Raw genomic sequence first — 115,343 nt, 5'->3', positions numbered from 1 at the left:
ATTATGCCAATGTCGCACCTGCAGCTGGGATTCGCGCTAAAACGATTGCCTGCATTGGCCCAGTTACAGCCCGAGCAGCAAAGCAATGCGGACTATCTCCTCTAGTGACTGCGAGCGAATATACTGTTAAAGGGCTAATTGATACGATTTTAAACGATATCGGGGGAATGAAACGATGAACCAACCATTTACGCGCCACCGCCGTTTACGCCAAAGTGCCGCGATTCGCCGCATGGTTCGAGAAACGACATTACAAGCTGATGATTTGATTTATCCGCTTTTTGTGACAGAAGAAAAAAACAAGAAGACAGAAGTGCCGTCGATGCCAGGGGTCTATCAGTTTTCACTTGATCGCCTAAATGAAGAAGTGGGAGAAGTGGAAAAGTTAGGGATCCCGGCTATTATTCTATTTGGTATCCCGTCAGAAAAAGATGCTTGTGGTTCACAAGCGTATGCGGAGGAAGGCATCGTCCAGCGTGCGATTCGACAAGTAAAGCATGCGTTTCCAAATATGGTCGTGATTGCCGATACGTGTTTATGCGAGTTTACGGACCACGGCCATTGCGGACTTGTGAAAGAGGGCGATGTCCTAAACGATGAAAGTTTAGCGTTGCTTACGAAAACGGCTGTTTCCCAAGCAGAAGCAGGGGCGGACATCATTGCCCCATCCAATATGATGGACGGCTTTGTTTATGCGATCCGCAACGGATTGGATGAGGCAGGTTTTACCGATATTCCAATTATGTCTTATGCCGTTAAATATGCTTCTGCGTTTTACGGCCCGTTCCGTGATGCGGCTAATAGCGCTCCTGCTTTTGGTGACCGCAAAACGTACCAAATGGATGCTGCCAACCGTGAAGAAGCCTTGCGAGAAGCCCATTCAGACGTAGAACAAGGAGCCGACTTTTTAATTGTCAAGCCTGCGCTCTCTTATCTGGATATTGTCCGCGAAGTCAAAAATGAAACAGGCATGCCGCTTGTCGCTTATAACGTAAGCGGCGAATATGCAATGGTAAAAGCGGCCGCCCAAAATGGCTGGATTGACGAAAAAGCAATGGTAATGGAAACATTAATTAGCATGAAGCGGGCAGGAGCAGACTTGATTTTGACTTATCATGCCAAAGATGTAGCCAACTGGCTTAAAGGGAGCTGAAAGCATGGGAAATTGGACAAAGTCGATTGAAGCGTTTAAAGAAGCACAGCCGCTTATGCCAGGCGGAGTGAACAGCCCGGTGCGGGCATTTAAATCAGTAGGCATGAACCCGGTTTACATGAAAGAGGGGAAAGGCGCAAAAATAAAAGACATTGACGGAAATGAATACATTGATTATGTCCTGTCTTGGGGGCCGCTCATTTTAGGACATGCCAATGACGTTGTCGTCGAAGAGTTAAAAAAAGCAACAGAACTGGGAACAAGTTTTGGCGCTCCCCACGAATATGAAACGAGGCTTGCCAAACTTGTCATCGAGCGCGTTCCTTCGATTGATGTTGTTCGGATGGTCAATTCAGGGACGGAAGCGACAATGAGCGCATTGCGCCTAGCACGGGGCTATACAGGCCGAAACAAAATTTTGAAGTTTGTCGGCTGTTACCATGGACATGGCGACTCGCTATTAATTAAAGCAGGTTCAGGTGTGGCAACACTGGGCCTCCCTGATAGTCCAGGTGTTCCAGAAAGTGTAGCCCAAAATACACTGACGGTGCATTACAATGATGTGGAGAGCGTCCGCTATGTATTTGAGACGTTTGGAGATGATTTGGCAGCCGTCATTGTCGAGCCAGTCGCAGGGAATATGGGAGTTGTCCCTCCAGAACCAGGCTTCTTAGAAACATTGCGAACATGGACGGAAGAAAACGGTACGCTCCTGATTTTTGATGAAGTCATGACTGGTTTCCGCGTTGGCTATACGTGTGCACAAGGGGAATTTGGCGTAACGCCTGACCTCACATGCCTTGGGAAAGTAATCGGTGGTGGCCTTCCTGTCGGCGCCTTTGGCGGCAAACGGGAAATTATGGAGCAAATCGCCCCAAGCGGACCGATTTACCAAGCAGGAACCCTTTCTGGAAATCCTCTTGCGATGACGGCAGGTTATTACACACTTTCACAGCTTACAAAAGCAGATTACAGCGAGTTTGCTCGTAAAGCAGAACGTTTGGAAGCTGGTCTTTCAGCCGCAGCGAAACAGCATGGCATTCCCCACTCAATTAACCGTGCTGGTTCGATGATTGGCTTATTCTTTACAGACGAGCGCGTGTATAACTTTGAAAAAGCGCAGACGTCCGACTTGGATTTGTTTGCCGCCTATTTCCGCGGAATGTTGGCAGAGGGCATCTCTCTTGCCCCATCGCAGTTTGAAGGGTTGTTTTTATCGACGGCCCACTCAAACGAAGATATTGAGGCGACCATTGCAGCAGCAGAGCGAGTCTTTCAAGCAATCGCCACGAAATAAACAGCATTCACTTGCACAAACCAGTTGAGCACAGTTGCCAACTGGTTTTTTTGTATGGGCGCCAACCATTGCTTATCATCAGTCCGCTCCTCTCACCCCCTGTTTTTCGTCAAGCTTGGCCGATTAGGAGAGGCCGCCAGATCTTTATTAACGATTTAAATAGACCGAGGCCACGCATAATCACATAAACTGTGTCATAAACGTTATAATGTACAACGTTTTTAGGACATTTGAGAAGGGGGAATTAGAGTGGCGCAGGAGCAATCATCGACGTTAACCTTTTCCATAGAAGATTCCGTATGGCTGAACCAAGGGCAACAAATTGACGAAATTCTTGGCATGACCTTAACGCCAGAGATCTTTGTCGATCAAGACGGCGAGCATGTAACGATTAAGGGTGGACTACGTTTTGTCGGTGAGTACAAAATTGACCGTGGTGTAGAAGAAGAACAGCGCATTGATGATGGAGAATCATTTGCTGACTTGAGCGATTTCCGCCAATCTGGGCAATTGACTGAGCATGAAGGGGAAGTTGGCGAGATTGAGCATTTGTTTCCAATTGATATTACAATTCCGATGGCTCGAATCCAACATATTGATGATATTTTTGTGGAAATTGCCAGCTTTGACTATGATCTGCCAGAGAAAGGCTGCATCCAATTGACGGCTGACGTTAGCATTAGCGGCATGAAAGCGGAAAAACAGGAGCTGGAAGCCGATGCAGATGACCGTGAGTTGGAACAGGAAGAAGAAGCGGAAGAAACGGCTTTTTCTTTCACTGCTTACAAGGAGCCTGACGGAGAAGAGCCGAGTTTGCAAAAACCAACAGTCGAATCCGATGCACAACAAACAGCATCAGCTGGCGCAGAAAATCCTCAAGAACATCGAGAGCAAGTGTTGGACATCTCTGCCGCTTTTGAAGCAGCACTTGAAAACAATCATGAAACATCACCGCCTTCTGAATCGGTGTCGCCAAGGTCAACAGAGAATGAACTGGACGTTGAGCAAGAGAAAAAAGCGTCTGTGGAAACGACTGAAGATGAGGTGATAGAAGCCGTAGCAGAAGAGGTTCGTTATGAGGAATCTCAACAGCAGGAAGACGGGCTAGCAGGCGATGACCAAGAACTAGAAGAAGAAGCACTTGAAGAGGAAGATCAAAAAGGTGAGCGAGAAGAAAACGCGACGTATTTGACGAGCATGCTCAGAAATGAAGTCGAGCAATTTACAAAGTGGAAAATGTGCATCATTCAAGAAAATGAAACGCTTGACACGATTGCCGAGCGGTATGAACTGTCAGCAAGCCAATTGACGCGCTATAACAATTTAGCTGATGAACAGGTATCAGAAGGGCAAATTCTCTATATACCTGTGAAAGCGGAGTAGGCAGACAATGATTGAGCAATTGAAAGCACGCTACGGGTTTGGAGATGCCACTCTGGAAAACGATCAGCTCTTGACAGACTATGGGACAAAACGGCTTGAATACTGGCAAGATAAAGCGTTATTGGATTGGCATACAAATTGGCGTGACAGTTGCAGCGTCACGCCAACTGTCTTGATGGATCGCATGATTCGCACAAAAGACGGAAAGCCTTTTATAAAAGTGGATGGCCGGTACGTCACGGTTCATGACCACATCGTTCCTAGCTGTTTGCAAAAAGGGTATGAACAGCAGTGGGGCACGCTATTAGGAGCTATGGTGGCGAACGGGAGGAAGGAAAGCAAGGATAGGGAAGAAAGGGCCAAACCTTTGGCAGAATTGGAGTGCCTGCTGCCCAGCCTCGAGCCTGAACAACAAAAGGTTGTAAAAGGATTGTGGAAGGAAGCGGAGAAGCGTCAGGCAAAAGCTGAAAAACTAGCGCAGGAAAAGCAACCGGTAATGGCTCAGATCGAAGCGCCTGAACAGTCTGGAATTCTCTTTCATATGCTTGTAGTGAAAGGGACGACTAAGCCTCCTGAAGTAGGATACGGTTCAATGATGCGCTTTTTAAAGAACTGGTACGCTGAACATGGACAAGAATCATTTTGGGCGTTGCTCGATGCATTGGATGCACAAGCAGCATTGACAACGCCAGAAAAAAAGGCGCTGTTGGCAGAAGGGCTGCAAGTGCATGAGCTTGACCCGTTGTTGTCGTACGCATCAGGCAATCGCGACAAAGAGCTGGCAGTGTTAGTGGAACGTGCCGTTTCCGATTGGGACAAAACAAGGACGTTTGTTTCAGCATTTGCTAATTGGCTAGATGAAAAGAGGGTGAAAGTATGAATCCGCTCTATGAAGCCATTTTGTTTTACTATGATTTACAGCCAAGGGCAATCGAACAAGTCGGCCAGAAGTTAATCCGTGTAGAGACGGACCAAGGCATATTTGCTTTAAAGGAGACGGATATTGACCGAATCCGCGCCGATGAATTTGTTCATGCGATCCGCAAGTTGACAAAGCTTCGTTTCAGGCAATTTATCCCTGTTTTGCCAACGAAGTTTGGCGAGTATACGCTTTTTGCTGGGGATAAAAGCTATTATTTAATGCCGTGGGTCAATGAGGTTGACTATCAAAGCCGCGTCTCGATTGAAGAAACGATTGCAGATCATCTTGGTGTCATCCACCGCATAACGGTAAAGACACAGCCAGCTGTAAAAGAGTCACTCGATGGATCGTGTGAACGGTTGTTGGCTCGTTGGGACAGGCATTTTTTAGAAATGTCCCGTTTTGCTGATCAAGCTGAACAGAATCGTTATATTTCGCCCTTTGAGTTAACGTTTTTAACCCATTACGGCTTGCTGGAACAGCTTGCTGAAGGGGCGCGCAACCAGTTGGAAAAATGGTACGAAGCAACTTTAGAAAAACGTTCCTATAGAAGCGTGCTGACACATGGAAGGCTTTCTCGTCACCATGCAATGGCGACCGAAACAAACGAACTGTTGTTGTTTAATTTTGAACAAGCAAGTTTAGACACACCAGCACGGGACTTGGCCGCCTTTTGCCGACGCAGCTTTCCTTACGCATTATGGGAAGAGGATGAAGTGTTCCGTTGGTTGCATCGCTATGAGCAACATTTGCCATTGCTTGATTCTGAAAAGCATCTCCTTTGTGCGTACTTATTGTATCCAGATCCAATTTATTACGCGATCGGCGATTATAGGCACGGGGGAAACGAACTTGAGCATGTCCGGCGCCTTGAGAAGCGGATCATGGCCATGCGCAAAGTTCAGCGTTTTGTGTCCAAACTTGCTCCAGCCGAAGAAAAAAAGGAAGCATAAGCCTTCAGCTTTCACTCTGAAGGCTTTTTCTTTGCCACCGAAGAAATAAAAAAATCAGGCTCCATGGAATATAGGTTGTCTATTCATTTCTGGCAACTAGTTGACAATTGGGTGTGCATTCCTTTTTTGCGTTAATGCTTTGCTGCAATGTTAAAGCTTGAAAAACAATCCGCTCTCCTGTTAAATGAAAGAGTCTAGATCTTAATAAAATACAACGATGAGGAGCAAAGGCAGGTGTCAATGAGCTGTGGGCAACATGTTGCGCGCAAACGATATTAGAACGAAAGCAGAGAAGCTAAGCGAAGAAAACCAACTTCTTTTTGAAGAAGTATCCCATTATATCTATTCAGCGCCGATTTCTTCGCGGCAGGCGAATCAAGTCCTCGCTGAAATCATTGCTGAATGGCTTGAGCTTGAACAGCGCCGCCTCCCTCTTCATGTACAAAAGCATAGTGTCGCTGCTTATTGTCAACAACGGCTTTTAGGTATACCGAAGCAGCCTGCAAAACTGAAAGTAGCCCAAGCGCTTGCAACAGGCATGCTCATTTTGGCGGTTGCCTTTGCTGTCCAGACAATCGTCCAATTTATTGGCTTTTTTGATGCCACTGTGCAAGCGACAAAATTTTCATTGTTTCCCCTCGTGTTACTCGCTGTTTTTGGCCTTTCAGGCATCTATATGGTGCATGGCACAAAGCAAAAAAAACGCGCGAACATTTGGAAAGTAGCTGGTGTCGCAAGTCAGCTGCTCGCTGTGTTGCTGTTTTTTACGGCAATGAGGCTTTGGGATGGGCTTCTTACAGTGATATTGGACTTCCCGAGTAGCCTGTTGTTCCTTGTGCTGTCCGTTGTCGGCTGGTTTGGCGCAAGGCGCCTTAAATACGTTTTAGAGGAACAACAGGAACAAACGCAAGATGGGCAAATGCCGGTAGCCTTGCCACCTCCCCCACACGCTACAGCCACTTTAAAAAATACGCAGGAAGAGGCAGAAAAACAAAACAATAATAACAGTTAACACAATCAAATCAAACGTAGTCGGAAAAAAGAGGGTGCGCAGAAGTTGGAAAACAATAATAGGCGGCAGCACTTGGAGCAAAATGTTTTTAAATCCCCATCCTTTTTTCGGCGGGCAATGTGGTGGGTGTGGAGGCGGAAAGCCCCGAAACCGTTTAGCCATGTTCATGACCTCCTGTGAATGGTTTGCAATAGTTTATGCAAACATTGCTTATTTGCGTGCTCCAAGAAAGGCTTCGTATAAAAAACGCTTATCCGGCAAAGCTGTTATTGACGATTGCACTGGCAAACGGTAAAATACGGACATATCCTATAAAAAGCGATGAGCAGGAAGAGTAGAATGGCTGTGCCTCAAAGAGAGGGAAACCAAGGCTGGAAGTTTCCTAGGCTACAAGCGTTTGAAGGTCGCCTGTGAGCTGTTCCGCTGAACGAGTTAGTAAGCGGAATCGGTTTTTGACCGTTACAAAAAAGTCGAGCTGCACGGTTACAAGTATGCCGTGAACAAAGGTGGCACCGCGAACACTCCCTTCGTCCTTTGAGATGAACGGGGGTTTTTTTACGTGAAGGAGGATAAAAAATGGAAGAACAGCACTCGATGCCAACTAAGTATGATCCAAGCGCAACCGAAAAAAAATGGTATACGTATTGGCTCAAAGGAAAATTTTTTGAGGCGACAGGTGACCCTGATAAACAACCTTACTCGATTGTCATCCCGCCCCCAAATGTAACAGGAAAACTTCATCTAGGGCATGCTTGGGATGCGACCATTCAAGATATCCTAGCACGGACGAAGCGGATGCAAGGGTACGACACGCTGTGGCTGCCTGGAATGGACCATGCAGGCATTGCTACGCAAGCAAAAGTAGAGGGGAAACTCCGGGAACAAGGCATCTCCAAATACGACCTTGGCCGCGAGGCGTTTTTAGAGAAATCGTGGGAGTGGAAAGACGAATACGCTAAGTTTATACGGGAGCAATGGGCAAAAGTCGGCATTTCCGTTGACTATAGCCGAGAACGGTTTACCCTAGACCAAGGGCTGTCCGATGCGGTAAAAGAAGTGTTTGTCAGTCTATATAACAAAGGGCTTATTTATCGAGGCGAATATATTATTAATTGGGATCCGCAAACAAAAACGGCTCTGTCTGATATTGAAGTCATTTACAAGGACGTCCAAGGGGCGTTTTACCACATGAGCTATCCCCTTAGCGACGGAAGCGGTTCAATCGAAATTGCCACGACACGGCCCGAAACCATGCTAGGTGATACAGCTGTAGCTGTGCATCCTGATGATGAACGGTACCAGCATTTAATTGGAAAAATGGTCAAACTGCCAATTGTAGGAAGAGAGATTCCGATCATTGCCGATGATTATGTAGATCGTGAATTTGGATCTGGCGCTGTCAAGATTACGCCTGCCCACGATCCTAATGATTTTGAAATTGGCAACCGCCATAACTTGCCTCGTGTCCTTGTCATGAATGAAGACGGCACGATGAATGAAAAAGCAGGGAAGTATGAAGGAATGGACCGTTTTGAGTGCCGGAAGCAGATTGTCAAAGATTTGCAAGCACAACAAGTTCTTTTCAAAATTGAAGACCATCTCCATTCTGTCGGCCATTCAGAACGTAGCGGCGCTGTAGTAGAGCCATACTTATCAACACAGTGGTTTGTGAAGATGCGCCCGTTAGCAGAAGAGGCATTGAAGCTTCAAGAACATGCTGATACAAAAGTGACATTTGTGCCGCAACGGTTTGAACAGACATATATACGCTGGATGGAAAACATCCGCGATTGGTGTATTTCGAGACAACTGTGGTGGGGTCACCAAATTCCAGCCTGGTACCATAAAGAAACAAACGAAATTTATGTTGGCAAAGAGCCTCCTCGTGACAGCGAAAACTGGCGTCAAGATGAAGACGTCCTTGATACTTGGTTTAGCTCTGCACTCTGGCCTTTTTCAACAATGGGCTGGCCTGACGAGGAAGCGCCTGACTATAAGCGTTACTACCCGACTAATGTGTTAGTGACAGGCTATGACATTATTGCCTTCTGGGTATCGCGGATGATTTTCCAAGGCAAAGCCTTTACTGGCCAACGGCCATTTAAAGACGTGCTTATTCACGGTCTGATTCGTGATGCGGAAGGAAGGAAGATGAGCAAATCTCTTGGCAATGGCGTCGATCCGCAAGAGGTTATTGACAAGTATGGCGCTGATTCTTTACGTTTCTTCTTGGCAACAGGCAGCACACCTGGAAACGATTTGCGTTTTTACTGGGAAAAAGTTGAGTCGACTTGGAATTTTGGCAATAAAATTTGGAATGCTTCCCGGTTTGCCTTAATGAACATGGATGGTTTCTCTTATAGCGACATCGATATTAACCAAGAAAAGTCAATTGCGGACAAGTGGATTTTAACGCGTTTGCAAGAAACGGTAGAGTCGGTGACTCGATTAATCGATGCTTACGAATTCGGCGAAGCTGGAAGATTACTCTATTCGTTCATTTGGGACGATGTATGTGATTGGTACATTGAGATGGCAAAGCTCGCCCTTTATGGGGAAAATGAGCAAGCAAAACAGGCAACTCGTTCTGTGTTAGCTCATGTCCTTGACCAAACGATGCGGATGCTCCATCCGTTTATGCCATTTATTACGGAAGAAATATGGCAGCATCTTCCTCATGAGGGCGAATCGATTACCGTTGCCAACTGGCCAGTGTACGATCAATCTCTTGTTTTTGAGGAAGCCGTAGAAGACATGGAAGCACTTAAATCGCTCATCCATGCCATCCGGACAACACGCTCGGAACTAAATGTGCCAATGAGCAAACAAATTGAGCTAAAGATCCGTCCGCAAGACGAACAAATGGCGGCACGGCTCCAAAGAGGGGTCGCTTATATTGAGAAATTTGCCAATCCAAGTCTGCTCGATATAGCGGTCGACTTGGCTACACCAGAAAAGGCTATGTCCCATGCACTTTCGGGAATGGAACTATTCTTGCCGTTGGCTGGCATGCTCGACTTAGATAAAGAAGTGGCGCGGTTAGAAAAAGAACTAGATAAGTTAAACAAGGAAGTTGAACGGATTGAGAAAAAGTTAAACAACCAAGGCTTTCTTGCAAAAGCGCCGTCCCATGTCGTAGAAGAGGAAAAAGCCAAACAGCAAGATTACGCAGCGAAGCGGCAAACGGTGATTGAGCGCATCGCTGAACTGAAGGCATAACGCATTTTTTAGCCCAGCGGCCGTTCGCTGGGTTTTTTTCAAACAGACTGATTAGGAAAGCGGGGATGGAAGTGAAAACAGCAGAGGAAGCAGTACAATGGATCCACTCGCTATTGCCTTTTGGCATAAAGCCAGGATTAAAGCGAATGGAATGGATGCTTGAAGCGTTAGGCCACCCAGAACAAAGGCTGACGGCCGTCCATGTCGCCGGCACCAACGGAAAAGGTTCGACTGTCAGTTTTTTACGTCACATCCTTACAGCGGGCGGCTTTTCAGTCGGCACGTTTACATCGCCCTACATTGAGCAGTTTTCAGAGCGCATTTCGGTGAACGGTGTGCCCATTTCCGATCGTGATTTGCTTCAAGCTGCCCAGCGCCTAAAGCCGGTTGTCGAGGAAGTGGCACAGTCTGACCTTGGGTCGCCAACAGAGTTTGAAGTGCTGACGGCGATGATGTTTTACCACTTTGCCGAAGTCGCTAAACCGGACATTTGTTTAATTGAAGTCGGCCTAGGTGGCAGACTCGATTCCACCAATGTAGTGACGCCTGTTTTATCTATTATTACCATGATTGGTCACGACCATATGCACATTCTCGGCCATACTCTGGCGGAAATTGCCTATGAAAAAGCGGGCATTATTAAGCCAGGCATTCCGGTTATTTCCGGTGTCGAAGGGGAAGAAGCGTATACAGTTATTTCCGAGACAGCTCGCCAAATAGGAAGTCCCTTGCACCAGTTAAATGAAACGTTTTTGGTTGAGAGCCTCCAAGGACGAACGTTTACATACAAAGAGGAAAAGGACGAGGAAGCCGTTCGTTATCATGCTGGGCTCTACGGGGCACACCAACATAAAAATGCCGCGCTTGCCCTTAAAGCTGTTTCGTTGCTCAGCAATTCACTGAAGCGGCAGATCGGGAAGGAAGCCAAGGCAATCGGGATTGCCAACACAAGTTGGCCAGGAAGGTTTGAAATTATCCAAGTGAATCCACCAATCGTCTTAGACGGAGCTCATAATGAAGAAGGCTTTTTAGCCCTAACAGCTGCTTTACAAGAACGTTTTAGCGACAAGAGCATCCATGTATTGCTTGCATCGACAAAAGAAAAAGACATGAACGTGTTGTTAAAGCCGTTTGCAACAAGCGGCCTTGAAGTAGCATTTTCATTCACAAGCTTTGATTTCCACCGTGCTGCGAATGCTGAAGACCTATTCAAACAAGCACCAGTCAAGCGAAAGCAGGTAGCAGCTGATTGGCGAAAAGCGCTCAAAACAATGATGGAAAACCTTGGCGAGCAGGATGTCCTTGTTGTGACAGGGTCCCTTTATTTTATTTCAGAGGTGCGGCAATCGTTGGCTTCTCACAAAGAAGGCATGTGACGTACTTATAATGCAGCAGGCTTTCATTTGCGGCTCGTCTCACATGAGTCAAAAATGGCGATATTCACTAGAAGATTGAAACATTTTTGCAGGAATTAGGCTATTTTCGTCGAAAAACGAAGACGAAAAGGAAGGAGAGGTGAAGATGTCTCTCGTCATATCCTGTTATGCTGCTATTTGTGGAGGGCTAATGGGTTCTTACCTCCATGTAGCGGCAACACGGGTGCCACTGCGCTTAAGTTTTTGGGGACGGTCGCGTTGTGAGGGCTGCCGCCGCGTATTAGGGCCGTCTGAGTTGATTCCGATTGTTTCGTATGTCATCCAATCTGGAAAATGCAAACATTGCCGAATGCCTCTTTCCATCTCCTATCCACTTATCGAAATCGCCAGCGCTGGTTTGTATTTGCTTGCCTGGCTTTTGATAGGTCTTCGCCTTGAATTGGTTGTTTCCATTCTTCTCATCGTTATGCTTCTCTTAGTGTCAATGACTGATTATAGCCGGATGATGATCCCGAATATGGTGTTGTTGTTTTTTGCCATTCCTCTTGTTTTTTTGCGCTTGTGTGTCGTGCCAGTACCGTTTTCGTGGCTTAGCGCAATCAGTACAGCAATGATGCTTCTTATTCTCGTAGCTGCGTGCCTCAATGGAAGCATGGGCGGTGGCGATTTGAAATTATTTGTCGTGCTTGCTATTGTGCTGGGGCCAAAGCTGTTTTTGCCTATGGTCGCTTGTGCTGCTTGTTTGGCTTTATTATTTGTAGGAGCGAAAACGGTAGTAGGAAAGTTTGCACCAAACACGGCAATCCCTTTTGCGCCATTTATCAGTGCCGCAGCATTGCTTGTTTATTTTGCGGCTAGGATTTGACGTTCTAAAAATAGACAAGCCTCATATAGATAAAAGCAGAAAGGGGTGTATAAAAAATGGAAAACAACAAAAAAACGATGTCTTTTCGCTTTGATCACAACGAACCACTGCCGCCCAAAAAGACACCCGCTAAAACGAGTGAACAAGAAGAAAGCCCACCGCTGGAAGTATTGACATGGGATGGGACGCCTTTTCAAAAACCAGAAGAAACGATAAACGAAAGCAGCAGTGAGGATGAATTTTTGCCGAAGCCGGACAAAGTCATTGATTTAAACAGAAAACGGGAAGAACGTGGACAAGAGGAACGTTTTTGGGATGATGGCAACCGTTCAAAGTCGCCAAAGCTGCCTCCAAAAAAACGGAAGCGTCCTACAAACTGGACGGCAAAAGCGTTTCCGTGGAACATAGTCGCTGCTGTTGTATCAGCGATTGTCGTCGGCGTAGGATTAGGGGCTGTCCTCTACCAATTTGTCATTGCAAGCCCTGCTCAAGATCAGACACCACAAGCAGTCTCGGTGGCTGCTAGTGGCCAGGTTGCCTTTCCGACAATGCAAGTGGATGTTGTGCAAGGCGCAGCATTTGACGAGCCAGGCCAAGCGGAGCAAGTCATTCAGTCAACAAAAGCAAAAGGGCTGCCAGCGACATTAATCGGCCAGGAGGAGCCATGGTTTATGTTTGTTGGCGTTGCCGGGGACCGTTCCCGCGCCGAAGAGCTTGGCACGCTTGTGTCAAACGCAGGTCAAGAAGTCTATGTGAAAACGTATACGGTCGAAGGAGGCGTGCCTGAAGCCGGCGGAGAAGCAGCCGCTGCTTGGTTCACTGACGCTTATTCTTTGTACAGCGCTCTCGCAGACTTGTCCTCTAGCCAGTTGTTAGCAACTGATAACTCTCCTTTAAACCAAGAACAGCTGCAGCAGTTGAATACAGCGGTTGCAGAGCTACGTTCCAACCGTGATGGGGCGTTTTCCGAGTTAGGCGAGGAAGCCAAACCATTCGCATTGGCGATGAGTGATGCTCTTTCTGAAGCAACAGCCAATCTTGAATCGTACCAAGAAAACGTGGAAGAACCACTATTATGGGCAACACAGCAAGCACTTTTGCAGGCATTAAGCGATTATGAAAATGCCATCGCTGCGATCAAACATTGAAGAACGCTTTTGAGCGTTCTTTTTAAGATTGTCGATGCCCCCACTTAGACGGATAAAAGACACGCGGTGACATTCTATTCCTTATTATTCTTTCTATACTCGAAGTTTCTGTTTATAATGGTAAACAGGAGGGATGCTTTGATGAAAAGCCGCGTATCTGCAGAGACACTATATGAATTAACAACAGTGACAAGCCCAGCAGTAGCGCCTGATGGCAAGAGTGCTGCAATTGTTGTCACAAAAATGGACAAGCAAAAAAATGACTACATAGCCAATATTTACGGACTGGACATGCAAAAAAGTAGTCACGTTTCTCAATGGACATTTGGGAACGATAAGCATATTTCACCAAAATGGTCCTCAACTGGGGCGCTTGCCTATCTCTCAAACCGGACTGGAAAAATGCAAGTTTATGTAAAACAAGGCATGGCGGAAGCTGAACAGCTGACAGATCTCGAAAATGGCGTTAACGCGTTTTTTTGGTCACCTGACGGGAGCAAAATTGCCTTTGCTGCTTATAAACAGCCTGAAGAAACAGGGACAAGCAATGATTGGCCAAAGCCATTAGTGGTAGAGGCAATGAAATATAAGTCAGACGAAAGAGGTTTGTTTGATGGCAGCTTGAAACAAATTGGCGTAATCGACATTGCCACAAAAAAGTGGAAGTGGGTAACAGACAGCCCTGCTGACGTAAATGTAATTGACTTTTCAGCAAATGGACGCGCTGTCCTTGTAGCTGGCAGCCATAACGAAAACAATGATTTTACTTTTGCTGTCGATGTTTGGTTTATTGACTTGGATACGGGAGCAAAAACGCAAATCACAAAGGAACCAATGGTCGTGCAAAGCGGATCCGTATCACCTGATGGTTCTTATGTCGCTCTCCTAGGCCATGAGAGAGAATACAAAAACGCGACATTGACGAAGCTATATGTTTATGATTGCCAAAAGCAAGAAATCCGTTTGCTTTCCAGCCAACTGGATGCCTCGATTGGCGACGTTGCAATTGGGGATTTTTTACAGAATATTGGATCAAATGGGCTGAAATGGGGAGAAGATGGTCAGTCCATTTATGCGCTTGTTTCAAAAGAAGGCGATGTAAATGTTTGGTCGTTTCGCCTCGATGGCACAGTGAATCAGGTCACGCATGAAAAGCGTCACATAAATGGATTTGATTTTCAAAAAGGGCAAGCGATTGTGACGATAAGCGACGTCAAACAGCTTAGCGAGGCTTACCGACTTGATCTTGCTACTGGGACGCTTCATGAACATACGTCATTCAATGACCAACCGCGGCGTACGTATGAGTTTAGCGAGCTAGAAGAAATTTGTTATAAACGGGAAGATGGCAGTTTTGTCGCAGGTTGGCTAATGAAGCCGATTGGGTTTGAAGAAGGAAAAACGTATCCGCTTGTTTTAGAAGTACATGGCGGTCCCCATGCGATGTATGCCCGTACGTATTTTCATGAATTTCAACTATTATGCGCGAAAGGGTTTGGCGTGTTGTTTACCAATCCCCGTGGTGGCCTTGGGTACGGGCAAGCGTTTGCTGATGCGGTCCGTGGCGATTATGGCGGAGGGGACTTCCAAGATTTAATGGATGTCCTTGATTTTGCAATTGGCCAACATAACTGGATTGACCAGGAGCGCATCGGTCTGACTGGGGGAAGTTACGGTGGCTTTATGACAAATTGGGCTGTTGGCCATACGAATCGGTTCAAAGCGGCTGTTACGCAACGCTCGATATCCAATTGGATTAGTTTTTATGGCGTAAGCGATATTGGCTACTATTTTTCAGAGTGGCAAATAAAAGCAGACTTGCATGATATCGAAACACTGTGGGCCCATTCGCCACTCAAATACGTTGAAAACGTGGAAACGCCATTGCTTATTTTGCACGGTGAAAAAGACTATCGCTGTCCGATTGAACAAGCAGAGCAATTGTTTATTGCGTTGAAAAAGCATGGGAAAGAGACTGTATTTATCCGTTTCCCGGAAGCTAATCATGAACTGTCAAGAAGTGGTAAGCCGAATTTGCGGATTGAACGTCTCAATGCGATAGCAGATTGGTTTTCCAAGCGGTTATGACACGTTATAGGCTAAGTGTTTATATTTGAAAGCAGTAGCGATCGATGCCGCTCGCCACTATGTTTCCTTATTTGCGAGCGGTTCGATTTACTGAAGGAGAACCTATTTTAGCTACGGTGAAAAATCGTCCCTCATAAGGCGGACGCCAAGTTTGGCACTCTTATACGCTGCCTTCATGTATATTCTCTCTAAAAAACAGTCTTGTTTTTCCAGTACACGATTTGGTAAACTAACGAAGAACCTGTACACTAGATAAAAACGATGTAGAGGTGACTTCATGAATACCTTTCTATTAGCCTCAAGTTCCCCGAGGCGCAGCGAGTTTTTAAAGCAATGCCACTATCAATTTTTTACCCAACCAAGCAATGTAGAGGAAACATTTGACCCAACATGGGAGAATGACACCATTGTAAAAGAGCTAGCGAGGCGAAAGGCGGCTTCAGTCGCAGCTAATCATCCGAATGCCGTCGTTCTTGGCGCTGACACAATTGTTGTCCATAATGGCAAGCATTTAGGCAAGCCGGCGAATGTGGCAGAAGCAAAAACGATGCTCATGGCATTGTCGAATAGCACCCATACCGTTTATACAGGTGTTGCCATCCTACATGGAAATAAAGAACATGTTTTTTCTGATGCAGCCAAAGTGACGTTTGACGAACTGACACCAGAGCGGTTAGAACGCTATTTGCAATCAGGTGATTCGCTTGATAAAGCTGGAGCATATGGAATTCAAAGCTTTGGCGCCATTTTTGTCTCGCGAATAGAAGGAGATTTTTATACAGTAGCGGGGCTACCTCTTTCAAAAACAGCAAAAGCATTGGAAAAATTTCATATCTATCCGAATATCGGTTAAAAGGGGTTGGATGATGACGTTGCTTATACGCGATGTACCACAAACAGAGCGCCCCCGGGAACGGTTTATCCGTGAAGGGGCCAAAGCATTGTCAAATCAAGAGATTGTCGCGATTTTGCTTCGAACAGGCACGAAGCAAAGCTCGGCGCTACATGTAGCGTCTACGTTATTGAGCCAGTTTCCGACGTTGGCGATGTTCAGTGAAGCGCCGTTAGAAGAAATTCAAAAAGTACCAGGTATTGGGATGGCTAAAGCAATTGAATTGTCTGCTGCGATTGAACTAGGCAGGAGAATTCAGAGAGAAACCAAGCTTGTGAGGCCCGTAATTTCCTCGCCTGAAGATGCCGCAGAGCTCGTTTCAGAAGATATGCGCGGCCTACAACAAGAACACTTTGTAGCATTGTATTTAAATACAAAAAATCATGTGATAAAGCAAAAAACACTCTTTATTGGCAGCCTCAATGCGAGCATTGTCCATCCGCGGGAGGTATTTAAAGAAGCCCTTCAATCATCCTCTGCCTCTGTCATTTGCCTCCATAATCACCCTAGCGGAGACCCAAGTCCAAGCCCGGAAGACATCAGTGTTACCAAGCGTTTGCGTCAAGCTGGAGCCATTCTCGGAATTGAATTGCTCGACCATATTATTGTTGGTGATGGTTGTTTTATTAGCCTAAAAGAACGTGGTTTTTTCGCAACAATTTCGTGAGTTTCAGACTTTGGACAGATTTTTATGCCTGGGGAACTTTAAGGCTATTTTTTTTTGCAGTTATTCGATATAATAATGGGTATGATTTCATATTATGACAAGCGATGTTTCACACTATGAATACAAAAAACAAAAGACACGAACCTACGTGTAATAAAGGGAGGCTTTCTGTTTGATCATTAGGGGTAGCAGCCAGCGTAATAGCGGCTGTATTTTGGTCGGACAGTACATATAAAATGTTTGGTAGCAAAGATATTGGAATCGATTTAGGAACAGCAAATACACTCGTTTATACAAAAGGAAAAGGAATTGTGCTACGCGAACCATCGGTAGTCGCGCTAAGAACCGATACCAATTCGATTCAAGCAGTCGGAAATGACGCTAAAAACATGATTGGCCGTACGCCAGGGAACATCGTTGCCGTCCGTCCGATGAAAGACGGCGTAATTGCAGATTTTGACACGACGGCGACAATGTTAAAATACTTTATCCAACAGGCAATGAAGAACAGCTCGATGTTTAGTAAAAAACCGGCTGTCATGGTATGTGTGCCTTCAGGCATTACTGCTGTCGAAAAACGGGCGGTTGAAGATGCGACAAAACAAGCAGGGGCTAAAGAAGCCTATACGCTGGAGGAGCCATTTGCGGCTGCGATTGGCGCCAATCTTCCTGTCTGGGAACCAACAGGAAGCATGGTAGTTGATATTGGCGGTGGCACGACGGAAGTCGCGATCATTTCTTTAGGAGGAATTGTCACGAGCCAGTCAATCCGTGTCGCTGGCGATGAAATGGACGATGCCATTATTCAATATGTGAAAAAGACATACAACTTATTGATTGGCGAGCGGACTGCTGAAACGTTAAAGTTGGAAATTGGTTCGGCCAGTTCCGACGACGAGCAAAATGGTGAGATGGATATACGTGGCCGTGATTTGTTGACTGGGCTGCCGAAAACCATTACGGTGACAGCCGAAGAAATATCCAATGCACTGGCGGATACAGTGGCAACAATTATTGACGGAGTAAAAAGCACGCTTGAGCAATCGCCGCCTGAGCTTGCTGCTGATATTATGGACCGTGGCATTGTTTTAACTGGTGGAGGGGCGCTGTTGCGCAACTTGGACAAAGTCCTTAGTGAGGAAACGAATATGCCGGTCATTGTCGCTGAAGAACCTCTTGACTGCGTGGCCATTGGCACAGGAAAAGCGTTGGAAAACATTCACTTGTTCCGGGGCAAGTCAAGTAGCCAAACAAGATCGGACTGGAAGTAAGGGTGTAAGGGATGAGGTCTTTTTTCTCCAATAAAAAGCTTATCGTCTTACTGGTGAGCATTATCATTCTAGTGGCGTTAATTGGATTCTCGATGAATCGGGATCGGGATTTGTCAGAGCCGGAACAAATTATGCGCGATGCAATCGGGTGGGTGCAAAATGTCTTTGCCCGGCCCGCCCATTTTGTTGGCGACATCTATGAAAACATTCAGGAAATCTTTGACGTCTATAATGAAAACCAACTTTTGCGGGCCCGGCTTGAAGAGTATACGCAAATCTCGGTGGAACGGGACCTCCTAAAAGAAGAAAATGCCCGTTTAGTCGATATGCTGGGGATTGACGAAACGCTAAACGATTATGATCAAATCTCTGCGGTTGTCATTAACCGTTCTCCAGACGCTTGGGAACAATACGTTGGTTTAAACCGCGGGCAAACTGACGAAGTCACTGCCGACATGGCCGTCGTTGATTCCCGAGGTGGATTAATCGGCAAAGTAAGCCGGACGAGCAAGTTTACATCCTACGTACAACTGCTCAGCGACAATGATCCGACAAACCGGGTGTCGGCACAAGTAGTGCTTGAGGATGACACGGCTGTCGGCTTCATTGAAGGTTATGATGAAGAAAATGATTTATTGATCATGCGCAAAGTTGACGTGGAAAGCGAAATTGAAGAAGGACAAACCGTAACAACTTCAGGCCTTGGCGATGTCTACCCTGCTGGTTTGTTGATAGGAGAAGTCGACCATACGGAAGCAGACGAATATGGTCTTTCTCAAAATGTATACATTCGTCCTACAGCAGATTTTTCAGCACTCGATTATGTGTTCATCGTCCAGCGTCATCTACCTTCTATGGATGAAGAGCTGCTTGAAGAAGGTGAGGCGGAATGAGCAGAACGTACTTTTCGCTCGTTCTTCTCTTTTTACTCGTTGTAGAGGGCTCTTTGTTGCCTAATTTGCTTCTCAATTATACAGGCTCTGACCAAATTGTCGTTCCTCGCTTCGCGCTTATCGTTATTGTGCTGATTGGCCTTTATTCTGGCAAGCAGGTAGGGATGTTGTACGGGCTTGCATTTGGGCTAATCTTTGATGTCGTTTATACAAACTATCTTGGCATCTATACGTTTGGCTTTGCTTGCCTCGGCTATGCGCTTGCGGTTCCTTTAAAAGCTGTAAAGGAATCGGCGCTTTGGGCTGTCGTGCTCGCTATTGTTGCTGTTTTTGCGTTTGAATACTACCAATATGGCCTATTTTATGTTTTGGGCGTAACAGAAATGCAAGGAAGCACCTTTTTTATGGACCGGCTTTTGCCAACACTTGTGTTAAACAGCGCTTTTGCGATCCTCATTGTTCTCCCTGTGCGTAAACTCGCTGCCCATGTCTTAGAGCAAGCGCGCATTCGCCAGCGCTAAAGCAGGAGTTTGGCGGATCGTGTGGAACTAGTCTTGATAGAAACGAAACGACAAAGAGATAGGTACCGAGGTGATAATGGATGACACGTGGAAAATCATTCGTCACCATCAAAGGCACAAAGGATGGGTTGACGTTTCTTTTAGATGACCGCTGTTCTTTTGATGAATTAATAAAAGAGCTTACAGACAAACTATCGGCCAATTACTACAAAAGTGGCGAAGAAGAACGGCCGGTTTACGTTAAAATGGATTTGGGCAACCGATATTTAAATGAAGAAGATAAAGCGCAGCTAGAAGCGGTTGTCACAGAAGGCCGTAATATGCGGATTGAGCATTATGACTCTGGCGTCATTTCTTGGGAAGAAGCACAATTGATGAAGGAGCATGCGCAAACAACGACTTTAACGAGAATGATTCGTTCTGGACAAGTCGTCCATGTCAAAGGAAATGTCTTACTTGTCGGCGACATTAATCCCGGTGGGCTTCTGACGGCTACAGGGAGCATTTATGTAATGGGCGCTTTAAAAGGGCGTGCTCATGCCGGGTTTGAAGGCAAACGAGATGCCCGCATTTGTGCGGCAATGATGGCGCCTGCTGGGTTACAAATTGCAGACGAATCGCTGTATTTTGTCGATAAAGACGAGGCTGTAGAGGATCATATGAAAGCAGCTTTTCTAGATGAGGTGAACGGTAGCATTCGCATTGAACGAGTGCAGCGGCTTTTGGATGTGGCAGCGGAAATCAACAAAGAAGCCGTTTCCTAGATTGACAAAAGAAAAAGGGGGATGAGAGCGTGGGTGAAGCGATCGTTGTAACAAGCGGCAAGGGCGGAGTCGGCAAAACGACAACCTCAGCGAATATTGGAACGGCGCTTGCGCTATCAGGCAAAAAGGTATGCTTAATCGACGCAGACATTGGCCTGAGGAATCTTGACGTTGTGATGGGACTGGAAAATCGGATTATCTATGACTTGGTAGATGTAGTGGAGGGCCGCTGCAAATTAAAGCAGGCGCTTATCAAAGACAAGCGGTTCGACCATTTGTACTTGTTACCTGCGGCACAGACGAAAGATAAAACCGATGTGTTGCCGGAGCAGTTAAAAAGCCTGGTCAACGAATTAAAAGAAGACTATGATTATGTTATTATCGATTGTCCAGCGGGAATCGAGCATGGTTTCCGCAATGCAGTTGCCGGTGCTGATAAAGCAATTGTCGTCACGACACCGGAAGTGTCTGCTGTCCGCGATGCTGATCGGATTATTGGGTTGCTTGAACAAGAAAATATTGAGCGCCCACGGCTAATTGTGAACCGTATTCGCAATCATTTGGTAAAAAATGGTGAAATGCTAGATGTAGATGAAATTACCTCTATTCTTGCTATTGATTTACTTGGCATTGTTGTCGATGATGACCAGGTCATTAAACATTCGAATAAAGGCGAGCCCATTGCCCTACATACATCGAGTAAAGCGTCAATTGCTTACCGCAACATTGGAAGAAGAATTTTGGGGGAAACAGTCCCATTAATGGCGATTGAGGAAAGCAATACGATGTTTTCAAAAATAAAACGGCTGTTTGGAGTCCGTTAAAAGAATCTGCCTTTGTGCAGGTTCTTTTTTTCATGTGTACGGCCATGTTTAATTGAAAAACAGGCAGGGTATGACACAAGTAGACGCTGTTAGAGAAAGGATGAATGGACAAATGGGTAAGAAAGTCGCTGTACTTATTACGGATCTCTTTGAAGATGTAGAATACACGGATCCGAAAGAATCGTTAACGGAAGCAGGCCATGAGTTGGTCACAATTGAAAAAGAAGCAGGCAAAACGGTGACAGGTAAGCAAGGCAATGCAAAAGTAACAATTGACAAAAGCATTGACGATGTTCATGTGGACGACTTTGACGCGTTGTTGCTTCCTGGAGGCTTCTCGCCAGACCAACTTCGGGCGGATGACCGCTTTGTCGAATTTACGAAAGCATTCGCTCAGGCGGGCAAACCAATTATGGCGATTTGCCACGGCCCACAACTTTTAATCAATGCGGATGTCTTGAAAGGACGGACTGTGACAGGGGTCAAACCGATTGTACCTGATCTAAAAAATGCCGGTGCGATATTTAAAGATGAAGAAGTCGTTGTCTGCAACAATAATTTGGTAACAAGTCGGACGCCTGATGATTTGCCAGCTTTCAACCGTGAATCGTTAAACGTGTTGGCAGATTAAAGCTACCAAAAAAGCGAACCGTTTCCATATACGGTTCGCTTTGTTTATGTACGTTTTCTTGAAAGGTAACAAGGACCTAGAACAATGCTTTGAGAAATGGATTTGCAAGAGTCAAATACCGCAAGCGCTGTAACCGTGGCAGCCATGAGGGCTTCCGAATCGACAGTTGCAGCATGCCGCGCTTTTACTTCCGCTTCAATCAGCAACTCCCAAACCCCTGATCCAACTTTCCAATCAAAGGAAATGGCTACCGCCGATAACGGCTTAAAATGGCAATATGGCAAAACAGAAGATGTCTTTTTTGCCGCGAGCGTGCCCGCCGCCCGTGCGTTTTCAAGCACGGAAGCCTCGTGCAAGGCGCCTCGTTGCAAACTTTCATAAAGGTCGCGGTTCATTTGCACGCTTGTCTTCGCAATCGCTTGCTGTAATGTTGCATTTGTTTTTGGCAATTCTGTTAGCCCCGTTCGAGCCCCTTCCTGCTTACGCCACATACCAACCCTCTTTTCGCTCCGTTCCTTATTTATCCTTATCATAAGCGAGGCCTTTTAACAAAGTCAAGTTTCCGTTCGTCCATTTGTTAACCTATTATTAAAATGGGTTGACAAAAAGAGTCGATCTCCTTATAGTAAAAGAAAAACGAAAGGGAATCGGAAAGCATGAACTTAAAACAACAAATGGCGATTGCCATGATGGCAGCTTTAACAGGGGTGATGGGAGTGGTTCCCTCTATCCCAATAGGTCCAGTACCAATTACGATCCAGTCGATTGCACCGATGCTTGCTGGTGGCATTTTGGGAGCTAAACGGGGCGCAGCATCAATGATGCTTTTCCTTCTCCTTGTCGCTTGCTCAGTCCCGATTTTATCAGGAGGACGAGGGGGTGTCGGTCATTTATTCGGCCCGACAGGCGGTTATTTATTTGGCTGGATACTCGTTGCGTTTCTAGTCGGTTGTTATGTTACTTACGCTAAGCGCGTAAACGTTTGGAAACTAATGGCCGTCAATATCATCGTCGGAATGTTTATTCTCTATGGATGCGGGGCGTTGTACTTGTCGCAAGTGACAGCCACATCTGTCAGCGAAGCGCTTTTGCTTAATATCGCTTTTATTCCTGGAGATACAGCAAAAGCAGTATTGGCTGCTTTCATTGCTGTCCGTGTCCGTCATGCCTTAGGGGAAGGAACTACAGAAAAGGTTATGGCAGAAAAAAGGAGCGCCTAAAAAAGCTCACGCACCGTTTCTACGTGCGTGAGCTTTTTTTATGAACGGTGTTGCGTGTATTGGCTTTGTTTGGTGATCCGTTCGATGTTGTCGATTTCTGTCTGTAACATTGGCTTTTCCTTGCAAGAGCGGGCATTTTGTCTTAGCTGCTCTATAGAGCTGGCACCAGCTACAACTGCTGCTACTGGCGGATGGGCCAAACAATAATCGAAAGCCACTTTTGTCAAAGAGTATGTTTTTCCGTAAGTTTGCATAAGGACGTCGCGCAATTGTTCAATTTCTTTGACTGAGTAATCCAAATAACCATCAGAAGCAGCAGCAACCGTATGTAAGGGGCGTTCGCTTAAAATCCCTTTTGCTACTGGGCCACGGGCAACGACGCTAATGCCATTTTCCTGTAAATACGGAAACCATTCTTCTGGTCGCCTGTCTAAAATGCTGTATTGCATCATAATCGACACAATGGAAGACTGCTCAACATATGTGCGGATCACATTGGGGCGAATCGAGGAAATGCCGTATTCGCGAATAAGCCCTTCCTGTTTTAGTTCCTCAAATGCTTCAATGGTTTCATCGATTGGATCATCGATGGTTCCGCCGTGTAGTTGGTACAAGTCGATGTAATCTGTTTGCAGCCGTTGCAAGCTCGCTTTTGCTGCTTCCTTAATATATTGTTTCGAAGGATCCCACTCCCAGCCTTGTTTGCCCTTTTCAAAACGATTGCCAGCCTTTGTAGCTATAATAAAGTCGGGGCGTTTTCCTTTTAATGCTGTGCCAATTATTTTTTCATTCTCCCCATAATCGTACAAATCGGCCGTATCAATATAATTGACCCCAAAGTCTGCCGCCTCAGCGATTATTTCGGTTGCACGGCGTTTATCTGTCCCTAGCGACATCGCTCCAAGGCCGAGTTCGCTTACGTAGAGCTCCGATTTTCCAAGTTGCCGTTTGTTCATCGTTATCACCCCTACTTTTGTCATTCCCGCTTTTCTTTATTATTAACCTGAATACGAGTTAGGGACAAGTCATAAGATGTACAAATCGATGAGAGGGGCCTGTAAAATGGATAGAAGGAAAAAAATCCAAAAAAAGATCGCCGCTAGAAGGCAAGCTGCTCCAAAACGAAACATTGCCTTAAATGAGGCGCCGCTTTCTCCTGAAAAAGGTGATGATTTGCTGTCACAAAAGCGCCAGTCAGGAATACGCCGTTTTATTATGCAATTGGCCATCTCCGGATGCTTGTTTTTTACGATCGGCATTATTTATCAATCAGGCAATGAGCGCGTACAGCCTGTGCAAGCATTTGTTGAACAAACATTTGACCAGCATTTTCAATTTGCTGCTGTTTCTGCTTTTTTTGAAAAGCATTTAGGGTCGCCCCTTCATTTGCTTCCAGAGCAACGTGCCTCTGAAGAAGAAAAGGAACCACTTGATTACGCTTTTCCTGCATCAGGTGTTATTCGCGAAAGCTTTGATAAAGACGGCAAAGGCATTTTGCTTGAAACAGGACTAGGCGAAGAAGTAAAGGCAGTTAAAGGAGGCCATGTGATTCGTGTGACGACAAGCAAAGAATCTGAATTGGGCAATCTGATTGAACTTCAACATCCTGATGGCACATCCTCGATATACGGTATGCTTGATGATGTTTCTGTCCATCCATATGATATTTTAGAAAGCGGAGCGGTGCTGGGAACTGTATCATCTGATGAAAATCAGGCAGGCATCTTTTACTTTGCCATTCGGCAAGGAGATGACTATATTGATCCCAGCGAAGTGATGAATTTTGATTGAACTTATTAAAAGAGTTCGCGTACATCCCCTATTTTGGCTCGTCATTGCTGCTGGCATCATCACTGGTCATTTTAAAGAAGTATTGATGGTGTTCGTCATTGTATTTGTCCATGAAATGGGGCATTCAGTAGCGGCCTATATGCTTAAGTGGGATATTAAAAAAATAGAGCTTCTTCCCTTTGGCGGCGCTGCGCAAGTGGAAGAAAACGGAACGAAACCAATTAAAGAGGAACTGGCCATTGTTTTGGCAGGACCGCTGCAGCACTTATGGTTATGGGCATTGTCTTTTGCCTTGGTTGGGCAGCCTTTTTGGTCTGAGAGCGACCATGAACTGTTTGTGGCTCATAACGCCGCGATTGTCTTGTTTAATTTGTTGCCTATTTATCCACTGGATGGCGGAAGGATGGTGCAACTTGCTTGTTTAGCTGTTTGGCCGTACAAGCGGGCGATGGCAGCTAGCCTTGGGATTTCGGTTGGATTCTTGGCCGTAGCCCTGTCAATGATGCTGTTTTTGCCCTTTCATCTTAATTTGTTTGTGGTTCTTTCTTTCTTGGCACTAACGAATGGATTGGAATTCAAGCAGCGAAACTATCGATTTATGCGGTTTTTAATGGCGAAACAAACAGATCGTGCGATGAAATCTATACATGCCAGAGTTTCTGGGCAGCTGCCCATTCGTGATGCTCTGGCGCTTTTACGGAGGGGCCAAGTGCAGCTGTTTGTAATAGAAGATGGCGGCACACGGTACACAATAGCAGAGAAAGAGCTTTTGCAAGCTTATTTTGCGGAAGCGAAACTTCATGCGCCAGTAAGGACATTAGTGCCTCCAGCTGTGTAACAATTGTATCTCCTTTTGGCTTCGCGTAAAATAAGATACAAGCCAAAAAGGAGCGTAAACATGGAGCAATCGATTGTCATTACGAAAGGAATCAATAAACGCGAAGCCGTCCTTTTGGAAAACAACGAGGTGGTTGAATGGTTTTTTGAAAGCAATGACCGCCCCCAAATGGTTGGCAGCGTGTTTTTAGGCAAAGTGGAAAGAGTCCTTCCTGGCATGGAGGCAGCTTTTGTCGATATTGGCACGGGCAAGAACGGGTTTTTGCACCGTGACGAGCTTCTCGCTTTTCATCTTGACCCGAGTGACTTAACGGAAAAGCAAACAAAAAGCATCTCCCAGTTTGTATCGCCAGGCGATACAATTGCCGTACAAGTGACGAAAGAAGGGACGAATGAGAAAGGGCCTCGTTTGTCAGGCGTTGTGTCTATCCCGGGAAAATATGTTGTTTATATGCCAGAAGGCGCGTATGTCGCCGTATCACGGCGCATTGAATCAGAATATGTCCGGGCTTCGCTACACACTGCTTTAGAAAACAAGCTTCAGCACAATGAAGGGGCGATTGTCCGGACTGCTGCTGCAAATGCGCCGATTGAAGAGGTAGAGCGTGACTTGGTGTTTTTGCGGACACTGTGGCAAAAAACGCTCCGTCATCAAGAGCAGGCGCCAGCGCTTATTTACCGAGCAGCTACTTTAGTGGAGACGTTGCTATTAGGCTATCTCAATGAGCAAGTCACAGAAGTGGTCGTCGATGACATTGATGATTACCGCCTTATGAAGCAACTAGTTCAAACAGACGATAAAGACAAGGTTAAACTGTACGCGCACAAAGGTTCTTCGTTCCAGTCAGCACGAATTAGCGCCCAATTAGCTAAAGCGCAAAAGCGTCGAATTTGGCTAAAAAACGGTGCGTTTCTCGTCATTGACGAAACGGAGGCGATGACTGTTATTGATGTCAATACAGGCAAGTTTACCGGCAAATTTGCGCAAAGCGAGACCGTACTCGCTGTCAACAAACTGGCAGCGGTAGAAGCGGCGAAGCAAATTCGCCTCCGCAACTGCAGCGGCATCATTGTGATCGATTTTATTGACATGCAGAGTGACTCAGACCGCTTAGCTGTCCAGCAGACTATGGAACGGGCCCTAAAAAAAGACAGGGTCAAAACAAGTGTCCGTGGTTTTACAAAACTAGGCTTGCTTGAAATGACACGGAAGAAAACACGCCTATCGATGGCAAAAACAGTAACTGTTGAGTGTAAGGCTTGTGCAGGCACAGGCGCTGTGCTTGCAGGCCATGGCCACGCTTTTATGCTTGAACGGCTCATATTGGAGGAGCAAGCGGAAGCGCTCGTTGTCGCCGTAACAGCTGAACTGCGGTCGCTTTTAGTCGGGGGTGGCGACCTGTATAAGGAGCGGCTTGAGTCATTGGCCGGCGTAACGTTGTTTCTCGTAACAGATAACTCATTGCCACAGGCCAAGCCTTACTCGATCGATTTTGCTGGATCTTATGAAGAAGCACAGAAACGCTTTGACACCATGGCACAAGCAATTGACTAGGAAAGTCATTTATGCTATGATGAAACTTGTTGGTGATTTGGAGAAGCACCCAATGAACTTACAACCGCGCAGATTAGGCGTTAAAATGGCATGTCCTGCCTATGATGGCGAGTCTGATGTTATGAGGAGGTGCAAACAGTGTACGCAATTATTGAGACTGGCGGAAAGCAAATTAAAGTAGAAGAAGGCCAAGAAATCTACGTTGAAAAATTAGACGCAGAGGCTGGCGAAGAAGTAAGCTTTGACAAAGTTCTTTTTGTAGGAGGGGAATCGGCGAAAGTCGGCGCTCCGTTTGTAGAAGGTGCATCTGTTACGGGAACGGTTGAAAAACACGGTCGTAACAAAAAAATCATCGTCTATAAAATGAAAGCGAAAAAGAACTATCGTCGCAAGCAAGGCCATCGCCAACCTTACACAAAAGTTGTGATCGGAAAAATTAACGGTTAATCCCGATGATTTATGTTCGCATGCAACATAATGAGCATGACGATATCATCGCTTTTACGATGAGCGGACATGCAGAAGCTGGCCCTTACGGCCAAGACATCGTCTGTGCCGGCGCATCCGCTGTTTCTATCGGAACGGTCAATGCTGTCCAGTCCTTATGTGGAGTTGATCTTGTTGTCAGCTCAAAAGGAGAAGGTGGCTATCTTGACTGCGCTGTTCCTGAGGGGCTCGATGTACGGACATATGAAGATGTGCAGCTGTTGTTAAAAGGGATGGAATTATCATTTTTGTCAATGGCTGATGCGTATCAAACGTTTATTACGGTTGAAATAGACAGGAGGTGATTTCCATGTTGAAAATGGACCTTCAATTTTTCGCTTCGAAAAAAGGGGTAGGTAGCACAAAGAACGGCCGTGACTCCCACTCAAAACGCCTGGGTGCAAAACGTGCAGACGGGCAAGCGGTAACGGGCGGTTCTATCCTCGTACGCCAACGCGGCACACGCGTATATCCTGGTGAGAATGTCGGCAAAGGTGGCGACGACACATTGTTCGCTAAAATTGACGGCGTTGTGAAATATGAGCGTGTCGGCCGTGACCGCAAAAAAGTAAGTGTATACCCAGCATAAAGCTAATAAAAAACAGTTCTTTTTCATAAAGAGCTGTTTTTTTAATTGGTTCTATGTGAAAAAATGATTAAAAAGTACTATTATTTTTAGCAGCTTTTGGAATAGATTTCCGTCTTAACACTAATTTTTCCTATTAGGCTATTAAAAGCGAAAAAGATGAAGTAAACTAGATTTATACGCATAAAAAGGAAGAAATAGGAACTGCTTAAGAAGGAGACGTGAAGAATGAAATCAACAGGTATCGTACGCAAACTGGACCAACTAGGTCGAATTGTTATCCCGAAAGAGCTTCGCAGCATGCTGAATATTGAAATTAAAACCCCGCTTGCGATACTAATTGATGGCGACCAAATCGTTTTAGAAAAATACCAGCCATACAAAGCATGTATGGTTACAGGCGAAAGTTCTGATGAAAATTTAACACTTGCAAACGGAAATATTGTTTTAAGCAAAGAAGGAGCAGAGCAAATTATTAAAGAACTGCAACAACAGCTTGAAAGCACCGCAAGCCGCTAAGGTTTCGGTGTTTTTCTATTGCCGAAACATTGTATACTAAAAAGAACTCGTATAGGAAGAGGGGATCGAATGAAAGCGATTATAAACGGGCTCGTATGGACAGGCATTGCGAATCAGCCAGCTGTCCCTGGAACGGTTTTGGTGGAAGGCGCCTGCATAAAAGAAGTCGGCCTTGATGTTGTAGTGCCAGAGGGGGTTGAAAAGATCGACGCGAAAGGGGGCTGGGTGACGCCAGGCTTAATTGACGTACATACCCACTTAGGCGTCCACACACAAGGGCTCGGCCATGATGGCCATGATTTCAATGAAACAACGGCTGCATGCACACCTGAAGTCCGGGCGATCGATGGCGTTAATCCGCTAGACCCAGGTTTTAACGACGCCCGCAACTCTGGGGTTACCACTGTACAAATTTTACCAGGAAGCGCCAATGTGATTGGCGGCGAAACATGCATCTTAAAAACAGCAGGCCGTACTGTTGCTGATATGACCGTTAAAGCCCCTTCTGCGATGAAAGCTGCACTCGGGGAAAACCCAAAGCGTGTCCATGGGGGAAAAGGACGAGCGCCAGTGACGCGTATGGGGGTGGCTGCCGTTTTCAGGCAAGCCTTAATGAACGCCCAAGACTATGCCGAACGAAAGCGTGCTGGAAAATTAGAAAAACGGGATTTAGGAATGGAGCAGCTTGTGCCTGTTATCGAAGGGAAACGGCCGATGCGTGTCCATGCCCATCGTGCAGATGACATAATGACCGTTTTACGGATTGCCGATGAGTTTTCGTTGCGGCTTACAATTGAACATGCGACAGAGGGCCATCTTATTGCTGAAGAGCTAGCGAACAGTGGCGTGCGCTTTACCATTGGTCCAACGTTCTCTTCTCGCTCGAAACAAGAGCTTGCCAACAAAAGTTGGGAGACGATTCAAGTGTTTGCTGAAAAAAATGTGCCTTTTTCGATAACGACAGACCACCCTGTTATTCCGATTGAACATTTGTTAACGACTGCCACTTTTGCATTAAAATACGGGATTAGCGAGCAGCGGATGTTGGAAGCGATTACTGTAAGGGCAGCAGAGCATCTTGATATCGACGACCGTCTTGGCACGATTGAAGCAGGCAAAGATGCGGATCTTGTCATTTGGAGCGGTTCGCCATTGCAAGCGGGTACGGTTGTAAGAGAAACGTTTATAAATGGGGAATCCGTCTATACTAATTAAGTAGACCGATTTAGTGGCTTCTTAAGAAGGAACAAAGCGAAGATGGAAGAAGACAGCTCGGTGAGCGTCTGTGTTGTCTCCATTGCTAAACACGGAGCGGGCGCAGATGCTGGCTTGCGATAAAGAGAAGCTGCTTCGTTAGAAGGAGGAACAAGTCGTGTGTGCCTGTACTGATTTTGAACAAGCGGATATGGACGGCTTGTATAAACGGTTTATGCAAGCTAAAACGGAAGAGGAACGAAAACGTTGCGTGACCGAAATGGCATTGGCTATTGAACAAGCCCGGTTAAAGGAGCAAGGGAAAAGCCATGATTAGCAAACAGTTACAAGAACTAGGGAAAAAGCGAATCGCTCCGTATCCGTGTGAAGGCTTTCTCCTCGGCGGCGGAAACGAGGAGGCTGACGTCTTGTTTGTCGGGGAAGCGCCAGGGCGTGATGAATTACAAACGCACAAGCCTTTTACTGGCAGAGCAGGGGCGAATTTGAATGGTTTTTTAAAAGAAGCGGGCATAAACCGAGAGGACATTTATATTACGAGCGTTGTGAGAAGCCGCCCTTATAAGCATGATGTTAAAAGCAGCAAAAAGCCAATTGAGGAGCGTGGAAACCGAACGCCGACACAAAAGGAAATCATTGCCCACGCTCCCCTTCTCGATGAAATGATCAACCAACTGGACCCGAAGCTCATTGTAACGTTAGGGGCAATTGCCCTTAAACGCCTTGTCGGCCCGGGCCTCAACCTTCAAGATGTTCACGGGAAACCATTTTGTACCCGTTTGCTGCAATTGCCATCGCTTGAATCTAGCAAACTAGTACGAGGAGAGCGGCAACAACATGTTTTTCCGACATTCCATCCGGCTTCTGTCTTTTACAATCCAACATTAGCAACAACGATTACAAACGATATGCGGCAATTGCGGGCCGTGCTCGACTCGTTACATGAACAAGGGTGAAAGAGGTTTTCCCGTCTCATCAGCCCTATTAGGAAGATAAAATTCGACGCTTTTATCGATTGTCTTGAAGGATGGTAGCGACTTTGTAGTCTTCAGGATCAAGAGACATCCGATTGCCAAGCATTTGCTGTGCAAGAAGCATGCCAATATAAGGCCCAGTCGTTAAGCCACTTGAGCCGAGGCCGTTGGCAAACCACACGTCCTCTACGCCAGGAAGCAAGCCGAAGACCGGTTGGAAATGAGGGACGACGGGACGGAACCCGACTCGCGTTTCAAGCCATTCTGCTTTTTGTAACCCTGGGGCAACATTAAGAGCATTGGCCAGTATCGTGTGCATTCCCCCAGCAGTCACGGCTGTATTAAAGCGGGGATAATCCTCATGGGTTGTGCCTGCAACGATGCGGCCGTTCTCAAAAGCAAGCAAATAGGAATTTCCAGGTGGCATGACTACTGGCCATTCATCTGTGTTTGTTTCGAGATGTAAATGGATGATTTGTGCTTTTTGTTCCCGCACGTCCACGGCAATGCCAACGGGAGCGAGCAACTCTTTTGCCCAAGCGCCGCAAGCAACGACCATTTCATCCCCTTGCACTCGTTTTCCGTCAGCATAAACGCTGAGCTTACGGGGTGATTCACGAACAAGCGTTGCTTTTGCAGGAATAAGGGTAGCGCCAAGATTTTGGGCAGCTTGTTGCAGGGCTTTATTTAAGCTAGAGCCGTCGACACGCGCTGCGCCACTCACATGAACGGCACCAAAATCGTTGCTTAGGGGCGGAAAAAGCGTTTGCGTTTCAGAAGGGGACAAAACCGTTAGTTCACCCATTTCTGGTGCATCGGCTTGTTTTTGGCGGGCCCGCTCATAGGCGGCTGCAAGTTCTTTTGAATCTTGATGGAGCCACAATGCGCCCGTTTGCTTATAGCCTGTTTGTTTTTGCCCAAGTGCGGCCAACTGCTTGATCAAGTCTGGGTAGTAAGCGGCGCCTTGTTTAACAAGGCGGTACCATTTTTGGTTGCGGCGTTTTGAAAGCCAGGGGCAAACAATCCCTGCTGCTGCTTGTGTCGCCTTCCCATGATGGTTGTCGTCAATAAGCGTGACAGACGCACCGTTTTTAGCAAGATGGTAGGCTGTGGAACTTCCTAAAATGCCTCCACCAATTACGACAATTTTTTTCATAAACAGGAGTCCCTTCTGTTCGTCAGTAGTCCTTTTTGAGCGTAACGAAAGGGGCAAACGGTGTCAACTGAATGAAGGTCTTTAGTAGATTTTTAACAAAAGGTTCAAGACTGTGCCGTCCATACATAAACTAAAGGAGCAATCTGTGACGGGAGGAAAGCGTGTGAAACAGGTAATCATCGGCATTACATCGTCTATTGCTGAAGAAACGTTGCTCAGCACGACGCTTGCAAATATTTGGTCTGTCAATGATGCGGAAGTGCTTCCAGTCGTGCTTCCAAACATCGCGGATAAAGCTGAGCATTATGCCGACATGGTGGATGGCGTGCTGCTTACAGGTGGAGGGGATATTGACCCAGCGCTATTTGGAGAAGATCCTCATCCGTTGCTTGGGGAAATCACACCGGAACGGGACCAGTTTGAAGTGGCGTTAACGAAAGCGTTGCTGGCGCGAAACAAGCCACTTCTCGCCATTTGCCGGGGCGTACAAATATTGGCAATTGCTGGAGGCGGGGATATGTACCAAGATTTGCCGAGCCAATTTGCGAAGCCGCTCATTCAACATCGCCAACATGCGCCTCGTTCCTATAAAAGCCATCAGATTACAATCGGGCAAGGCACGCGATTGGAAATGCTCGCAAAAGGAAATACCGCTTACGTCAACAGTTACCACCACCAAGCGGTCAGGAAAGTTCCTGCAGGTTTTCAAGCTTCGGCTTGGACAAATGATGGTGTGATTGAGGCGATTGAAAACAGCGCTAGCTATCCTTTTCAAGTCGGCGTCCAGTGGCACCCAGAAACGTTAGTAGACGATGAATTTTCAACCCGTTTGTTTCATGCTTTCATCGCCTCCTGCAAATGACAAAGATTGGCGTGGCTTGTGATTGTCAAGTATAATGAGGCAGTTAAGGGGGGAGAAGCATGGATTCATCTGATTACAAACGTCTCGATGGTGTAGCGTTGGCTGAGCTCATTCAAGCAGGAAACGTTTCACCAGAAGAAGTGCTCGATGCCCATTTTCAAGTTAGCTACGAATGGGAAAAGCTGAACGCGATTGTCTCAAAGCGTGAAAAGGAAGTGTACCAAGAAGCGAAGGAAGCAGCCAAAAGCGGTGTGTTTTCAGGCGTGCCATTTTTGCTTAAAGATAGCTCCCACGCCTTAAAAGGGGCACGGCTCACGTCTGGGTCGGCTTTATTTAAACAGGAGCGAGCTAAAGTGACTAGCCACTATACGAGGACATTGCAGCAAGCGGGGTTGCTTATGGCAGGCCATACCAATGCCCCTGAGTTTGGCTTGAAAAACATTACAGAACCTAAACTCCATGGCCCAGCACGGAATCCACTCGATCTAGACTATTCGCCAGGTGGGTCTAGCGGTGGGGCTGCAGCGGCTGTCGCTAGTGGCATTGTTCCTTTGGCGGGAGCGAGCGACGGAGGAGGATCGATTCGCATCCCTGCTTCGTTTACCGGGCTTGTAGGCTTAAAGCCGACACGTGGCCGTACGCCAGTCGGGCCAGGTGTCGGCAGACAATGGCAAGGAGCGGCAATCGATTTTGTGCTGAGCCGCTCTGTCCGCGATAGCGCTCGAGCATTGGATGTGCTGCAAACAGTCCAATGGGAAGCCGCTTTTCAAACACCATTGTTTGCAAATCGTTATGAACACACACTCCAGGAGCAATTGCCACGTTTGCGGATCGCCTTTTCCGCCCAATCTCCTGTTGGGACTCCCGTTTCACAAGAAGCGATTACAGCATTGCAACAGGCAGTCCGTTGGCTAGAAAAGGCAGGTCATCATGTTGAGGAAGCAGCGCCGCCAATTGATGGCGTCGAGCTAATGAGGCATTATTATTTGATGAATGCAGGAGAAATGTCTCGTTTGCGCCAACAACTAGGCCAAGCCCTTGGCCGCTGTCTAAATGAAGATGACTTTGAAATGGAATCATGGGTATTGGCGGAGTACGGAGACAACGTCCGCGCAGCAGAATATGCGGCGAGCCTTGCTGCTTGGGACGATGCTGCAGCAGCTACCCATTGGTTCCATGAGACATACGACCTCTATTTGACGCCTGCCACGGCGAGCGTAGCGCCAAGGATTGGTGAATTAACACCAGCGCCTGCACAAGAGCGTTCTTTAAAAGCGCTTGTCCAGGAGTTGCCGCCTAAGGAACAGCTTGATCTAGTCTATGAAATGTTTTTGCCAAGCTTGACGTATACGCCTTTTACCCAACTAGCCAATTTAACGGGGCAACCGGCGATTTCAATGCCTTTGTTTAAAAATGAAACAGGGCTTGCCATCGGCGTGCAAGCAATGGCACGAAAAGGAGAGGAGCACCGTCTTCTCCAACTGGCTTATGCGTTTGAACAAAGTGAACTTTGGCAAGGGACGCAGCCGCAATAAAGAAGCTTACAGCTGGCCGGTGCCTTTTTAAAACAAAGTGTGATAAACAGTGGACAAGCTTTAGCACAGAAGTGGAAATGTTGTATACTTCTCTTATAGGCTAGATGAAAGGGTGATTCAATGTATCGTACAGTTAACGATTTTTTGCAAGAGTGGCAGGAAGAAGCAGACTTGACAAAGTCGGTAATTAGTGCCGTGACCGACGAAAAGAAAAACCAAGCGATTGCCGAAGGGCACAACACACTTTCTTGGCTTAGTTGGCATTTGGCGACAACGCCAGCGTTTTTTGCCGGAGGTGTTGGCTTGGCGCTCCACATAAGCGCTGATTTGTCAAACGAGCCTCCATCGATTAAGGAAATAGTGGAAACCTATGAAGCAGTTACCGCTGAATTAGCAAAACAAGCAAGCTCGTTAAGCGACGAAGCGCTCGAAGAGCAAGTTGACTTTATTGGAGCTAAAGTAGCACGGGGTGTGATTTTACGGAAACTAGTGAATCATCAAATCCATCATCGCGGGCAAATGACTGTTTTGCTTCGCCAAGCGGGTTTGACCGTTCCTGGCGTATACGGCCCAACGAAAGAACAGCAACTAGGGTAGCAGAAATAAAGGCAGTAGACTGACGTTGAAAGGTGAATGGATTAGCAAAAACATCTGTACGCAAAGTTTGTCTGCAGTCTGGAGCAACGGCATGTCCGTTGCTTTTTTTTATGCCTTTTTCTTTCCATTAAAATATAGCGGTGTTTGACACCTTGCATGGTGACGGCATTCATGCTGTCATCTCCCCTTTACAAAACCTTAACATTAGCCATAAATAAGCTTAATACTCGATCCTTATACTTACCCTTGTAAGACGTAAACCTATATAGGGGGAGAAACGTTAATGAAAAAAGTCCAATTAGGAGCAGTATTTGCGTCGTTTTTGTTTGTTGCCACCGCTTGCGGAGGCGGAAACGCAAATGAGCCAGCAGAGACAGATTCGGCAGAAGGCAATAATACTGAAGAAAACGAAGCGTCAGGCAGCATCTTAGTGTCAGGCTCAAGTGCAATGGAGCCACTAATTGCAGCCGCAAGTGAAGAGTTTATGAATGAAAATATCGATGCAAGCATTTCAGTGCAAGCAGGTGGATCTGGCCAAGGACTGTCATCTGTTGCAAGCGGACAAGTCCAAATTGGAAACTCCGATGTGTTTGCTGAAGAAAAAGAAGATATTCCCGCTGAAGAACTTGTCGACCACCGTATTGCCGTTGTAGGCATGGGGCCGGCAACGCATCCTGAAGTAGGCGTTGAAGATATTTCGACTGAAGATTTAATTGCTGTATTTACAGGGGAAGTAACCAATTGGAGCGAACTTGGTGGCGCTGACCAAGAAATCGTGATTGTGAACCGCCCAGATTCTTCTGGGACGAGGGATACATTTGTGAAATATGGCCTTGAAGACAACGAGCCTGTTCCAGGAGACATTACGGAGGACTCTTCCAATGCCGTGATGAAAATCATTAGTGAAACACCTGGGGCCATCGGTTATCTCGCTTTCTCTTATTATGACGAACAAGGAACGGTTTTGCCGCTTTCCGTAGATGGCGTTGAACAAACAGATGAAAACGTCATTTCAGGTGAATACCCAATTTGGGCGTATATGCATTCTTACACGAAAGGCGAACCTGAAGGCTTAACGGCACAGTTCATTGAGTATTTGCAAGGTGATTTTGTACAAGGCACGTTGATCCCAGAAATGGGCTACATTCCTGAAGCGGACATGCAAGTTGAACGAGATGCGGAAGGAAACGATACACCAAAATAATAAAGAAAAGTGAAGAAGGTCGCTGCCGGCAAGGTAGAGGCCATTCTCACGTAGGGCAAAAACAGGGCAAATCATGAGGGGGAAACTGTCATGCCGTCTTCTCAATCGGTAGCGGACCGTTTGTTAAAAGCAAACAATAAACAAGCAGCAAAAGCTGAACGCAAAGGAAAAATCATCGTTTACGCCTGCGCTGCGCTCATCATTATTACAACCATTGCGATTACGCTGTTTCTTGTTATTCGTGGACTGCAAGCATTTGTAATCGATGGCGTCAGTCCAATCGAGTTTTTGACGAGCTTAGATTGGAACCCGACTAGGGGAGCGGACGCCGGTGGGCCGTCTTATGGCGCGCTACCGTTTATTTTTGGTTCATTTGCTGTAACGATCTTATCTGCATTGATCGCTGCTCCTCTCGGAATTGGCGCAGCGATTTATATGACGGAAATTGCGCCTAGCTGGGGCAGAAAAATTTTGCAGCCTGCTGTAGAATTGCTCGTTGGCATCCCATCTGTCGTATATGGTTTTATCGGTTTATCCGTCATTGTTCCGTTTATACGCGACCATGTCGGTGGCCAAGGGTTTGGCCTCCTATCAGCCATGATTGTATTATCGATCATGATCCTTCCAACTGTGACAAGTATATCAACCGATGCACTGCGTTCGATTCCTGGCGGTTTGCGTGAATCGTCGTTGGCGCTTGGCGCCACCCGCTGGCAGACGATCTACCGGGTACTCATTCCAGCCGCTGGACCTATGTTGCTTACAGCAGTTGTCCTAGGAATGGCACGTGCATTTGGCGAAGCATTGGCCGTACAGATGGTCATTGGCAACTCGCGGACAATTGCAGAGTCGCTCATTGATTCCACAGCGACGTTAACGACCATCATTACATTAAATATGGGACATACTGTACCAGGAAGCATTGACAACAATGTCCTTTGGTCACTCGGCTTGATTTTGCTCGTTATGTCCTATCTGTTTATTATTCTTGTACGGTTCTTGTCATCTAGGAGGAAATTCTCATGAACAAAAAATGGGCGGATAAATGCGCAACGTCTATGTTTACAGTCATTGCCGCAATCATTATTGCTGTTTTAGCTGGCTTAATTGGCTATATTTTTGTGAGGGGGCTTGCCCAAATTGACTGGGCCTTTCTTACAAACCCACCAAGCTCCTACAGAGCTGGCGGCGGGATTGGGCCACAATTGTTTAATTCATTTTACATCTTATTTTTAACGATGTTGTTTACCGTGCCTCTTGGACTTGGCGGAGGCATTTATATGGCCGAGTATGCAAAGCCAGGACGCGTAACGGATTTTATTCGTACTTGTATTGAAGTACTCGCTTCTTTGCCATCCATTGTCGTCGGTTTGTTTGGGTTGCTCGTATTTGTACAGCTAACTGGTTGGAGTTACTCGATTTTAGGCGGTGCGCTTGCGCTGACGGTGTTTAACTTGCCAGTAATGGTCCGTGTGGTCGAGGATGCGATCACGAGCGTTCCGAGAGAGCAAAAAGAAGCAAGCCTTGCCCTGGGCATTACCCAGTGGGATACGATTCGGACCGTGATTTTGCCAGCGGCGTTTCCTGGAATTTTGACTGGTGTAATTTTGTCGGCAGGGCGCGTGTTTGGCGAAGCAGCAGCGTTGTTGTTTACGTCAGGCGTTACGACGCCACGGCTTGATTGGATGAATTTGAATCCTTTTTCGGAAACATCGCCATTAAACGTATTCCGTCCTGCTGAAACACTCGCTGTTCACATTTGGAAAATCAATACGCAAGGCTTGATCCCCGACGCGCGGGAAGTAGCAGACGGGGCTGCGCTTGTGCTGATTTTCGCTGTGTTGCTATTCAATTTGTTGGCCCGTTTGCTTGGGCGCTACGTGCACCGGAAACTAACGGCATCGAAATAAAAGGGGGAAAGCCAACATGACTGCTCTGACCGTTCCAAAAAAAGATACTACTGCACTTAAACAGCCATCCAAACAGGCTGAGGCGATTTTACAGGCAAAGGACATCAATATTTACTATGGCGAAAACCATGCAGTAAAACAGTTGTCGCTTGATATTAACAAAAACGAAATTTTGGCGTTAATCGGCCCGTCTGGTTGTGGGAAATCAACCTTTTTGCGCAGCATTAACCGCATGAACGATTTAATCCCGAGCGCACGGGTTACGGGCACCCTTGCCTATGAAGGACTTAATTTGCTCAGTGATGATGTAAATGTGGTTGCTTTGCGGAAAGAAATCGGCATGGTTTTCCAGAAGGCGAACCCATTCCCAAAGTCGATTTATGAGAATCTTGTTCACGGTTTGCGCTTCCATAACGTTAAGAAAAAAGAGTGGGCTGACATTGTGGAGGATTCTTTAAAGCGTGCCGCTTTATGGGATGAGGTCAAGGATAGGCTCCATGAATCGGCGCTGTCACTATCCGGCGGCCAACAGCAGCGACTCTGCATCGCCCGCACGCTTGCTTTAAAACCAGAGGTGATTCTTCTTGATGAACCAGCTTCGGCCCTTGACCCGATTGCAACAGCTAAAGTGGAAGAACTCATGGTTGAATTGAAAAAGAATTATACGGTTGTTGTTGTTACACACAATATGCAACAAGCGTCACGGGTTTCTGACCGGACTGCGTTCTTCTACAACGGTGAGTTGATCGAAGTCAATAAGACAGACGTCCTATTTCGTAATCCTGAAAAGAAACAGACCGAAGATTACATTTCAGGACGATTTGGGTAAGGGGGAAGAAGCATATGCAAGCATTAGCTGAACAAACGGAAACAAAGAACGTGTATGATGTTCTTGACTTTAATCTTTGGTACGGCAACAACCAGGCATTAAAAAACATTTCGCTTCAATTAAAGGAAAAGCATGTGACGGCGATCATCGGCCCTTCTGGTTGCGGAAAATCAACGTTTATCAAAACATTGAACTTAATGTCGCGTTTAAATCCCGATATTCGCATGGCTGGTGAATTGAATTTTCGGGGCGAAAATTTGTTGACAACTTCAATGGATTTGGCTGAGCTGCGTAAAGCGGTCGGCATGGTTTTCCAAAAGCCGAATCCCTTTCCAAAGTCGATTTATGAAAATGTGGCGTATGGGCCACGCATTCATGGAATTCGCAAGAAAAAAGAACTTGATGAAATTGTTGAATCAAGCTTAAAAGGCGCATTTTTATGGGAGGAAGTCAAGGACCGACTGAATAAAAACGCACTGTCGTTATCAGGTGGTCAGCAGCAACGGCTTTGCATTGCCCGAGCACTGGCGACAAAGCCTGAGGTATTGTTAATGGATGAACCGACAAGTGCCCTTGACCCGATTTCTACGACGAAAGTAGAAGAACTGATTACATCGTTGCGTGATTCTTATACGATCGTCATCGTCACACACAACATGCAGCAGGCTGCACGAATTTCAGACGAGACAGCATTCTTTTACATGGGCGAACTGGTTGAAATTGGTCCGACACAACGAATTTTTTCCAACCCTGAGCATAAACGTACAGAAGACTACGTATCTGGCCAATTTGGCTAACAGGAGGTCATCCTATGTTAAGAAGCATGTTTCAAGAACAGCTTGATGAAGTAGCAGGGCGAATTCAAGTGCTAGGAACCGCCGTTTTAAAACAGCTGGATGCTGCTATTGATGGTTTGTCAACAAAGAACCGAGCCGCCGTCCAGCAAATTATTGACAATGATGCCGACATCAATAAGAGTGAACTTGACATCAACGAAAAGGTGTTTGACATTATTGCTAGGCAGCAGCCAGTTGCAACTGATTTGCGACGGTTGATCGTTGTCATGAAAATGGCTGGCGACCTTGAACGTGTAGCAGACTTTGCTGTCGATATTGCTAAAGTGTCAAGACGAATTGATGTGTTCCCTAACGAAGAGTTGAAGCAAGAATTGATAGAGCTTGCTTTAGATGCGAAGGGGATGATCGAAAAAGCACTGCATGCTTATGCAACAAAAAATGTGCTTACAGCTCAACAATTGGCAAAAGCCGATGATGAAATCGACGAACGCTTTGGTAAGCTTATTAAAAAGCTGTTTAGGCAAGAGACGACAGATCAAGACGTAGAAGCGATTACCCAGTTGGCTTTTATTGCCCGTTATATTGAGCGCATTGCTGATTATGCAACAAACTTGTCCGAATGGATCCTTTATGAAGCAAACGGACAATATGTTGATTTAAACTGACAAGATTAACCAGACTGATCGAAAACGTTTGTCTACAGTCTGAAGGGAGCTGCCTTAGGCAAGCTCTCTTTTTTTCGTCGGTCCGCTGTTATCGTATGGTATAATAGACAAACGTTTAGACGAGAAAAGGCAGGCGTTAACGATGATTTCCGCACAAGCTTTCCGAGTAATTGCTGCTTTCCATAGTGGGGTTTGGATGCTGTTTTTTATTGGCGCTGCTGTTTGGCTTCTGTTCACATGGCGAGGATGGCAGCACGCCCGTTTTCTTTGCGCTTCCTTTGTGCGAACAACGGAAGCGGTCCTTCTGTTGTCTGGGTTTTTAATGTGGTATGCGTACGAGTTTGCTGCTTTTTACGCAGTCAAAGGCGCAATTGCAATTCTAATGCTCTATTTCTATGAAAAAACACGTTTGGCGATAAAGAAACAACAATATAGGCAGCTATATCCGCACGGGGTATTGCTTGTCGTAACAGCAGTCGTCGTTTGGGCGATGGGCGTCTATTGGAAATAAAGGGGGATGAATGATGAAGGCGCATATTAGGGCGGTCAGTGGGTGGCAACCGTTCTCGCCAAAGCGCTACGGGGAATGGGCACGTACACAACGGGAGACCGGTTGTTGTATTGTGCCGACGACGTATTGGGTGGAGCAAATCCGGTTGGTGGCGCCAGAACTTCGCTGCTTAACATTTGACTCGTTTATCCGCAAGTGCCAGCAACGAGTAAACGATATGGAGCTAGTTCACCACGAATGGAAGTGGGCGATGGCAAACGAAGCGAATGCGACTGGAAGAAAAAACGAGCAAATCATAAATAGTTATTTGCAATATAAGCGTTTTGGCGAATGCCGACTACCTGACAGTTTACGCTTTTTAAAACCTGAATTTGCAAAGATCAAGGCTATAGAAGAAAAGAGACGGTGGAAGACAATTGAAGATGACTACAACGCCTTTGCTCGAAAACCAGCGTCTTTGCCTTATGATGACATTGTAGTCGAAGGGTTTCATGATTTCTCTGTCAATCAGCTAGAGGCACTAGAGCGAATGGTTAAAGAGGGCGTGGGGCTGACCATCTACCTTAATCGAGAGGCGAAAGCTGCGATATCGGAGTTAGTGAAGATTGGCTTTACGGTGGAGGATGTTGACAGACAGCCAGTCACGGATGGTCAAACAGGGTGTTTGTCTCTGTATAAAGCGGTGACCGAGGAAGAAGAGCACATTGGTTTGATTGAACATATTCTTACAAGCAATACGCCGCTGTCCAACATCGCTGTGCTGTTTACGAAATCAGACGCGCGTGCCGCTTTTATGGCAAAGGCGAAGCAGGAAGGACTGCCTATTGCCGCTAGCAACCGTAGTTATTTGGCGGACACCCCTTTCTATCTATGGGTCAAAGAAGCGCTGCTCACCCCTTTGCCTTCAAAAGAAGCGCGACTGGGGGCAGTTGATTCCCTCTTTGCTGTGCTTGGCATTACTGGGCGTCGTTGCTTAAGAGCGAAGCAGGCTTTGTACGCTGGTTATGGCACTGGTGACAGCGAGGTTGACTTTTTTCTGAACCAAATCGGCAAAAGCCCCCTTGCCGAAGGGAACACGATAGCAGAAAAAGCTGCGTTGCTCGTTGACATGCTAACCAAAATGGAAGAGCGAACGGATATCCCGTATGCCCCCACAGTAAAACAAGCGCTTTTGGCCCTGGACGGCATCTCCTATGCAAAAGTGGAAACAACGGAAGATGGGTTTCGCCAATGGTTCCAGACATTTGCGCAAACACTTGTCATTGGCGAGGAGCCAAAACCGAAAGAGGGAATTTCCGTCCTCTCGTGGGCGGATGTCGCTGCCTTTCAAGGGTCGACCGTCTATGTTGCCGGGCTTGCTTTAGGTACGTTTCCACATCCTTATTCACTGCTAGGTTATTTCCAAGAAAGTGATTTAACGGAGATTAACAAACGGGGGGTGCCATTGACATCCCGTACACGTTCCGTCCAAGCGTTGCAATTCCAACAGCTCATCAACAGCGGCATGGACGTATATGCCAGCTATGTGTGCGGTCTTGACCGAGACAGTCCAGCGCTACCTTCTCCATTTCTACTCGACTTCCAACTAGTTGGCTTCTGGAATTACCAAGATAGGTTGAACAACGGAATCGGCACATATTCACGCAAAGATGGGACTGCTTACCGCGGTGAACTCGGTCACTTTCAAAAAAGGCTGCAACATTTGCAATTAGGGCAAGAATGGCTTTCAGATGCCCAACAGGCGAAAGAGAAAGCAAAACCCGCTGTTGCCGTTACTGCGTTTGAAGCTTATGCGCGCTGTCCATTCCGCTATGGTCTAGAATGGCTTTTAGGGATCAAGCCGCCAGCAGCTCAAAACGAAGGGCTTCCGGCAAATAAGATTGGAACACTTATTCACCAATGCATTGAAACATTGTATCGCCATAAATTGAATGTCATTGGCAAGCCTTTTTCCACCCTTTCGGAAGCAGAAAAAGACGAAGTGCCTCATTGGCTTGAATCAGAATGGCGCCGCCGCTTTAATGAGGATATTGTGCCATTTGTCCCATATATGAATCGTTTCGAGCTTGAACAGGAAGAAACATGGTGGGCCAACAAGCTTCGTCTTTGGTGGGAAGCAGAGCGGGCGCGGTTTTGGGATCGGAAGGAGTTGGCGGATGCTTACATTGAAGGGCTGGAAGTGCCTATTGTTCTTGAAAACTTTCCGTTGGGCACAACGAAACTAAAAGTGACTGGAAAAATCGACAGGGTCGATGTCGCAAACGGTGAAAAGGTACTCTATGATTACAAGACTGGCAAGGCGGCATTGAAACTGGAGGAAGCCTCACACGGCACAAAACTCCAGCTTCCTATGTATTCGTATATCATTGGTAAGCAATCGCCAGTAGCTGGGGCTACATATATTTCTTTGCTTGATCCAGGAAAACGGGCAGGGAACGGGGTTTGGAAGCCAGAGCATGTTGGCAAGCAATCGATCTTTGGCGTCAGTGCTCAATGCCGCAATAAAGAGGACGCTTTAGGAGAAGAGGCTTTTATGGAAAAATGGCACATCCATGAGCGTCTTCAAGAACTGTGGGAAGGAATGCAGACAAACATGCCCGTTGCCCCCCTTGATTGCGCGGCCAGCTGCCCTTATAAAGCGATTTGCCGAGTGACGGAAGAACAAAAAAGGGAGGCTCAGCATGCAATTCAACAGCGCACAAAAGCAAGCAATTGAGTCGAAACAGCCCCTTGTCGTCGTTGCTGCTGGAGCTGGTTCTGGCAAAACCAGGGTGCTAACGGAGAAGATCGTCTCCGTTATCGACGAACATTTTCATGACAAGGACTCAAATTATGGCGCTCCTATTAATGAAATTGCCGCCATCACTTTTACTGAAAAGGCTGCGAGAGAAATGAAAGAGCGCCTTGCAAGCCGGATGGGCGAAAAGGCGGAAGCGGCAGGAAATAGGGAAGAAAAACGCTTTTGGCTTGCACAGCAAGAAGAAGTAGAGACGGCAATGATTGCAACGTTTCATCGTTTTTGCCGGCAACTGCTTAGCCGTTATAGCCGATACGTTGAAGAAAATGGGGAACTGGCGGTTCTTGATGAAACCGAAGCTGCAATGATAAAAGCGGAGCTTGTTGAACAGTTGTGCAAAGAGCGTCAATTTGCCAATGAACTGAACCAACTCCGTCGGGGGCTGTCTCTTTTTGCATTGAAGCGTTCATTGGTGGCGGTTCATGATGCGGTTCGAGAACAACGAGCGGGGGATGACGTCATTTCCCACTTTTCGCCGCTGTATATGTGGGACAAGCAAATCAATGGGGCTATTTGCGAACAGCAGCAACAAGTGGCGATGATCGTCAAGGCGGTTAAACGCGCTGCAAAAGAATTACCTCCTTTGTCTCAGTTATCGAAAACCGAACAAAAGCATGCACAGTCGCTGACCACGCTTGCACAAAGTTTGCAACTTGCTGCAAACGAGGAGGAAGCGGTTGCGATGATGAACGAAGCGCTTCCAAGCAGGGTCCAAAAAGCATGGCAAGAATCGTTGCCGTCTCTGTACGTTTTTTATGAGCACAACTGGAAGCCATTCAAAAAGCAATGGAGTGAAAGGAATCAAGTCGCCAGTGATCGAGGGCTGCCTTTGCTTAAAGCGTTTGTGACGCTGTTGCAAGCATTTGCCAAACGCTATGCCGATCTAAAAGCACAGCGCCTTGTCGCTGACTTTAGCGACTTGCAACAAAAAGCGTATACACTATTACAACTACCAAAAGTAGCAGCAGCTTGTCAGTCTGCTTATACACATATTATGGTCGATGAATTTCAAGACACAAACCAAGTCCAATTGCAAATTGTTCAGGCGATCAATCCGGCCCATTTGTTTTTTGTCGGCGATGAAAAACAATCGATTTACCGTTTTCGCGGAGCTGATGTCGCTATTATGAATGAAATGGCCAAAAAGGCAGCTGAGATAAATGAAGGAGAATTGATTCATCTGCAAGAAAATTACAGAACTGCTCCGCAAATTGTTGAACTCGTTAATGAATTGTTTGCCCATGTGATGGCACCAGGAGGGGAGGACGCCCTTCCGTATGCGACCAGTTATGTGCCCCTAAAAGCAGGGAGGAAGCCTCATACAAACAAACAAGCACTTGCTGCTTTCCATCAACTTGAAAAAAGCAACGAAGCTCGCTCGTTTGCATCGCTGCTGCAACAAACAATAGCGGATGGAATGATTGAAGTGGAAGGTGAAGGCAAGGTTCGCCAAGCTCAATGGAATGATGTCGCTGTTCTACTTCCTTCGCGTACAAATTTGCCAGAGCTTGAGCAGGCGTTTGCCGAAGCTGGCATTCCTTATCGTGTGCACGGTGGTGTGGGTTTTTTTGAGAAACAGGAAGTGATTGATTTTTTAAATGTGCTTAATTGGCTCAGACGTCCATTCGAGGATGCTTATGTGGTGGCGTTGCTTCGTTCCCCCCTCTTTGGGCTGACACTAAGTGATTTGCTGACAGTGAACGATTGTAAAGAGGAACATGAAAACTTAGCCGTTTTTTTAGCGAAAGAAGAAGCGCCTTCCTTATTTGCAAACCACCCACGGCTGCAACAAGCGCTAAAGCAGTATGGCGAATGGATCGATTTGTTCTTGCCGTTTGCTTTTACAGGAAGTGTAAAAGAAGGGCTGCTTCAGCTGTTTGAGCTAACTGGCCTGCGTTATGCTGTTTTAAGCGATACGAACGGCATTCAGCGTGTCGGCAATGTGGAAAAGCTCATTGATTTGTTTGCACAATTAAATACAACTAATCTAGAAACGCTATGTTTGCAAATGAACCGCTATATAGCGGCAAGCAAAAATGTCCCTGAAGCAGAAGTGGAACAGTTGGAGGGAGAGGCCGTAACAATTATGACCGTTCACGCCTCAAAAGGATTGGAGTTTCCAGTTGTTTGCCTTCCGTATATGGACCAAAAACGACGGCCGGACACGGATGCGGTCTATTTTGACCAAGAGTGGGACATTGTTTTCCAACTAAAATTAGACGATCGTGATCCCATTTCTACGCCTGCCTATTTCCAGGCGCAAGAAAAAAGAGGCAAACAAGCGCTCGAAGAGGCAAAGCGTTTATTTTATGTCGCTCTTACTCGTGCCAAAGATTATTGCTTGTTAGCAGCCGCAGACTTGTCCGAACGCCGGTCGTGGGCAGAAATGGTTGAAGCAGCGAATGAGCAATCTCCATTGTCTGCGATTAACTGGGTTGAATCTGTAAAGAGTGGCGAAAACGTACTCAACATTTAAAGATGGAAAGCCGATAAAGAATACGAGGAGAGTCCCTCCTCGTATTCTTTTTTATCGAGGTGGGCAAGGTGACTCAATACGATTACATAGGTATGTTTTTAGAAGAGGCAGATGAGCATTTGCAAGCAATGAATGCAAAGTTGCTTCAACTTGAGCAGGATCCTTTTGATAAAGACGCGATTGCTGAAATCTTTCGTTCAGCCCATACGCTTAAAGGAATGTCGGCGACGATGGGCTTCAATGCCATGGCCGAGTTGACCCATTCATTAGAAAATCTTCTTGATGCCATGAGGGACGGAAACATTGAAGCTGGCGCAGGCGAAATCGATTTGCTGTTTGATGCAGTTGAATATCTTGAAGCAAGCGTCAGCCATGTACGGAATACCGGGGGAGAGTTAGAAGAAGCTAACGGGTTGCGGGATACGTTTGCACAGCTTCTCGGCCAAGAACGAAAGAGTGCCAATGAGGTTGCCGCTAGTCTCGACACAGACACACACGCCGTTATGGATCAAGCTGTACAAGACGGTGTCCCTGTCCAAGTGATCCATGTCGAAATCGATGACAATGCAGCGCTCAAAGGAGTGCGCGCTTTTATGGTTGCAAGTGAAGCCGCACAGTTTGGCGAATTGATTCATACGGAACCTAGCAGAGAGGAGCTTGAGGAAGGGAAGTTTGCCAGCGGCTTTACGCTCACGGCAGCTACGACGCTTCCAGATTCAGACATTAAAAAACGCCTAGAAGGCATCTCTGAAGTGAAACAAGTAACAGTTACCGCTTATAAGCCGCAGAAGAAGGCGGATAAGGCCAAGTCGCAAACGGCAAAAGCCCCTTCTGAAAAAGGGGCCGGTGCAAAAGGGGAGCAAGCGCAGCAGAAAACGATTCGTGTCAATGTCGAAAAGCTGGATTCGTTAATGTACTTGTTTGAAGAACTAGTTGTGGAAAAGGGCCGTCTAGAGCTAGTGGCCAATTCATTGCAAACAGATGAGCTGACAAATGTATTTGAAAAAGTAAGCCGCATTACGAGCCATTTGCAGGAAGTAATGTTGTCTGTGCGACTGATGCCATTAGAGCCAGTCTTCAGCCGTTTTCCACGGATGGTACGTAAAGTCTCAAAAGAAATCGGCAAGCAAATCCGTTTTGTAATTGAAGGGGAAACGACCGAATTAGACCGGGCCATTATTGACGAAATCGGTGATCCGCTCCTCCATTTGCTGCGCAATTCGATTGATCATGGCATTGAAGAGCCGGCAGTCCGCCAAAAAAGCGGAAAGAATCCTGAGGGGTTAATCGTGTTGCGCGCTTTTTATAGCGGCAGCCATGTTGTCATTGAAATTGAGGATGATGGCGCAGGAATTAAACAAGAAAAAGTCTTGAAAAAAGCGATTGAAAATGAATTGATTACGGCTGCAGAGGCGGAAAAAATGGCAAGTGATGAAATCAACAACCTGCTGTTTGCCCCTGGTTTTAGCACAGCCAATGAAGTGACGGATTTGTCTGGGCGTGGAGTCGGCCTTGACGTTGTCAAAAGCACGTTTTCTGCTATGGGCGGTGAAATCGCTGTTTCTTCCAAAGAGGGAGAGGGCACGCGCTTTTCCATTTCGCTCCCATTAACTGTTTCCATTATCGATGCGATGATGGTTGAACTTGGCTCAGACATTTATGCCTTTCCAATCGCGAATATTGCCGAAACCGCCTATGTGCAAAAAAGCGAGTTGAAGCAAGCAGATGGGCAAAGCTTGTTTGAATGGCGAGGGCAACTTGTTCCCCTTGTCTCATTAAATGAGCAGTTTGGCTTGCCAGAAAAGGAAGACGAGCAAGAGCTTGCCGTTCTTATGCTTTACCGCAACCAAACATTAATGGCTGTAAAAGTTGATCGCTTTATTGGCAAACAAGAAGTTGTGCTAAAGCCACTAGGTTCATTGCTGAAAGGGACAAAAGGAATCTCAGGCGGAACGATTCTTGGGGATGGCACGATTGCATTGATTGTCGACATTGCGCTGTTTTTTAACAATTAATCGCTTCAACTATGAATGAAAATAGCCTTGCTTTAGAGAAAGGGGGGAAACGATCGTGGAACATACGAAACAATTTACCGTATTTGCCGTAGGAGAGGAATGGTATGGCATTGATATTTTGCACCTTTCTTCAATAGAGCTCCTTGACGGCATTCGTATTGTCCCAAATGCGGACCCTGCCATAATGGGGGTCGTTAATATTCGCGGCTCCCTGCTGCCGGTAGTTGATCTACGTTATTTGCTATATCGAAAAAAAATGGAAGTGACCGAAGCGTGCCGCTTGCTTGTGTGTGCGGAAACACTTGGATCATTTGTCCTGGCCGTCAATGAAGCGAGCGACATTTGGGAAATCGATCTTGCTTCGATTGAAGAGCTGTCTGATGCCCCTTATAAAAAGGGGATAAGCCACGTGGAGGGGACGCTTGTAACCATTCTCGATGGGGCCCAGTTGGCAAAAGAGATTGAACATCAAGTCCAGAAACAATAAACTACTTGCTAGTTAGGCATATATGGATACGAAGAGGGCAATTAAACCGATGTTTAACTGCCCTCCTTGCAATGTTTAAAAATGGGCCAGCGTTTTACAGCGCTCAGCGTCTTTCTGCTGATGTGTGCTAATCAGTCGCTTGGCAACGTGGATGTCATGCCACATCATATACGTAAGGACTGTCCATAAACGGCGGCTATAATCGCCGTGGCCGTCCCGGTGTGCTTGCAGCATTTGCAGCAAAAAAGGCTTATGAAACACGTCTTCTGTATTGCTTGACTCGATAAGCTGCTTAGCCCAATCGTACAGTTCGTTTTTGAGCCATACGCGAATCGGCACTGGAAAACCTAATTTTTTACGGGGCACAATATTTGCCGGAATAAGGTCCTTCATGGCTTGCCGGAGCACAAATTTAGTTGTCTTATGGGAAAGTTTCATATCCTGGCCAAGCATTCTCGCAAATGCAAATACATTTTTATCGAGAAAAGGGACTCTTAATTCAATCGAATGTGCCATTGTCATTCGGTCAGCCTTCACAAGGATGTCGCCAGGAAGCCACGTATGCATATCGACAAATTGCATAATTGTCGATTCATCCATGCCTTTTGCCTGTTCGTACAGTGGCGCTGTTACATTGGTGTAAGGTTTGGTTCGATCATAGTCGCGGAACAACTGTGTTTTTTCTTTTTCAGAAAAAATAAAGGCATTGCCAATGTACCGCTCGTTGAGGGGAGTCGTTCCCCGTATAATGTAGTTTCGTCCCTTCAGCTTAGACGGCATATGGGCAACAACCCGCTTTAAGCCAGCGTGAAACGTAGGCGGCAACTTTTTGAACCAGGCAAGGTCAAGAGGTTCCCGGTAAATGTTGTACCCTCCGAACAATTCGTCAGCGCCTTCTCCTGACAAAACCACCTTTACATGTTTGCTTGCTTCTTGGGCGACGAAATAAAGGGGAACTGCTGCTGGGTCTGCAACAGGCTCGTCCATATGCCACACGATGTTAGGCAGTTCTTGAATAAATTCATCAGCAGATATGACTTTATGAATATTTTTGACGCCTAATGCTTTTGCTGTTTCTTTTGCGACGGCAATTTCGCTATAGCCCTCTGTCTCGAAACCAACCGTAAAAGTCAATAGGTTAGGGTGCACTTGTTGTGCTAAGGCAGCAATCGAAGTCGAATCAATGCCGCTTGATAAAAATGCCCCAACTGGGACATCAGAGCGCATATGTTTTTCGACAGAGTCTGTTAACAATTTTCGTGTTTGGTTGGCAAGCTCTGTGACCGTCGGCCCCGATCTAGGCTGAAAAGTCCGTTCAGCATATGCTTCAATTTGCACACAAAAGTCTGCATTGACCGTTAATGTATGTCCTGGCAGTAGCTTATGAATGCCTTTAGTCAGCGTGTTAGGTTCGGGAACAAACTGAAAGGTGGCGTAATGTTGGAGCGCTTCTTGCTCAATCGAGATTTGCTCAAGCAATGGCATGATTGATTTTTGTTCAGAGGCAAAGAAAAAACGTTCGTCTGTTTTCAGATAGTAAAACGGCTTAATGCCAAAACGGTCACGCGCACAAAACAATTCCTTTTTGTGCTTGTCCCAAATCGCAAACGCATACATTCCCCGTAATTGTTTAACCGCATTTTTGCCATCTGCTGCATAAAGAGCGAGGAGTACTTCGGTATCAGAATCGGTTCGAAATGTGTAACCGCGTTGAATTAATTGAGAACGCAGCTCGATGTAATTATATATTTCGCCATTAAAAACAATATGGTAACGCCCTTTGCTATATGCAAGGGGCTGGTCGCCGTGCTCTAAATCAATAATGCTTAAACGTTTAAATCCAAAACGGACTGTTTCATCTTTATAAGTACCGGTGCTGTCAGGGCCACGGTGATGAATTGCTTCTAGCGTTTGAATCCACAAATGATCAGGCAAATGGCTGCCATTTCGAATAAGCAGATCGCCGACAAAACCACACATAATGTTTCCTCCAGTTTTTTGGTGAACTAATCTTACTCCAATTAAATATAAAAGTCAATTTTTTGCTAAAAGGGTAACAGTCGACTAATAACGTAGGACAATGTTTCATTTTCATGGTTTAGGGTATAAACACATAAACCCAATTTTGAAGCAGGAGGGGGATTCTTATGGAAAAGCCATTTAGGCTAGACGGCGACGTGTACAGGCAATTAAGCATTATTAACCGTTTGGAATTGCGGGCCGATTTAACTGTCCAATCCCTTTATGCGAAAGCGGTGTTGGAATATTCCTTGTACCACTTTAGAGAACAACATTTAAAAGAACAAATTGATCAGGCGTTGGAGCAACGTGACGAACAGGCATTTTATTCACTAACAGAAGCATTAAACGACCACAGGGACCGCTATAAAGGCGGGCGTACACTGCATGAAAATGGCTTCAGGCTCCATCTGACGTTCCAGTAGCGAAAGACGGAGCAGGTGCGGGAACGGCTCTAGTACAGGCAAGCGAGACTGCGGTGAACTGCTTATTCCCTTGTGAAAAGCCCATTTTCTAATGAGACCGTTGTACATTAGCTAAAAAAGAATGAAAAGGCTTCAGGTCAGTCTGAGCGAGGTTGCCAACTATTTCGGCAACCTCAAGCAGGTAGGCCGTTTTTTTATGCCTTTTATAAAAAAAATTGTCGAACAAATGCAGAGAATTGTCGAACAAAATAGATTGTTAGATTCTATCCCTTTTAGTATCATAAATTTGTCATAATAATATGTTAAATTATGACATAATAAGGAAAATGAAAGAAGGGATGAGGATGAAACAATCAATACAAAAGTCTGTTTCCTTGCTTCTCGTGTTTTTGCTTGTGTTTAGCAGCATGCCGTTGCAAGCCATTGCTGAACAAAGCAAGCAGCCTTCTGAGGCAGGGGAAGCGGAAATTGGAGACCCTCATGAAGAGGCGGGAGAAGAGGAAACTGATGAAGAAGACGAAGAGACACCTCTTCTTTATGAGAACATCGAGCCTGATTTTCTAGCAGGCGAACATTCAGTTTATGAAGATTCTGAATGGGAGGAAGAGGATGACCCTGCACCCCTAGAGGAAGTAACAGAAGAGCGGACGGAAAATACAAAACTTTTCATAAACGACGATGGCACGTATACGCAAGAAGTGTATTTCGAGCCGATCCATACGCTTGATGAACAGTCAGGGGAATGGCAAGACATTTCAAGCGATTTGGAACAGGGGTCGTCGGGAGAAATTGCCACTGAAAATACAGACCTCACCTCCAACTTCAAGTCAACAATGGAAGACGGAGAATATGCGTCTTATACCCGGCATGGTCATACACTTACATTTTCGCTGCTAACCGCAGAAGATGAAAACGGTGAACAAATTGTGGCCAGAGATCAACAGGCTGTTTTTGGCGAAAATGAGATTACCTACTCCAATGTTTTTCCTGATATTGATTTACGCCATTTTACCTTTAACCAAAGTACAAAAGAAGATCTTGTCTTACAAACGTACAATGGAGTTCATATTTTCAACTATAAGATTGAGACTGAATTAGATGCTCAAGAAAACGAAGATGGTTCGATCACGTTTAGTGACGAAAACGGAGAAGCAGCTTTTGAGCTGCCTAAACCATTTATGGCTGACTCCAATTATGACGATGCCAAAGGAGAAACAGCAGAATCAGACGCCGTGTCCTACAAACTGGAAGCGATTGATGGCGGTTACGAGCTGACGATTGACGCAGACAAAGACTGGCTCGCAGACGAGGAACGCGTGTACCCGGTTTATATTGACCCAACAACTTCTGTCAATGTGAGCGCTGATGCGTTTGTAATGAGCGCTTATCCGACGACCAATTATAGCTCCGCCAGCAGCAAGTGGGATTCATCGCAGAATGCCCATGTATTGAAAGTCGGCAAATACGATAGCACAACAGGGACGACCTATGGTTTTTTAAAACAAAGCATCGATCCAGTCAAACATATGACGGTGACGAAAGCAACATTGAATGTCCATGTTATTCACCACTACTATGGCGATAACCCCAATGGGCTATGGCTTGATACAGTGAACAGCGATTGGCAGCCAGGATCACTTAACTGGAACAATAAACCGGGATCGACCAATATTGGCAAAGTCGATGTCGGCCGTAATAAACCGGCTAGCTTTGATGTGACAAGCACAGTCAAAGCATGGCTAGATGGCTCGAAAAAGAACTTTGGCTTTAAATTGCATACAAACGGAAATGGCAAAGAGTATTGGAAAAAAGTGATTTCGACCACAAATACATCAAAGAAACCATACTTGAGCATCACTTATACGATTCCAGCGCCAGCTGCCCCTACGTCGAAAACATATACAAACGGCGATGGCACCGGCCATGTTAACTTAAGTTGGAAAAAAATGCCTGGGGCAACGGGCTATAAAGTGTGGGTATATAACGGTAAGGACTATCAAGGATTTGACGTTGGCAATGTGACAAGCTGGTCGACGGAAGGGAAAAAGCTTTGGCCGACGGCAAGCGATATTGCTGCTGGGAAATTTAAGCTATACACAAATGGCAAAGGAGCGGAGTTGGCCGTTGACCCCTCTCCCGTTTACAAAAACTCAGGCGGCAATTTTCCAAACAGCAAAAATTACTGGTTCCGTGTCAGCGCCGTATACGGACAAGGCGAGAGCGCGATGTCGGCTGAGCATAAGCCAACCATTCCAAATTTGAAAAAACCGGACAGGCCAACGGCTAAAAGCTACAGTAACGGTAACGGCACTGGCTACATTGATTTAAATTGGCCAGCGGTCAGCGGTGCCAGCGGCTACAAGCTATATATGTATAACGGCAAAAATTATGAAAGTATTGACGTCGGCAATGTGACTTCCTACACTACGAAAGGAAAGAAAGTGTGGCCGACGGCAGCGGAAATCAAAGCTGGCAAATTCAACTTGCATCTATCAGACAACGCAGGAGCAGAATTGCCGATCGACCCATCGCCTGTTTATAAAAATTCTGGCGGGAACTATCCAAACGCCAAAGATTTTAATTTTAAAATCCAAGCATACAACAAGCATGGCGAAACAGTACGGTCTGCCAGCGCGCTTCCTTATATTCCCGACCTGGCTAAACCAAAAGCGCCAAACGGCGTTGCTTACACGAACATGAAGTCAGAAAACACTGGTTACATCATGCTCGATTGGGAAGAAATTGAGAACGCATCTGGCTATAAAGTGTGGATTTCCAATGGAAAGACGTACACCAGTTTTGATGTTGGCGATACAACGCACTGGACGACGCAAGGAAAAGGGATTTGGCCAACGGCGGCGGATATTGCCGCGGGAAAATCGGCGCTTTATACGAACGGCAAAGGGAATGAATTGGCTGTTGACCCATCGCCTGTTTACAAAAATGCCGGCGGCAATGCCAGCGCGAAAACGTATTTTATTCGACTGACGGCTTATAACAAGGACGGCGAAACGATCCAATCGCCAGACTTTAAACCGTCGATTAGCCAACCAACTGAACTTTTCGGCGAGGAAGACTACTGGTCGATTTTGACAGTCCCTTATGGCAAAGTCAATGCAGCGACGGGCAATTTAATTGTCTCAGAAGACGATTTGTCGATTGACGGGCGCGGCCCTGGACTTGGCTTCACCCGCACTTACAATAGCTTGGCGCCAACGAGCGGCATGTTTGGCTATGGCTGGCATGCAGACAGCGAAATGACGTTAAAGCAATCGGGCAACCAAGCGCTGTTTGTCGATGACGACGGTACGCTCCATGTCTTTACGAAACAAGGAGACGGCACGTACAAGCCGCCTACAGGCGTGTATTTAGAGTTAGAAGAGACAAGCGACGCCCTGATTTTAACGACAAAAGAGCAAACGAAAGCGCATTTTTCCAAGACGACAGGCAAGCTCGTAAAGCTGGTCGACGGTCATAACAATGAAACAACGTATACGTACGAGGAAAACCGCTTAAAAGCGATAGAGGATGCGTCAGGCCGGCAAGTGAGCTTTGACTACAATGCCGATGGAACGGTAAAAACGGCCCATGCGCCTGGTTCCCGTAAGCTTGTTTACCGCTATGACAAAGGCCGCCTTGTCAGCTATAGTGACTTCGACGGCGCCGTCACTACGTATGAATACGATGAAAGCGGAAAGCTTACAGCCGTCTATGAGCCAACGCACACAGACGAAAAACCAGTCGTCAACCGCTTTCTTTACAACGGCGACATGCTAAAAGAAGCAATCAACCCACGCAATGAAGCATATACACTTTCGTATGACTTGCAAAAGCGGCAATTGTTGTTCACGCAGCCGAACAATCGCAAATTATCGTATACGTATAATGCAGCGGGCAATCCGATCCGCTATGTCGAAGATGTCGATGGCCTTAAACTGACAACCGAATTCAAGTACGAAGGCAATAACTTGACGGAAACGACGGACCCGAATGACGTCGGCAGCGGCAAGCCAACCGAGTCGTTCCAGTACGACAAAGACGGCAATATTGTGAAAGCAGTGGACGATTACGGGACAGAGACGTATACCTATAACGATAACCATGATGTCATTTCCATGGTGGACACAGAAGGCGACGAAGTCACGATCGCTTATGATGGGCTTGACCCGGTATCGGAAACCGACCAAAGCGGCAAAACGGCATCGGCATCGAAATATGCCAAAAATGGAAACTTGACCGAAGAAAGCTATGAATTGGCCACTGCCGCAAATGTGCTGGCCAATGGGCAATTTGAAAATGGCACAACAAGTTGGACGCGGATCGACAAAGGTGCGAATGGTGCATTCGGAACGGATAAACAATCACCAGGTAAACTAGCCGGGCCTCATTCGTTGAAAATGACGCTTCAGTCCCAATCAACAGGCACTGTTTATCAAGCGGCGACACAAGTGGTCGAGGCCCTTCCAAATGTGTCGTACACATTTAGCTCGCTCATTAAAACCGATACAAGCGGTGCCCGGGCATTTCTCAATGTCGAAATCCTCGATTCCACTGGCAAGCGAATCAAGTGGGTAGACAACCGCTACAGCCATTTATCGGGAAAACAAGAGTGGGTGGAGCGTCAGCTGACCTTTACAACGCCAGCCAATACGGCGAAAATTCGTGTCTACTTGGAGCTGGAAAGCACGAAGCCTGATGGAACAGGGACTGCTTGGTTTGACCAGGCCCAGCTTGAGCGGGCTGAAGTCTCGTCAAGCTTTAACCCGATCGCCAATTCCAGCTTTTTAAACGGAGCGACAGGGTGGAGCGGCTCTGGCGGCACGATTGACAACGATGGCTTTGACGATGGAAAATCCTTGAAGATCACGAAAACGGCAAGCCAAGGGGCAAGCGAATACAAACAAACGGTGACGCTCAACCAAGCAGCCAGCGAAGCGCCAATCGATGTTACCCTTACCGGTTTATCAAAAGCCGATAACGTTAAGTCAAGCAACTATGGCCTAAAAGCGAAAGTGTATTACACGGACGGATCGACAGCCGACTTTGGCCCAGCCACATTCCCAGAAGGCACGCAGGATTGGAACCGGGCGAATCTGAAGATCACGAAAAGCAAACCGATTACGAAAATCGATGTGTCATTCTTTTTCCAAGGCAGTGGCACCGCTTGGTTTGATGACATCCGTCTGCTGGAAGGGTCGGTCGTCAAAAAGCAAACGTACGACGATAAAGGCAACTACGTTACCAAAGTCGAAGACGAGCTAGGCTATGTAACGACAAGCGTTTATGACGATTACGGCAATGAGATCGAATCAACCGATGCCCTTGGGAAAAAGAAGTACTACACGTATGATCTTGCCAACCAGCTGAAGCAGCTAAAACTAGACAACGGCACGACGATTTCGTATACGTACGATAAAAACGGCAACATGCTGTCAAAATCGATTGCTCCCCCTTCTGGCCAAGCGCAAACATTCACGTATGAATACGACGCTGCCGGAAAATTGATGAAAACGGTTGGCCCGTTAGGCGATGTCGTTTCCAACCAATACGATGCCAACAGCAATCTCACCAAAACGACGACAGCAAACGGCCATACAACAGAAATGACGTATGACGGCACCGACCGGATGGCGACGAAAAGCTATAATGGCGAGCTCGCATACCGCTTTACGTATGACAAAAACGGCAACGAGCTGACGGTGAAAGACGTAAAAGCAGGGCAAACAAAAACACGGACATTCGACAAAAAAGACCGGATGGTTACGCTCACTGACCGTGGCGGCAAGCAAGAATGGACCTACTCGGATACGTCCGACAAGCTCAACCAATTTACGTTGACGCACGGCTCATTCACACAAACAAACACATACGAATACAACAAAAAAGACGAAAATATCCGTATGAAAGACGGCGACGCCACGTACCATTTTGATTACGATGAAAAAGGAAACATCAAAACGTACACGTCCGGCAACGGCACAGGCGCCTCCTTTACGTACGACCCCCGTGGTCTTGTCACAACGCTGTCCGTCGGCACGACAAACGGCCCAGCGCTGCTTGAAGAATTCATGGCATATGACGCCAATGGCAACCGGACAGAAATCAAAGACCGCACAGGCAAAGCAATCACATACACGTACGGGCCGCTCGACCAACTCACAAGCGAAACGCTCCGTGACGGCACGAAAACCGAATTTGCCTACGACGGTTTTGGCAACCGTATTTCCGTCAAAACGACAAAAAATGGGCAAACAACGGAGACAAAGGCAACGTACAACGTATATAATCAACTTACAAGTTACGGCAGCGAAACGCTGACATACGACGAAAGCGGCAACCGCCTCACAGACGGCGCTTACACGTATACATGGGACGCGGCAGACCAAATCACAGCGATTACGAAAACAGGTGAAAACAAACCGTTTGTCACCTACCGCTACGACGAAGACGGCCGCCGCATCGAAAAAACGGTCGGCACCACTGTCACCAACTACCATTACGACGGCGACAGCTTAAACGTCCTCTACGAAACAAACGGCACCGGAGCAGTCACAAAATCGTATACGTATTCCGAGTCCGGCCAGCTCGTGGCGATGAAAAAGGGCAATGCCAAATACTATTACCATTACAACGCCCACGGCGATGTGATTGCCCTCACCGACAAAGACGGCAAGCGCCTCGCCACATACGAATACGACGCCTGGGGCAACCCGCTGAACGTCGAAGAAGCAGACGAAGTCAAAGACAACCCGTACCGCTACGCCGGCTACCAATACGACCACGAAACCGGCATGTACTACTTGATGGCGCGTTACTACGAACCAAAACACGGCGTGTTCTTATCGCTAGACCCAGATCCAGGCGATGACGACGACATCCTCACGCAAAACGGCTACAGCTATGCGAACAACAACCCGGTGATGTTGGTTGATCCGGATGGGCATTGGGTGTGGGCCGCTGTAGGCGGAGTGATTGGAGGAATTTCATCCTATAAAGCCGCGAAAGCGAAAGGGGCTAAAGGGTGGAAGTTGTTTGGTGCAACGGCTGGAGGAGCAGCGTTGGGCGCTATTGGTGGGGGAAAGATAAAAGCTATTGGTAAGTTTATTGGAAAAAGCAAGCTTGGGCAGAAAGTACCCTACAGAATTACGAGTCAATATAAGAGAAGTGGTAGTCTCATAAGTGTTGTAAAAAGATCAGGAAAGAATAAAGGGAGAAAATTTGGATTAGACTATCATAAATTTCGAGAAAACAAAAGAGAGTCAACTCGAAAAATTCTTCATGTACACTTTGGAAAAGGGAAAAAAATACAAAAGCACCGTGTAATTTACCCAAGACGAAGTAAAATAAAATGGAAGTGAAAAAGAGTAGGTTAGAGAGAATTCTTTCTCTGACCTACTCAGTTTTGAAAGGGGATTTTAATGGGTGATAATGAACCAGAAGTATTTGAATTAGAGTCACTAGACAGTGCACCAAAAGAAAAGGTTGAAATAATACATATGCAGCACATGTATTATTTCAGCTTTCATAATTGTGGAGAATTAATGGAGCTACTAGAACGACATTGTGAGGTTGAGATCCTCGTATGTATTGATTTATCTGTTATTATGAAGGATGAGTTTATAAGGATTGTTGCAGACAATCATGACTACCATTTTTTTAAGCAGCAAAAACGTCAATTGCAGTATGTTCAAGTTCGATTAGAGAAAGAAATGATTAAAGAAAGTGAATCTTTTTTTGAATTTATAGATGTTCTTGCAGGAATGAATGATTTCATTTTTATTGTAATTAATCCGAAAGGTGAATTACCTCATTATTTATTGAATGATAAAGTGAGAGTAGATACAAGTAAGGACGAAAAAATATATGTATTCGATTACGATGGTGCTGGTGCTTTTATTTTCTCTTAATTCTTTTTACGAATTTTGGTACATCTAAGAGTAAGTAGAACATAGCATTCGCATTAAAAAGTTTAAGATAGAAGTAGAGACTTTAATGAAGAAGAGATTAAAGCCCGCACGAAAGTGTGGGCATTTTCTAATGTACTACTTTATCCAGACCCAGGCGATGACGACGACATCCTCACGCAAAACGGCTACAGCTATGCGAACAACAACCCGGTGATGTTGGTGGATCCGGATGGGCATTGGGTGTGGCTAGCGGTTAATGCTGGTTTTGCTATATACGATGGCTATAAAGCGTACAAAGCCGGAAAGGGCTGGAAAGGGGTTGCCTGGGCAGCCGCATCGAACTTCGGGCCAGGGAAAGTGTTTAAGGGCGCGAAGAAGGTACTGGGGTTTGCGAAAAGATCTAGCAAAATCAAAGGACATACAAAGCATGGAATTCACCAATCTATAGGAAGAAATGGTGGAAGAGGAGTAAACGCCAGAGCTAAACTCGACGCTGTTAGAAATGCTAAAAAAGTAATTAAGCAAAGCAATGGAGCGACAAAATATGTTGGTAAAAAAGCAACTGTAGTTTTGGATAAAAGAGGTAGAGTAATAACTGCCTTTGGAAGTTCTAGAGCAAAGGGGTCTAAACAAGTATTTCATAAGCACGGAAAAGGAAGCCGGGCGAAACGAAGATAAATTTGTTATGAAAGGGGAGATTGTATGGCTAGGATTAAAGATAAATTAATAAAGTTAGAACTTGTTCCAAGGAAATATTTTGATTTTGAAGAGGACCCATTTATCCTATCGTACTTTGAACTTTGTTTAAATAATAAAGTTATATTCAGAGATTTTTCGGCTTTACTACTTAAGAGTGAATATGAACTTTTTTTAAATCAACTTGAGTTAATTTTATTAGGAACACAAAGCAGCACTTCCTTTGAAACGATTGAACCTTTATTAAATGTTAATATACAGCGGATTCAAGATCAGCTGATAGAGAATATTCAAATCGTAGTTGATGTATGCAGAGAAAATGAAAACGAGAACGATGGTCACGTTATAAACGTTAATGAAACTACATTAAGAAAATTCATGGATGAACTGAAACAGGAGTTGAAAATGACAAAAAAACCTTCAAAGTTGCCTTAAATAAAGAGTGATGCACCATATTCCTATAGCTTGACCCCGCCCACGGCGATGTAATCGCTCTTTGAGAAAAATATAATCTGTGTTGCGAAGGATAAGGTACATGATGAAAAAGCACTTTAAAGGTCTAACAGAGGAATCTTTAGACAACTTGTCTAATGATAAGGACCATATCATACAGTTTAGTAACAATAGAACCCCTCTTAGATTTACTAACGAGTAGTGCTATTAATGAAATTTGGGTAGCTATTGAATCAGATGATTATATGCCGGATTGGTTATTGGAAACAATCCAATCTTATCAACACAAGCTATTCAAAGAAAACGGAATAGAAGAAGAGTTTTTTCAAGTGAATTTGGAGAATAAACAGATCAAAAATAACGTTAAGTTTTTCGATTTTGTAAAGGCTATTGTGGAAATAAATGATTTTGGTTTCATTGTCTTTAACCCGAAAAAAGAATTACCTAATTATTTTCGTAATGGTAAAGTGATGGTCGACACAAAAAAATGGTGAGAGCTATATCATTTTTGATTATGATGCTTACGGGGTGTTTATCCTATGTTAATGAAAGAAATTTTTTGTCGCCAACGCATTACGTAACAAGGTTTAAAAACAGAGAACTAAGCTTGTTTATTATTAATGTTGAAAGGATTTTGGGGCGGCTCCTTTTTACCGTCTGCTCTCATACTTAGGCGTTGGCAAAGTAGTTCAATCAGTTAGTTGCTTTCTTTTTGGGTATATGTAATGGTAGAAGAAAGTTGAGGCGATTTTAACGAAAAGGAGCAATTGTTTGTGGCGAAAAAACCGATTCAATGTGAAAACGAGTATGGCCTCCTAAAGGAAGTTGTTGTCTGCGAACCGACGTTTATGGCAATTGAGGAGGCGATTAATAGAACGCAACGGAAATACATGGATGAAAATATTAATAGGGACATAGCGAGCCAACAACATCAAGCGCTCGTTACAGCTATGGAGAAAGAAGGCATTCGTGTTTATTCCGTGCCAGCACACGACCATTTGCCGGAGCAAGTGTTTATGCGGGACAGTGGTTTTGTCATCGGAACGTCCTTGTATGTAGCCAGTTTGGACAGAGAGATTCGCAAAGGCGAGGAAAGGGTGCTTGGCGAGTATTTGACCAAAATCGGCAAACCGTTTGCAAAAGCAAGTGCAGGCACAGTGGAAGGCGGAGACGTGGTCCTCGCCAATGATGAAGTGTACATAGGGGCAAGTGGACGCACAAATAAAGAAGGCATTGAGGAGCTGCGCCGTCTACATCCTGAAAAAAGAATCGAAATGGTTTCACTAGATCCAGACTACTTGCATTTGGATTGTGTGTTTCAGCCCGTTTCTGAGACGCAGGCGCTCATTTACCGTGAGGCCCTTTCTAAAAAAGCGGTCGACATGCTTGCACAGCGTTTTTCGTTAATTGACGTGCCAAAAGAGGAACAGTTCCATTTAGGCGTGAATGTCCTCTCAATTGGAAACAAGCGGGTGATTGCACTGCCCATGAATGAAAACACCAATGCCCAGTTGCAAGCGCACGGGTTTACGATTATTGAAGTCGACTTCTCCGAAATTATTAAGTCTGGCGGTTCGTTCCGCTGCGTGACGATGCCGTTAGTTCGCTCGAATTAACGTATAAATCTGCGTCTTCTGGTTATATTACGACAGAATGATAGGAGGCGCGTTTTAGCAGATGGAGCGAAATAAACGGTTAGCCGCTGAACGAGCAAGGCTTGCATCTGGCGGTGGGACAAAAAAACAGCAAGCTCAGAAACAAGCTGGAAAACAAACCGCAAGAGAACGGATTGGCATGTTACTAGACCGTGAGAGCTTTACTGAGCATCTTGCTTTTGCCAGCGGATCTGGGGGTGAGGCAGGCGATGGCGTCATTGTCGGTTATGGGACAATCTCCGGTCGCCTTGTATGTGTCTATGCACAGGATTTCACGGTCAGCGGCGGGTCGCTTGGGGCGATGCATGCCAAAAAAATATGTGCGATTATGGACTTGGCCTACGACATGCAAGCACCGCTCATTGCCCTGATCGATTCAGGAGGGGCCAGAATCCAAGAAGGGGCAAAAGCGCTTGCTGGCTACGGAGACATTTTTAAGCGAAATGTTCGCTATTCAGGCGCCATCCCCCAGCTTTCAGTTATGCTAGGGCCATGTGCAGGCGGGGCCGTCTACTCTCCGGCGTTGACTGATGCAATCTTTATGGTCGACCAAATGAGCCAAATGGTGATTACTGGCCCAAAGGTGCTTAAAGCAGCGACAGGGGCAGAAGTGAAAATGGAAGACTTAGGCGGTGCCCGCATGCATTCTGAAAAAAGTGGCGTTGCCCACTTTTGCGCAAAAACAGAAGCGGAGTTATTCGTGCTTGTTCGCCAGTTTTTAAGTTATCTCCCTAATAACGGAGCGAAAAAGCCATGCCATAAGCGTGTGAGTGAGAAAGTCAGCGCCCATTTGCCCCGCGATAGTAAAACCGTGTATGATATGGTGCCGATTATTTGCGGACTTGCTGATGAAAATTCTTTTTTTGAATGGTCGAAACGGTATGCCCGCAACTTGATTACCGCCTTTATTCGCCTAGATGGCCAGCCTGTAGGTGTTGTCGCCAATAATCCGAAGCATCTTGCGGGCTGCATTGACATGGACGCTAGTGATAAGTGTGCCCGTTTTGTCCGGTTTTGCGATTGTTTCCACATTCCTTTGCTCGTTCTTGAAGATGTCAGTGGCTTTATTCCAGGTGTGGAGCAGGAGAGCCGCGGATTGATTCGCCATGGCGCTAAAATCATTTATGCCTTTGCCGAAGCAACCGTGCCAAAAATCACTGTGATTGTGCGAAAAGCATATGGTGGCGCCTATGTGGCTTTAAATAGCAAAGCTTTAGGGGCCGATTTTGTTTATGCCTGGCCTGGAGCTGAAATTGCAGTAATGGGCCCAGCAGGGGCGGCGGCGGTCCTTCATCAAAAAGACATCCAGGCGAGCAATGACCCGGCCAAAGCGCTTTTACAATTTGAAGAAAACTATAGGGAAAAGGTCGCTGATCCCTTTTCGGCGGCAAAAGAAGCGCTGATTGACGATGTGATTGAGCCTGACGAGACGAGGCAACGATTAATTGAGTCATTTTCGATTTTAGCGTGCAAAGATGAACGTGCTAATTGGCAAAAAAAGCATGGCAACATGCCGTTATAATTGATGCTTTTTCACTCGCTCAGTATGTGATACGATACGATAGAAGCGTTATTTATTGTATGAAAGCGAGTCGTTGCCAATGGTTGTCCTTTCTGAAGGCTGGGTCCAGTTTTTATTGGCTATCAGTTGCGTTCTGCTGCTCGTTATTAGCTTGTTGGCCGTTTTTTCTTGGTTGAAGCGAAAGAAAGGCATAACAAAGGCGAAAGAACAAGCAGGCGCTTTTTTAGTATTTGTCACAGTGCTGTTAATTTATTTTGCATTGTCGCTTGCCCTCCCCCGCGCGTATGTTTCTGATGTACTCATTGGGCCAAAGACAGCAAAACAGGTCGAAGACAATGGAGTTCGGTACTTGAGTTTATCAACGATTTACAAAGTTCACGGAATTGAAACAGGAGCAGTGATCCGAGAAGCACAGGGGAAGACCGTACATATTTTGATAAACGAATATGAGCCAATTTATGCATTTGCCAAAGCGAACGAGGAAGTTGTCCGAAATGACCAGTCAATTGACGTAGCGGCTTATATCGATCAAGTCGCCGTCCCTGAGCTTGAAAAGCTAGACAACGAGGAGATTACGTTAACACAGTTGCGGGAACGTCTCCCTCATCTCCAATTTGATTTCCAATAAATGCGTTCTGCTTGCTTTGCGAGCAAACTGGCCAGTAAACTAGTAGAGGAGGTGGCGCAATATGGCCCGTAGTGAAGACGGTATCGTTCAATTGTCAACAGAAGAAATGAAGTCCTTTTTGATCAATAAAGCGGACGAGCCCATTATTATTGACGTCCGCGAAGTAGAGGAATACGAGAATGGCCACCTGCCAGGTGTACCACTCATTCCCATGAATGAAATCCCTAGTATGGTTGCTGGAATGGACCAATCAAAAAGTTATGTATTTGTGTGCCGTAGTGGCAGAAGAAGCCAAAACACTGCTTTGTATTTAAGAGAACAGGGATTTTCGAACGTCCGAAATTATGAAGGCGGAATGTTAGCTTGGGATGGAGAGCTTGAATATGGCCAGGAATGGGTCGTAAAGGACGTAGAAGAACTTTACAAATAAGGTGCGAAAAAGGCCTCTCCTGCACGACAAGAGGCCTTTTTAGGTTTATCTCTCCTCTTTTAGGGAAGACATAAGAGTAAGAAGATCATTCTATATAAAAGGGGATGGAAGACATGAAAGCCAAACAAACGACACTTGCGCTTGGAATTGCGGCCGCTGCTGGAATGGCTGTTGTTTGCTTAAAAGACGGAAACCGCAGGCAGCAAATGAAAAACAAAATGCAAGCGATGTTAGCCAAATGGAAGGGACAAAAAACGATGGCGAATGAAAATGTGTTTAAGCTCGGCAACCCTAAGCCATCGTCAGCAGACAGCAAAATGGTCGATGAAGGTTCCTTGTATAGCATTAAGCGCTACAACGAAAAATACCAAGAAGGCGTTTAAGTGCAGTCGGCACCGACTTAGAACGGAGCTCATTATCCTGTGCTGACAAAACGTGTTCGTTGAGCCATGGACGTTGTTGCCATCGCCTAGACGGATAAAAAGCGCTTGTCGGGCGAGGAAGATGCAAGTCGAATGGGTGTTCATGAGCAGTGGTTTTCCTGCTTAAACGACACTTTGTTTACAGTCTGAAGCTGCCTAAAAGGGCAGCTTCTTTTACCAAGGGAGGAAGGGAACCAATGTTTTTAATTGAAGAACGGGAGATCGGCTCTGTACCGCTATTACATATTACAAGCAATAACGGCCCTGCGAAAAAGCCAGCGCTTCTTTTCTATCATGGAATCACAAGTGCAAAAGAGCATAACTTACATATTGCCTATACGTTTGCAAAGAAAGGGTTTCGCGTTCTTTTGCCTGATGCCCTTCACCATGGTGAGCGGGAAAAAAGCGTCGTTGGGGAGAAACGCTATTTATCCTTTTGGGATATTGTTTTGCAATCGATTCACGAAGTCCCTACTATCGCCGAGCCTTTTTTGCAAGAAGGATTGATCGATGAGAACCGGATAGCGATTGGTGGCACGTCCATGGGGGCGATTACTGCTTACGGCGCATTGGCAGCTTATCCATGGCTTTGTTCAGGTTGTTGTTTCATGGGCGCCCCCCAATATATGACATTTTCGAAAGCGATGTTTGAAAAGCTGGAACAACACGGAGTGGAAGTGAAAGAAGCGCAGAAAGAAGCTGTGCTAGCAAAGATCCGCCCGTTTGACTTGACGGCTGACATCGAACGATTAAATGGGCGTCCTTTGTTTATCTGGCATGGAAAGCAAGATGACACAGTGCCTTTTATGTATGCGGAACAATTTGCCAATCGGTTGTTCAATGCTTATCAAGGCAAAACAGACCGCTTTCAGTTTATTGCAGAGGAAGGCGCCGGCCATAAAATTTCTAGAAAGGCAATGCTTGCGGCCGCAGAGTTTCTCCCGCAAGCAATAGGGAGTTCTCATGTTTCTCGTACAACATAATCTTTTTAGGGAAGCTGGAAAAATTTTCATTGTTCTTGTCGGTTCATTGCTGCTTGCTTGTTCGTTAAACTTATTTTTAATTCCCGCTGACGTGTTTGCCAGCGGTTTTACGGGCGTAGCCCAGCTTCTTTCTTATATTCTTCCTTTATCAACAGGGACGTTGCTCTTGCTTTTAAACATTCCAGTTGCCATTTTAGGTTGGCTTAAAGTTGGAAAAAGCTTTACAGTGTACAGTTTTGCTAGTGTTGCCATGACGACGCTTTTTCTTGAGCTGATTCCTGTCCATGCTTTATCGTCGGATATTATGCTTAATGCGGTCTTTGGGGGCGTGATCGGCGCAACAGGCGCAGGCTTGCTTCTTAAATGGGGCGCTTCATCTGGCGGGCTAGACATCATTGCCCTTGTGCTGGCCCGGTATACGGATCGACCAGTCGGCAGCTTTTTCTTCCTCCTCAATTCCATTATTGTCGTTGCTTCCGGGCTATTGCTTGATCCTGAAAAAGCGTTATTTACATTAATATCCATATACGTCACTTCTCGCTTTATTGATGCGATTCATACACGTTACGTGAAGCTGACAGCCATGGTTGTCACCAAAAAGCCTGATTTATTAAATAAGGCGATTCATGAACGGCTGACGAGGGGAATTACCCGAATTCCTGCAAAAGGCGGGTACACGTTTGAGGAAAAGGAAATGCTTGTCATTGTCATCACTCGCTATGAATTGTATGATTTAAAGAACATCATCGAAGAAGTCGATCCGGAAGCCTTTACGAATATTGTCGAGACAGCCAGTATCTTTGGCTTGTTCCGCAAAGATTAGGGAGGATTTTTGATGAAAAAGTGGAATGTGCTTATAGCGCTTAGTTTCGTATTGGTGCTCTGCGCATGCGGCGGACAGCCAGAAGAAGAAAATCCGGAAATTCCGGCGGGAGGAGATGCCTCAGTGAGCACTGACTGGACGTTTGACGTTCGTGCAAAGCAATCAGGCGAGATGTTGGAAGTTGAAATGGATGTCATAAACCAATCGGATGAGCAGCAAACACTTGTCTTTCCATCGTCACAAGAATACGAGCTTGTGCTTAAGAATGAGGAAGGGGAAGAGGTTTTCCGTTATTCAGAAAACCATATGTTTGCCCAAGTCATCGTTGAGCGTCAATTTGAACCAGGAGAACAAATTGAGTTGCAAAAGGAACGGATTCCAGTTGGCGATTTACCATCTGGCCATTATACATTAACAGCTGAGTTAGCTGTATCAAAAGAAACAATTGAAGCGCAAGGAGACGATAATCCGTTTGTACAAACAGTAGAAGTGGAAATCGAATAAGCGCACTAGACGCCTAAAGGGGTAGCTTTTGCTACCCCTTTAGGCGTTTTTCACTTTCTGCTTTCAAGGCTTCTATGAATGTTTGCCATTCCGGTCTCCCTTGTTCAGCAGGTAGCGAATCGATGTAGTTTTCATTCTGAATTTGTGTTTTTTCGGTGTTCCAAAAATGCTCAAACGGTGGTTTCATTCGCTGCTCCTTTCTGTATGGCTGAGTTGAATAAGGGAAAGCAATTCATCATCATTTAATTCTGTTAAAAACGCAGGCGTTTGCAGAACCCCCTCAGCAAGCGCTTTTTTCCCATTGATGAGCTGATCAATTCGTTCTTCGACAGTGCCAGCCGTCAGCAGTTTGTATACTTGGACAGGCTTTGTCTGACCGATCCGGTAAGCACGGTCTGTTGCTTGGTTTTCAACAGCTGGGTTCCACCACCGGTCGTAGTGAATCACGTTTGTTGCTTTTGTTAAGTTTAAGCCGACGCCTCCTGCTTTCAACGACAAGACAAATGCGGCTGCATGGGGGTCGTGTTGAAATTGGTCAATGGCCATACGCCGTTGGCTACGGGAGAGGCCACCGTGTAAAAAGGGCACAGGCACCCCATAGCGAGCTTGCAATTCGTGGCTAATCAACTTGCCCATCTCTTTATACTGCGTAAAAATCAAGACACTCTCGCCTTTTGAGAAAATGCTAGCGACAATGTCGAGGAAAGCATCCCATTTCCCTGATTGATGCCCCGCTATATCCCCGTCTTTATAAAATTGAGCAGGATGGTTGCAAATTTGTTTCATGCGCGTAATGGCGCGCAAGATCATTGCTTTCCGTTCCAAATGAGCGACTGTGGCGAGGCGTTCTGACACATCTTCCACTACTGCTTGGTAAAGGGCAGCTTGTTCCAGGGAAAGGGGGACAGACTCGGTCGTTTCCCGCTTGTTTGGCAGTTGTAGTCCAGTAGCAGGGTCATTTTTCGTACGGCGCAACAAAAACGGGCGTATTAACGTTTGCAACGCTTGTTGTTTCGTTTCATCATGGTCTCGCTCAATCGGGCGTATATAGGCTTTGTGAAAGCCGGCAAATGAGCCGAGCAATGATGGATTGAGCAAGTCCATCAATGACCACAATTCTTGAAGCCGGTTTTCAATTGGCGTTCCTGTTAAAGCAATGCGGTGTGTAGCTGACAGTTGGCGGATCGCTTGCCGCTGTTTTGTGTTTTTGTTTTTTATATGTTGAGCTTCATCCAAAATCAGGCCATTCCAGTGGACACTTTTGAAAAAGCGAGCATCCCTTAACGCGAGAGCATATGAAGTTAGAACGAGATCTGCTTCGGCCAGCCTCGCGTCTCCTTCTTCGAGGCGATCTTGGCCGTGATGGATAAACACCTTTAAGCTCGGCGCAAATCTTTTACATTCATCGGCCCAGTTGTAAAGCAGCGAAGTTGGGCAGATGAGGAGGAATGGCGTTGTTTGTTGCTCTGTTTGCTGTTCTTGGACATATAACATATAGGCGATTGTTTGAATTGACTTGCCTAAGCCCATATCGTCAGCTAAACAGCCGCCAAAGCCAACTTTGCGCAAATGGAAAAGCCAGTCAAGCCCTTGTTTTTGGTAAGGCCTCAACGTGCCTTTTAAGGCGGAAGGCATTGTAACCGGCTCAGGCTGCTGTTTATAGAGCGCGGTCAGCCTCTCTTCCAGCTCGTCTGTCCATTCTAGCTGGAATGGAACAGTGGAAAGAGCTTCGGGGACATCTTGTGTTTTCGTGATTTTCCAAGCATCTAAATAAGTAAAACGGCTATTGATATCTTCGAGATAGGCTTTAAGTTGTTTCGCTAACGTTGGATCCCAAGCTAGCCACTGGCCGTTTACATAAAGAAATGGTTTGTTTTCTTGTACATATTGATCAAACGTTTCCTCTGTAACTGCTTGCCCACCAATGGAGACTGTGTATTGGAAGTTCGCTAAATCTTGCCAGTTTAAAACGGGGTCTGCCCCATTTTGTGCGGTTTGGTGATCGCCAATTAGGCGAACGCTTAATGGACTTCGCTCTTTAAGCCATTTTGGCACAATCAATTGAATGCCCATTTCAGCGAGTTGCCTGTCGTAAGTGGTAAACAGCTGATACGCCTCTTCAGCACTCATCGTCTTTGTAGGAGCTCCAAGCGACAGGCCTGCTAATAGCGGAATGTGATTCGATATAAGCAATACATCGCTTTTTAACCGTGAGACAGGGTTTGTCCGCCAAGGATGACTGCCAGCCATCAGCTGTTCCATGCCTACTAATGTTTCTGGACGGTTACGATCAGCTACAGATAAAGAGACAGACCAGCTTTCCTTTGGAGACGGCGGATCGTGTAAAACAAGAGCTGTTTGAAACGGCTCCGCCTTTTTTAGGCCCAGCTGTTCTGCAAACAATGTGCTTGGCGGTGAAACTGTCTTCGAGCGTCCTGTTTCCAATGAATGCAAAAAAGGCACCATTTCCTGCGGCACGGCTTGTTTCCAAGCAGTGAAGGCAGCAGAGACGTTGTCAGCAGAAAGGAGGGAGCGTACGGCCTCATCAATAAGCGTTTTCAGCAATGTAGTTGCATGGTGCTCGATTTCGTCGCTTTGCCTATCACTGTTGGCCATTTGACTTGAGCGCAAAGAGAGAGCTGCTTTAGGCAGACTGGCAAAACAGTCTTCAAACCAAGCATCATTGATTGTTAATTTCCATAACCCGTCTTGCCCTGGCACGACAAGGCCTGCTCGTATAAATCCATAAATGCTTTCTACAATGGCAAGCCATGCTGAAAAGTCCGCCCCTAAGTGAAGCGGTTCTTTCTGTTTCCATGTCTGAAAAACAGGGAAATAAGCGATAAATTGTTTTATGGATAACGTGATTCCTTCAACTGGAAATGGGAAGGCGTCCCACCCTTCATTCGCTTGGTAAATCGTTGCCTCCCCCGCAGGTGACTGAAACAGGCGATTGTGGAGTGGGGCGTCTAGTAAAGCACGATCTGTCTCAATAAATGTGCCGTAAAAGGAATCAGGGTCTTCTTGAAAAAGAAGCAGTTTCAATTCAAATGGTGGAACCAAAAAAGGATAAATAAACCCATTTTGTCCAGTTCCTTTTCCTTGCGGTTGTTCGCCCCATAGAAAAAAACGACTGTCAATCCAGCCACCATGGATCCAAATGCTACTGCTTTTCAAGATGATTCAACTCCTCAATGAATGCCCTGTACGTTTTGTACACTTTTTTCAATTTCCCGATATACTCCCTGTAACGCACATGTTGGCCAAGCACCCGATACAATTCTTTTAAGCCAATGACATATTCAGCTGCTGCCACATAATGTTTTCTAGACCGTTTTTCCACCAGCCTGACGACAAATTGGTGATAAACAGGAAGAGCCAGTTCCGGACGGTTCGTTGCAAGCGCCTCAAGGAGCTCGATTTTTGGCGGTTGCAATGACAATGGGTTTTTTTCATACAACAAAAAATAATCCCGCGCTTGATCAAAATAGCGGTAACGGTTTAAAAGCTGTACGTAAACGATTCGCGTGGCCTCGTTATAAAGTCGTTCTTCCAGCTTAGGCAATAGGTACGCAAGGACAGATGATACTTGCTCTTGTCCCATTGCGGCTACAAGCTGTTCAAACCGTGTAAACATCGGAGCCTGGAGCCAGCGGTCCCACGTTCCGTAATGAACAGAAGTGGCTGGCTGCAAAGCAGTTTCAGACTCATCCGCATACCGCTGAAGCGAACCAAGGTGGCTTTTCTGATCCGGGAATAATTGGCTTAGCCAATGCTGAATTTGCCGATGGCGCCCCCGTTTGGCCAGGAGCATAAAGTGGTCCTCTACATCGTAAGTAGCGAGGTTGTTTGTCGCCACTAAAAACTGCAATGCTTGCAATTCCTTGCCAATAAACAAATAAAAATAGCTGGCCGCTAAGCGAACTTGTTTTGCCGCACCGTCAAAGGACGCTTTTGCAAAGGACTGCTCAATCGCTTCAAGAGAAGCCGCAGAAAAAACAGGCAAGCTGGCTTGCAACAGTTTTGGCCATGGGGACTGATCGTCTTTCAAGCTAGCTTTAAGTTGTTTGACGATCTCTTTCCCATATAGACGTTCTTCTTTGGTGGCGCTAAGTTGTTTCAAGTAGGTGAGCAAATAACTATGAATGGATTCGAAAAAGTGCTCTAAGCGCCGTTCGCACGCTTCCCAGCGCCCTTCTGTCTGCGCCTCGGCATAGATTGTCTTGATAAACAACATATAGCCGCGCCAATGGGGTTCAACAGTGGCTTCGACGCTTCGCTTTGCTTCAAGGGCAAGCACTTCTAAATGGGCAGGTGAAAAATACCTTGAAGAAACAAGCTTCCGGTATGTTGCTGAAAGCGTAGGGCCAAGTTGCATAGCAAGTGAATCTCGAAGATGTTGATTCACGCTGTCACCTCATTCACAAAAACAGTATCCCTTTATTTTACTTCTTTTGGCGGAGAAAAAAAAGTGGTGCTGCAAATGAGCGAGGGTAGAGGCACGAAAAGGCTTGTCCACGTTCAATTTTGCCCCCGTAAAAAAGCAAGCACGTTGGTTGGTGCTTGCAAAAAGCGGCTACTTGTTTAAGAGCTGCTCAATTTGCGTTCGGCGGTTTACAAGTTTTTTTAACCGCTGTTTGTGGGTGGAAATACGGGGGGCATCTTTTGCTTCTATCGCTTCAAACAACTCCATTAACACATAGTCGATTTCCAAGTTTAGCATATTATAAAGCGTACGCGGGCCGAGCGCTTTGCCATCATCTTTGTATTGAACCATCGAACCGTTTTTATTCATCATGATTTTCTCACTCCCGTCAATTTCAATCATGGATTCAACATCCCCGCCATTATAAGACGTAATATAGAGTGGTCCTTTGCTGGTTCGTTTGACAATCCCATTTCCTTTTTCTGATTGCAATAGGTTTTCCAAGGCATCTGAAAGCACATCGTCATACACATACAACACTTTTGCTTGCATCGTTAAAAATTCCTCATTGCGGATGAAGGGAAGTTCGTGTGTCAATTCCCCAAGCTCTACTGTCAAATAAATCGTTTTGGCGTCATAACGCCAGAAAAGTGCATAGTGCTGGCCCATCATGCGTTTAATAAATTGATGGAGGGCCGTTTTGGACAGATTGATTGAAAGTTCTTGAAATTCAATTGGCGTAAAGGAATCACGCATGATTCAAGCACTCCTTTTTCGACCTCAGGGCATCTTTTCGAGATTGCTTTATCCTATGTAAAAAAGCGAAAAAAAAGAAGCAAAACGCCCAGGTTCGAAAAAAATAGGCGTTTTGCTCCGCTTTAGAAGCGAAAGCTGTACCGCTTCGATACAACGTCGTAAAAGCCGAGAGAGTTGTATAATGCTTTTGTCGCTTCATTATTCATGCCAGTTTCTAATTCAATGCCTTTGATTTTGTGTTGCTCCGCCCAATAAATAATGCGCAGCAATAGTTTTTTAGCAATACCTTGGTTCCGGTACGCTTCTTCGACATACAATTCATTCAGCCAAATGTACTTTCCGCCTTTTTGAAAGCTTGTCAACGTGTTAAAAAAGGCAAATGCCACTGCTTTCCCTTCTAGTCTTGCGATAAAAAAATAGACGTGTGAGTCAGGGTGCAACGCTTCCTCCAAAATTTTTTCGATTTGTGACAATGCTTTTTTACCGGCAATCGCATGGAGCTGTTTTTCAAACAGGCTAGTCAACTCCCGCTTCGTTGTCTCTGTAGTTGTGTCTGAAGTTAATTCCAAAATTTCAATCATGCCTCATCCCCTCCCGGCAACAAGTTTATAAATGGAGCACCTTTTCCAAATAGCAGGCGATGCCGTCCTTTTCATTTGTCTCAGTCACGCAGTCAGCAACCGCTTTAATTTCGTCGATGGCATTGCCCATTGCAACGCCGTGGCCAGCATATTCAATCATTTCATAGTCATTCTCTTCGTCGCCAAAGGCAATGATGTTTCCTTGCTCAATTCCGTAATCGTTGGCGATTCTTTCGAGAGCGGTTGCTTTCGTCACATTGCGTGGGGCAATTTCTAAAATACGCGTTTCGCCTTTCCACCAGCGTTGCAGTGTTGTTTCCGTTCCCGTCTGTTGTAAGGTGTCGTGAAGGACATTGACTTTTTCGGGTTTTGGTTCAATAAGAATAGCAGTTGGTGCTTCTTTTACGAGTGCATGTAGTTCTCCTGTCCCAGCAGGTTCAACGCCGTCAGTCAGAAACTCTGCAAAAAAGCCAGCTTGTTTTTTCATATAAAACGTGTCGCCAATTTCCACCATCATATTAAAGACGCCGATGGTTTCACATCGTTTGATTAACTCCTTGCTATAAGCAAGTGGGATCGATTCTAGTATCCTTGGATAATGAGCGTCTAAGGGGTGATGGACCGACGCGCCATTAAAATTGATGATCGGCGTCGTTAGCTGTAATTCTTGATAATAACGTTTGCTTGCCCGATAAGGGCGGCCGGTCGCAATGGCGATAACATGACCCTTTTCTTTTGCTTTCATAAGCGCTGTTTTTGTCCGTGGCGAAATCTCTTGGTTTTTAAGGAGCAATGTGCCGTCTAAATCAAGAGCGATTAAATGTCTTTTAGCCATATTAAGTCCTTTCTACAAATGGTCACAAAAAGCGATCCTCATCCCAGTGCAGCAGCCCGTCACGTATGCTATAGTTATAGAAGCGAACAATTGCGAAAGGAGAACGCTTTGTATGGAAATGCTGTTGACGGAACTTGGATTCCGCGCTTTATGGACACCTGAGCTGATTATTGCTCTCGTCGGCGTTGCTTTTATATATAGCTGGTTTTTCAGGAGGACAAACGCTGGACCAAAACGAAAGCCACTCTTCTTTTTCCTCGGATTGGCAGCGCTTTACTTAGGATGGGGCAGTCCTCTTTATGTAACGGGGCATGTGATGATGACACTGCATATGTTACAAATGGTATTTGCTTATTTTATCGCTGTCCCACTTCTGTTGTTAGGCATTCCACAAGCGTGGTATGAGGCGGTTCGCTCAAAACTTGCTTTTAAGCCGCTTCGGCTGGTTTGGAATCCAATTTGTGCACTGCTTTTGTTTAATGGATTGTTTTCATTTTACCACGTTCCAGCAATGTTTGATATGCTCATGCAGTCGCCAGTGTTGCATAGTTTGTATGAATGGGTATTGCTTTTCACTGCGGCCCTGATGTGGTGGTTTATCTTATCGCCGTTGCCAAGCTCGTACAAGCTCCCCGATTTGCGGAGGATTTTTTACATATTTGCAAACGGCTTATTGATCACTCCTGCTTGTGCATTAATCATTTTTGCTCCGTCCGCTATGTATGCCACATACACAGACCCTCTTGTGTGGGCAAATGTAATGGCTTATTGTTTGCCTGGTGGGGCCGGACCAGAACTGATGTTGTCGGCATTTGGAAGCCCTGAATCCCTTTCTATTTTTGAAGCGCGAATTGATCAGCAGCTTGCTGGTGTGTTAATGAAAATTTTCCAAGAGATCGTTTACGGAATCGCAATTGGCTATGTATTTAAGCAGTGGCTGAAAAAAGAAAAATTGCAAGACGGCGAATTGACAATTAGCGATGTGCCTCATTCATAAAAACAGCTGTTAAGCTGTTTTTTCTTTTTAGTAAAATAAAATAAAAATACAGTTGAATTTATTTTTATTCAATCATATAATTAAACACATCCATAAAAAAGAACGGAACTGGCTAAAGGGAGTGGGACAATGGAAGTTGGCATTATAGGCGCGACAGGTTATAGCGGTCTTGAATTGATTCGTCTGTTGAAAAACCATCCTCAAGTAACAAATATTATGCTATATTCATCTTCGCAAAGTGGGGAAACGATCAACCGTCTGTATCCTCATTTACAAAATGAACAATGGAAGCCGTTAAAAGAAATCGACTTAAACAAGATTTCCGCTGAAATCGATGTGATGTTTTTAGCGACTCCTCCAGGTGTATCCGCAGAGTGGAGTGGTCCGTTGCTTGAGGCCGGGCTGTCTGTGATTGATTTAAGTGGCGATTTGCGTTTGACCGACCGGGGTGTTTATGAGAAATGGTATAAGCGCCCATCTGCAAAGGAAGGGCTTATAGAGCAGGCCATTTACGGTTTAAGCGAGTGGAACAAATCAACCATTAAAACTGCGAAATTGATTGCCAATCCTGGTTGTTTTCCAACGGCGGCTCTTTTAGCACTCATCCCGCTTATTCAAGCTGGTGCAATTGAGCGTGATTCGATTGTTATCGATGCAAAGTCAGGGACGTCGGGAGCCGGAAAATCGCCTACTTCGATGACGCATTTTAGTGAAACAAATGAGAATTTTAAAATCTATCAAGTCGCATCGCATAAACATACGCCAGAGATTGAGCAGCAATTGGCAAAATGGGGAGCGCAGCCACCGCTGTCTTTTCAACCTCATCTCGTCCCAATGGTAAGGGGGATTATGGCGACCATTTACGCCAAGGCGGCAAAACCCCTCAGCAATGAGTGGTTAACCGACTGCTATAACAGTGCTTATGAAAATGCTCCTTTTGTACGAATAAAAGAAAATGGAACGTTTCCGGCAACAAAACATGTTTTTGGCAGCAATTATTGCGATATTGGCTTTTGTTATGACGAGAGGACGGGACGTGTCATTGTTGCTTCTGTCATTGATAATCTCATGAAAGGAGCCGCTGGCCAGGCGGTTCAAAATTTCAATCTAATGCACGGATTTGACGAAACAGCAGGGCTTGAGGCCGTGCCAATGTATCCATAATGGGGAGTGGCGAGATGTTAACCAAACAGACAACTGGGCAAGCATGGAAGCAAATCAAAGGGTCGATTACCGATGTAAAAGGGTTCACGACAGCAGGCGCTCATTGTGGGCTAAAAAGAAAACGATTAGACATTGGCGCGATTTTCTGTGACGTGCCAGCCAATGCTGCTGGTGTATTTACGTTAAACCAAATTCAGGCAGCTCCGCTTAAAGTTACGAAGGAAAGCCTTGCTCATAGCAACGGCAAATTGCAAGCAGTGCTTGTTAACAGTGGAAATGCCAATGCATGTACAGGGGCGTCAGGACTCGTGGATGCCTATGAAATGCGGGCACTGGCAGCAGCAAAATTTGCGGTTCCAGAAGAGATGGTTGCTGTTACGTCCACAGGCGTGATCGGGGAAAAAATGCCGATGGAAAAAGTGCGCTCTGGAATTGAGGACCTGGTCCTGTCCAAGGAGTCGACTCCGTTTGCAGAAGCAATTTTGACAACGGATACTGGAACGAAAGAAGTATGTGTGGAAGTAGTGATTGATCAAAAGACAGTGCGAATCGCCGGCGTAGCCAAGGGATCAGGCATGATTCATCCAAATATGGCGACAATGCTTGGTTTTATCACAACCGATGCGAATATTGAGACTGCCGCATTAAAACGGGCGCTAGCCAAGGCAACGGATGAGACGTTCAACCGTATTACTGTAGACGGGGACACGTCAACAAATGACATGGTTCTTGTGCTTGCTTCTGGTCTTGCCGATAATCAACCTTTAGATGAAACGCACCCTGATTGGGCGAATTTTTATGGCGCTTTGTCTGCATGCGCAGAAAGTTTGGCCAAAAAAATTGCCAAAGACGGAGAAGGGGCGACGAAATTAATTGAAGTTCAAGTAGCTGGGGCTGTTAGTGATGAAGAAGCAGGCAAAGTCGCTAAGGCGATTGTTGGATCTGACCTAGTGAAAACGGCTGCTTACGGCAAAGACGGCAACTGGGGCCGAATCATTTGTGCTATTGGCTATAGCGGCTGCACGCTTGACCCGGACACGATTGACATCGCGATTGGTCCTTACGAGACACTTGTGCAAAGTGAACCTGTTGTTGTAGACGATGCCGCAATTAGCAAGTATATGGAAGCCGAAACGATCGTCATCAAAGCCGATCTCCACCAAGGACAAGGCGTCGGCAAAGCATGGGGCTGTGACTTAACATACGATTACGTCCGCATTAATGCAGGATACCGGACATAAGGAGGCGCCTGATGGCAACAGTGGTGATCAAAATAGGGGGAAGCATCCTTGAAGCGTTAGAGGAAGGATTTTATGAGGGAGTCGTTAAACGGGCTAGCCTAGGCGACAAGATCATGATCGTTCACGGGGGCGGGCCAGCGATTAACAATCTCTTACAAGCGATGGCAGTAGAATCACAGTTTGTGAACGGCTTGCGCAAAACAACGGCAGAAGTATTAACAGCCGCAGAAACAGCCTTATCCGGCCAAATCAACAAACAGCTTGTCCGCTCTCTTTATCAGGCAGGCGGGAAAGCCATTGGCTTATCCGGCAGTGACGGACATCTATTGAAAACTATCCCAATTGACACAGACAAACTAGGCTTTGTCGGAGCGGTCGAGTCGGTGAATGTTGATGTGCTTTTCAATGTTGTTAAAGCTGGCTACATACCGGTTATTGCGCCGATTGGAATGGATGCAAACTATCAACCATACAACATTAATGCGGATACGGCCGCTGCTGCGGTCGCTAAAGCGAGCAAAGCGGAGGAGCTCGTATTCGTCACCGATGTAGACGGTGTCCAAAAAGACGGGAAAGTCATTAAGGAAATGGATGAGGTTTTGGCAAAGCACTATATAGAAGAGGGCGTTATCTATGGAGGAATGGTGCCAAAAGTGAACGCATGTTTAGACAGTTTAAGCGGGGCATTGACGAAAGCACGAATTGTCAACGGCAAAAAGACGTATCACCCTTCCGCAGGGACGGCAATTGTTAAACAAAGTAACGTCCTCACATCGGGCGCTTAAAGAAAGGAAGAGCAATGGTGAGCTATTTATTCCCAACCTATTCTAAAAAAAGCCTCCGTATTAAAGAAGGACGAGGGGCATGGCTGCAAACAGAAGACGGAAAAGACTATCTTGATTTTATGGCCGGCATTGCCGTTTGCAATTTGGGGCACCGCCACCCTAAAGTCGTAGCGGCGCTCCATCAGCAAGTCGACCGCCTTTGGCACGCATCGAACCTCTTCCACTATGATGTCCAGGAAGAAGCGGCAAAACAATTGGTACAGGCAAGTGCGTGTGATTATGTATTTTTCACAAACAGCGGTACAGAAGCGAATGAAGCGGCGATTAAGCTAGCACGCAAAGCGACTGGAAAAAATCATATTGTATCGATGAAACAATCTTTCCATGGCCGAACACTTGGAAGCATGGCCGCGACAGGGCAAGACGGGATTAAAAGCGGTTTTGGGCCAATGCTGCCGTCTTTTTCATATGCTCAGTTTAACGATATGGCTTCCTTGCATGAAGCGGTCTCCGAGGAAACAGCAGCAATTATGGTAGAAATCGTTCAAGGCGAGGGAGGCGTCCATGTCATGACAGCGTCTTTTGCCGAAGCGATGGTGGCCCTTTGCAAGGAACAGAATTTGCTGCTCATTGTCGATGAGATTCAAACGGGCATGGGACGTACCGGCAAACTGTTTGCCTATGAACATTACGGCCTCGATCCAGATATTGTGACTGTTGCGAAAGGGCTAGGCAATGGCTTTCCAATTGGAGCGATGCTTGGCAAAGCGTCTTTAAAAGAAGCATTTGGCATAGGCAGCCATGGTTCTACGTTTGGCGGCAATCCTTTAGCTGCTGCAACGGCAATAGCGGTCTTAGCCGAATTAAGCGCAGATGGCTTCTTGCCAGAAGTGGAAGAGAAGGCGGAGCGTTTTGTTGCTTATTTAAAAGGGGAGCTTAGTGGCATTGCAATCGTTAAAGATATACGCCACAAAGGTTTTTTGATTGGCATTGAAACTGCGATACCGGCACTCGACTTAATTGCAGCGTGTGAGCAACAAGGTTTGCTGCTGCTTCCGGCAGGCAGCCATGTGACACGGCTGTTGCCGCCGCTTACCGTGTCAGAAAGCGAATGGCGCAAAGCTGTGGCGATCATCAAACAAGCGGCAACGATCTATGAACGAGAGAACAGCTTTTCCTCTTAAAAATAGAGGGATTGCTGCGCCTATAAATGAATTTTTATAACTTATATAGAATAAATATAAATTTTGGGGTGGTGAGCGGATGAAAGGCTCGATCGTATTGGAAACGGGAGAAACATTTGTAGGTAACTGGCATGGCGAACCTAAGCAAGTTGAAGGCGAAATTGTCTTCTTTACTGGCATGACAGGTTATCAAGAAGTGATAACTGATCCATCATTTAAAGGACAAATCGTCGTGTTTACGTACCCGTTGATCGGAAATTACGGCGTTAATGAAAGTGATTTTGAAAGCAGCAAGCCGCAAGTCGAAGGCGTCATTGTTTGCGAAGCTGCCAGTGACCCATCACATTGGAAAATGAAAAAAAGCGTTGTCGACTACTTAAGTGAACACCGCATTCCATATATGTCAGGGGTAGATACACGGGCAATTGTGAAACGAATTCGCCAACATGGAGACATGCGTGCAGTATTGACGACTGATTCCCGAAATGCCAATGTCCAGGAGACGAGGCTTTTGTCTGATAAGTTTGTTGTTGCCGATGTGAGCGTCACAGAACCTGTCGTTTACAACGCCACAGGCACAACCCATATTGCCGTACTAGACTATGGCTGTAAACAATCAATCATTCGTTCACTTGTCAAAAAAGGCGCGAAAGTGACGCAGCTTCCATACAACACAGATTTTGCTGTGCTCGAAGCACTTAAACCGGACGGTGTCCTTCTCTCAAATGGACCTGGAAATCCAAAGCAGCTGCAAGCTTTGTTGCCAGACATTAAAAAGGTGGCGGAAACGTTTCCGACGCTAGGCATTTGCTTAGGCCACCAGTTGCTTGCATTGGCTTACGGAGGGGACACACAAAAGCTCCGATTCGGCCATCGCGGCGCAAACCAGCCGGTGCTTGACAGCTGCACAGGGCGTGTGTGTATGACTTCGCAAAACCATAGTTATGTAGTGACAGAAGAATCGCTCGCTTCATCGATCCTTGAACCTCGTTTTTACAACATTAATGATCGATCGATCGAAGGCCTCGTTCATCCGAAACGGCCAGTCATGAGCATCCAGTTTCATCCGGAAGCAAGCCCAGGTCCAGTCGATTCGACTGAAATCTTTGATGCGTTTTTGGCGCCGCTTTTAAGCAAAGGGAGAGATCACCAATATGCGTAAACCACACATCAAGACGGTCCTTGTCATTGGTTCAGGGCCAATTGTCATCGGCCAGGCAGCAGAATTTGATTATTCCGGCACGCAAGGTTGCTTAGCGTTAAAAGAAGAAGGCATCCGTGTTGTGCTGTTAAACCCAAACCCAGCAACAGTCATGACCGATGATTCATGTGCGGATACGGTTTATTTTGAACCGTTATCGGTCGAGACGGTTGTCAACATTTTCGAGAGGGAGAAACCTGACGGGCTGTTGGCGACGCTAGGCGGGCAAACAGGTTTAAATCTTGCCTTAAAGCTTCATGAGCAAGGCTTGCTCGCTGCCTATGGCGTCGAACTGCTTGGCACGCCGATTGAATCGATCCAAAAAGGGGAAGACCGTGAGCAATTTCGGGCTTTAATGCATCAATTAAACGAGCCGGTGCCTGATAGTGAAATTGTCCATAGTGCGTCTGAAGCGCTACGCTTTGCTGAACAAGCTGGCTATCCGATCATTGTCCGTCCAGCTTACACGCTTGGTGGTGCAGGGGGCGGGATCGCCGATTGTGAAAAAGAGTTAAAAGCAATCATAGAAAATGGGCTCGCCCAAAGCCCGATAAGCCAATGTTTAATTGAAAAAAGCATCGCTGGCTTTAAAGAAATTGAATATGAAGTGATGCGTGATGAAAACGACACGTGCATTACAGTTTGTAATATGGAGAACATTGATCCTGTCGGCATTCACACAGGCGATTCCATTGTTGTGGCGCCATCGCAAACCCTTACCGATAAAGACTATCAAATGCTGCGTGCCGCGTCCTTAAAAATTATCCGCGCCTTAGGAATCATTGGCGGATGCAACATTCAATTTGCGCTTGACCCGAACAGCGACCGTTACTATTTAATCGAAGTCAACCCTCGCGTCAGCAGGTCGTCGGCGCTTGCTTCAAAAGCAACTGGCTATCCAATCGCCCGGATGGCGGCAAAACTGTCAATTGGCTACTATTTGCATGAATTGAAAAATCCGGTGACTGGCTATACATACGCCAGTTTTGAACCTAGCTTGGATTATTGTATTGTCAAATTCCCACGCTGGCCATTTGATAAATTTTTTACCGCTAACCGCAAGCTTGGTACACAAATGAAAGCAACTGGTGAAGTGATGGCGATTGAACGTTCGTTTGAAGCAGCTGTCCAAAAAGCGATTCGCTCTTTGGAAATTGATGTAGCCGGCTTGGAAATGCCGGTGCTTAGCGGCAGTGGGGAAAAGGAGCTTTGGCAGCACGTGCTCCAAGCAGATGACGCTAGGTTGTTTGCGCTATTTGAACTTTTGCGCCGCGGTGAAACGTGTGCCAACCTCCATGAGAAAACAAACATAGATATGTTTTTCTTGAAGAAGTTCGAAAAGCTGGTGCACTTAGAAAAAGAAACAAAGCAGCTATCGCTCGAATCCCTTTCAAAAGAAGCGCTGCACCGGTTAAAAATCGCTGGTTTTTCGGATGAAACGATCGCCTGTTACTTAGGGGCGCCAAAGGAAAAAGTGACAGCCAAACGGATCGATTGGGGAATAAAGCCAGCTTATAAAATGGTTGACACATGCGCTGCTGAATTTGAAGCAGCAACTCCTTATTTTTACTCAAGTTATTACGGAGAAAATGAAGCCATGCCGAGTACCCAAAAAAAAGTGCTCATTATCGGCTCGGGGCCAATCCGCATCGGCCAAGGAATTGAGTTTGATTATTGTTCAGTCCATGGCGCTAAAGCCGTTCGCAAACAAGGCTATGAAGCAATTATTATGAACAACAATCCTGAAACGGTAAGCACTGATTATGCCACCGCAGATAGACTATACTTTGAGCCACTCTCTTTTGAAGATGTATACGCCGTTTGCGCGTTGGAACAGCCAGAAGGCATCATTGTTACATTAGGCGGGCAAACAGGGATTAAATTAGTGCAGGAGCTAGAGGAAGCTGGCCTCCCTGTGCTTGGCGTATCTGCTGATACGATTGACATGCTTGAGGACAGACAACGTTTTTATGCATTTATGAACAACATTGGCGTCCCCCATATTCCTGGCGAAACAGCCAATGATTTGGAAGACGCTTGCTGCCGGGCTAAGGCAACGGGCTACCCAGTGCTTCTCCGCCCTTCTTATGTGATTGGCGGGCAAGGGATGGCGCTTGTTTCTAGTGAAAATGAGCTGACTTCTTATTTACAAAACCATGAGTACAGCGGGTTGTTTCCATTATTAATTGATCATTTTATTGAAGGGATCGAGATCGATGTCGATGTATTAACCGACGGCAAATCAATCCGAATAGCTGGCATGTTTGAACATGTTGAAAAAGCAGGTGTCCATTCAGGCGACAGTACCGCTGTTACACCGCCCCATACTTTATCGGCGTCTATGTTGGCGCAATTGGAAGAAGCGGCGAAAAAAATAGCGACTGGCATTCACTTTCGTGGCCTCTTTAATATTCAGTTTGTTGTTGCCGGCGACCGATATTATGTGATTGAAGTCAATCCTCGGGCTTCACGGACAGTACCACTTCTTGCCAAAATTTACGGAGAGCCATTTGTCGAACAAGCAGTGAAGCTTATGCTAGGCTGTTCCATCAATGAGCTGGCTCCACCGAAAAAACAAGGCGATTTTGTTGCCGTAAAAGCACCGGTGTTTTCATACAGTAAGCTAGCAGGGCTCGATCCACTTCTTGGCGCGGAAATGAAGTCGACTGGAGAGTTGCTCATGATTGGGAAAAGTGTAGAAGAAGCGTTTGCCAAAGTGTTTGCTCCTTTTGAAGAACCAATCTCTTTGTATAAACCAAGAGAAGAGAAATCGGTTTTTGTGGATCTTGCGGATGAGCATAAGCACGATTTTTCTGAGATTTTGCAGAAACTGGAACAAGTAGGGTGTACGTTAGTAGAAGACGATTTTGCCAATTGGCTAGAAAGCCCCCATGCGTGTGCGTTAATCAGCGTGCCGCCTCTTGGTAAGCGTGACGGAGCAAATATGCGAATGGCAGCACTGGCCAAACAATTGACCGTGATCTCAGCAAAAGAGACAGCCACAGCCATGCTCGCTTATTTTGAGCAATCGAAAAAAAGCTGCAAGCCCATCCAGGAATGGCATCGCTTGCGAAAAACGGAAATGGCAGGGGAGACGAATTAATATGGAGACGGTAAAAACAAAGTTGACAGGGAAACACTTGCTCACGCTGCTTGACTTTACGCCAACGGAAGTAGCGCAGCTGTTAGAAGAGGCTAAAGCGTTAAAAGCAGCCTTGAAAAAAGGAGAGCCTCACACTCTTCTTGCTGGTAAGTCACTTGGGATGATTTTTGAAAATGCTTCAACACGTACACGCGTTTCCTTTGAAGTTGGAATGACGCAATTAGGCGGGCACGCCCTTTTTCTTAGCAGCCGCGATTTGCAAATCGGCAGAGGAGAGCCGGTGAAAGACACGGCCAATGTGCTTTCTCGTTATGTAGATGCGATTATGATCCGCACGAATTCCCACAAGAAAGTTGTGGAATTTGCAAAGCATTCTTCTGTGCCGGTTATTAACGCTCTAACGGACGCTTTCCATCCTTGTCAGGCGCTGGCAGACGCATTGACCATTATGGAGCATAAAGGCACATTGGCTGGAAAGAAACTTGTCTATATTGGCGACGGCAACAATGTTGCTCATTCCCTGCTTGCTGTAGGCGCCAAAACGGGCATGGATGTCACAGTTGCTAGCCCGAAAGGTTATGAAGTCGATCAAGCGATTTTTGCTAAAGCGCAAGAAGCTGCTATGCAAACAGGCGCCAAGCTGGTGAGCACAAATGACCCTGAAGCAGCTGTGGCAGACGCTGATGTTCTTTATACGGACGTGTGGGCAAGCATGGGCTACGAGCAAGAGCAAACGAGCAGAGCAGAAGCGCTAGCTCCTTACCAAGTTAATCATAAGTTGGCAAAAGGAGCCAAAGACGATTATCTGTTCTTGCATTGCTTGCCTGCCCATCGAGGCGAAGAAGTAACCGCAGACGTCATTGATGGCTCCCATTCAGCCATTTACGACCAAGCAGAAAACCGCCTTCATGTACAGAAAGCAATTTTGGCCGCCCTTATTCGTTAACCGCACAATGCTTCAAGGACCAGTACGATTACTGGTCCTTTTGCCTCTCATAGAAAAGGCGATTTCTTGTTTTTAGCCTGATCTTTTTTCCCATCTTGCACATAGAATAGAATAACGACGAATAAAAGCAGGAGAGATAAAGAATGCCCGTCTATGTTCGCTATATTGACCTTAGTGGGTATACGTACAGTTATAGCTTGCCAGAGCGTCCAAATGGGTATGCAGTGTTTGTGATGGCGGACGACGACTCTCCTTATAAAGAAAAGGCACGTGTGCTTGCAAACAGCTTGATTGAAAAAGGTTACACGGTATTAACTGCCTTCCGCCTAAAAGCACATTGGGGTTCGCCAAAAGCGGTTGCTCATGCCAGGCAGGTTATTTCCCTTTTCATAAAACAAGAAACGGTGAATAAACGGATTTTTATTTGTGCTGAAGGGGCGAGTGCCCTAATTGCCAAACAACTACTAGCGGATGCAACCCTTGAAGTGAGGGCTGCAGCTTTAATCAAGCCAGTGTTGTCATTAGAAGCGGCCTTTCAAGCGATTAAAAAAGACGAATTGGCTGGCAAACGTTTTTTAAAGGAAGTCAAAGCAGCATACAAGCTAAACGGACAAATCGATGTCGCATATTTGCGCGCTATTGACCAACAGCAGCGCTTAATCGATCGCAACCGCCCACTTGCGGCAACGCGTATTTATCAATTATTTTCTGAAGCAACCGCACAACCGACTAACCTTTCAAGCGCCCAATATGCAGACTATTACTTTTTCGCTTCTTTACAAAACCCAGCAGAGTTAAGCAAGCAAATGGCTTCCTTTTTTGCTTCTTTCCATTGAAAGTTCGAGGATGATGACGAAATCGAGTAACAAGGAAAGGGGAGATAAGGACGGTGAAGCATGTCAAAATTGCAGGAGGGCTTGGGTTTATTGGCTTTCATTTGGCGCAGAAGTTGCTTGATGAAGGCTGGTTGGTTACAGCGGTTGATTCATTAGAAAATCGTAGCGAGTTAAAGCTTGCTTTAGAAATGGAGCTTGGCCGAAATGCCCATTTCACCTTTTTGCAAACAAAGATTGAACAGGTTGATTTTGGCGATGCAGATGTGGTGGTTTATGCAGCCGATAATGAAAATCGGGCTGCTTTAGAAGCGGTTTTGCGCAAGTGCCAGCCTGACTGTTTATTTGTGTTTTTGTCAACGACGGATGTTTACGAATATAGCGGCGAATGGCGGGTACAGCCTGTGACTGAATATGGGAAAGCGATGCTAGCGCAAGAAGAAAACATTCGCGTGACTTGTGCAGAAACGGGGGGCGCCGCCGTCATTATTCGTTTACCGACTGTTTACGGGCTCCATCAGCCTTATCATTTAAAACTAGGCAGACAGTTCGTATCTTATGAGGATGAAACAGGCAAAACGGAATCCATGCATGATCTTCTTTATATTGACGATGTGACAAGCGCGTTAGCTGCAGCGATGGCAATTGACAGCGGGCAGCATACCATTCATTTAGGTAGCGGCACATCCAATCCGTTTGAACGAACAGGGAAGAGCAATGGCCTTGATTACCAAAAAGCCCATGAGCTATTAGGCTTTTTTCCACGAACTTCTTTAGCAGAGGGCATTAAAAAATACCAACTTGCCCACGAAGAATGGCAAAGGCAAAAAAAACTGGCAGCGATGTACGATGAAACAAAGAGCATGGCAGCTAAGCATCCAAACACAAATCAGTGACAAAGATGACGAAAAACGGCAGTTGCATTTTTCACAACTGCCGTTTTTTCGTGTTTTACTCGGTCATACTGTCTTGGTAAAAGGAGTTTTCGTAAAAATGGAGGCCTGGATATTTATCTTGCGCTGTCCTCATTTGGAATTCATTCTCAAACAAAGCAACAATCCGGCCTTCTCTGTCGGTGACGAGGTTGCGCTGTTTCTCTTTAAATCGTTTCATCTCTTCTTCGCCGCCGCTGATCCAACGGGCAAAAGAAAACGGCAACCGTTCCATCTGGATATCGACATTGTATTCAGCGTGGAGACGGTGTTCAAGCACTTCAAATTGGAGTACGCCAACCACGCCGACAATTTGTTGTTCAACGTACTTATTATAGGTTTTAAATAACTGGATCGCGCCCTCTTCCGTTAATTGTTGCAAGCCTTTCTCATATGATTTGTGCTTTAAAGCTTCTTTCACCGTAATGCTTGCGAAGTGCTCTGGTGAGAAATGAGGCATTTCATTAAACTCAAACGATTCACCATCAACAAGCGTGTCGCCGATTCGAAATGTACCTGGGTCAAATAAACCGATAATGTCGCCAGCATACGCTTCATCAACAATGCTGCGGTTTTGCGCTAAAAATTGTGTTGGCTGCGAGAGTTTTAGCGGTTTGTTGGTCCGGACATGCTTGACGTTCATTCCCCGTTTAAATGTACCAGAAGTGATCCGCAAAAATGCGACGCGGTCCCGGTGTTTAGCATTCATATTGGCTTGCACTTTAAAAATAAAACCGGAAAAATGTTCCCGAGAAAGGGGGTCAATCGTCCCAATCGAGCTCTCCCGGGAAGCTGGCGCAGGAGAAAGCTTTAAAAAATGGTCCAGAAACGTTTGAACGCCGAAGCTTGAAATCGCCGAACCGAAAAATACAGGTGTCAGTTCGCCTTTGTCAATCCGTTCTTTGTCATATTCATCACCAGCGACATCAAGGAGTTCTAGCTCTTCCCGGAACTGACGGACCAGTTGTTCATCGCCAATTGCTTCATCCAACTTCGGATCGTCTGGCCCGCTTAGTTGAATCGTATCAATCGCCTTTGGATTGTCAGGATTGTATAATTCTAGTTTTTGCTGGTGACGGTCATAAACAGCTTTAAATGATTGGCCCATGCCAATCGGCCAGCCCATTGGGTATGAACGAATGCCAAGGAGATTTTCTAGTTCTTCCATTAATTCAAATGGATCACGCCCTTGACGGTCAAGTTTGTTAATGAACGTGAAAATCGGAATATTGCGGAGGCGGCAGACTTTAAAAAGCTTTTTCGTCTGTGCTTCAACTCCTTTGGCAGCGTCAATTAACATTGCGGCAGAATCAGCAGCAGTCAATGTGCGGTACGTATCTTCCGAAAAATCTTCGTGGCCAGGTGTATCGAGAATATTGACATGAAAGCCATTGTACTGGAATTCAAGCACAGAGCTTGTAACCGAGATGCCACGCTGTTTTTCAATTTCCATCCAATCACTCATTGCGTGTTTGCTATTTTTGCGCCCTTTCACTGTTCCTGCTTCCCGTATGGCACCGCCAAAAAGAAGCAACTTTTCAGTTAATGTTGTTTTTCCGGCATCGGGGTGGGAGATAATCGCAAAGGTACGCCTTGCTAAAATTTCTTCTTTTAATGCTGGGTTCATGAATCAACCTCATTTCCAAATCGATTTTTCCATTATAGCAAGAAACGGCCCTGCTTTCATCTTTGAAAAGCAAATCGGTCCATCCTTGCCATCGAGCAACCGTTCAGTTATCTTAAAAGAGAATACATATAAAGGGGTTATTTCAATGGAGCAACACGAAAGAAATTTGAAGTTTATGGAAATCGCCATGAAGCATGTACCTGAAGCGCGTAAATTGCTAGAAGGCAAAGGCATAGAAGTAACAATGGATGAATTGCAGCCGCTGCTTTCATTGTTGCTTCATGTGATGAACGAAGCATACGAACTTGGGTTAAACGAGCAGGAATGAAAAAGGATAACCAGTAAGCGCAAAATAGGGCACAGGTTTGTTTACAAGCATGACAGAACGAAGTACCAAAGCAGGCTGATACAAAGCCCGTGCGCTTGCTGTCATCCCAATAATGGCCTGATTCGACAGAATGAAAGTAGGGAAGAAACGATCCACCAATGGTTTAAGCATTGATGGATAAAAAAGGGGCATAAAGCTAATCGCTATCTTTCGTTTCTTTTTTACTTTGCCAAAATTCTTTGGCCGCGCCAATGATAGGCTTGACTTGTTCAATAATAGGAGAGATTGCTTGGATAAGGGCAATGACTTGAACGAGCTGGCTTGCGTTGTCTAACTCATCAGGCGTTTCTCCCTCTGTTTCTGCCGCTGTTTCTATTTCTGCTTCTTGTTCGATTGGTTCGCTTTGTCTTGGCGGCCTTGGGCCAAACATCATGGTTGAGAAGAAGTCTTGCTCGCTATTGCGCATATGTGACGCCTCCTTCTGTTCCTTTCATTTTATATTAGTGTATAGCCATTCGCCGTAATCGTGAGACGGCATGCGCCCGTTCTCGCGCATTATTTAGACAAAAACGTTCTGGACAGCAACAAAAATGGTTGCTAATATTAGGATCAGGTACTAATTTTAAAAACACGTCTTTTAAAGTAGGAAGGGGTAGACGTATGCCAAAGGCAGGAATTTTAGGGCTCGGTCGTTATGTGCCGGAGAAACGTGTCACAAATCATGATCTAGAAAAGTTTTTAGATACATCTGACGAATGGATTAAAAGCCGTACTGGGATTGAAGAAAGGCGTTTTGCTGAAGGTGTGGAAACATCCGAAATGGCTTATGAATCGGCGCTTAGCGCCTTAAAAGCTGCGAAGCTTTCAGCAGAAGAGATTGATTTAATTTTGGTGGCGACGGTAACGCCTGACATGGTTTTTCCAACGGTCTCGACAATGATCCAAGACCGCCTTGGTGCAAAGCAAGCAGCAGCAATGGATATTAGCGCAGCTTGTGCAGGTTTTATTTATGGCGTGGCTACGGCACAGCAATTTATTGAAACTGGCGCCTATAAGCATGTGCTTGTTGTGGGTGTAGAAAAACTTACGAAACTTGTGAATATGGAAGACCGTAACACTGCCGTCCTGTTTGGCGATGGAGCTGGCGCCGCTATCGTTGGACCTGTGGCAGAAGACAAAGGCATTCTCGCTTTTGATCTTGGCGCAGACGGTTCAGGCGGCATGCACATTAATAAAAAAGGCCCTTTTCTTGAAATGAATGGCCGCGAAGTGTTCAAATTCGCCGTTCGGCAAATGGGGGATGCTTCTTTACGCGTGTTAAGCAAAGCGGGCTTAGGTAAAGAAGATGTCGACTTTCTTGTCCCCCATCAAGCGAATATCCGCATAATGGAAGCCTCTCGTGAACGGTTGGAACTTCCACGCGAGAAAATGTCCGTAAATGTAAACAAATACGGAAACACTTCGGCTGCTTCGATTCCGATTGCGCTAGTGGAAGAAATCGAACAAGGAAAAATCAAAGAGGGAGATGTCATTGTACTTGTCGGCTTTGGCGCAGGCCTAGTGTGGGGCTCATTGGCGATTCGCTGGGGCCGCTAACGAAGACTAATGATGGAAAAGTAGAAAGAAAAAAGGAGCGATACAAAGTGGAAAAACGACGTGTAGTTGTAACAGGCCTTGGGGCGGTTACGCCGCTCGGGCTCGATGCAAAAACATCTTGGGAGCAGGCAAAAGCAGGAAAGTCGGGGATTGGCTATTTAACCCGCATAGATGCTGCTGCTTTTCCGATGAAAGTGGCGGCAGAAATTGCTGATTTTGACCCAACTGCTGCGATTGATCGCAAAGAAGTTCGGAAAATGGATCGCTTTACCCAGTTTGCGGTTGTTTCAGCCCAAGAAGCATTAGCGGATGCAGGGCTAGAAATTACACCTGAAAATGCTGATCGCGTTGGCGTTTGGATTGGCTCTGGGATTGGCGGGATGGAAACGTATGAAAATCAATTCCGTATCTTTTTAGAAAAGGGTCAACGCCGCGTTAGCCCATTTTTCGTGCCGATGATGATTCCAGATATGGCGAGCGGGCAAGTATCGATCTTTACAGGAGCAAAAGGCCCGAATTCGTGCTCTGTAACGGCGTGCGCATCAGGGACAAATTCAATCGGGGACGCCTTTAAAGTGATACAGCGAGGGAATGCGGACGTTATGATTACAGGCGGAAGTGAAGCGCCTATTACCAATATGGCTGTGGCTGGTTTCTCATCAGCTAAAGCCATTACAACAAGCGATGATCCGGCAACGGCTTCGAGGCCATTCGATGCCAACCGCAGCGGCTTTGTCATGGGTGAAGGAGCAGGCATATTAATTTTGGAAAGCTTAGAGTCTGCAAAAGCCCGAGGTGCCCACATTTATGCGGAAATTGTCGGCTATGGCTCAACAGGGGACGCCTTCCACGTCACCAGCCCTGCTCCCGAAGGTGAAGGAGGAGCGCGCAGCATGCAGGCAGCGATTGACGACGCCGGTCTAGCTCCTGAAGAGGTTAGCTACATTAATGCCCATGGAACAAGCACAGAGCTCAATGATCCTTATGAAACAAAGGCGATAAAAACCGTGTTTGGCGAGCATGCTTATAAACTGGCAATAAGTTCAACAAAATCAATGACAGGACACTTGCTTGGAGCGGCTGGAGCAGTGGAAGCCATTTTCTCAGTGAAGGCAATTGATGAAGACATCATCCCGCCAACGATTAACTTGGAAACGCCAGACCCTGAGTGTGACTTAGATTATGTGCCAAACGAAGCGAGACAAGCACCTGTCCATGTTGCTTTAAGCAACTCACTCGGCTTTGGCGGCCACAACGCCTCACTCGTATTTAAAAAATGGGTTGAATAACACATACAAGCGGCTGGTTCTGTTCCAGCCGCTTTGTTCCGTTGTGAAGGGCATAGCTGGGCGGTAAGGGGAAAATGAATAGGCGTTGGGCGATAGCCGAAAAGATTTTCAAACGGTATGATAGGAGCATACATTCGATAAAGTGAGGCGATTTGATTTCGATTGTATCAAACAGATGAACAGGCTTTGCTTATACGTAAAACGTTCGGATGTGTTCGCTTTGTCTATAACAACAAGATGTTAGCTGAACGAGAAGAGACGTATGCGTTACTGCCAATTACAAAAAAGAGTATGAGTGGTTGAAAGAAGTAGATTCATTGTATTCGAGTGGCTAACATTCAAGAAACGTAGCAAACCAACCAGTGTACTTGTGAACTAACTCTTGATAGAGACTACAACTCTGCACTGAACATCAAAAAAGAAGGGATTCGCTTGTTAGTTACTACCTAATGCAGATAGATATAAACTCTTTTCGTCAGCTACCGAAAGGGGCGATTACCCAAGAAGCCCCCACTTCAACCGACCTCGCAAGGGTGAAGTGGGGGGGAGTTCACTTTGATCCTAATGCAGAGGGGCTTGTCCAATTGAGGCTGTTTCTGGCATTAGTTCCAAATAAACGAGCTCCGTACAGACTTGTGGAATAGCCCGTATCTGCCGTTAGCCAATGCCGATATTCAATCGTGTTGCCGCCCACGACAGAGCTGTACGTATAGAAAGGTAAGGGGAGAGGCAACCTTGTGCTATCCCCATTTAGTGGGTTGAATATAAATGAACCCGTGTGCCCTTGTGCTTGATTAGCGTTCCATTTGTAACATGCCCATGTATTACTTGGATTGGAAGTGTTGTAACAAGTCCGACTGACCATTCCTCCCCCTCTAGCAACGGTGTTATCCCTTGACAAGCTAATGATGTCATTTGAAGTGGAGTAAATCGCATTATAGTTGTTTTCGCAGTTCACTGCGTTAGCCCCACATGCGAACCACTGAGACCATGCAGCACGGCGTTTTTGGGCAGCCGTTCCACTGGCAGAGCGATAACGGCTAGCCATGGATGCTGCAACTACTTGTGATGCGGTGTTAGTCAATACTCGATTATGGAACGCAACATTTGATCCAAGACCTGCTGAGTCTATTTGAAAAACACCAATTCCTGCATTCCAAAACGCACGTGCGTACTGACCATTGGGATTTGTATTTTGAAATGGGTATAGCCGAGAATGACCTGTGTCCCATCTGCCGACAGTCATTGGGGATGGAGTCAGTGTTCGATTGTTCCCTGTAACTTCCGGCCAAGTAACCGATAACATGATGGCGGCCAAGTGATTGGTTGTCAGTCCCGTGTTACTATTATTATTACCGGCTGCCGTAATTACGTCCGTTGTCGGAACGTCACCGAATCTTGCAGTTTGCATGACTGAAAACTCGTCTGTTGGTTCGATATCCAGAACAGGTGGCACGTTATCCTCGACATAAATTTCCTCTTGTTCCACATAACCTTTTTCACCATTTAGCCATAAAGTATACGTATAGTCACTAAGTGAGGGAGCAACGTCGCCGTCAACAAAAATATCTGCAAACGAACCCGAACCCTCAATCGGAATACCTTCTTGGAAGAATTCATTAAGTGCGGTTTCTTCAATCCAAACAACTTTTCCTTCCGAATCTAGCCATGCGGCATATAAATAAGCTTCAGACAGACTTACCCCTATATTGGCAAAGGAAGTTCCAATCTGATAGTCTAAAGAATCACGGTCTACACCTCTATAATTATCCAGCCCATAAGGGATTTCATAATCAACGTAGATCACGCCTTCCCTCGAAATCTCATTTATTTCTTCCGTTTCTATTGCGTTCCATACGACTTCAGCAACTAATGAGCTGTCTGTAGTTGATGTGAGCATAAACGGCGCTGGTTCTCCGGGACGGATGTTTTTCACAGGAGCATTGGCTGTAACCGTTTCTAAAATCACTCCATCTTCCGACAAGAGTTCCACGAATAAGTCCACTTCTCCAATAACGTTTGGGCTTTCATTGCGAAAAAGTCCCATCGCTTGCCAATCACCTGTCTCTACCACAGTCAATGAATTCTCAAGTATTGAAATTCCTTGCCCAACCACATAATTTGTGTAATTCGGGCCAACGAACCCTACTACAGACCGCTGAATGCTATCATCCATTTCGGTTTCTTCGATGCTTTGTTGCATGATTTCATTTTGATTCAGGTCTAATTCAGGAGCGAAATCCTCCGAATTAATATTGCTATAAATTTCCCAGACTTCAGGCATCTTTGGACGTTCAATTCTCAATTTGTTTGTGTCATTAGATGTAGTTAAGGGATTAATGAAGGAAACACCAAGCCCCGATTGGTTACCCGGTATGTCCGATTCAAAAGATTCCGCGTTGATAAATGAGGTGAACAGCAATGTGACAGATAGAAAGATGACAGAGGATGCTTTGAGTATTTTCATTCACTTCATCTCCTTTTTTCATTTTAGAATTTAATGACAGCTTCACGACCAATGATAAATAGAGCACCCCCTAACCAAAGTGGCTACTCTTTCTATTTTCATCACAAAAATAGTAGGCTGTTTTACACGTTTCTCTTAGCTGATTGGCTGTAATGAAAAGAGAAAAGGAGAATAACCGCCAGTTATAAATTGTTTTAACGAGAACCACTCTAATAAAAACCTAGTCGCCTCGATAAATACGCTACTAGTATACCGTATAAAAGGCAGGAGGGGATCTTTTATTTGTAAAATTCCCCGAAGATTGGCATAATTAATTGAATGAAGTAAAAATCAGTCGTCTTTGTCTATTGAAAATGGTTTGCGAAATTGTGTGACAGTTTCAGAGCATTTTTTACGTCTGTCTGCGAAAGTATACCCGAGGAATAATAGCCAAACACAGAAAAATCTAGGCAAAAAGGAGTACGCTTATCGATGTTCGATGAGCGTACTCCTTTTCATTGAATTTCTTGGCTCGTTTTGTCCCCAGCCTCTTTGTTTATGTTTTCTCAGCGATCCAAGCAAGGGCTTGGTCTTTTGTAGCAATATGCCCGTCAAGTTGTAGGCATTCGATTTCGAGCAACCATTGTGTAAATACAGGACCTGGTTGGTAACCCGCTTTGAGCAAATCAGCTCCTGTCAAAAGCGGCTTAAACTGTGTGCGTTTTTCGGCATAACGACGTAAGAGCGGGCTTAGCGGAAGTTCGGCCTCGCTATAAAAGCGAACGATTTCGCTTGAAATTCGCGCCAAGTCGCGATGTGCTTCTCCGAGTGAGGCTGTCGGCGCAAGTTGTTGCCAAACGGGCAAGCTTGTTTCTTCTACCAAGCGTTTTTCTTGCTTTGTAAGAGCGTAACGACTTGCGACGTCAAGACGAGTGCAATCAACAGCGCCAGCCAGTAAAAAGAACATGCCATCATTCAAACCATGTTGCTGCAAGTTGGCCATATGCCGCCAGGCTCGCTCGGAAAAACGGGAACCAAACAACGTTGTCCAGACATGGAGGTCAGCCAATTGGCGAAAGCCTTCAAAAAGCACGCCTTCATTAGCTAGCAAATCAAGTTCCTGCCGTAAGCGTTTAGCACTAATGTGGTGCAGAGCAGCACCTGTTTTAGTTGCTTGGTGTATCGTCTCTGAGGAGAGGCTGAAGTTTAGGCGCAGGCCAAAACGGACAGCGCGGAAAAGCCGGGTCGGGTCTTCTATGAAACTGAGCGGATGGAGAATGCGAATGTGTTTGTCGATAAGCGCTTGTTTTCCCTGAAACACATCGAGCACGTTCCCGAATGAGGATCGATTGATTTGGATTGCCATCGCATTTATAGAGAAATCCCGCCTTGCTAGGTCTTCGTAAATCGAAGCCGGGCGCACGGTAGGCAATGCCCCTTTTTGCAAATAAAACTCTTTTCTACACGTCACAATGTCAATGTCTTGTTCGTTGGCCCACGTAGCAGTGCCAAATGACTCATGGCTGCGCACGCTTCCCCCAAATGCGGTTGCCAGTTGCTTGGCAAAGGCAATTCCATCCCCTTCAACGACTAAGTCAATATCTTTATGTGGGCGCTTTAAGAAAAAGTCGCGCACAAGGCCGCCAACTAAATAGACAGGTACTTGGAGTTCGTCGGCGAAAGCACCAATCTTTTGCAGAAAGGAACATGTTTGCTTCCCAAAATAAGACGCGAGCTCAGAAGGGGCAACGGCATGCTTATTCGGGTAAAGCGAACGGACGATGTCTGTTCGAGTCACAATGCCAATCGGTTCGTTGTTGTCGCCGACGACAGGGAGACGGCCGACTTGATTGTAAGCAAGGTGGGCACAAGCGGCATCAATCGAATCGTTTGCCCGAAGCGTAATGTTAGGCATGCTCATCACTTCGGTGACTTGAGCTTCTCCCATGCCAAACTGGCGTGCCTTGGCGAGGTCCATACGCGTAATAACGCCTGCTAGTGCCCCCGTCTCATCGACAACGGGAAAACCGCTATGTCCTGAACGAAGCAGCGTTTGCCACACTTCATCAACCAATTGCGATGTTTGTACAGTTACAACAGGCTTACTCATTACAGAAGCGATTTTTTCAGCCAGTGGCGCTTGTTGCAAATAGTCGTTGACTACGCGCAAATCAGCGCCTTTCTCAAGTAAGTAGGCACAGGCATCGCCATCACTAGCCGTGGTTGAAGGGAGCGTTAAATGATGGGTGCTGCTATATAAACCTAGAGCAAAAAGCGTGGCTTCTATAGCTGTTACCGAAATTTGTTTTCGTTTCATCTCATTAATGAGGGTAGTGATCGGCACGCCTCTTTTAGTCGCTTTGATCGTTCGCCACAAATTCGTCTCAACAGCAGAAGTGGGCAACGAGCGATAAAGGCTTTCCTGCTTTTCATCTTCCCAATCGACATATACAATTTCATCTACTTCGTTCCATGAAAGCTTGCCATCATGCTGAAAGGAAAAATCGGTTTTATAGTCGTCCAAAAATCGTTTGACAGCATGTTGGTAAATAGGCGGTAGCACAACAATGGCATCCGGATGAATTTTTTGGGCCGCTGCAAGAATAGCAAGGCCATGAAAATCAAGATGGTTGAGGCTGACAATTGCTTTCATATAAGCCGCCTCCTTTTGCTTTTTTCTCTTCTCTAGTAGTATACCAAAAAAGCAGCGGGCTAAGACGCTGCTTTTTAACAGAAGTAATCCATGGCCAGCCCTTCTCCGCCGGCCATTAGGTTTATATTTGTTGGGGGGGAAGCTTGTTTGAAAGCGTCGGCTAGAATGGCCGCCTCGTCAGTGGTAAGAAACGGTCTTCCAGTTGACGCTGTTTTCGAGAATAACCCATGTTTGCTTAACTGATCGTTCAGACGATGATAAAAACGAGCTGTTTTGAAATGGCAAGATAGAGAGAATACCCAGTCGCTCACACGCTCTTCCGCTTTTTTAGCTACGGGCCGCATTTCTGGCGCTTTTGTATAACGTAACGCGTGGCCGTAAGCGAGCAGGCTATTTGCAGACGTATCGCTTGTTGTTTTTTCAGTTGATACGACCCGCTCAAGCGGTGCTACTACTGCTGCATAGTTTGGTTGGACGCCTCTATTTATATCAAGAGCCGTCACACGATCCAGGCGAAGCCCTTTTTCCATACAGACCACTCCTTTATAACTGTTATTCCCTGTTATACGCTGTTTGAATCAACGATAGCACAGCAAGCGCAAAAAAAGCCCATGCCACCCTAAATGGCATGAGCTTTCAAACTGTAGTCAAACGCTCGCACATCCTTCGTTGTTTGCCGTGGCTGACAAGCGCTTTCTATCAGTTTGTCTAAAGAAACTTAGACATTGTGTAAGTTTCATTTATTCGGTTATTGTCTAAGGCGTTACTTGGCAAAAATATGGTCGCCGATAACGAGTGTTTGCTCCCGAGTCGCTACCCAACCGCTTGTTGCTGTTTTCGGGTTATAGAAATAAAGCGATTGTTGACCTTGGCCCCGAAACGCGAGGGCTTCTGTCACAGCTCGTCTTGACTCGTCATCAGGCTCATTGTTAATGGCGCCATCCAAGACAGGGGAAAAGGCATAATGGCCTGATGGTGTCACTTCATAAATCACATCGCGCACAGTATCTGGATAATTTTCATTGTCCACTCGGTTTAGCACGACAGTCGCTACCGCGACTTTCCCTGCATACGGTTCGCCTTTTGCTTCAGCGCTGACTAGTTTAGCTAAAAGCTCTCTCTCCGCAGCAGAAACAGCTGCAGGGATCGTTAGCGTCTCGCCAGCTTCAATCGCAGAATCAGAAAGATCGTTGACTTTCATAATCGCTGCTTCTGGGACGCCATACCGTTCGCTTAGTGTATATATGGTCTCACCTGGCTGAACTGGGTGTGTAAGTTGTTTTGCATCGGCAATTTCAAGCATAGCAAAAGACAATCCAATTGAGCCAAAAATGAGGAATATAAGTTTTTTAATCATAAACCTATACAACTCCTATCAAGTAAATCTAGTGTGCACAAAGGTTGCACGTTAACACTGTAACAGATTCTCATCAAAAAAGAGCTGAAAATGTTTTCCAAGCTTCGTACAAAAGACAGCAAATGGGATCGTGGCAACGCTGAAGCCAATTTGTTACGCAATGGTTACAATTAGAGCCTCGTTTTACAGTTGTGTAACAGTTGAGGAGAATTTCCAGTTGCTTTTTTGGAATATGGCGGCGATCAAGCCGTTAATGGCCGGGCTAATTGTTCTATTACAAAACGTTTCAAGATGCCACTATATGAATCTTTTACCATAGAATCCGATTCTTTTTGTATGCTAGGATGTGTGTGTATCTGGCGAACAGGGATACGAATACACAGTACGCAACGATTAGGAGGATATTCATGAAGAAATTAGTTATCTCTACATTAGCTGCCGCTGCCATCGTAGGAGCAGGCTTTTCTAACCAAGCCGATGCTGCAGGCCAATATAAAGTTCAAGTGAAAGGGCCTTACATCTACACAGCTAGCGGTGATTGCGTGAAAGTCGACCTAAATGAGCTAAAAGAGCAATTTGGCAACATCGATTGGTCGAATGTGAATTTGGAAGATTTAGATTTTGTTACGGATCTTATCAATAAAGAAGAAGCGCCAGCCCCTGCTCCTGAAGAAGAAGCACAGCCTGAGGCACCAGAAGTAGAAGCAGGCGAGCCAACTAACACACCTGAAGAACAAGAAACGGTAGAAGAAGAGCCACAACAAGAGGAAACCGATGCATCTGGTGATGTGACTCAAGAAGAACAGCAAATGGTTGACCTTGTTAACCAAGAGCGTGAAAAAGCAGGGCTTCAACCTCTAAAAGTTGACCAAAAGCTAACCGAAGTAGCTCGTGTTAAAGCGCAAGACATGATCGACAACAACTATTTTGACCATAATTCACCTACGTACGGTTCTCCATTTGACATGATGAAGCAGTTTGGTATTTCTTATAATACAGCTGGCGAAAACTTGGCTGGAAACCAAACAGTAGACGCAGCACACAATGCTCTTATGAATTCACAAGGACACCGTGAAAACATTTTGAACAGCAACTACACAGAAGTAGGCATTGGCGTAGTTGACGGCGGTCCTTACGGCAAAATGTTCGTGCAATTGTTTAAAGGGTAACACTCCAAAAAAACTCCGTTGCTAAAGAGCAGCGGAGTTTTTTTGTTTCAGCAAGTTAATATATGGCGTTTATTTTCGCAATTGGACTTGCTCAACGCGGTGGTGAGCGCCTTTTGTTAAGATCAAATCTGCGCGAAGGCGTGTTGGCTTAATGTTCTTTTCTAAATTAACGCCATTAATGGTATGCCAAATCGATTCCGCCATTGCAACCGCTTCTTCATCCGTTAAGTCGCGGTAGCGGTGAAAATACGACTCGGGTTTTTGGAATGCTGTGTTACGGAGCAGTTGAAAGCGCTCGATATACCAAGATAATATGTCTTTTTCCTCTGCATCGACATAAATGCTGAAATCAAAAAAATCAGAGACAAACACATGGGGCATGCGCTTGCCTTTTCGGTTTACTTGTAGGACATTAATGCCTTCGACAATGACGACATCCGGTTCTATCAACGTTTGGATATGATCTTTTTCAATGTTATAAGTCAAGTGAGAATACATAGGTGCTTTTACGACAGGCGTGCCTGCTTTTAAGTCTGTCAAAAAAGTAAGCAGGCTGCGGATATCGTAACTTTCTGGAAAGCCTTTCCGTTTCATGAGGCCTCGTTCTTCCAGCACTTCATTTGGATATAGAAAGCCGTCTGTTGTGACAAGCTCCACTTTCGGAGAGCCGGGCCATCTTGAGGCCAATGCTTGAATCAGCCTTGCGGTTGTGCTTTTTCCGACTGCAACGCTCCCGGCTATGCCAATGACAAAGGGCACCCGCTTCCGTTCCCGCTTTAAAAAGCGATTTAAATCGTCATGAAGCCTAACATTATGGACCATTCGTTTATAAAGTAATTCAGATAAAGGCATGTATACATCGTTCACTTCTGCCTCAGATATCGTTTCATAAATCCCTTCGAGGTTTTTCCGCTCTTTTTCCGTGAGAGGAGCGCTATGCCCGTCATTTAGCTGTGCCCATTCTGCACGAGTGAAGTGGGTAAAAGCCTCTAAGCTTTTTGTTAATTCATCCGTTGTCATAAGGATCTCCTTTGCGGGTTGAGCTTACTTCAATAGATGAAGCGTAGCACGGCTGAAACGGATAATCAAGAATAGAACACTTGAGCGAACGTATACATGTAGGAAAAGATTTGTTCACACGCCTGACAAATCATCAGGTAGTTTTTGCAGGCTTTCTAGCAATTTTCGAGGAATGGCGAATGTGTGGCTGTTTAATTGCAATTGTTCGCTTTCGCTTGGCTGTGCCGCTTGCTTCTGCTTGACAGCACTCATTTCATGATGGATATGTTCCATTTTTTCATCGAGTGCAGCAGCTGAGTGGGCGGCTTCAGTTAATTCTGAAATGAGCTGTTTTGGTACATTCTGATTGTATTTATAAAAGATCTTATGTTCGAGGCTGGCCCAGAAATCCATCGCAATGGTACGGATTTGGATTTCTACAAATACTTCTTCTTTGCGTGCGGATGTATAGACAGGGACTTTTACAATCATATGGAGGCTACGGTAGCCGTTTTCCTTAGGCTTTTTAATATAGTCCTTTACAGTGACTACGTGCATATCGCTTTGTTTTCTCAACATTTCCTCGAGCCGGTAAATATCAGAGAGAAACGAACAAGTAATACGGATTCCAGCAATGTCTTGGATGGAATTTTTTAAGACATGCAAATGGAAAGGAATATTTTTGCGCCTCGCTTTTTCAAAAATGCTTTCCGGCGATTTCAATCGTGTTTTTACATGTTCAATTGGACTATAATCATGCATTAGTTCAAATTCTTCTTGCAAAATGGAAATTCTTGTTTCCATTTCGTCTAAAGCAAATTTATACATCATCATAAATTCCGTTAATTGTTGTTTTAGCTGTTTTGCTTTTTCGAAAGTAAGCAAAGGATCATTCATTGTCAGTCACCTCTGCCTTTCATTTTGGATTTGGCACTAAGCAAAGTCAAGTGTAACTCTGTTTTGAAGGATGTGAGAGTGTGGGAATCGTCAAGACAAACAGATGGATTGAGCTATATGTGGACCATTACGAGGAGCAATCGGTCCAAGCAAGGTATAGGCAACTATTTATCCAGCCACTTCAATCCCTTTTCGCCTATTCGACAGATCAGCAGTTGGCCACTTATTTGCAAAAAATCGGTTTATTTTTGCCCAAAACGAGGAAAAGCCGCTTAAGGCGATTTTTGCACTCAGACTGCTGGACTGTAGCTGGCGAACAATTTAATGCGTTGAAACAAAAATGGCAGGGGCCCAATGTGCCCGTTTTCTTGTTACCAGCAAATGAAGAACATAAACGGCTTCAGGCAGAACTAGGAGGGAAAATGGGGCTCGGTTTTCCTGATGGCATCGTTCTTTTTATTTCAGGTGACATTGAGGAGAACGACTTAAAAGCATTAGTCACCCATGAATACCATCATGTTTGCCGATTATGGCGCACACAGGAAACCGAGTCGTCTATTACGTTATTAGAATCAATGGTGATGGAAGGACTTGCTGAATTAGCTGTAATAGAAGAGGTCGGCGAAGCATATGTGGCACCGTGGACGAAGAAGTATGACGGCCATTGGCAAGAAGAATGGTTTGTCCGCTATTTGGAACCGAATTTATTGAGAAAAGGAAGAAGCCATTACAAGCCCTTTCTCTATGGCGACGACCGGGCAGGCATTCCGGCTATGCTAGGCTATTATTACGGTTTCAAGCTTTGTAAAGCAGCGGCTGAACATTCTAGTAAAGATACGTTAGCGTTTCTGGATGAGGATGCTGAGTCAGTGCTGCGCATTGGCACGGAAACATGAAAACGGTGTTTAAGATTTGCCCCTCGTGACCATACTGACTCCAAAGAGCATACTAGTGAGGAGGATCGATTCAGATGGTCATGATGAGAGATGTATGGGTAAATTGGTTTGAAGGCGAGGAGAATGGATACAATGTGTGCCCGTTCCATGAATGGAGAAGTGAAGACCGCATAGAAGTGCTCGATCAAGTAAAATTGTTGAAAGTGGACGAGAAGCTAATGGACTACATAGAGGACCAGCTTCTTGATTTACCAATGGAATTGCTCAAAGAAGTGTTTCAAAAGAGCTATTTGCGTAAAAACATGTCACGCATCCAACTCGATTATTGTTTTATTGCTACGGATGGGAAACGGATTATTGCAGTAGACACAATGGGATACAAAACGCCCATTAGAAAGAGCCGGTTAACGCCACGCCAAGAACAAGTGGTGTTTGAGACATTAACTGAACAAGACGTTCCTTATTTCCAATTAGAAATCCCTCTGCCTGCAAAAGACTACCATTTGCTTTCCCCGAGTCCTGCTGAGTTAGCGGGACTGACCCGCAAGGAAAGGCAGCTGAAGCAACTGTTGCTGATGGTGCTTGATCAATTGCAGACAACAGGCTCAGATGCGGAAATAAAATATTGGTGTACAGAGTGGGACCCTCTGACATACAAAAAGCTTCAGCAAAAAGGCCGTACAGAAGTGTGGGAACAATTGCTAAACGGTGTCCGTGCAGGTTGGAGCCAACGCCATTACAAACTATGTGAAGCGATGGTTAAAGGCCATTCCTTTTTCGAGAAATTATGGGAGTTGGAGCATCCAGAGCGGGTGAAGTAATGTTAGCGCGTTAAAGCAAGGGGCTTGCTTTAACGCGTCGTTTTTCTATTTACATCGTATGCGCTTTCTTTTATAATGGAAGCGACAAAAGGAGGCACGGATGGATGGAGACAATGGACTCATTTGCGTATTTGATTATGAAAATTTTAACGGTTGTTTTGTTAGTCGGCACGCTTGGACTTTCCTTTTTTGTTGGGAAAGTGTACAAGAAAACAAATGGCTATTAAGAAACAAATTATCATTACTTAAACGGAAACGACGTAGCACACGGCTACGTCGTTTTAACGTTAGGACATAAAATGCTTATGTTTTATCAGGTTATCTTCTCTTTCTGCCTAAGCCCATCGCACGCTCTGCTTTTACGAGCGTTTTTTGTGCTTTGCGGTTCGCTTTGTCTGCACCTTTGTCCAATATCGCATCAAGTTCGGCTGATTCAATCAACTCATAGTAACGTGTTTGCACTGGTTGCAGCGCTTCAATGACTGCGTCGGCAAGGTCGGCTTTAAAAGGGCCGTAGCCGGAGCCTTCATACAGTTGTTCAAGCTCTGTGACCGATTTGCCAGAGCAAAGAGAAAAAATCGAAAGCAAGTTCGAGACCGCTGGCTTTTCTTCACGATCAAAACGAATGGTACCTTCTGAATCGGTGACGGCGCTTTTAATTTTCTTTGCAATCGTCTTTGGCTCGTCAAGCATGGAAATATAGCTTTTCGCATTGGGATTTGATTTGCTCATTTTTTTATGAGGGTCATTTAAAGACATAATTCTTGCGCCGACTTTCGGGATGCGCACGTCAGGTACAGTAAAAATATCATTGTACTTAGCGTTAAAGCGCTCCGCCAAATTGCGGGTTAATTCCAAATGCTGCTTTTGGTCTTCGCCAACGGGCACAATGTCCGTTTGATAAAGAAGAATGTCTGCGGCCATAAGTGGCGGATACGTTAACAGCGCAGCCGAAACGGCCTCTTTACCGCTGGATTTGTCTTTAAATTGGGTCATGCGTTCTAATTCGCCAATATAGGAAACACATTGCATCATCCAGCCTAGCTGGGCATGGGCTGGCACTTCCGACTGGATAAACAATGTCGATTTGTTTGGGTCGATTCCTGATGCGATGTAAAGGGCGGCGAGGCTGCGGATGTTTTCGCGTAGTTTCAAACGCTCTTGTGGTACCGTTATCGCATGCTGGTCGACAATACAAAAGAAGCAATCATAGTCATTTTGCATGTCGGCAAAGTGTTTCAATGCCCCTAAATAGTTGCCAAGCGTCAACGTGCCGCTCGGTTGAATTCCAGAAAAAACGGTTTGCATACGTTCAACTCCTGTTTTGTCACTCTTCTCCATCGTAAATCAAAATGCAAGCAAACACAACTCTTCCATCTAAATAAGGCCATGCATAAAGAGGGGGAAGAGGGACATACACTAGAACGAACCCTATTTTTTACAGAGGCAGGTCGGTTAATGGGTTCGTCCTTGAAAACGTTTATATAGTAGCAAGCCGAGGTTGAGTGCCACGAGCAAGATAAACCATAAAAGCGAAAAAGGGACGTCTTGCAAAAAAAAGACGAACACCAATAAAGCGAGGCAGGCAACAGCTTGGCAAAGTTGATACTTGTTCATCGAAAGACACTCCTAATCATCCTCCAAGAAAGGGCGTTTTAGTGGTATGATCCGTTCCATCAGACGGTCCATCTTGTTTTTCATCCTAGTAGCAGCGATTCTGGCAGTAGGATGGTTCCATTTTAAAACAGAATCGATCTTTCGGCACGTGGAAGCCATTGTACATGCAATGGAAGAAGGGGTCCATGAAGGGAAAGCAGCTCCTACCTTTGCGTTGCCGACTTTATCTGGAGGCATTGGAGAATTTGATCCAAAAAAGGGAGCCCATTCGTATACAATGGTCCACTTTTTTGCAACATGGTGTTACCCGTGCCAAGAGGAAATGCCGTTGATCGTAGAAGCGGAAAAGCGACTAAGACAGCAAGGCGATCATTTTGTCGCCGTCAATTTGACGAGCGAAGAGACAAGCACACAAGAAGTCAAGGCATTTTTAACTCATTTTAACGCGTCGTTTGACCCCCTGTTAGATAAAGAGGGGGACATCCAAAAACAGTATCAAATTTTCGGTATACCAACGACGCTTATTGTCGATAGGGAAGGAAGAATTGTCCGGCGCATTAACGGGGCGATGGATGAAGGGATGCTAACCGAGCTACCGCCATTTTCTGTTGCTGGCGCCGGCCTGTAAAAAGCCGTCAATTTGGCTATCAAGTTCCGTCAATAACTGCCGTGCCGTTTTTTCCTCAATCGTTCGGTAATGATGGCTGCCTTTTGGCTCTTCATCAAGTTCATCTGCTTTTGCGACCACCGCTTGCAACGGGCTGAGGGCAAGCTCTCCGTTAGGCAAGTAAGAGTCTGTATGCAGCAAAATGGCCAATGCGATTTCTTTTGCATGACGGGGGTGTTCCCCAAGACGGATTAATAATTTATGGGCACGTTCAGCGCCTTTAATGGCATGAATATCATAGGCTTTATAAAGCGAGTAGTCCCATTTGCCGTTTTTGTACCAAGTATAATGCCCGATATCGTGTAAAAATGCTGCTTTTGCGGCCAAGTCGGGGTTGACGTTTTCATTCACCGCTAACGCACAGGCGTGGTAAGCACAGCGAATCGCATGAGCCATGCCAGAGCGTTGCAAATACTTTTGGGCGATGTGGTGGTCGTAAAGAGCAACTAGTGTTACTTCTCTCATCATCATTCTCCTTCCATCCACACATTTTTTTAATAATCTATGCTATAATGAATGCCAACCGTTGTAAAGGGGGAAGTTATTTGGCAAATACCCACGTTTTCTCGAGACGTGAAGAACTGGTCAATGCGCTCACACATGGTTTTGGTGCGCTTTTGAGCATCTTGGCGCTCGTGCTTTTAATTGTTTACTCTAGCATGCACGGTACTGCTTGGCATATCGTTAGTTTTACGATTTATGGCACAAGTATGGTGCTCCTATATTTATCTTCGACACTTGTCCATAGTTTTAAGCCAGGCAAGGCAAAAGACGTATTTGAAATTTTTGATCATGCCGCTATTTACTTGTTTATCGCAGGTACGTACACGCCGATTTTATTTATTTTAGTCGGTGGTGCACTAGGCTGGACATTATTTGGGATTGTCTGGGGTATTGCCGTTGTCGGCATTATCTTTAAAGTCTTTTACGTAAAGAAATTTTTAGTGTTGTCGACGATCATGTATGTCGCAATGGGCTGGATTGCCGTGTTTGCAATGGGTCCGATTATGTCAACCCTGCCTAGTGGAGGCATATGGCTGTTGGTGCTTGGTGGGATTTTTTACACCGCTGGGACGATTTTTTATGTCTGGCGTGGATTTTTGTATCACCATGCGATTTGGCATTTGTTTGTGTTGGCAGGCTCTGTCTCACATTTCTTTCTTGTATTTTTATTTATTTTGCCAGTAGGCATTTAAAAACGATCTGGGCAGTTGACCAGATTGTTTTTTCTTCGAGTAAATAGGGTATGTAGCAAGCAAAAGGGACAATTTCCGATAGGGGAAATGCCTGAACGATGTCATCCTTTATTGGGCGAGGGAGGGAGAGGCTGTGTATATTTCGCTACAAGAATTGGCTTCTTATCTTGGCGTTACTCAGTCTTATTTAATGGAACAAGCTCATCTTGGAAATATACGTGGCGTTTATGACGGAGAAACGTGGCTTTTTAACAAAACACAGTTTGAAAAGCTTAAAGAACAGCTGGAAAAAAGGCACAGGCAGTATATGAAAGAAGAAGAGGAGATTCCAGATGATTGGGATGCCCATGATGAGGATTAAGGATGAAAGGGAGTGTATGTGTGTGTAAATGGATGAAAGTCGGCTGCTCTGCTCTGTTATCTGCTTCATTGCTAGTTGGTGTTAACGGGGGAAGTGTTGAAGCGACATCGGGTAACGGGATGCTTGTACATGGCCATAAGCTTGTTGGCCAAACGCTGTTTGAAACCCCGAAGCTCTCAACGCGCTTTGCCAATCAGTCAGGGTACACGTTCAATTATCCAGAAGACGGAGTGAGGGGAATTTATGTGTCTGGTCACTCTGCCGGAGGAAAGCGCTTTCACTCGCTTGTTGATTTCGTCGGTGAAACAGGGCTTAATGCGATGGTCATCGACATTAAAGATGATCATGGCAATATTACATATATGCCTGACGAGAGTTCGCCTTATTACAACATTGCAAAGAAATACATAAACGACCCTGAGGAAATGATGAATGTTCTTGAAGAAAACGAGATTTATCCAATTGCCCGAATTGTTGTTTTTAAAGATACGACTTTAGCTGAAATGAAACCAGAGCTTTCGTTTAAAGAAAACGGCTCCGTCTGGAAAAATGGCAGGAAAGAAGCATTTGTCAATCCATTTTTAGAGGAAGTATGGGAGTATAATGTCGGCATTGCCGAGGAAGCAGCACAAATGGGGTTCCGAGAAATCCAGTTTGATTATGTCCGTTTTCCAGAAGGATTTGAAAACCGTGATGAAACGCTGGAATATGAGACAGGAAAATACGGAGATGACGAAATTGACAATGTGCAACGCCGTGTAAACGCAGTCACCGATTTTGTCGCATACGCCCGAGAAAAACTTAGCGTCTACCATGTAGATGTATCCGTTGATATTTTCGGCTATGCCGCAACCGTGCCTGAGGCGCCGGGAATTGGGCAAAACTTCTTGAAAATATCGGAGAATGTCGATGTCATTTCTTCGATGATTTATCCAAGCCATTGGACGTCTTTTGAAGGATTGGACAAGCCTGACTTGTACCCTTATGAGCTAACAGATGGCTATGCCAAATTGGAAAACGGGCTTTTAGAGCAGCTAGAAGATAAGAAGCCAGTGTCGCGGCCATGGATTCAAGACTTTACTGCTAGCTACTTAGGGTCGGGCAATTATTTACAGTACGGAAAAGAGGAAGTAGAAGCGCAAATCCGTGCTTTGTATGAAAATGACATTAACGAATTTTTATTGTGGAATGCAGGCAACACTTACACTCAAGGGGTCGATTACGACAATCCGTAAAAGCAGCTTCAGCTGCTTTTTTTTTGGGCCAATAGGGCAAACTAAATGATGGGTTTAGGACAAAGATGAAAATGGCTATATAAATGAGTATGTAAAAAACGAAGAAATGGAGGCATGAAAATGGCAACTTGGTATGAGAAGCTTGCTGAATATTTTCCTGTTGAGGAAATGAAGTCAAAACAGCATATGGAACTGTTATTAAAAGAAAAGGGAGACATTTATCATAAGGAAGAGAGCGATAACCATGTGATGATGTACGTCGAGACCGATGACTTTATCTTTGTCGATTACTTGTTTGTGGCAAAGCAGGCTAGAGGAGAAGGACTGGGGAAAAAGCTGTTAGAGCGATTGAAAAAAAAGCAAAAACCGATTATACTTGAAGTGGAGCCTATCGATTATAGAGACACGGATACGCAAAAGCGACAGCGCTTTTATAGTCGTGAAGGGTTTAAACATGCCAAATCAATTGGCTATCGTCGTCGTTCTCTTGCGACAAATAAAGTGACGGAATTAGAAATCCTTTATTGGTCACCAGAGAATGAAGATGAGAATAGTATATATGAGAAAATGAAGCACACGTATGAGAACATCCATACGTATAAAGATAAAACGTTGTATGGAGAATCCTATGAAGCAGTTGATGAAGTATTAACATTAAATGATTAAGACGGTGAACAGTAGGCTCCTGACAAAAAAAACGGGAGGGCGAAGCGCTATGAAACAAAAAAAGAAAGCTAAACAAAAACGAAAGCGCCTAGCGTGGAAAGATGCTTTTAAAAAGCAGCTAGACAATTTGAAAAACCGTCGTCCGCAGGAATATCCTTATCCCCAATCGAAAAAAAGCATTGCGTAATCCGCCGTACGCCGTACTGGCGGATTTTTTTCTGAAAATAGGTTTATGGTTAGGCAATGTCGGGAAGTGTGCATTAATAAGAGGATTTCCCATAGTTTTTGTTCAATCTTTGTATAAGTTTTTTGCAACGACTCTATACAACAGTTGAACAAACTTGTATAATAAAATGGTGATGAAGCGAACGATAACGGATACACTTGTCACACTTTGATTAAAGGAGAGGTTCAATAAGATGGTCACACTACTTACATCCCCTAGTTGTACATCTTGTAGAAAAGCGAAAGCATGGTTGGAAGAGCATGATATTCCTTTTGAAGAGCGTAATATCTTTGCATCTCCACTCTCTGTTGAAGAAGTAAAACAGGTTGTGCGCATGACAGAAGATGGCACAGATGAAATTATTTCAACACGTTCTAAAGTTTTCCAAGAACTGGACGTAGAACTTGAATCATTGCCTTTACAAAAATTGTTTACAATTATTAGCGACAATCCTGGTCTGCTTCGCCGTCCGATTATCTTCGATGAAAAACGTTTACAAGTAGGATACAACGACGCTGAAATTCGCCGTTTTCTACCAAGAAAAGTGCGGACATTCCAATTGCAGGAAGCACAGCGCTTAGTAAATTAATACGAACCTTCTACAGAAACCTCTGTAGAAGGTTTTATTTTTCTTGACATTGACCACGGCATGCGAGAGAATAAAGAACTAACAAAATACGTTTGCACCCGTCAGAAAGCAGATGGATTCCATTTTTCGGCTAGTTATCATACAATAGGAACAAGGAAGGCAAGCTCACTGTTTCCTTGATAAAGGCTACCTAATGTTAAGATTACAGGAGGGGGAGCGAGTATGGAAATCGAACGAGTAAATGACTCAACTATTCGGTTTTTCATCACGTATAAGGATATTGAAGCACGTGGTTTTGAGCGTGAAGAAATTTGGTATAACCGTGAACGTGGTGAAGAACTTTTTTATGATATGATGCACGAAGCAAGCGACAGGGATGAATTTGAACTAGATGGCCCGCTCTGGATTCAAGTTCATGCCCATGATAAAGGGTTGGAAATTCTCGTTACACGTGGGCAATTGTCAGATGGCAATGTAAAATTAGAAATTCCTGTGAAAGAGGACATGGAAACAGACGAGCAGGAAGATGTTCCAGTCCACACGCTTGAAGAGAACGAGCTAGATAGTCTCGAGCTGATTATTGGTTTTAAAGAGCTCGAAGATGTAATCTCTTTAAGCAAAGCCGTTCGCCCTGAGCGAGTGCTTAATACACTGTACCACTACGAAGGCCGTTATTTCTTGCATGTCCAATTCACGAACGACCTTTATACAGAGGATGAACAAGACAATTTGTTGAGCAGGATGCTTGAGTATGGCTATGAATCAGAATTAACAATTCACAGGCTTCAGGAGTATGGCAAAGTCATTATGCCAGAGACCGCTTTAGCGAAGCTCTATTCAACTTTTTCCTAAGTCCGTTCAGGCTGCTAGAAAACGCTTGTTAGCCGAGAGAGTGAAGGCAAGGGATTTACGCCAACGACGTTAGCGAGCGTTTGTTACCGTCTATAAGAGCCATAATAGGCTCTTTTTTTTGCGCAAAAAAAGGATAAACGTAAGATTGGTTTAAATAAAAAAAGAAGAAAGGAGTGTGGTCATTGCTTCAAGCTTTAGATGAAAACGATCGCCTTATTCGTTTTACCGATAAGCGCAGTTATTCAGAATGGCGGTACTTACAAAAAGCAGGGCGTTTTCGTTGTCCAATTTGCAACCAACAAGTAAGGATGCGACTTGGAACAAAAAGACGTTGGCATTTTGCCCACCAAAAAAGTGAGCAGTGCCCATCTGGAGGGGAAGGGGAGTCGGATGAGCATGTACGTGGAAAACAATTGCTGTTTCACTGGGCGGCCAAGCAGAACAAAGCAACACAATTGGAAACGTATTTAAGGGAGTCAAAGCAACGACCGGATGTTTACATTGAAGCTTCCTCGCCGCTTGCACTGGAATTCCAATGTGCTACCCTTTCCGCCAAAACGTTATATGAACGCAATACTTTGTACGCACGCCAAGGCATTTCCCCAGTTTGGATTTTCGGGGGAAACCGTTTAAAACGGAAGCGGCGGCAAATGTTCCAAATCCACCAATTTGAATGGTATGGGCTCCAATATGCCAAAAGGGAACCGTTTTTTATTTATTTAGACGCTCATACTGAACAAGTATGTTTGCTCCGTCATGTAGTGGCTGTTCTCCCTTCGTTAGCACTTGCTACCCCATCGTTTATTGCTCTCGAACGTTTAACATTAAGCGATTTGTGCCACCCCCCGCCACTGTCTGTTTGTTATACAGATAGCTTGTCTGCCTATCGCCAGCAAGTCAAAAACAACGTTCACCGCAATCGATTGTTCGTGCACTTGCTTGGAACGTTTCAATTAACCGATATTCCGCTTACTGCTGGCTGGCCCTTGCCAACTCAACGCTATCTCCAAGTTTCCCCGTTTCTATGGCAGACATCGTTTATTCATGCTTATTTGTGTCATGCTTTTAATAGTGCTCCACGTACGCTTACCCAAATCGCTGTGTTATTGTCGTCTTGTTTGCGGCAGTTCCGCCACCCTTTCAAACCTTACTGCAACCCGAAAAAAGTCACTTCCCAACTAGCCCGCGAATATCTAGCTTTGCTTGAAGTATTTGGTTTGTTGAAAAAGATCGCTCCTGCCACTTTTATAAAAAGCGATGAGGAAATCCTTTCTTGTAGCGGAAAGGAAAAAGAACAGCATTTTCTCCGTTGCTGGCATGAATGGTTGTTAGCACACCATAAGCATGCTGGTGAAGCCGAAACGAAGCAAGGAAAAGAGGCCAGCATATAGGGACAAAAATGCATTGAAAGAAAGTGATGCAGTTAGTTGTTTAAACAATTCTTTTGTTAACGAGGACGGTATCCTTTAAAACGTGGTTTCTTTTTTAACGGCCGGAATAAGCAAAAAAGCGCGATGAATAATAGCGGAACGGCTACCCAAATTGGAAAAAGGTGCAGCAGCCCAAGAATATACAAATAAAAGGCAATGAGGACGAGCGCAATGCGAAGCAATAGTTTCCGTTTCATTTCCAATCTCCACACCCTTTTTACACAAAATAGGATACGGCGATAACGATGTTTTCGTATATGCCAGAAGCGTGTTTGTATAACATATGCCTAGGAATGGAAACTATGTGTGGTTCATTGTACAAACTTGTCAATTAAATTTCTTGTTGCTTCTGCTTGTTTTTTTCAGTAGAATAGAAGTGTTGCAACTCACATTCTCTTCGATTAATAGGAAGGCTGTCTGCTTTATAAGCGGACAGCCTTTTGGTGTTTTGGACGAAAAAGAAAGGACCCTGCCTAGGCTAGACCCTTACATTAACCATTTCCAAAAAGTCCCGTATTCATAAGGGACAGCTTCTACTTTTTGCTGTAACATGAGTGTCTTTAGCTTTTTTTCTGCTTCTTCGCTACTCAAATCCAAAACCATTGCTACTTCCGCAGTGGCTAAAAAACCATATGTTTGCAACAACCCCTCGAGAGTCGGTGGAGTCGCTTTTACTGGTACGAAGCCAAGCATGTCTTCCAATAACTGGACATAAATCGAAAATGGATACTGGCCGGAAATTTTAATGCCTGCTTCTTCCGAATTGTCATTAAAGAAAACAAAAGTCGGAACGGTGTCAACGTCCATCTCGTTCGTCGTTTGCACGTCACACTGAAGCGCTTTGGCGGCGCTCGGTGAATGAAGGTCGGCTATAAAAGCATCAACGTCCAGTCCGGCAGCATTGGCGCATGCTTTTAGCACGTCTTCATTGGTAATGTTTTGTTTTTGTAAAAACAACGTTTCTCGCAGCTTGCGCAAAAAGCGGTGGCCTGCCTTTGGTCCTTGTAGTTCTGCTGCTTTTATCGCAAGTGAAGCTTTATATGGATGAAAATCACTAAGTTTTATATCCCCGGCGTAAGGCATATTTGAGGATGATACACCTTTCACCCATACCGGCGGGCGTGTATGTTTGGCTTTGCCTGCTTCGCACGCATTCCACACATTCAACTTTCCAGCAAGCAGGACTCGTATTCGGAAATAATGACCATATTCGACTTTGAGCTTCTTTAGAATCGGCTCCATCGACCAGCATTGAGCGCACAGCGGATCAATAAAGGTGTAAATCTCCAATGGTTTTTTGGCAGGTAGCGCTTCATTTGCCTCGGGAGAAATGCCGCAAATCCCGAGTTCATGGTCACAATGGCTAGTCACGCGATGTTTGGCGTTCATGGGCCAACTCCTTTCTTTTATCCCGGCGTTGGGTGATTAACCATATGATGTGCAGTAAGCCTAAGCCGATGCATCATATAATCACGGATATCGCCTGATAAATGCACGTCGTCCATGGCACGCTCCATACAGGAAAGCCAAGCTTCAGCTTGGACAGGAGAGATGACAAACGGCATATGTCGCGCTCTTAGTCTCGGGTGCCCAAACTCTTCTGTATAGAGCGGTGGACCGCCGAAAAATTGCGTTAAAAACCGCTTTTGTTTGTATGCTGTATGAGTCAGGTCTTCAGGAAAAAGGTGGCGAACGTCTTCATGAGCCGCGATGTAGCGATAAAAAGCATCGACAAGTTCGCTTATCTTTTCTTCCCCACCTAAAGCCTCAAACGGGCTTTGTTCATTTCGTTGATCAGGCACAAATGGTCTCTCCTTTTCGTTTGCCTAGATCCATTGTAGCAACCATTGTTCCGTTCAGCAAATAAAGTGTTTTTAGAGTTAAAAAGAGGAAATCCTTTCTGTCGATTTTTCGCAAACTTTGTTATAATGGAAGAAGAAAACCGCACGGAGGGGAAATATGGAAATTTCATTTTGGCCGCAGGCATACACAAGCGAACGGGTTTCACCACAAGCATCGCAAACAGATGAAACGACTTCATTCTCGAAAATGCTCCAATCTGAATGGGACAAAAGCACGCAAATAAGCACTCCGCCACTACAGTTGCCGTTTTTGTTGCCGATGTTGCAGCAGCCGCTGTTTTTAGATGAAAAGAATACATATGAAGAGGTTGCTACTTTACAAACGAAAGCAGAAGAAGTCTACGGTACAGCAGAGCAAAAGGTGGAACAAAGCAAGGGAACAGCGCCAACAAGCAAAGCTGAATCTTATGGACCGCTTATTGAAAGCATTGCCGCGGAGTTTGGGGTCGACGCTAAACTTGTTAAGGCGGTAATTCAACACGAGTCAAACTTCAATGAAAGAGCGGTAAGCTCAGTAGGAGCTAGTGGGCTCATGCAATTGATGCCTTCTACAGCTAGAGCGCTTGGCGTTAAATCGATTTTTGATCCTGCTGAAAACATCCGTGGTGGGGTTAAATACTTAAAGCAAATGCTAGACCGTTACAATGGCAATGAAGCATTAGCGCTTGCAGCTTATAACGCCGGCCCAGGAAATGTCGATAAGTACGGCGGTGTTCCACCTTTTAAAGAAACACAGAATTACGTTCCAAAAGTGCTTAACACATATCGTAGCTACGCATAAACGTGCAGCCAAAAAGGCTGCACGTCAACTGTAAAAAGATTAACAACCCTTTTCTATCAGGCAATAGACGAGATGGGAGTTGAGCGGACCACGGGCTTCTCTTCTCCCATCTTTTTTTGGGGAGGGAATGGTTGCTCCTCTATCTTGTTCTATGGTGTTGCTTGCTCATAAAAACGGGCAACTTTGTTTTTCGCTGGTACGAATGGCACGTCAGCTTCTGCGAGTAGTTGGGTAAGGATGGATTCGGCGTGTTCAAGCGACTGTCCCTCATATTCGATTTCATAATCTTCCGTTCCTGCATAGACGCTATGGTCTAAACATAGTACTCCCCCTTTATAAGGCACCTCCATTCTATAGGTCGTTAACGATCCAAAGTGGCGAATGGTAGGAATCGTCCCGATGAGTTCTTTAATGGCGGATTGCACTTCTCCTTCAGGAAGCGCTCCACTTAAGAGCAACTGTTCATCGCTTTTGGTGAGAGGCTGGTGTGTCTCCAACAGTCCACCATTTGCTGGCGCTTTTAAGGTAAAGACGGACGAGCCTTTTTTTCTACGGACTCGTAGGGCTGCGCCTGCACTCTTTAATGTAAAGTCAGCCGTATCATAGTAATCGTTCTGTTGTTTTTCTGCTTTTGTGCCAAATTTTTCGGTTAACTGGCGATAGGCAGCTTCACTAAGCATTGATTTTGCTTCATACTCGATTTCTTTAGCCATGGTCGTTCCCCATTTCTGCGTTTTTCGTTCCTTATTATACGTAGATTGGCGTCCTTCTGCAAAACGTGGGTTTTCAGAACGTTTTGTGTTACACTGATTACGGAAAAAGCAGCTTTGGGGGAGAAGGATGAAACAGTATAAAGTATCGGCCATCGAAGTGGACGAAGAAGCGAGCACTGTTGAACTAGAAGAGGAAATAGACGCACAATTGGCGGCGCGATTAAAACCAGGAAAGCGCGTGCTCGTCGATTCTGACCAATATGCTTTTATTTACATTCTTGAAGATGAGGAAGCGTTTTACGCGATCCGTTTTGAAAAGAATGTTTGGCCAGCATTAAATGAAGCGCACAAATTAAAAACGAGTTATTATGTAAAGCTGAATGAACATACTCGTCTTGCACTCGTCGATATGGAGGAAGAGCTAGTATTTCTTCTAGAGAACATTCGTGGTAATGGGAATTATGGAGAGGCCTTTGAACAAGCAGTGAACGACGCATTTTAGTTTTTTTAAGAGGTGGAGCTTTTGGACTGGGATGCTTTTTTAACACCGTATAAACAGGCTGTTGAAGAGTTGAAAGTGAAATTTAAAGGGACGAGGGAACAATACCAGAAAACGTCGCTGCATACACCAATTGAATTTGTAACGGGGCGTGTGAAGCCAGTATCGAGCATATTAAACAAAGCGGCGCGCAAACAAATTCCTCTCGAACAGCTGGCTG

At 45.5% G+C, this 115,343-nt stretch carries 112 protein-coding genes, 2 pseudogenes and 2 other annotated features (2 of these 116 running past the window's edge); of the genes and pseudogenes, 89 read left to right on the top strand and 25 right to left on the bottom strand.

All coding sequences use genetic code 11. The features are described 5' to 3' along the window. From V5G21_RS01945 to V5G21_RS01850, 20 genes are all read left to right on the top strand, one after another. Window positions 1–179, top strand: the end of a protein-coding gene (locus tag V5G21_RS01945) for a uroporphyrinogen-III synthase (protein ID WP_035201815.1). 580 nt of this gene lie to the left of the window's left edge; the window shows 179 of its 759 coding nt (coding positions 581–759); its start codon lies off the left edge, out of view; the stop codon is at window positions 177–179. Continuing rightward, entirely contained in the window at window positions 176–1,153 is a 978-nt protein-coding gene (gene hemB, locus V5G21_RS01940) for a porphobilinogen synthase (RefSeq protein ID WP_035201813.1), read from the top strand. Before V5G21_RS01945 ends, hemB begins: the two co-directional genes overlap by 4 nt. A gap of 4 nt (window positions 1,154–1,157) precedes the next feature. Further along, entirely contained in the window at window positions 1,158–2,450 is a 1,293-nt protein-coding gene (hemL, locus tag V5G21_RS01935; protein ID WP_011247470.1) for a glutamate-1-semialdehyde 2,1-aminomutase, read from the top strand. A 249-nt stretch (window positions 2,451–2,699) separates the two neighbouring features. After that, on the top strand, window positions 2,700–3,833 hold the full coding sequence (spoVID, locus tag V5G21_RS01930) for a stage VI sporulation protein D (RefSeq protein WP_035201810.1): 1,134 nt from the start codon (window positions 2,700–2,702) through the stop codon (window positions 3,831–3,833). Window positions 3,834–3,840: 7 nt separating this feature from the next. Further along, entirely contained in the window at window positions 3,841–4,713 is an 873-nt protein-coding gene (locus V5G21_RS01925; protein WP_035201808.1) for a hypothetical protein, read from the top strand. Further along, complete coding sequence (ysxE, locus tag V5G21_RS01920) at window positions 4,710–5,708, top strand: spore coat protein YsxE (RefSeq protein ID WP_011247467.1); 999 nt, start codon at window positions 4,710–4,712, stop codon at window positions 5,706–5,708. The genes V5G21_RS01925 and ysxE overlap by 4 nt, the downstream gene beginning before the upstream one ends. A 247-nt stretch (window positions 5,709–5,955) precedes the next feature. Continuing rightward, window positions 5,956–6,720: a hypothetical protein gene (locus V5G21_RS01915; RefSeq protein ID WP_338465186.1), complete on the top strand. Its 765-nt coding sequence runs from the start codon at window positions 5,956–5,958 to the stop codon at window positions 6,718–6,720. A 312-nt stretch (window positions 6,721–7,032) separates the two neighbouring features. Continuing rightward, window positions 7,033–7,258, top strand: a binding site (T-box leader). Between the two features lie 38 nt (window positions 7,259–7,296). Further along, the gene (locus tag V5G21_RS01910; RefSeq protein WP_035201804.1) at window positions 7,297–9,939 is read left to right on the top strand and encodes a valine--tRNA ligase; all 2,643 of its coding nucleotides are present in this window, start codon (window positions 7,297–7,299) and stop codon (window positions 9,937–9,939) included. A gap of 65 nt (window positions 9,940–10,004) precedes the next feature. Then, complete coding sequence (locus tag V5G21_RS01905) at window positions 10,005–11,315, top strand: folylpolyglutamate synthase/dihydrofolate synthase family protein (RefSeq protein ID WP_338465185.1); 1,311 nt, start codon at window positions 10,005–10,007, stop codon at window positions 11,313–11,315. Between the two features lie 145 nt (window positions 11,316–11,460). Next, on the top strand, window positions 11,461–12,180 hold the full coding sequence (locus V5G21_RS01900) for a prepilin peptidase (protein WP_338465184.1): 720 nt from the start codon (window positions 11,461–11,463) through the stop codon (window positions 12,178–12,180). Between the two features lie 56 nt (window positions 12,181–12,236). Beyond that, on the top strand, window positions 12,237–13,328 hold the full coding sequence (locus V5G21_RS01895; protein ID WP_011247461.1) for a hypothetical protein: 1,092 nt from the start codon (window positions 12,237–12,239) through the stop codon (window positions 13,326–13,328). A 141-nt stretch (window positions 13,329–13,469) separates the two neighbouring features. Then, window positions 13,470–15,416 (top strand): S9 family peptidase, encoded by a 1,947-nt coding sequence (locus V5G21_RS01890; RefSeq protein ID WP_011247460.1) that lies wholly within the window; start codon window positions 13,470–13,472, stop codon window positions 15,414–15,416. A 277-nt stretch (window positions 15,417–15,693) separates the two neighbouring features. Further along, entirely contained in the window at window positions 15,694–16,269 is a 576-nt protein-coding gene (locus V5G21_RS01885; RefSeq protein WP_011247459.1) for a Maf family protein, read from the top strand. 13 nt (window positions 16,270–16,282) lie between these two features. Then, window positions 16,283–16,975 carry a RadC family protein gene (gene radC, locus V5G21_RS01880; protein WP_011247458.1) on the top strand — a complete coding sequence of 231 codons (693 nt, stop codon included), beginning with the start codon at window positions 16,283–16,285 and terminating at the stop codon, window positions 16,973–16,975. 236 nt (window positions 16,976–17,211) lie between these two features. Then, window positions 17,212–18,246 (top strand): rod shape-determining protein, encoded by a 1,035-nt coding sequence (locus V5G21_RS01875; protein WP_011247457.1) that lies wholly within the window; start codon window positions 17,212–17,214, stop codon window positions 18,244–18,246. A gap of 11 nt (window positions 18,247–18,257) precedes the next feature. Further along, on the top strand, window positions 18,258–19,139 hold the full coding sequence (gene mreC / locus V5G21_RS01870; protein WP_011247456.1) for a rod shape-determining protein MreC: 882 nt from the start codon (window positions 18,258–18,260) through the stop codon (window positions 19,137–19,139). Beyond that, complete coding sequence (gene mreD / locus V5G21_RS01865) at window positions 19,136–19,660, top strand: rod shape-determining protein MreD (RefSeq protein WP_011247455.1); 525 nt, start codon at window positions 19,136–19,138, stop codon at window positions 19,658–19,660. Before mreC ends, mreD begins: the two co-directional genes overlap by 4 nt. An 80-nt stretch (window positions 19,661–19,740) precedes the next feature. Continuing rightward, a complete protein-coding gene (minC, locus tag V5G21_RS01860) occupies window positions 19,741–20,424 on the top strand; it encodes a septum site-determining protein MinC (RefSeq protein ID WP_011247454.1) in 684 nt (227 codons plus the stop codon). A 29-nt stretch (window positions 20,425–20,453) separates the two neighbouring features. After that, window positions 20,454–21,248 carry a septum site-determining protein MinD gene (minD, locus tag V5G21_RS01855; protein ID WP_011247453.1) on the top strand — a complete coding sequence of 265 codons (795 nt, stop codon included), beginning with the start codon at window positions 20,454–20,456 and terminating at the stop codon, window positions 21,246–21,248. Between the two features lie 112 nt (window positions 21,249–21,360). Further along, the gene (locus tag V5G21_RS01850; protein WP_011247452.1) at window positions 21,361–21,879 is read left to right on the top strand and encodes a type 1 glutamine amidotransferase domain-containing protein; all 519 of its coding nucleotides are present in this window, start codon (window positions 21,361–21,363) and stop codon (window positions 21,877–21,879) included. 44 nt (window positions 21,880–21,923) lie between these two features. On the opposite strand, the gene V5G21_RS01845 is transcribed toward V5G21_RS01850, so the two are convergent. After that, on the bottom strand, window positions 21,924–22,370 hold the full coding sequence (locus V5G21_RS01845; RefSeq protein WP_035201929.1) for a cyclic pyranopterin monophosphate synthase MoaC: 447 nt from the start codon (window positions 22,368–22,370) through the stop codon (window positions 21,924–21,926). Between the two features lie 165 nt (window positions 22,371–22,535). Between V5G21_RS01845 and V5G21_RS01840 the strand changes: the two genes are divergently transcribed. Further along, window positions 22,536–23,099: a biotin transporter BioY gene (locus tag V5G21_RS01840; protein ID WP_011247450.1), complete on the top strand. Its 564-nt coding sequence runs from the start codon at window positions 22,536–22,538 to the stop codon at window positions 23,097–23,099. Window positions 23,100–23,137: 38 nt separating this feature from the next. Here the strand turns inward: V5G21_RS01840 and V5G21_RS01835 are convergent, their stop codons facing one another. Further along, complete coding sequence (locus V5G21_RS01835; RefSeq protein WP_011247449.1) at window positions 23,138–24,055, bottom strand: aldo/keto reductase; 918 nt, start codon at window positions 24,053–24,055, stop codon at window positions 23,138–23,140. 106 nt (window positions 24,056–24,161) lie between these two features. On the opposite strand from V5G21_RS01835, the gene V5G21_RS01830 reads away from it, so the two are divergent. From V5G21_RS01830 to V5G21_RS01785, 10 genes are all read left to right on the top strand, one after another. Then, complete coding sequence (locus tag V5G21_RS01830) at window positions 24,162–24,890, top strand: M23 family metallopeptidase (protein WP_051881106.1); 729 nt, start codon at window positions 24,162–24,164, stop codon at window positions 24,888–24,890. After that, a complete protein-coding gene (locus tag V5G21_RS01825; protein ID WP_011247447.1) occupies window positions 24,883–25,728 on the top strand; it encodes a M50 family metallopeptidase in 846 nt (281 codons plus the stop codon). The genes V5G21_RS01830 and V5G21_RS01825 overlap by 8 nt, the downstream gene beginning before the upstream one ends. A 60-nt stretch (window positions 25,729–25,788) precedes the next feature. Next, window positions 25,789–27,282, top strand: a complete 1,494-nt coding sequence (locus V5G21_RS01820; RefSeq protein WP_035201796.1) for an Rne/Rng family ribonuclease — start codon at window positions 25,789–25,791, stop codon at window positions 27,280–27,282. A gap of 52 nt (window positions 27,283–27,334) precedes the next feature. Next, window positions 27,335–27,407 (top strand) — a sequence feature (ribosomal protein L21 leader region). A gap of 13 nt (window positions 27,408–27,420) precedes the next feature. Next, a complete protein-coding gene (gene rplU / locus V5G21_RS01815) occupies window positions 27,421–27,729 on the top strand; it encodes a 50S ribosomal protein L21 (RefSeq protein ID WP_011247445.1) in 309 nt (102 codons plus the stop codon). Window positions 27,730–27,734: 5 nt separating this feature from the next. Beyond that, window positions 27,735–28,073 (top strand): ribosomal-processing cysteine protease Prp, encoded by a 339-nt coding sequence (locus tag V5G21_RS01810; RefSeq protein WP_011247444.1) that lies wholly within the window; start codon window positions 27,735–27,737, stop codon window positions 28,071–28,073. A gap of 5 nt (window positions 28,074–28,078) precedes the next feature. Next, on the top strand, window positions 28,079–28,357 hold the full coding sequence (gene rpmA / locus V5G21_RS01805; protein ID WP_011247443.1) for a 50S ribosomal protein L27: 279 nt from the start codon (window positions 28,079–28,081) through the stop codon (window positions 28,355–28,357). Between the two features lie 225 nt (window positions 28,358–28,582). Continuing rightward, window positions 28,583–28,873 carry an AbrB/MazE/SpoVT family DNA-binding domain-containing protein gene (locus V5G21_RS01800; RefSeq protein ID WP_011247442.1) on the top strand — a complete coding sequence of 97 codons (291 nt, stop codon included), beginning with the start codon at window positions 28,583–28,585 and terminating at the stop codon, window positions 28,871–28,873. A gap of 69 nt (window positions 28,874–28,942) precedes the next feature. Continuing rightward, window positions 28,943–30,088, top strand: coding sequence for an amidohydrolase (locus V5G21_RS01795; protein WP_035201795.1), 1,146 nt, complete (start codon window positions 28,943–28,945; stop codon window positions 30,086–30,088). A gap of 157 nt (window positions 30,089–30,245) precedes the next feature. Next, complete coding sequence (locus tag V5G21_RS01790; RefSeq protein ID WP_011247440.1) at window positions 30,246–30,404, top strand: hypothetical protein; 159 nt, start codon at window positions 30,246–30,248, stop codon at window positions 30,402–30,404. Further along, window positions 30,397–31,041, top strand: coding sequence for a uracil-DNA glycosylase (locus V5G21_RS01785; RefSeq protein ID WP_035201794.1), 645 nt, complete (start codon window positions 30,397–30,399; stop codon window positions 31,039–31,041). Before V5G21_RS01790 ends, V5G21_RS01785 begins: the two co-directional genes overlap by 8 nt. Before the next feature lie 52 nt (window positions 31,042–31,093). Here the strand turns inward: V5G21_RS01785 and V5G21_RS01780 are convergent, their stop codons facing one another. Then, window positions 31,094–32,215 (bottom strand): NAD(P)/FAD-dependent oxidoreductase, encoded by a 1,122-nt coding sequence (locus V5G21_RS01780; RefSeq protein WP_011247438.1) that lies wholly within the window; start codon window positions 32,213–32,215, stop codon window positions 31,094–31,096. Between the two features lie 163 nt (window positions 32,216–32,378). Here V5G21_RS01780 and V5G21_RS01775 point away from each other — a divergent pair, with 163 nt between their 5' ends. From V5G21_RS01775 to V5G21_RS01710, 14 genes are all read left to right on the top strand, one after another. Further along, window positions 32,379–33,077: a gamma-glutamyl-gamma-aminobutyrate hydrolase family protein gene (locus tag V5G21_RS01775; RefSeq protein WP_035201793.1), complete on the top strand. Its 699-nt coding sequence runs from the start codon at window positions 32,379–32,381 to the stop codon at window positions 33,075–33,077. Between the two features lie 59 nt (window positions 33,078–33,136). After that, a complete protein-coding gene (locus V5G21_RS01770) occupies window positions 33,137–34,612 on the top strand; it encodes an amidase family protein (protein ID WP_011247436.1) in 1,476 nt (491 codons plus the stop codon). A gap of 120 nt (window positions 34,613–34,732) precedes the next feature. Continuing rightward, a complete protein-coding gene (locus V5G21_RS01765; protein WP_035201792.1) occupies window positions 34,733–35,209 on the top strand; it encodes a DinB family protein in 477 nt (158 codons plus the stop codon). 283 nt (window positions 35,210–35,492) lie between these two features. After that, window positions 35,493–36,413: a phosphate ABC transporter substrate-binding protein gene (locus V5G21_RS01760; protein ID WP_011247434.1), complete on the top strand. Its 921-nt coding sequence runs from the start codon at window positions 35,493–35,495 to the stop codon at window positions 36,411–36,413. Window positions 36,414–36,503: 90 nt separating this feature from the next. Next, window positions 36,504–37,439 carry a phosphate ABC transporter permease subunit PstC gene (pstC, locus tag V5G21_RS01755; RefSeq protein ID WP_011247433.1) on the top strand — a complete coding sequence of 312 codons (936 nt, stop codon included), beginning with the start codon at window positions 36,504–36,506 and terminating at the stop codon, window positions 37,437–37,439. Further along, entirely contained in the window at window positions 37,436–38,323 is an 888-nt protein-coding gene (gene pstA, locus V5G21_RS01750; protein WP_011247432.1) for a phosphate ABC transporter permease PstA, read from the top strand. Before pstC ends, pstA begins: the two co-directional genes overlap by 4 nt. Before the next feature lie 16 nt (window positions 38,324–38,339). Beyond that, a complete protein-coding gene (gene pstB, locus V5G21_RS01745) occupies window positions 38,340–39,152 on the top strand; it encodes a phosphate ABC transporter ATP-binding protein PstB (protein ID WP_011247431.1) in 813 nt (270 codons plus the stop codon). Window positions 39,153–39,166: 14 nt separating this feature from the next. Beyond that, window positions 39,167–39,949, top strand: coding sequence for a phosphate ABC transporter ATP-binding protein PstB (gene pstB, locus V5G21_RS01740; RefSeq protein WP_011247430.1), 783 nt, complete (start codon window positions 39,167–39,169; stop codon window positions 39,947–39,949). A 14-nt stretch (window positions 39,950–39,963) separates the two neighbouring features. Then, window positions 39,964–40,614 (top strand): phosphate signaling complex protein PhoU, encoded by a 651-nt coding sequence (gene phoU / locus V5G21_RS01735; RefSeq protein WP_011247429.1) that lies wholly within the window; start codon window positions 39,964–39,966, stop codon window positions 40,612–40,614. Window positions 40,615–40,756: 142 nt separating this feature from the next. Then, on the top strand, window positions 40,757–41,125 hold the full coding sequence (locus V5G21_RS01730) for a hypothetical protein (RefSeq protein ID WP_011247428.1): 369 nt from the start codon (window positions 40,757–40,759) through the stop codon (window positions 41,123–41,125). 13 nt (window positions 41,126–41,138) lie between these two features. Further along, window positions 41,139–43,841 (top strand): PD-(D/E)XK nuclease family protein, encoded by a 2,703-nt coding sequence (locus V5G21_RS01725; RefSeq protein WP_035201791.1) that lies wholly within the window; start codon window positions 41,139–41,141, stop codon window positions 43,839–43,841. Then, window positions 43,807–46,398, top strand: coding sequence for a UvrD-helicase domain-containing protein (locus V5G21_RS01720; protein WP_035201789.1), 2,592 nt, complete (start codon window positions 43,807–43,809; stop codon window positions 46,396–46,398). Before V5G21_RS01725 ends, V5G21_RS01720 begins: the two co-directional genes overlap by 35 nt. A gap of 68 nt (window positions 46,399–46,466) precedes the next feature. Then, entirely contained in the window at window positions 46,467–48,413 is a 1,947-nt protein-coding gene (locus V5G21_RS01715) for a chemotaxis protein CheA (RefSeq protein WP_142237541.1), read from the top strand. A gap of 55 nt (window positions 48,414–48,468) precedes the next feature. Beyond that, window positions 48,469–48,900, top strand: coding sequence for a chemotaxis protein CheW (locus V5G21_RS01710; RefSeq protein WP_035201787.1), 432 nt, complete (start codon window positions 48,469–48,471; stop codon window positions 48,898–48,900). Between the two features lie 75 nt (window positions 48,901–48,975). Here the strand turns inward: V5G21_RS01710 and asnB are convergent, their stop codons facing one another. Continuing rightward, window positions 48,976–50,880 (bottom strand): asparagine synthase (glutamine-hydrolyzing), encoded by a 1,905-nt coding sequence (asnB, locus tag V5G21_RS01705; RefSeq protein WP_035201785.1) that lies wholly within the window; start codon window positions 50,878–50,880, stop codon window positions 48,976–48,978. Window positions 50,881–51,047: 167 nt separating this feature from the next. On the opposite strand from asnB, the gene V5G21_RS01700 reads away from it, so the two are divergent. The 14 genes and pseudogenes from V5G21_RS01700 (at window position 51,048) to V5G21_RS01635 (ending at window position 67,367) form a co-directional block, all read left to right on the top strand. Then, a complete protein-coding gene (locus V5G21_RS01700) occupies window positions 51,048–51,344 on the top strand; it encodes an IDEAL domain-containing protein (protein ID WP_035201783.1) in 297 nt (98 codons plus the stop codon). Window positions 51,345–51,688: 344 nt separating this feature from the next. Next, a complete protein-coding gene (locus V5G21_RS01695; protein ID WP_051881105.1) occupies window positions 51,689–58,702 on the top strand; it encodes a DNRLRE domain-containing protein in 7,014 nt (2,337 codons plus the stop codon). Between the two features lie 60 nt (window positions 58,703–58,762). Then, window positions 58,763–59,251, top strand: a complete 489-nt coding sequence (locus V5G21_RS01690; RefSeq protein WP_011247420.1) for a hypothetical protein — start codon at window positions 58,763–58,765, stop codon at window positions 59,249–59,251. Window positions 59,252–59,389: 138 nt separating this feature from the next. Next, window positions 59,390–59,929: pseudogene (locus tag V5G21_RS01685) on the top strand (hypothetical protein); the annotation flags it as partial. 24 nt (window positions 59,930–59,953) lie between these two features. Continuing rightward, window positions 59,954–60,382 (top strand): WapI family immunity protein, encoded by a 429-nt coding sequence (locus V5G21_RS01680; protein WP_011247418.1) that lies wholly within the window; start codon window positions 59,954–59,956, stop codon window positions 60,380–60,382. Between the two features lie 263 nt (window positions 60,383–60,645). After that, window positions 60,646–60,894, top strand: coding sequence for a hypothetical protein (locus tag V5G21_RS01675; protein ID WP_142237540.1), 249 nt, complete (start codon window positions 60,646–60,648; stop codon window positions 60,892–60,894). 279 nt (window positions 60,895–61,173) lie between these two features. After that, window positions 61,174–62,016, top strand: coding sequence for a dimethylarginine dimethylaminohydrolase family protein (locus tag V5G21_RS01670; protein ID WP_011247416.1), 843 nt, complete (start codon window positions 61,174–61,176; stop codon window positions 62,014–62,016). Between the two features lie 61 nt (window positions 62,017–62,077). After that, entirely contained in the window at window positions 62,078–63,577 is a 1,500-nt protein-coding gene (locus tag V5G21_RS01665) for an acyl-CoA carboxylase subunit beta (RefSeq protein WP_011247415.1), read from the top strand. A 55-nt stretch (window positions 63,578–63,632) separates the two neighbouring features. Continuing rightward, entirely contained in the window at window positions 63,633–64,205 is a 573-nt protein-coding gene (locus tag V5G21_RS01660; protein WP_011247414.1) for a hypothetical protein, read from the top strand. 61 nt (window positions 64,206–64,266) lie between these two features. Next, complete coding sequence (locus V5G21_RS01655; RefSeq protein WP_011247413.1) at window positions 64,267–64,635, top strand: rhodanese-like domain-containing protein; 369 nt, start codon at window positions 64,267–64,269, stop codon at window positions 64,633–64,635. A 113-nt stretch (window positions 64,636–64,748) separates the two neighbouring features. After that, window positions 64,749–65,018: a hypothetical protein gene (locus tag V5G21_RS01650; RefSeq protein ID WP_011247412.1), complete on the top strand. Its 270-nt coding sequence runs from the start codon at window positions 64,749–64,751 to the stop codon at window positions 65,016–65,018. A gap of 236 nt (window positions 65,019–65,254) precedes the next feature. Further along, complete coding sequence (gene yjfP / locus V5G21_RS01645) at window positions 65,255–66,040, top strand: esterase (protein WP_035201776.1); 786 nt, start codon at window positions 65,255–65,257, stop codon at window positions 66,038–66,040. Continuing rightward, entirely contained in the window at window positions 66,021–66,863 is an 843-nt protein-coding gene (locus tag V5G21_RS01640; RefSeq protein ID WP_011247410.1) for a YitT family protein, read from the top strand. The genes yjfP and V5G21_RS01640 overlap by 20 nt, the downstream gene beginning before the upstream one ends. Window positions 66,864–66,875: 12 nt before the next feature. Further along, window positions 66,876–67,367, top strand: coding sequence for a BsuPI-related putative proteinase inhibitor (locus V5G21_RS01635; protein WP_011247409.1), 492 nt, complete (start codon window positions 66,876–66,878; stop codon window positions 67,365–67,367). A 31-nt stretch (window positions 67,368–67,398) separates the two neighbouring features. Here V5G21_RS01635 and V5G21_RS01630 read toward each other — a convergent pair whose 3' ends face one another. The 6 genes from V5G21_RS01630 to V5G21_RS01605 all read right to left on the bottom strand — a co-directional run bounded on the left by V5G21_RS01630 (window position 67,399) and on the right by V5G21_RS01605 (window position 73,965). Further along, a complete protein-coding gene (locus V5G21_RS01630) occupies window positions 67,399–67,554 on the bottom strand; it encodes a hypothetical protein (protein ID WP_011247408.1) in 156 nt (51 codons plus the stop codon). After that, window positions 67,551–70,544 (bottom strand): DEAD/DEAH box helicase, encoded by a 2,994-nt coding sequence (locus V5G21_RS01625; protein ID WP_035201775.1) that lies wholly within the window; start codon window positions 70,542–70,544, stop codon window positions 67,551–67,553. The genes V5G21_RS01630 and V5G21_RS01625 overlap by 4 nt, the downstream gene beginning before the upstream one ends. After that, on the bottom strand, window positions 70,531–71,775 hold the full coding sequence (locus V5G21_RS01620; RefSeq protein WP_142300126.1) for a hypothetical protein: 1,245 nt from the start codon (window positions 71,773–71,775) through the stop codon (window positions 70,531–70,533). Before V5G21_RS01620 ends, V5G21_RS01625 begins: the two co-directional genes overlap by 14 nt. A 168-nt stretch (window positions 71,776–71,943) precedes the next feature. Continuing rightward, complete coding sequence (locus V5G21_RS01615; protein WP_011247405.1) at window positions 71,944–72,549, bottom strand: hypothetical protein; 606 nt, start codon at window positions 72,547–72,549, stop codon at window positions 71,944–71,946. A gap of 122 nt (window positions 72,550–72,671) precedes the next feature. Continuing rightward, window positions 72,672–73,130 carry a GNAT family N-acetyltransferase gene (locus V5G21_RS01610; protein WP_011247404.1) on the bottom strand — a complete coding sequence of 153 codons (459 nt, stop codon included), beginning with the start codon at window positions 73,128–73,130 and terminating at the stop codon, window positions 72,672–72,674. A 25-nt stretch (window positions 73,131–73,155) separates the two neighbouring features. Further along, window positions 73,156–73,965, bottom strand: coding sequence for a Cof-type HAD-IIB family hydrolase (locus V5G21_RS01605; protein ID WP_011247403.1), 810 nt, complete (start codon window positions 73,963–73,965; stop codon window positions 73,156–73,158). A gap of 112 nt (window positions 73,966–74,077) precedes the next feature. Here V5G21_RS01605 and ctaG point away from each other — a divergent pair, with 112 nt between their 5' ends. From ctaG to V5G21_RS01555, 10 genes are all read left to right on the top strand, one after another. Further along, complete coding sequence (gene ctaG / locus V5G21_RS01600) at window positions 74,078–74,962, top strand: cytochrome c oxidase assembly factor CtaG (RefSeq protein ID WP_082111826.1); 885 nt, start codon at window positions 74,078–74,080, stop codon at window positions 74,960–74,962. 129 nt (window positions 74,963–75,091) lie between these two features. Then, window positions 75,092–76,126, top strand: a complete 1,035-nt coding sequence (argC, locus tag V5G21_RS01595) for an N-acetyl-gamma-glutamyl-phosphate reductase (protein ID WP_035201771.1) — start codon at window positions 75,092–75,094, stop codon at window positions 76,124–76,126. A 14-nt stretch (window positions 76,127–76,140) separates the two neighbouring features. Continuing rightward, window positions 76,141–77,367, top strand: coding sequence for a bifunctional ornithine acetyltransferase/N-acetylglutamate synthase (gene argJ / locus V5G21_RS01590; RefSeq protein ID WP_011247400.1), 1,227 nt, complete (start codon window positions 76,141–76,143; stop codon window positions 77,365–77,367). 11 nt (window positions 77,368–77,378) lie between these two features. Beyond that, window positions 77,379–78,152, top strand: coding sequence for an acetylglutamate kinase (gene argB / locus V5G21_RS01585; RefSeq protein ID WP_035201770.1), 774 nt, complete (start codon window positions 77,379–77,381; stop codon window positions 78,150–78,152). A 17-nt stretch (window positions 78,153–78,169) separates the two neighbouring features. Continuing rightward, window positions 78,170–79,336, top strand: a complete 1,167-nt coding sequence (locus V5G21_RS01580; RefSeq protein WP_011247398.1) for an acetylornithine transaminase — start codon at window positions 78,170–78,172, stop codon at window positions 79,334–79,336. 79 nt (window positions 79,337–79,415) lie between these two features. Continuing rightward, a complete protein-coding gene (locus V5G21_RS01575; RefSeq protein WP_011247397.1) occupies window positions 79,416–80,498 on the top strand; it encodes a carbamoyl phosphate synthase small subunit in 1,083 nt (360 codons plus the stop codon). Beyond that, window positions 80,491–83,640 carry a carbamoyl phosphate synthase large subunit gene (locus tag V5G21_RS01570; protein ID WP_011247396.1) on the top strand — a complete coding sequence of 1,050 codons (3,150 nt, stop codon included), beginning with the start codon at window positions 80,491–80,493 and terminating at the stop codon, window positions 83,638–83,640. The genes V5G21_RS01575 and V5G21_RS01570 overlap by 8 nt, the downstream gene beginning before the upstream one ends. A 1-nt stretch (window position 83,641) precedes the next feature. Further along, window positions 83,642–84,586, top strand: coding sequence for an ornithine carbamoyltransferase (gene argF, locus V5G21_RS01565; protein WP_011247395.1), 945 nt, complete (start codon window positions 83,642–83,644; stop codon window positions 84,584–84,586). 143 nt (window positions 84,587–84,729) lie between these two features. Then, on the top strand, window positions 84,730–85,422 hold the full coding sequence (locus tag V5G21_RS01560; protein ID WP_011247394.1) for a hypothetical protein: 693 nt from the start codon (window positions 84,730–84,732) through the stop codon (window positions 85,420–85,422). Window positions 85,423–85,475: 53 nt separating this feature from the next. After that, on the top strand, window positions 85,476–86,315 hold the full coding sequence (locus V5G21_RS01555; protein WP_011247393.1) for an NAD-dependent epimerase/dehydratase family protein: 840 nt from the start codon (window positions 85,476–85,478) through the stop codon (window positions 86,313–86,315). A 55-nt stretch (window positions 86,316–86,370) separates the two neighbouring features. On the opposite strand, the gene V5G21_RS01550 is transcribed toward V5G21_RS01555, so the two are convergent. Continuing rightward, entirely contained in the window at window positions 86,371–87,978 is a 1,608-nt protein-coding gene (locus V5G21_RS01550; RefSeq protein ID WP_011247392.1) for a peptide chain release factor 3, read from the bottom strand. 145 nt (window positions 87,979–88,123) lie between these two features. Between V5G21_RS01550 and V5G21_RS01545 the strand changes: the two genes are divergently transcribed. Further along, complete coding sequence (locus V5G21_RS01545; protein WP_035201913.1) at window positions 88,124–88,306, top strand: ComZ family protein; 183 nt, start codon at window positions 88,124–88,126, stop codon at window positions 88,304–88,306. Window positions 88,307–88,502: 196 nt separating this feature from the next. Here the strand turns inward: V5G21_RS01545 and V5G21_RS01540 are convergent, their stop codons facing one another. Further along, window positions 88,503–88,772 carry a hypothetical protein gene (locus V5G21_RS01540; protein ID WP_035201768.1) on the bottom strand — a complete coding sequence of 90 codons (270 nt, stop codon included), beginning with the start codon at window positions 88,770–88,772 and terminating at the stop codon, window positions 88,503–88,505. A 194-nt stretch (window positions 88,773–88,966) separates the two neighbouring features. Between V5G21_RS01540 and V5G21_RS01535 the strand changes: the two genes are divergently transcribed. The 3 genes and pseudogenes from V5G21_RS01535 to V5G21_RS01525 form a co-directional block, all read left to right on the top strand. Continuing rightward, window positions 88,967–89,902 carry a beta-ketoacyl-ACP synthase III gene (locus V5G21_RS01535; RefSeq protein ID WP_035201766.1) on the top strand — a complete coding sequence of 312 codons (936 nt, stop codon included), beginning with the start codon at window positions 88,967–88,969 and terminating at the stop codon, window positions 89,900–89,902. A 47-nt stretch (window positions 89,903–89,949) separates the two neighbouring features. Then, entirely contained in the window at window positions 89,950–91,191 is a 1,242-nt protein-coding gene (fabF, locus tag V5G21_RS01530; protein WP_011247389.1) for a beta-ketoacyl-ACP synthase II, read from the top strand. A 162-nt stretch (window positions 91,192–91,353) separates the two neighbouring features. Next, window positions 91,354–91,511, top strand: a pseudogene (locus tag V5G21_RS01525) (helix-turn-helix domain-containing protein); the annotation flags it as partial. Window positions 91,512–91,741: 230 nt separating this feature from the next. Here the strand turns inward: V5G21_RS01525 and V5G21_RS01520 are convergent. The 4 genes from V5G21_RS01520 to V5G21_RS01505 all read right to left on the bottom strand — a co-directional run bounded on the left by V5G21_RS01520 (window position 91,742) and on the right by V5G21_RS01505 (window position 97,647). Continuing rightward, complete coding sequence (locus tag V5G21_RS01520; protein ID WP_035201765.1) at window positions 91,742–93,658, bottom strand: hypothetical protein; 1,917 nt, start codon at window positions 93,656–93,658, stop codon at window positions 91,742–91,744. A 535-nt stretch (window positions 93,659–94,193) separates the two neighbouring features. After that, the gene (locus tag V5G21_RS01515) at window positions 94,194–96,290 is read right to left on the bottom strand and encodes a CBS domain-containing protein (RefSeq protein ID WP_035201764.1); all 2,097 of its coding nucleotides are present in this window, start codon (window positions 96,288–96,290) and stop codon (window positions 94,194–94,196) included. A 74-nt stretch (window positions 96,291–96,364) separates the two neighbouring features. Continuing rightward, entirely contained in the window at window positions 96,365–96,820 is a 456-nt protein-coding gene (locus tag V5G21_RS01510; RefSeq protein WP_011247385.1) for a hypothetical protein, read from the bottom strand. Window positions 96,821–97,053: 233 nt separating this feature from the next. Beyond that, window positions 97,054–97,647 carry a cell wall hydrolase gene (locus tag V5G21_RS01505; RefSeq protein ID WP_011247384.1) on the bottom strand — a complete coding sequence of 198 codons (594 nt, stop codon included), beginning with the start codon at window positions 97,645–97,647 and terminating at the stop codon, window positions 97,054–97,056. A 407-nt stretch (window positions 97,648–98,054) separates the two neighbouring features. Here V5G21_RS01505 and V5G21_RS01500 point away from each other — a divergent pair, with 407 nt between their 5' ends. Next, window positions 98,055–98,816, top strand: a complete 762-nt coding sequence (locus V5G21_RS01500; RefSeq protein WP_035201762.1) for a CAP domain-containing protein — start codon at window positions 98,055–98,057, stop codon at window positions 98,814–98,816. Window positions 98,817–98,885: 69 nt separating this feature from the next. Here the strand turns inward: V5G21_RS01500 and coaA are convergent, their stop codons facing one another. Next, window positions 98,886–99,836 (bottom strand): type I pantothenate kinase, encoded by a 951-nt coding sequence (gene coaA / locus V5G21_RS01495; RefSeq protein WP_035201761.1) that lies wholly within the window; start codon window positions 99,834–99,836, stop codon window positions 98,886–98,888. Window positions 99,837–99,950: 114 nt separating this feature from the next. Continuing rightward, the gene (locus V5G21_RS01490) at window positions 99,951–100,712 is read right to left on the bottom strand and encodes a GTP pyrophosphokinase (RefSeq protein WP_011247381.1); all 762 of its coding nucleotides are present in this window, start codon (window positions 100,710–100,712) and stop codon (window positions 99,951–99,953) included. A gap of 80 nt (window positions 100,713–100,792) precedes the next feature. Between V5G21_RS01490 and V5G21_RS01485 the strand changes: the two genes are divergently transcribed. The 3 genes from V5G21_RS01485 to V5G21_RS01475 all read left to right on the top strand — a co-directional run bounded on the left by V5G21_RS01485 (window position 100,793) and on the right by V5G21_RS01475 (window position 102,656). After that, complete coding sequence (locus V5G21_RS01485; RefSeq protein ID WP_051881104.1) at window positions 100,793–101,608, top strand: DUF2268 domain-containing protein; 816 nt, start codon at window positions 100,793–100,795, stop codon at window positions 101,606–101,608. A 74-nt stretch (window positions 101,609–101,682) separates the two neighbouring features. Then, a complete protein-coding gene (locus V5G21_RS01480) occupies window positions 101,683–102,429 on the top strand; it encodes a YjbA family protein (protein WP_011247379.1) in 747 nt (248 codons plus the stop codon). Window positions 102,430–102,533: 104 nt separating this feature from the next. Then, window positions 102,534–102,656 carry a hypothetical protein gene (locus V5G21_RS01475; RefSeq protein ID WP_255222685.1) on the top strand — a complete coding sequence of 41 codons (123 nt, stop codon included), beginning with the start codon at window positions 102,534–102,536 and terminating at the stop codon, window positions 102,654–102,656. Between the two features lie 91 nt (window positions 102,657–102,747). Here V5G21_RS01475 and trpS read toward each other — a convergent pair whose 3' ends face one another. Then, the gene (trpS, locus tag V5G21_RS01470; protein WP_011247378.1) at window positions 102,748–103,737 is read right to left on the bottom strand and encodes a tryptophan--tRNA ligase; all 990 of its coding nucleotides are present in this window, start codon (window positions 103,735–103,737) and stop codon (window positions 102,748–102,750) included. A 147-nt stretch (window positions 103,738–103,884) separates the two neighbouring features. Continuing rightward, window positions 103,885–104,046 carry a hypothetical protein gene (locus V5G21_RS01465; protein ID WP_156323126.1) on the bottom strand — a complete coding sequence of 54 codons (162 nt, stop codon included), beginning with the start codon at window positions 104,044–104,046 and terminating at the stop codon, window positions 103,885–103,887. Window positions 104,047–104,092: 46 nt separating this feature from the next. On the opposite strand from V5G21_RS01465, the gene V5G21_RS01460 reads away from it, so the two are divergent. Further along, window positions 104,093–104,674, top strand: a complete 582-nt coding sequence (locus V5G21_RS01460; RefSeq protein ID WP_035201760.1) for a TlpA disulfide reductase family protein — start codon at window positions 104,093–104,095, stop codon at window positions 104,672–104,674. Here V5G21_RS01460 and V5G21_RS01455 read toward each other — a convergent pair. Beyond that, window positions 104,639–105,178 (bottom strand): HD domain-containing protein, encoded by a 540-nt coding sequence (locus V5G21_RS01455; protein ID WP_011247376.1) that lies wholly within the window; start codon window positions 105,176–105,178, stop codon window positions 104,639–104,641. The genes V5G21_RS01460 and V5G21_RS01455 overlap by 36 nt on opposite strands. 80 nt (window positions 105,179–105,258) lie before the next feature. On the opposite strand from V5G21_RS01455, the gene trhA reads away from it, so the two are divergent. The 8 genes from trhA to V5G21_RS01415 all read left to right on the top strand — a co-directional run bounded on the left by trhA (window position 105,259) and on the right by V5G21_RS01415 (window position 111,229). Then, a complete protein-coding gene (gene trhA, locus V5G21_RS01450; protein WP_035201759.1) occupies window positions 105,259–105,909 on the top strand; it encodes a PAQR family membrane homeostasis protein TrhA in 651 nt (216 codons plus the stop codon). A gap of 133 nt (window positions 105,910–106,042) precedes the next feature. Further along, window positions 106,043–106,270: an excisionase family DNA-binding protein gene (locus tag V5G21_RS01445; protein WP_011247374.1), complete on the top strand. Its 228-nt coding sequence runs from the start codon at window positions 106,043–106,045 to the stop codon at window positions 106,268–106,270. Between the two features lie 20 nt (window positions 106,271–106,290). Further along, window positions 106,291–107,505, top strand: a complete 1,215-nt coding sequence (locus tag V5G21_RS01440; protein ID WP_095236036.1) for a putative glycoside hydrolase — start codon at window positions 106,291–106,293, stop codon at window positions 107,503–107,505. Window positions 107,506–107,625: 120 nt separating this feature from the next. After that, entirely contained in the window at window positions 107,626–108,171 is a 546-nt protein-coding gene (locus tag V5G21_RS01435) for a GNAT family N-acetyltransferase (RefSeq protein WP_011247372.1), read from the top strand. A 49-nt stretch (window positions 108,172–108,220) separates the two neighbouring features. Further along, window positions 108,221–108,358 (top strand): hypothetical protein, encoded by a 138-nt coding sequence (locus tag V5G21_RS01430; protein WP_156323127.1) that lies wholly within the window; start codon window positions 108,221–108,223, stop codon window positions 108,356–108,358. Between the two features lie 232 nt (window positions 108,359–108,590). After that, complete coding sequence (gene spxA, locus V5G21_RS01425; protein WP_011247371.1) at window positions 108,591–108,986, top strand: transcriptional regulator SpxA; 396 nt, start codon at window positions 108,591–108,593, stop codon at window positions 108,984–108,986. A gap of 222 nt (window positions 108,987–109,208) precedes the next feature. After that, the gene (mecA, locus tag V5G21_RS01420; protein WP_011247370.1) at window positions 109,209–109,838 is read left to right on the top strand and encodes an adaptor protein MecA; all 630 of its coding nucleotides are present in this window, start codon (window positions 109,209–109,211) and stop codon (window positions 109,836–109,838) included. A gap of 182 nt (window positions 109,839–110,020) precedes the next feature. Beyond that, window positions 110,021–111,229, top strand: coding sequence for a competence protein CoiA (locus V5G21_RS01415; protein ID WP_338465176.1), 1,209 nt, complete (start codon window positions 110,021–110,023; stop codon window positions 111,227–111,229). A 56-nt stretch (window positions 111,230–111,285) separates the two neighbouring features. On the opposite strand, the gene V5G21_RS01410 is transcribed toward V5G21_RS01415, so the two are convergent. The 3 genes from V5G21_RS01410 to V5G21_RS01400 all read right to left on the bottom strand — a co-directional run bounded on the left by V5G21_RS01410 (window position 111,286) and on the right by V5G21_RS01400 (window position 113,070). Then, complete coding sequence (locus tag V5G21_RS01410) at window positions 111,286–111,465, bottom strand: hypothetical protein (protein WP_035201757.1); 180 nt, start codon at window positions 111,463–111,465, stop codon at window positions 111,286–111,288. 289 nt (window positions 111,466–111,754) lie between these two features. Next, complete coding sequence (locus tag V5G21_RS01405) at window positions 111,755–112,657, bottom strand: ClpXP adapter SpxH family protein (RefSeq protein ID WP_035201756.1); 903 nt, start codon at window positions 112,655–112,657, stop codon at window positions 111,755–111,757. A gap of 17 nt (window positions 112,658–112,674) precedes the next feature. Next, window positions 112,675–113,070: a hypothetical protein gene (locus V5G21_RS01400; protein ID WP_011247367.1), complete on the bottom strand. Its 396-nt coding sequence runs from the start codon at window positions 113,068–113,070 to the stop codon at window positions 112,675–112,677. A gap of 157 nt (window positions 113,071–113,227) precedes the next feature. Between V5G21_RS01400 and V5G21_RS01395 the strand changes: the two genes are divergently transcribed. Beyond that, on the top strand, window positions 113,228–113,911 hold the full coding sequence (locus V5G21_RS01395) for a lytic transglycosylase domain-containing protein (protein ID WP_011247366.1): 684 nt from the start codon (window positions 113,228–113,230) through the stop codon (window positions 113,909–113,911). Between the two features lie 149 nt (window positions 113,912–114,060). On the opposite strand, the gene V5G21_RS01390 is transcribed toward V5G21_RS01395, so the two are convergent. Continuing rightward, a complete protein-coding gene (locus tag V5G21_RS01390) occupies window positions 114,061–114,624 on the bottom strand; it encodes a CYTH domain-containing protein (RefSeq protein ID WP_011247365.1) in 564 nt (187 codons plus the stop codon). Window positions 114,625–114,751: 127 nt separating this feature from the next. Between V5G21_RS01390 and V5G21_RS01385 the strand changes: the two genes are divergently transcribed. Continuing rightward, window positions 114,752–115,126 carry a hypothetical protein gene (locus V5G21_RS01385; RefSeq protein WP_011247364.1) on the top strand — a complete coding sequence of 125 codons (375 nt, stop codon included), beginning with the start codon at window positions 114,752–114,754 and terminating at the stop codon, window positions 115,124–115,126. A 21-nt stretch (window positions 115,127–115,147) separates the two neighbouring features. Beyond that, on the top strand, window positions 115,148–115,343 hold the 5' portion of the coding sequence (locus V5G21_RS01380) for a GTP pyrophosphokinase (RefSeq protein ID WP_011247363.1). Its footprint extends 428 nt past the window's final position; the window shows 196 of its 624 coding nt (coding positions 1–196); its start codon is at window positions 115,148–115,150; its stop codon lies beyond the right edge, outside the window.

It is taken from the genome of Shouchella rhizosphaerae, assembly GCF_036700015.1.
Taxonomy (GTDB): domain Bacteria; phylum Bacillota; class Bacilli; order Bacillales; family Bacillaceae_D; genus Shouchella; species Shouchella rhizosphaerae.
Note: the sequence above shows the minus strand (reverse complement) of the source record. Positions and strands in the feature narration are given on the sequence as shown.

Bases quoted from the DNA above. Each gene is read 5' to 3' on its own strand.
- V5G21_RS01770 (WP_011247436.1), top strand. From the start codon at position 33,137: ATGGATTCATCTGATTACAAACGTCTCGATGGTGTAGCGTTGGCTGAG.
- V5G21_RS01925 (WP_035201808.1), top strand. From the start codon at position 3,841: ATGATTGAGCAATTGAAAGCACGCTACGGGTTTGGAGATGCCACTCTG.
- V5G21_RS01675 (WP_142237540.1), top strand. From the start codon at position 60,646: ATGCCGGATTGGTTATTGGAAACAATCCAATCTTATCAACACAAGCTA.
- V5G21_RS01885 (WP_011247459.1), top strand. From the start codon at position 15,694: ATGAATACCTTTCTATTAGCCTCAAGTTCCCCGAGGCGCAGCGAGTTT.
- pstB (WP_011247430.1), top strand. From the start codon at position 39,167: ATGCAAGCATTAGCTGAACAAACGGAAACAAAGAACGTGTATGATGTT.
- V5G21_RS01810 (WP_011247444.1), top strand. From the start codon at position 27,735: ATGATTTATGTTCGCATGCAACATAATGAGCATGACGATATCATCGCT.
- V5G21_RS01630 (WP_011247408.1), bottom strand. From the start codon at position 67,554: ATGAAACCACCGTTTGAGCATTTTTGGAACACCGAAAAAACACAAATT.
- V5G21_RS01455 (WP_011247376.1), bottom strand. From the start codon at position 105,178: ATGAGAGAAGTAACACTAGTTGCTCTTTACGACCACCACATCGCCCAA.
- V5G21_RS01845 (WP_035201929.1), bottom strand. From the start codon at position 22,370: ATGTGGCGTAAGCAGGAAGGGGCTCGAACGGGGCTAACAGAATTGCCA.
- V5G21_RS01610 (WP_011247404.1), bottom strand. From the start codon at position 73,130: ATGATTGAAATTTTGGAATTAACTTCAGACACAACTACAGAGACAACG.
- V5G21_RS01570 (WP_011247396.1), top strand. From the start codon at position 80,491: ATGCGTAAACCACACATCAAGACGGTCCTTGTCATTGGTTCAGGGCCA.
- V5G21_RS01515 (WP_035201764.1), bottom strand. From the start codon at position 96,290: ATGAAAGCAATTGTCAGCCTCAACCATCTTGATTTTCATGGCCTTGCT.
- V5G21_RS01655 (WP_011247413.1), top strand. From the start codon at position 64,267: ATGGCCCGTAGTGAAGACGGTATCGTTCAATTGTCAACAGAAGAAATG.
- V5G21_RS01475 (WP_255222685.1), top strand. From the start codon at position 102,534: ATGGAGACAATGGACTCATTTGCGTATTTGATTATGAAAATTTTAACG.
- V5G21_RS01850 (WP_011247452.1), top strand. From the start codon at position 21,361: ATGGGTAAGAAAGTCGCTGTACTTATTACGGATCTCTTTGAAGATGTA.
- V5G21_RS01535 (WP_035201766.1), top strand. From the start codon at position 88,967: ATGCCAAAGGCAGGAATTTTAGGGCTCGGTCGTTATGTGCCGGAGAAA.
- V5G21_RS01390 (WP_011247365.1), bottom strand. From the start codon at position 114,624: ATGGCTAAAGAAATCGAGTATGAAGCAAAATCAATGCTTAGTGAAGCT.
- V5G21_RS01550 (WP_011247392.1), bottom strand. From the start codon at position 87,978: ATGAACCCAGCATTAAAAGAAGAAATTTTAGCAAGGCGTACCTTTGCG.
- hemB (WP_035201813.1), top strand. From the start codon at position 176: ATGAACCAACCATTTACGCGCCACCGCCGTTTACGCCAAAGTGCCGCG.
- mreD (WP_011247455.1), top strand. From the start codon at position 19,136: ATGAGCAGAACGTACTTTTCGCTCGTTCTTCTCTTTTTACTCGTTGTA.
- V5G21_RS01385 (WP_011247364.1), top strand. From the start codon at position 114,752: ATGAAACAGTATAAAGTATCGGCCATCGAAGTGGACGAAGAAGCGAGC.
- spxA (WP_011247371.1), top strand. From the start codon at position 108,591: ATGGTCACACTACTTACATCCCCTAGTTGTACATCTTGTAGAAAAGCG.
- V5G21_RS01650 (WP_011247412.1), top strand. From the start codon at position 64,749: ATGAAAGCCAAACAAACGACACTTGCGCTTGGAATTGCGGCCGCTGCT.
- V5G21_RS01900 (WP_338465184.1), top strand. From the start codon at position 11,461: ATGTCTCTCGTCATATCCTGTTATGCTGCTATTTGTGGAGGGCTAATG.
- V5G21_RS01605 (WP_011247403.1), bottom strand. From the start codon at position 73,965: ATGGCTAAAAGACATTTAATCGCTCTTGATTTAGACGGCACATTGCTC.
- V5G21_RS01690 (WP_011247420.1), top strand. From the start codon at position 58,763: ATGGGTGATAATGAACCAGAAGTATTTGAATTAGAGTCACTAGACAGT.
- V5G21_RS01795 (WP_035201795.1), top strand. From the start codon at position 28,943: ATGAAAGCGATTATAAACGGGCTCGTATGGACAGGCATTGCGAATCAG.
- argJ (WP_011247400.1), top strand. From the start codon at position 76,141: ATGTTAACCAAACAGACAACTGGGCAAGCATGGAAGCAAATCAAAGGG.
- hemL (WP_011247470.1), top strand. From the start codon at position 1,158: ATGGGAAATTGGACAAAGTCGATTGAAGCGTTTAAAGAAGCACAGCCG.
- V5G21_RS01730 (WP_011247428.1), top strand. From the start codon at position 40,757: ATGATTTCCGCACAAGCTTTCCGAGTAATTGCTGCTTTCCATAGTGGG.
- V5G21_RS01560 (WP_011247394.1), top strand. From the start codon at position 84,730: ATGCCCGTCTATGTTCGCTATATTGACCTTAGTGGGTATACGTACAGT.
- V5G21_RS01505 (WP_011247384.1), bottom strand. From the start codon at position 97,647: ATGATTAAAAAACTTATATTCCTCATTTTTGGCTCAATTGGATTGTCT.
- V5G21_RS01890 (WP_011247460.1), top strand. From the start codon at position 13,470: ATGAAAAGCCGCGTATCTGCAGAGACACTATATGAATTAACAACAGTG.
- rpmA (WP_011247443.1), top strand. From the start codon at position 28,079: ATGTTGAAAATGGACCTTCAATTTTTCGCTTCGAAAAAAGGGGTAGGT.
- V5G21_RS01800 (WP_011247442.1), top strand. From the start codon at position 28,583: ATGAAATCAACAGGTATCGTACGCAAACTGGACCAACTAGGTCGAATT.
- V5G21_RS01635 (WP_011247409.1), top strand. From the start codon at position 66,876: ATGAAAAAGTGGAATGTGCTTATAGCGCTTAGTTTCGTATTGGTGCTC.
- radC (WP_011247458.1), top strand. From the start codon at position 16,283: ATGACGTTGCTTATACGCGATGTACCACAAACAGAGCGCCCCCGGGAA.
- phoU (WP_011247429.1), top strand. From the start codon at position 39,964: ATGTTAAGAAGCATGTTTCAAGAACAGCTTGATGAAGTAGCAGGGCGA.
- V5G21_RS01895 (WP_011247461.1), top strand. From the start codon at position 12,237: ATGGAAAACAACAAAAAAACGATGTCTTTTCGCTTTGATCACAACGAA.
- V5G21_RS01520 (WP_035201765.1), bottom strand. From the start codon at position 93,658: ATGAAAATACTCAAAGCATCCTCTGTCATCTTTCTATCTGTCACATTG.
- V5G21_RS01430 (WP_156323127.1), top strand. From the start codon at position 108,221: ATGAAACAAAAAAAGAAAGCTAAACAAAAACGAAAGCGCCTAGCGTGG.
- V5G21_RS01785 (WP_035201794.1), top strand. From the start codon at position 30,397: ATGATTAGCAAACAGTTACAAGAACTAGGGAAAAAGCGAATCGCTCCG.
- V5G21_RS01680 (WP_011247418.1), top strand. From the start codon at position 59,954: ATGGCTAGGATTAAAGATAAATTAATAAAGTTAGAACTTGTTCCAAGG.
- minC (WP_011247454.1), top strand. From the start codon at position 19,741: ATGACACGTGGAAAATCATTCGTCACCATCAAAGGCACAAAGGATGGG.
- V5G21_RS01540 (WP_035201768.1), bottom strand. From the start codon at position 88,772: ATGCGCAATAGCGAGCAAGACTTCTTCTCAACCATGATGTTTGGCCCA.
- V5G21_RS01510 (WP_011247385.1), bottom strand. From the start codon at position 96,820: ATGGAAAAAGGGCTTCGCCTGGATCGTGTGACGGCTCTTGATATAAAT.
- V5G21_RS01720 (WP_035201789.1), top strand. From the start codon at position 43,807: ATGCAATTCAACAGCGCACAAAAGCAAGCAATTGAGTCGAAACAGCCC.
- mecA (WP_011247370.1), top strand. From the start codon at position 109,209: ATGGAAATCGAACGAGTAAATGACTCAACTATTCGGTTTTTCATCACG.
- V5G21_RS01500 (WP_035201762.1), top strand. From the start codon at position 98,055: ATGAAGAAATTAGTTATCTCTACATTAGCTGCCGCTGCCATCGTAGGA.
- V5G21_RS01760 (WP_011247434.1), top strand. From the start codon at position 35,493: ATGAAAAAAGTCCAATTAGGAGCAGTATTTGCGTCGTTTTTGTTTGTT.
- V5G21_RS01640 (WP_011247410.1), top strand. From the start codon at position 66,021: ATGTTTCTCGTACAACATAATCTTTTTAGGGAAGCTGGAAAAATTTTC.
- mreC (WP_011247456.1), top strand. From the start codon at position 18,258: ATGAGGTCTTTTTTCTCCAATAAAAAGCTTATCGTCTTACTGGTGAGC.
- V5G21_RS01615 (WP_011247405.1), bottom strand. From the start codon at position 72,549: ATGCGTGATTCCTTTACGCCAATTGAATTTCAAGAACTTTCAATCAAT.
- V5G21_RS01910 (WP_035201804.1), top strand. From the start codon at position 7,297: ATGGAAGAACAGCACTCGATGCCAACTAAGTATGATCCAAGCGCAACC.
- V5G21_RS01545 (WP_035201913.1), top strand. From the start codon at position 88,124: ATGGAGCAACACGAAAGAAATTTGAAGTTTATGGAAATCGCCATGAAG.
- V5G21_RS01700 (WP_035201783.1), top strand. From the start codon at position 51,048: ATGGAAAAGCCATTTAGGCTAGACGGCGACGTGTACAGGCAATTAAGC.
- V5G21_RS01820 (WP_035201796.1), top strand. From the start codon at position 25,789: ATGGAGCAATCGATTGTCATTACGAAAGGAATCAATAAACGCGAAGCC.
- argB (WP_035201770.1), top strand. From the start codon at position 77,379: ATGGCAACAGTGGTGATCAAAATAGGGGGAAGCATCCTTGAAGCGTTA.
- V5G21_RS01410 (WP_035201757.1), bottom strand. From the start codon at position 111,465: ATGAAACGGAAACTATTGCTTCGCATTGCGCTCGTCCTCATTGCCTTT.
- V5G21_RS01395 (WP_011247366.1), top strand. From the start codon at position 113,228: ATGGAAATTTCATTTTGGCCGCAGGCATACACAAGCGAACGGGTTTCA.
- V5G21_RS01830 (WP_051881106.1), top strand. From the start codon at position 24,162: ATGGATAGAAGGAAAAAAATCCAAAAAAAGATCGCCGCTAGAAGGCAA.
- V5G21_RS01875 (WP_011247457.1), top strand. From the start codon at position 17,212: ATGTTTGGTAGCAAAGATATTGGAATCGATTTAGGAACAGCAAATACA.
- yjfP (WP_035201776.1), top strand. From the start codon at position 65,255: ATGTTTTTAATTGAAGAACGGGAGATCGGCTCTGTACCGCTATTACAT.
- V5G21_RS01905 (WP_338465185.1), top strand. From the start codon at position 10,005: ATGGAAGTGAAAACAGCAGAGGAAGCAGTACAATGGATCCACTCGCTA.
- V5G21_RS01835 (WP_011247449.1), bottom strand. From the start codon at position 24,055: ATGAACAAACGGCAACTTGGAAAATCGGAGCTCTACGTAAGCGAACTC.
- V5G21_RS01780 (WP_011247438.1), bottom strand. From the start codon at position 32,215: ATGAAAAAAATTGTCGTAATTGGTGGAGGCATTTTAGGAAGTTCCACA.
- V5G21_RS01405 (WP_035201756.1), bottom strand. From the start codon at position 112,657: ATGAACGCCAAACATCGCGTGACTAGCCATTGTGACCATGAACTCGGG.
- pstA (WP_011247432.1), top strand. From the start codon at position 37,436: ATGAACAAAAAATGGGCGGATAAATGCGCAACGTCTATGTTTACAGTC.
- V5G21_RS01435 (WP_011247372.1), top strand. From the start codon at position 107,626: ATGGCAACTTGGTATGAGAAGCTTGCTGAATATTTTCCTGTTGAGGAA.
- ysxE (WP_011247467.1), top strand. From the start codon at position 4,710: ATGAATCCGCTCTATGAAGCCATTTTGTTTTACTATGATTTACAGCCA.
- argC (WP_035201771.1), top strand. From the start codon at position 75,092: ATGGAAGTTGGCATTATAGGCGCGACAGGTTATAGCGGTCTTGAATTG.
- V5G21_RS01765 (WP_035201792.1), top strand. From the start codon at position 34,733: ATGTATCGTACAGTTAACGATTTTTTGCAAGAGTGGCAGGAAGAAGCA.
- V5G21_RS01460 (WP_035201760.1), top strand. From the start codon at position 104,093: ATGATCCGTTCCATCAGACGGTCCATCTTGTTTTTCATCCTAGTAGCA.
- argF (WP_011247395.1), top strand. From the start codon at position 83,642: ATGGAGACGGTAAAAACAAAGTTGACAGGGAAACACTTGCTCACGCTG.
- V5G21_RS01465 (WP_156323126.1), bottom strand. From the start codon at position 104,046: ATGAACAAGTATCAACTTTGCCAAGCTGTTGCCTGCCTCGCTTTATTG.
- V5G21_RS01665 (WP_011247415.1), top strand. From the start codon at position 62,078: ATGGAGCGAAATAAACGGTTAGCCGCTGAACGAGCAAGGCTTGCATCT.
- V5G21_RS01575 (WP_011247397.1), top strand. From the start codon at position 79,416: ATGAAAGGCTCGATCGTATTGGAAACGGGAGAAACATTTGTAGGTAAC.
- coaA (WP_035201761.1), bottom strand. From the start codon at position 99,836: ATGACAACGGATGAATTAACAAAAAGCTTAGAGGCTTTTACCCACTTC.
- asnB (WP_035201785.1), bottom strand. From the start codon at position 50,880: ATGTGTGGTTTTGTCGGCGATCTGCTTATTCGAAATGGCAGCCATTTG.
- pstC (WP_011247433.1), top strand. From the start codon at position 36,504: ATGCCGTCTTCTCAATCGGTAGCGGACCGTTTGTTAAAAGCAAACAAT.
- V5G21_RS01725 (WP_035201791.1), top strand. From the start codon at position 41,139: ATGAAGGCGCATATTAGGGCGGTCAGTGGGTGGCAACCGTTCTCGCCA.
- V5G21_RS01480 (WP_011247379.1), top strand. From the start codon at position 101,683: ATGGTCATGATGAGAGATGTATGGGTAAATTGGTTTGAAGGCGAGGAG.
- trpS (WP_011247378.1), bottom strand. From the start codon at position 103,737: ATGCAAACCGTTTTTTCTGGAATTCAACCGAGCGGCACGTTGACGCTT.
- V5G21_RS01490 (WP_011247381.1), bottom strand. From the start codon at position 100,712: ATGAATGATCCTTTGCTTACTTTCGAAAAAGCAAAACAGCTAAAACAA.
- pstB (WP_011247431.1), top strand. From the start codon at position 38,340: ATGACTGCTCTGACCGTTCCAAAAAAAGATACTACTGCACTTAAACAG.
- ctaG (WP_082111826.1), top strand. From the start codon at position 74,078: ATGGAAATGCTGTTGACGGAACTTGGATTCCGCGCTTTATGGACACCT.
- V5G21_RS01840 (WP_011247450.1), top strand. From the start codon at position 22,536: ATGAACTTAAAACAACAAATGGCGATTGCCATGATGGCAGCTTTAACA.
- V5G21_RS01695 (WP_051881105.1), top strand. From the start codon at position 51,689: ATGAAACAATCAATACAAAAGTCTGTTTCCTTGCTTCTCGTGTTTTTG.